The sequence below is a fragment of the Cryobacterium sp. W22_MBD10_FK3 genome, assembly GCF_052113745.1.
Taxonomy (GTDB): domain Bacteria; phylum Actinomycetota; class Actinomycetes; order Actinomycetales; family Microbacteriaceae; genus Cryobacterium.
The window spans coordinates 278772-366693 of record NZ_JBGQOH010000002.1 but is presented as its reverse complement, the minus strand read 5'-3'; the positions used below and the strand labels follow the sequence as shown (position 1 = coordinate 366693).

82 protein-coding genes (1 of these 82 running past the window's edge) are annotated in these 87922 nt (G+C 68.6%); 22 read left to right on the top strand and 60 right to left on the bottom strand.

Features of this window, described 5'->3' with window-relative positions:
- Nucleotides 1-212: 212 nt before the first annotated feature.
- The 21 genes from dnaE to ACEN2M_RS04560 all read right to left on the bottom strand — a co-directional run bounded on the left by dnaE (nucleotide 213) and on the right by ACEN2M_RS04560 (nucleotide 24440).
- A complete protein-coding gene (gene dnaE / locus ACEN2M_RS04660; RefSeq protein ID WP_441646974.1) occupies nucleotides 213-3680 on the bottom strand; it encodes a DNA polymerase III subunit alpha in 3468 nt (1155 codons plus the stop codon).
- Between the two features lie 138 nt (nucleotides 3681-3818).
- Nucleotides 3819-4739 (bottom strand): RluA family pseudouridine synthase, encoded by a 921-nt coding sequence (locus tag ACEN2M_RS04655; RefSeq protein WP_441646963.1) that lies wholly within the window; start codon nucleotides 4737-4739, stop codon nucleotides 3819-3821.
- Nucleotides 4740-4747: 8 nt separating this feature from the next.
- Nucleotides 4748-5323: a signal peptidase II gene (gene lspA / locus ACEN2M_RS04650; protein WP_441646962.1), complete on the bottom strand. Its 576-nt coding sequence runs from the start codon at nucleotides 5321-5323 to the stop codon at nucleotides 4748-4750.
- The gene (locus ACEN2M_RS04645) at nucleotides 5313-5996 is read right to left on the bottom strand and encodes a DivIVA domain-containing protein (protein WP_441646961.1); all 684 of its coding nucleotides are present in this window, start codon (nucleotides 5994-5996) and stop codon (nucleotides 5313-5315) included. The genes lspA and ACEN2M_RS04645 overlap by 11 nt, the downstream gene beginning before the upstream one ends.
- Nucleotides 5997-6132: 136 nt before the next feature.
- Nucleotides 6133-6429, bottom strand: a complete 297-nt coding sequence (locus ACEN2M_RS04640) for a YggT family protein (RefSeq protein WP_441646960.1) — start codon at nucleotides 6427-6429, stop codon at nucleotides 6133-6135.
- A 6-nt stretch (nucleotides 6430-6435) separates the two neighbouring features.
- Nucleotides 6436-6942: a cell division protein SepF gene (locus ACEN2M_RS04635; protein WP_441646959.1), complete on the bottom strand. Its 507-nt coding sequence runs from the start codon at nucleotides 6940-6942 to the stop codon at nucleotides 6436-6438.
- Nucleotides 6943-6961: 19 nt separating this feature from the next.
- Complete coding sequence (locus ACEN2M_RS04630; protein WP_441646958.1) at nucleotides 6962-7675, bottom strand: YggS family pyridoxal phosphate-dependent enzyme; 714 nt, start codon at nucleotides 7673-7675, stop codon at nucleotides 6962-6964.
- Nucleotides 7675-8856, bottom strand: a complete 1182-nt coding sequence (ftsZ, locus tag ACEN2M_RS04625) for a cell division protein FtsZ (RefSeq protein ID WP_441646957.1) — start codon at nucleotides 8854-8856, stop codon at nucleotides 7675-7677. Before ftsZ ends, ACEN2M_RS04630 begins: the two co-directional genes overlap by 1 nt.
- 138 nt (nucleotides 8857-8994) lie before the next feature.
- Nucleotides 8995-10182 carry an FtsQ-type POTRA domain-containing protein gene (locus ACEN2M_RS04620; protein ID WP_441646956.1) on the bottom strand — a complete coding sequence of 396 codons (1188 nt, stop codon included), beginning with the start codon at nucleotides 10180-10182 and terminating at the stop codon, nucleotides 8995-8997.
- A gap of 22 nt (nucleotides 10183-10204) precedes the next feature.
- The gene (gene murC, locus ACEN2M_RS04615) at nucleotides 10205-11617 is read right to left on the bottom strand and encodes a UDP-N-acetylmuramate--L-alanine ligase (RefSeq protein ID WP_441646955.1); all 1413 of its coding nucleotides are present in this window, start codon (nucleotides 11615-11617) and stop codon (nucleotides 10205-10207) included.
- Nucleotides 11618-11674: 57 nt separating this feature from the next.
- A complete protein-coding gene (locus ACEN2M_RS04610) occupies nucleotides 11675-12766 on the bottom strand; it encodes a UDP-N-acetylglucosamine--N-acetylmuramyl-(pentapeptide) pyrophosphoryl-undecaprenol N-acetylglucosamine transferase (protein ID WP_441646954.1) in 1092 nt (363 codons plus the stop codon).
- Nucleotides 12763-14070, bottom strand: a complete 1308-nt coding sequence (ftsW, locus tag ACEN2M_RS04605) for a putative lipid II flippase FtsW (RefSeq protein WP_441646953.1) — start codon at nucleotides 14068-14070, stop codon at nucleotides 12763-12765. Before ftsW ends, ACEN2M_RS04610 begins: the two co-directional genes overlap by 4 nt.
- On the bottom strand, nucleotides 14039-15634 hold the full coding sequence (gene murD, locus ACEN2M_RS04600) for a UDP-N-acetylmuramoyl-L-alanine--D-glutamate ligase (RefSeq protein WP_441646973.1): 1596 nt from the start codon (nucleotides 15632-15634) through the stop codon (nucleotides 14039-14041). Before murD ends, ftsW begins: the two co-directional genes overlap by 32 nt.
- A complete protein-coding gene (gene mraY, locus ACEN2M_RS04595) occupies nucleotides 15634-16728 on the bottom strand; it encodes a phospho-N-acetylmuramoyl-pentapeptide-transferase (RefSeq protein ID WP_441646952.1) in 1095 nt (364 codons plus the stop codon). Before mraY ends, murD begins: the two co-directional genes overlap by 1 nt.
- On the bottom strand, nucleotides 16725-18149 hold the full coding sequence (locus ACEN2M_RS04590; protein ID WP_441646951.1) for a UDP-N-acetylmuramoyl-tripeptide--D-alanyl-D-alanine ligase: 1425 nt from the start codon (nucleotides 18147-18149) through the stop codon (nucleotides 16725-16727). Before ACEN2M_RS04590 ends, mraY begins: the two co-directional genes overlap by 4 nt.
- Entirely contained in the window at nucleotides 18150-19715 is a 1566-nt protein-coding gene (locus tag ACEN2M_RS04585) for a Mur ligase family protein (RefSeq protein WP_441646950.1), read from the bottom strand.
- 13 nt (nucleotides 19716-19728) lie between these two features.
- Nucleotides 19729-21507 (bottom strand): peptidoglycan D,D-transpeptidase FtsI family protein, encoded by a 1779-nt coding sequence (locus ACEN2M_RS04580; protein ID WP_441646949.1) that lies wholly within the window; start codon nucleotides 21505-21507, stop codon nucleotides 19729-19731.
- A gap of 33 nt (nucleotides 21508-21540) precedes the next feature.
- Nucleotides 21541-22131 (bottom strand): hypothetical protein, encoded by a 591-nt coding sequence (locus ACEN2M_RS04575; protein ID WP_441646948.1) that lies wholly within the window; start codon nucleotides 22129-22131, stop codon nucleotides 21541-21543.
- On the bottom strand, nucleotides 22128-23120 hold the full coding sequence (gene rsmH / locus ACEN2M_RS04570; protein WP_441646972.1) for a 16S rRNA (cytosine(1402)-N(4))-methyltransferase RsmH: 993 nt from the start codon (nucleotides 23118-23120) through the stop codon (nucleotides 22128-22130). The genes ACEN2M_RS04575 and rsmH overlap by 4 nt, the downstream gene beginning before the upstream one ends.
- Before the next feature lie 163 nt (nucleotides 23121-23283).
- Complete coding sequence (mraZ, locus tag ACEN2M_RS04565; RefSeq protein ID WP_441646947.1) at nucleotides 23284-23715, bottom strand: division/cell wall cluster transcriptional repressor MraZ; 432 nt, start codon at nucleotides 23713-23715, stop codon at nucleotides 23284-23286.
- Nucleotides 23716-24059: 344 nt separating this feature from the next.
- Nucleotides 24060-24440, bottom strand: coding sequence for a DUF3040 domain-containing protein (locus ACEN2M_RS04560; protein WP_441646946.1), 381 nt, complete (start codon nucleotides 24438-24440; stop codon nucleotides 24060-24062).
- A 73-nt stretch (nucleotides 24441-24513) separates the two neighbouring features.
- Here ACEN2M_RS04560 and ACEN2M_RS04555 point away from each other — a divergent pair, with 73 nt between their 5' ends.
- Nucleotides 24514-25635: a polyprenyl synthetase family protein gene (locus ACEN2M_RS04555; RefSeq protein ID WP_441646945.1), complete on the top strand. Its 1122-nt coding sequence runs from the start codon at nucleotides 24514-24516 to the stop codon at nucleotides 25633-25635.
- A 39-nt stretch (nucleotides 25636-25674) separates the two neighbouring features.
- Here the strand turns inward: ACEN2M_RS04555 and ACEN2M_RS04550 are convergent, their stop codons facing one another.
- A complete protein-coding gene (locus ACEN2M_RS04550; RefSeq protein WP_441646944.1) occupies nucleotides 25675-26067 on the bottom strand; it encodes an Rv2175c family DNA-binding protein in 393 nt (130 codons plus the stop codon).
- 329 nt (nucleotides 26068-26396) lie between these two features.
- On the opposite strand from ACEN2M_RS04550, the gene ACEN2M_RS04545 reads away from it, so the two are divergent.
- Nucleotides 26397-27617 (top strand): LysM peptidoglycan-binding domain-containing protein, encoded by a 1221-nt coding sequence (locus tag ACEN2M_RS04545; RefSeq protein WP_441646943.1) that lies wholly within the window; start codon nucleotides 26397-26399, stop codon nucleotides 27615-27617.
- Nucleotides 27618-27709: 92 nt separating this feature from the next.
- Nucleotides 27710-29650, top strand: a complete 1941-nt coding sequence (gene pknB, locus ACEN2M_RS04540; protein ID WP_441646942.1) for a Stk1 family PASTA domain-containing Ser/Thr kinase — start codon at nucleotides 27710-27712, stop codon at nucleotides 29648-29650.
- A 221-nt stretch (nucleotides 29651-29871) separates the two neighbouring features.
- Here the strand turns inward: pknB and ACEN2M_RS04535 are convergent, their stop codons facing one another.
- The 3 genes from ACEN2M_RS04535 to ACEN2M_RS04525 form a co-directional block, all read right to left on the bottom strand.
- A complete protein-coding gene (locus ACEN2M_RS04535) occupies nucleotides 29872-31242 on the bottom strand; it encodes a class II 3-deoxy-7-phosphoheptulonate synthase (protein WP_441646941.1) in 1371 nt (456 codons plus the stop codon).
- A 99-nt stretch (nucleotides 31243-31341) separates the two neighbouring features.
- Nucleotides 31342-32031, bottom strand: coding sequence for a lysophospholipid acyltransferase family protein (locus ACEN2M_RS04530; RefSeq protein ID WP_441646940.1), 690 nt, complete (start codon nucleotides 32029-32031; stop codon nucleotides 31342-31344).
- Nucleotides 32032-32100: 69 nt separating this feature from the next.
- Nucleotides 32101-33048 carry an ROK family glucokinase gene (locus ACEN2M_RS04525; protein WP_441646939.1) on the bottom strand — a complete coding sequence of 316 codons (948 nt, stop codon included), beginning with the start codon at nucleotides 33046-33048 and terminating at the stop codon, nucleotides 32101-32103.
- Between the two features lie 200 nt (nucleotides 33049-33248).
- Between ACEN2M_RS04525 and ACEN2M_RS04520 the strand changes: the two genes are divergently transcribed.
- Nucleotides 33249-35087 carry an AMP-dependent synthetase/ligase gene (locus tag ACEN2M_RS04520; protein ID WP_441646938.1) on the top strand — a complete coding sequence of 613 codons (1839 nt, stop codon included), beginning with the start codon at nucleotides 33249-33251 and terminating at the stop codon, nucleotides 35085-35087.
- An 88-nt stretch (nucleotides 35088-35175) separates the two neighbouring features.
- Here ACEN2M_RS04520 and def read toward each other — a convergent pair whose 3' ends face one another.
- From def to ACEN2M_RS04505, 3 genes are read right to left on the bottom strand one after another with little or no spacing between them, the layout of a single operon-like run.
- Nucleotides 35176-35667: a peptide deformylase gene (def, locus tag ACEN2M_RS04515; RefSeq protein WP_441646937.1), complete on the bottom strand. Its 492-nt coding sequence runs from the start codon at nucleotides 35665-35667 to the stop codon at nucleotides 35176-35178.
- Nucleotides 35668-35718: 51 nt separating this feature from the next.
- Nucleotides 35719-37119 carry a MinD/ParA family ATP-binding protein gene (locus ACEN2M_RS04510; RefSeq protein WP_441646936.1) on the bottom strand — a complete coding sequence of 467 codons (1401 nt, stop codon included), beginning with the start codon at nucleotides 37117-37119 and terminating at the stop codon, nucleotides 35719-35721.
- Between the two features lie 56 nt (nucleotides 37120-37175).
- On the bottom strand, nucleotides 37176-40580 hold the full coding sequence (locus tag ACEN2M_RS04505; protein WP_441646935.1) for a pyruvate carboxylase: 3405 nt from the start codon (nucleotides 40578-40580) through the stop codon (nucleotides 37176-37178).
- A 77-nt stretch (nucleotides 40581-40657) separates the two neighbouring features.
- Here ACEN2M_RS04505 and ACEN2M_RS04500 point away from each other — a divergent pair, with 77 nt between their 5' ends.
- Nucleotides 40658-41470: a ParA family protein gene (locus ACEN2M_RS04500; RefSeq protein WP_441646934.1), complete on the top strand. Its 813-nt coding sequence runs from the start codon at nucleotides 40658-40660 to the stop codon at nucleotides 41468-41470.
- A gap of 93 nt (nucleotides 41471-41563) precedes the next feature.
- On the opposite strand, the gene ACEN2M_RS04495 is transcribed toward ACEN2M_RS04500, so the two are convergent.
- From ACEN2M_RS04495 to ku, 5 genes are all read right to left on the bottom strand, one after another.
- On the bottom strand, nucleotides 41564-42115 hold the full coding sequence (locus ACEN2M_RS04495) for a MerR family transcriptional regulator (protein ID WP_441646933.1): 552 nt from the start codon (nucleotides 42113-42115) through the stop codon (nucleotides 41564-41566).
- Nucleotides 42116-42263: 148 nt separating this feature from the next.
- A complete protein-coding gene (gene ftsR / locus ACEN2M_RS04490) occupies nucleotides 42264-42962 on the bottom strand; it encodes a transcriptional regulator FtsR (protein WP_441646932.1) in 699 nt (232 codons plus the stop codon).
- Nucleotides 42962-43375: an FHA domain-containing protein gene (locus ACEN2M_RS04485; protein ID WP_441646971.1), complete on the bottom strand. Its 414-nt coding sequence runs from the start codon at nucleotides 43373-43375 to the stop codon at nucleotides 42962-42964. Before ACEN2M_RS04485 ends, ftsR begins: the two co-directional genes overlap by 1 nt.
- Before the next feature lie 121 nt (nucleotides 43376-43496).
- Nucleotides 43497-44081 carry a CDP-alcohol phosphatidyltransferase family protein gene (locus ACEN2M_RS04480; protein WP_441646931.1) on the bottom strand — a complete coding sequence of 195 codons (585 nt, stop codon included), beginning with the start codon at nucleotides 44079-44081 and terminating at the stop codon, nucleotides 43497-43499.
- 32 nt (nucleotides 44082-44113) lie between these two features.
- A complete protein-coding gene (ku, locus tag ACEN2M_RS04475; protein WP_441646930.1) occupies nucleotides 44114-45112 on the bottom strand; it encodes a non-homologous end joining protein Ku in 999 nt (332 codons plus the stop codon).
- A gap of 124 nt (nucleotides 45113-45236) precedes the next feature.
- Here ku and ACEN2M_RS04470 point away from each other — a divergent pair, with 124 nt between their 5' ends.
- A complete protein-coding gene (locus ACEN2M_RS04470; RefSeq protein WP_441646929.1) occupies nucleotides 45237-47813 on the top strand; it encodes an ATP-dependent DNA ligase in 2577 nt (858 codons plus the stop codon).
- Nucleotides 47814-47818: 5 nt separating this feature from the next.
- A complete protein-coding gene (locus tag ACEN2M_RS04465; protein ID WP_441646928.1) occupies nucleotides 47819-48697 on the top strand; it encodes a DUF1295 domain-containing protein in 879 nt (292 codons plus the stop codon).
- On the opposite strand, the gene ACEN2M_RS04460 is transcribed toward ACEN2M_RS04465, so the two are convergent.
- Nucleotides 48678-49130, bottom strand: a complete 453-nt coding sequence (locus ACEN2M_RS04460; RefSeq protein WP_441646927.1) for an NUDIX domain-containing protein — start codon at nucleotides 49128-49130, stop codon at nucleotides 48678-48680. The two genes, ACEN2M_RS04465 and ACEN2M_RS04460, sit on opposite strands and share 20 nt — an antisense overlap.
- Nucleotides 49131-49241: 111 nt before the next feature.
- On the opposite strand from ACEN2M_RS04460, the gene deoC reads away from it, so the two are divergent.
- A complete protein-coding gene (deoC, locus tag ACEN2M_RS04455; protein WP_441646926.1) occupies nucleotides 49242-49955 on the top strand; it encodes a deoxyribose-phosphate aldolase in 714 nt (237 codons plus the stop codon).
- 129 nt (nucleotides 49956-50084) lie between these two features.
- On the opposite strand, the gene ACEN2M_RS04450 is transcribed toward deoC, so the two are convergent.
- Together ACEN2M_RS04450 and ACEN2M_RS04445 are read right to left on the bottom strand one after the other, a co-directional pair.
- Nucleotides 50085-50642 (bottom strand): adenine phosphoribosyltransferase, encoded by a 558-nt coding sequence (locus tag ACEN2M_RS04450; RefSeq protein WP_441646925.1) that lies wholly within the window; start codon nucleotides 50640-50642, stop codon nucleotides 50085-50087.
- 37 nt (nucleotides 50643-50679) lie between these two features.
- A complete protein-coding gene (locus tag ACEN2M_RS04445; protein ID WP_441646924.1) occupies nucleotides 50680-51273 on the bottom strand; it encodes a MarR family winged helix-turn-helix transcriptional regulator in 594 nt (197 codons plus the stop codon).
- 100 nt (nucleotides 51274-51373) lie between these two features.
- Between ACEN2M_RS04445 and idi the strand changes: the two genes are divergently transcribed.
- Genes idi through ACEN2M_RS04405 form a run of 8 tightly spaced genes read left to right on the top strand, consistent with a single transcriptional unit; the run spans nucleotide 51374 to nucleotide 57546 of the window.
- Nucleotides 51374-51937 (top strand): isopentenyl-diphosphate Delta-isomerase, encoded by a 564-nt coding sequence (idi, locus tag ACEN2M_RS04440; RefSeq protein WP_441646923.1) that lies wholly within the window; start codon nucleotides 51374-51376, stop codon nucleotides 51935-51937.
- Complete coding sequence (locus ACEN2M_RS04435) at nucleotides 51930-52976, top strand: polyprenyl synthetase family protein (protein WP_441646922.1); 1047 nt, start codon at nucleotides 51930-51932, stop codon at nucleotides 52974-52976. Before idi ends, ACEN2M_RS04435 begins: the two co-directional genes overlap by 8 nt.
- Nucleotides 52973-53881 carry a phytoene/squalene synthase family protein gene (locus ACEN2M_RS04430; RefSeq protein ID WP_441646921.1) on the top strand — a complete coding sequence of 303 codons (909 nt, stop codon included), beginning with the start codon at nucleotides 52973-52975 and terminating at the stop codon, nucleotides 53879-53881. The genes ACEN2M_RS04435 and ACEN2M_RS04430 overlap by 4 nt, the downstream gene beginning before the upstream one ends.
- Nucleotides 53878-55527 (top strand): phytoene desaturase family protein, encoded by a 1650-nt coding sequence (gene crtI / locus ACEN2M_RS04425; RefSeq protein ID WP_441646920.1) that lies wholly within the window; start codon nucleotides 53878-53880, stop codon nucleotides 55525-55527. Before ACEN2M_RS04430 ends, crtI begins: the two co-directional genes overlap by 4 nt.
- A gap of 11 nt (nucleotides 55528-55538) precedes the next feature.
- Complete coding sequence (locus tag ACEN2M_RS04420; protein WP_441646970.1) at nucleotides 55539-55862, top strand: lycopene cyclase domain-containing protein; 324 nt, start codon at nucleotides 55539-55541, stop codon at nucleotides 55860-55862.
- Complete coding sequence (locus ACEN2M_RS04415) at nucleotides 55859-56221, top strand: lycopene cyclase domain-containing protein (protein WP_441646919.1); 363 nt, start codon at nucleotides 55859-55861, stop codon at nucleotides 56219-56221. The genes ACEN2M_RS04420 and ACEN2M_RS04415 overlap by 4 nt, the downstream gene beginning before the upstream one ends.
- Nucleotides 56218-57135, top strand: coding sequence for a prenyltransferase (locus tag ACEN2M_RS04410; RefSeq protein ID WP_441646918.1), 918 nt, complete (start codon nucleotides 56218-56220; stop codon nucleotides 57133-57135). The genes ACEN2M_RS04415 and ACEN2M_RS04410 overlap by 4 nt, the downstream gene beginning before the upstream one ends.
- A gap of 30 nt (nucleotides 57136-57165) precedes the next feature.
- On the top strand, nucleotides 57166-57546 hold the full coding sequence (locus ACEN2M_RS04405) for an RNA-binding S4 domain-containing protein (RefSeq protein WP_441646917.1): 381 nt from the start codon (nucleotides 57166-57168) through the stop codon (nucleotides 57544-57546).
- Here the strand turns inward: ACEN2M_RS04405 and ACEN2M_RS04400 are convergent, their stop codons facing one another.
- Nucleotides 57547-59010 carry a lipase maturation factor family protein gene (locus ACEN2M_RS04400; RefSeq protein WP_441646916.1) on the bottom strand — a complete coding sequence of 488 codons (1464 nt, stop codon included), beginning with the start codon at nucleotides 59008-59010 and terminating at the stop codon, nucleotides 57547-57549. It lies immediately after the preceding gene.
- 273 nt (nucleotides 59011-59283) lie between these two features.
- On the opposite strand from ACEN2M_RS04400, the gene ACEN2M_RS04395 reads away from it, so the two are divergent.
- The 5 genes from ACEN2M_RS04395 (at nucleotide 59284) to ACEN2M_RS04375 (ending at nucleotide 64686) form a co-directional block, all read left to right on the top strand.
- Nucleotides 59284-60321, top strand: coding sequence for a LacI family DNA-binding transcriptional regulator (locus ACEN2M_RS04395; RefSeq protein ID WP_441646915.1), 1038 nt, complete (start codon nucleotides 59284-59286; stop codon nucleotides 60319-60321).
- Nucleotides 60322-60384: 63 nt separating this feature from the next.
- Nucleotides 60385-61701, top strand: coding sequence for an extracellular solute-binding protein (locus ACEN2M_RS04390; protein WP_441646914.1), 1317 nt, complete (start codon nucleotides 60385-60387; stop codon nucleotides 61699-61701).
- A gap of 5 nt (nucleotides 61702-61706) precedes the next feature.
- Nucleotides 61707-62678 (top strand): carbohydrate ABC transporter permease, encoded by a 972-nt coding sequence (locus tag ACEN2M_RS04385; protein ID WP_441646913.1) that lies wholly within the window; start codon nucleotides 61707-61709, stop codon nucleotides 62676-62678.
- A gap of 104 nt (nucleotides 62679-62782) precedes the next feature.
- Nucleotides 62783-63616 (top strand): carbohydrate ABC transporter permease, encoded by an 834-nt coding sequence (locus tag ACEN2M_RS04380; protein ID WP_441646969.1) that lies wholly within the window; start codon nucleotides 62783-62785, stop codon nucleotides 63614-63616.
- Nucleotides 63617-63618: 2 nt separating this feature from the next.
- Nucleotides 63619-64686, top strand: coding sequence for a glycoside hydrolase family 130 protein (locus ACEN2M_RS04375; RefSeq protein ID WP_441646912.1), 1068 nt, complete (start codon nucleotides 63619-63621; stop codon nucleotides 64684-64686).
- 121 nt (nucleotides 64687-64807) lie between these two features.
- Here the strand turns inward: ACEN2M_RS04375 and csrA are convergent, their stop codons facing one another.
- From csrA to ACEN2M_RS04310, 13 genes are all read right to left on the bottom strand, one after another.
- Entirely contained in the window at nucleotides 64808-65089 is a 282-nt protein-coding gene (csrA, locus tag ACEN2M_RS04370) for a carbon storage regulator CsrA (protein WP_441646911.1), read from the bottom strand.
- Between the two features lie 4 nt (nucleotides 65090-65093).
- The gene (locus tag ACEN2M_RS04365; RefSeq protein WP_441646910.1) at nucleotides 65094-66341 is read right to left on the bottom strand and encodes a hypothetical protein; all 1248 of its coding nucleotides are present in this window, start codon (nucleotides 66339-66341) and stop codon (nucleotides 65094-65096) included.
- Entirely contained in the window at nucleotides 66331-68382 is a 2052-nt protein-coding gene (locus tag ACEN2M_RS04360) for a flagellar biosynthesis protein FlhA (RefSeq protein ID WP_441646909.1), read from the bottom strand. The genes ACEN2M_RS04365 and ACEN2M_RS04360 overlap by 11 nt, the downstream gene beginning before the upstream one ends.
- A complete protein-coding gene (locus tag ACEN2M_RS04355) occupies nucleotides 68383-69555 on the bottom strand; it encodes an EscU/YscU/HrcU family type III secretion system export apparatus switch protein (protein WP_441646908.1) in 1173 nt (390 codons plus the stop codon).
- Nucleotides 69555-70328: a flagellar biosynthetic protein FliR gene (locus ACEN2M_RS04350; RefSeq protein WP_441646907.1), complete on the bottom strand. Its 774-nt coding sequence runs from the start codon at nucleotides 70326-70328 to the stop codon at nucleotides 69555-69557. The genes ACEN2M_RS04355 and ACEN2M_RS04350 overlap by 1 nt, the downstream gene beginning before the upstream one ends.
- Nucleotides 70329-70604, bottom strand: a complete 276-nt coding sequence (fliQ, locus tag ACEN2M_RS04345; RefSeq protein ID WP_441646906.1) for a flagellar biosynthesis protein FliQ — start codon at nucleotides 70602-70604, stop codon at nucleotides 70329-70331.
- Nucleotides 70604-71410: a flagellar type III secretion system pore protein FliP gene (fliP, locus tag ACEN2M_RS04340; RefSeq protein ID WP_441646968.1), complete on the bottom strand. Its 807-nt coding sequence runs from the start codon at nucleotides 71408-71410 to the stop codon at nucleotides 70604-70606. Before fliP ends, fliQ begins: the two co-directional genes overlap by 1 nt.
- A gap of 77 nt (nucleotides 71411-71487) precedes the next feature.
- A complete protein-coding gene (gene fliO, locus ACEN2M_RS04335) occupies nucleotides 71488-71991 on the bottom strand; it encodes a flagellar biosynthetic protein FliO (RefSeq protein ID WP_441646905.1) in 504 nt (167 codons plus the stop codon).
- A complete protein-coding gene (gene fliN / locus ACEN2M_RS04330; RefSeq protein WP_441646904.1) occupies nucleotides 71992-72750 on the bottom strand; it encodes a flagellar motor switch protein FliN in 759 nt (252 codons plus the stop codon).
- Nucleotides 72747-73655, bottom strand: a complete 909-nt coding sequence (locus tag ACEN2M_RS04325; RefSeq protein ID WP_441646903.1) for a flagellar motor switch protein FliM — start codon at nucleotides 73653-73655, stop codon at nucleotides 72747-72749. Before ACEN2M_RS04325 ends, fliN begins: the two co-directional genes overlap by 4 nt.
- A gap of 97 nt (nucleotides 73656-73752) precedes the next feature.
- Complete coding sequence (locus tag ACEN2M_RS04320; protein WP_441646902.1) at nucleotides 73753-74700, bottom strand: flagellar motor protein MotB; 948 nt, start codon at nucleotides 74698-74700, stop codon at nucleotides 73753-73755.
- Complete coding sequence (locus ACEN2M_RS04315; protein WP_441646901.1) at nucleotides 74697-75509, bottom strand: motility protein A; 813 nt, start codon at nucleotides 75507-75509, stop codon at nucleotides 74697-74699. The genes ACEN2M_RS04320 and ACEN2M_RS04315 overlap by 4 nt, the downstream gene beginning before the upstream one ends.
- Nucleotides 75510-75791: a flagellar FlbD family protein gene (locus ACEN2M_RS04310; protein WP_441646900.1), complete on the bottom strand. Its 282-nt coding sequence runs from the start codon at nucleotides 75789-75791 to the stop codon at nucleotides 75510-75512. It abuts the gene before it with no gap.
- A 171-nt stretch (nucleotides 75792-75962) separates the two neighbouring features.
- On the opposite strand from ACEN2M_RS04310, the gene ACEN2M_RS04305 reads away from it, so the two are divergent.
- Complete coding sequence (locus ACEN2M_RS04305; RefSeq protein ID WP_441646899.1) at nucleotides 75963-77552, top strand: DUF222 domain-containing protein; 1590 nt, start codon at nucleotides 75963-75965, stop codon at nucleotides 77550-77552.
- Between the two features lie 522 nt (nucleotides 77553-78074).
- Here ACEN2M_RS04305 and ACEN2M_RS04300 read toward each other — a convergent pair.
- The 10 genes from ACEN2M_RS04300 to fliE all read right to left on the bottom strand — a co-directional run.
- Entirely contained in the window at nucleotides 78075-79262 is a 1188-nt protein-coding gene (locus tag ACEN2M_RS04300; RefSeq protein WP_441646898.1) for a flagellar hook protein FlgE, read from the bottom strand.
- A gap of 98 nt (nucleotides 79263-79360) precedes the next feature.
- Nucleotides 79361-79813 (bottom strand): flagellar hook assembly protein FlgD, encoded by a 453-nt coding sequence (locus tag ACEN2M_RS04295; protein WP_441646897.1) that lies wholly within the window; start codon nucleotides 79811-79813, stop codon nucleotides 79361-79363.
- Nucleotides 79814-79954: 141 nt separating this feature from the next.
- On the bottom strand, nucleotides 79955-81844 hold the full coding sequence (locus ACEN2M_RS04290) for a flagellar hook-length control protein FliK (RefSeq protein WP_441646896.1): 1890 nt from the start codon (nucleotides 81842-81844) through the stop codon (nucleotides 79955-79957).
- On the bottom strand, nucleotides 81841-82566 hold the full coding sequence (locus ACEN2M_RS04285; protein ID WP_441646895.1) for a C40 family peptidase: 726 nt from the start codon (nucleotides 82564-82566) through the stop codon (nucleotides 81841-81843). The genes ACEN2M_RS04290 and ACEN2M_RS04285 overlap by 4 nt, the downstream gene beginning before the upstream one ends.
- A complete protein-coding gene (locus tag ACEN2M_RS04280; protein WP_441646894.1) occupies nucleotides 82563-83054 on the bottom strand; it encodes a flagellar FliJ family protein in 492 nt (163 codons plus the stop codon). The genes ACEN2M_RS04285 and ACEN2M_RS04280 overlap by 4 nt, the downstream gene beginning before the upstream one ends.
- A complete protein-coding gene (locus ACEN2M_RS04275; protein ID WP_441646893.1) occupies nucleotides 83051-84436 on the bottom strand; it encodes a FliI/YscN family ATPase in 1386 nt (461 codons plus the stop codon). Before ACEN2M_RS04275 ends, ACEN2M_RS04280 begins: the two co-directional genes overlap by 4 nt.
- Complete coding sequence (locus tag ACEN2M_RS04270; protein WP_441646892.1) at nucleotides 84433-85125, bottom strand: FliH/SctL family protein; 693 nt, start codon at nucleotides 85123-85125, stop codon at nucleotides 84433-84435. The genes ACEN2M_RS04275 and ACEN2M_RS04270 overlap by 4 nt, the downstream gene beginning before the upstream one ends.
- Entirely contained in the window at nucleotides 85118-86137 is a 1020-nt protein-coding gene (fliG, locus tag ACEN2M_RS04265; RefSeq protein WP_441646891.1) for a flagellar motor switch protein FliG, read from the bottom strand. Before fliG ends, ACEN2M_RS04270 begins: the two co-directional genes overlap by 8 nt.
- On the bottom strand, nucleotides 86134-87756 hold the full coding sequence (gene fliF, locus ACEN2M_RS04260; RefSeq protein WP_441646890.1) for a flagellar basal-body MS-ring/collar protein FliF: 1623 nt from the start codon (nucleotides 87754-87756) through the stop codon (nucleotides 86134-86136). The genes fliG and fliF overlap by 4 nt, the downstream gene beginning before the upstream one ends.
- A protein-coding gene (fliE, locus tag ACEN2M_RS04255) for a flagellar hook-basal body complex protein FliE (protein ID WP_441646889.1) crosses the window boundary here: on the bottom strand, nucleotides 87756-87922 show its 3' portion. The gene runs 145 nt beyond the window's last position; only the last 167 of its 312 coding nucleotides appear in the window; its start codon lies off the right edge, out of view; it ends in the stop codon at nucleotides 87756-87758. The genes fliF and fliE overlap by 1 nt, the downstream gene beginning before the upstream one ends.

The window sequence follows — 87922 nt, the reverse complement described above, 5'->3', positions numbered from 1 at the left end:
CCCCGGCCGCGGCCACCGACGGTGGGGCCGACCACCCGGAAGCGGCCCGCCGATGACAGCTACCTGCTGCCCAGGCACCGGCCGAAGCGGCACCCGACGCCACCGGTGCCCGACAACCCGCCGTTCTAACGGGTGAGGCAGGTCAGGTGAGGCAGGTCGGGTGAGGCAGGTCGGGTGAGGCAGGTCGGGTGAGGCAGGTCAGGTGAGGCAGGTCAGGTGAGGCAGTAGGGACCGAGCAGGCTTTTCAATTCGCCGAAGAGGTCTGCTGTGACGGTTACCCGGCTCGGCAGTTCGAACACGCGGGCGGTGTCGCCCTTGATGAGCTTCAGGCGCACCTCGGACGTTCCGCCGTGCCGTTTGAGCACCTCACCGAGCTGGGTCACGGTGTCGGTGGTGGCCCGGGCCTCGAACAGCGTGATGGAGAGCGTGCCGTGGTCGGAGGCCTGCCCAAGCTCCGGAGCGAAGATGCTGTACGCGTGCAGGTTCATGCCGTCATCACGCATGCTCACCCGCCCGCGCACCACCACGACGGAGTCGCTGACCAGGTCGAGGGAGAACTCCTGGTACGCCTTGCCCATGAACATGACGTCGATCTCACCGCCGAAGTCCTCGACCGAGATGATGCCGTACTGGTTGCCGGACTTCTTGGCGATGCGGTGCTGCACGTTCGTGATCAGACCGGCGACCGTGACGGTGTCGGCATCCTGGGTGTGCTCCGAGCTGATCAGATCGGTGATGGTGGTGCTGGCGTGCTTGGCCAGCGGAATCTCCAGGCCGGCCAGTGGATGGTCGGAGACGTAGAGGCCGAGCATGTCGCGCTCCAGCGCGAGCTTCTCCTTCTTGCTCCACTCCGGCCGTTCGGGAACCTGTTCGGTTTCCTGCGGGTCGTCGAAGAGGCTGTCGAAGTCGAACCCGACCATGCCGTGCGACTCGTCGCGTTTGATCTTGACTGCGGAGTCGACCGCGCCCTCATGGATCTCGAACATGGCACGCCTGGTAGAACCGAGGGAGTCGAAGGCACCGGACTTGATCAGGGACTCGACGGTGCGCTTGTTCGTGACCTGCAGCGGCACCTTGCGCAGGAAGTCGTGGAAGGACTCGAAATTGCCCTTCTCGGTGCGCGCCGCCCTGATGGCTTCAACAACGTTGAAGCCGACGTTGCGCACGGCGCCCAGGCCGAACCTGATGTCGGTGCCGACGGCGGCGAAGAAACCGATGGACTCGTTGACGTCGGGCGGAAGCACCTGGATACCCATGCGGCGGCACTCGTTCAGGTATAGGGCGAGCTTGTCGCGGGCGTCGCCGACACTGGTGAGCAGCGCGGCCATGTATTCGGCCGGGTAGTGCGCTTTGAGGTACGCGGTCCAGTAGCTCAGCACGCCGTAGGCGGCCGAGTGGGCCTTGTTGAAGGCGTAGTCGGAGAACGGTAGAAGGATGTTCCACACGGTGGTAACAGCTTCCATCGAGTAACCGTTGGCCATCATTCCGCCGGAGAAGCCCTCGAACTGCTTGTCGAGCTCTGACTTCTTCTTCTTGCCCATGGCGCGACGCAACAGGTCGGCCTGGCCGAGCGAGAAGCCGGCCAGCTTCTGCGCAATCGACATCACCTGCTCCTGGTAGACGATGAGACCGTAGGTTCCGCCGATGATGTCCTTGAGGGGCTCTTCGAGCTCCTTGTGGATCGGGATGATCTCCTGCTGACCGGTCTTGCGCAGCGCGTAGTTGGTGTGTGAGTTCGCGCCCATGGGGCCCGGACGGTACAGGGCGATGACGGCCGAGATGTCTTCGAAGTTGTCGGGCTTCATGCTGCGCAGGAGCGCCCGCATCGGCCCGCCGTCGAGCTGGAACACCCCGAGGGTGTCGCCGCGGGCGAGGAGTTCGTAGGCGAGCGGGTCGTCCAGGCCAAGGTCTTCCAGCACCGGTCGGTGCCCACGGTTGGCTTCGATGTTGTCGAGGGTGTCGTCGATGATGGTGAGGTTGCGCAACCCCAGGAAGTCCATCTTGATCAGCCCGAGCGACTCGCAGGCGGGGTAGTCGAACTGGGTGACGATCTGGCCGTCGGCCTCGCGACGCATGATCGGGATGATGTCGATCAACGGGTCGGAGGACATGATCACACCGGCCGCGTGCACGCCCCATTGCCGTTTGAGGTTCTCGATGCCCAGCGCAGTGTCGAAGACCGTGCGCGCCTCGGCATCCGTCTCGATGACGGCGCGGAAGTCGCCGGCCTCGCGGTAGCGCGGGTGGTCTTTGTCGAACATGCCGGTGAGCGGCATGTCCTTGCCCATGATCGGTTGCGGCATGGCCTTGGTGAGCTTGTCGCCCATGCCGAACGGGAAGCCGAGGACCCGGCTGGAGTCTTTGAGGGCCTGCTTGGCCTTGATGGTGCCGTAGGTGACGATCTGGGCGACGCGCTCCGCGCCGTATTTCTCGGTGACGTAGTGGATGACCTCGCCGCGGCGACGATCGTCGAAGTCGACGTCGAAGTCGGGCATGGATACCCGGTCGGGGTTGAGGAACCGCTCGAAGATCAGACCGTGCACGAGGGGGTCGAGGTCGGTGATGCCCATGGCGTACGCCACCATCGAACCGGCGCCTGAGCCACGGCCGGGGCCGACCCTGATGCCGTTGTCCTTGGACCAGTTGATGAAGTCGGCAACGACCAGGAAGTAGCCGGGGAAGCCCATCTGGGTGATGACACCGACCTCGTAGTCGGCCTGCTTGCGCACGGCCGCCGAGATGCCGTTCGGGTACCGGCGGATGAGGCCGAGCTCGGTCTCCTTGATGAACCAGCTTTCCTCGTTCTCCCCCTCCGGGGTCGGGAAGCGGGGCATGTAGTTGGCCGAGGTGTTGAACTTGACCTCGCACCGCTCGGCGATGAGCAGGGTGTTGTCGCAGGCCTCCGGGTTGTCCCGGAACAGGTGCCGCATCTCGGCGGCGGTCTTGAGGTAGAACTCGTTGGAGTCGAACTTGAACCGGTTCGGGTCATCCAGGGTCGACGCCGACTGCACGCAGAGTAGGGCGGCGTGCGCGGTGGCGTCGTGGGCGTGGGTGTAGTGCAGGTCGTTGGTGGCCACCAGCGGCAGGTCGAGTTCCTTGGCGAGTTTGAGCAGGTCGGTCATGGTGCGGCGCTCGATGTCGATGCCGTGGTCCATGATCTCGCAGAAGAAGTTGTCCTTGCCGAAGATGTCGCGCAACTCCCCCGCGGCCTGCCTGGCCTCGTCGTACTGGCCGAGCCGCAGGCGGGTCTGCACCTCGCCACCGACGCATCCGGTCGTGCCGATCAGGCCCTTGGAGTAGGTGCTGAGCAGTTCGCGGTCCATGCGGGGCTTGAAGTAATAGCCCTCGAGCGAGGCGAGTGACGACAACCGGAAGAGGTTGTGCATGCCCTCGGTGTTCTCCGAGAGCAGCGTCATGTGCGTGTAGGCGCCGCTGCCGCCGACGTCGTCGCGGTTCTGGGCGTTGGTGCCCCACTTGACCCGGGTCTTGTCCCTGCGGTCGGTGCCTGGCGTGATGTACGCCTCGGTGCCGATGATGGGCTTGATGCCGGCGTCGGTGGCGGTCTTCCAGAAGTCGAACGCGCCGAAGACGTTGCCGTGGTCGGTCACCGCGATCGCGGGCATTTTCTGCTCGGCGGCGGCGGCGATCAGCGGTTTGACCCGCGCGGCACCGTCGAGCATGGAGTACTCGCTGTGCACGTGGAGGTGGACGAACGAATCATTCTGGGTCGACACGACTGCTCCAGCTGCTCTGGGGTTTATCTGATGAAGATGTGGTGGTGCTGGTCTTCCAGCTTAAGCGTCGGCCGACGGCCCGGCTTAATCGCCGCGCAGGATACGTAGTGCGTTGGCCAGGTCATCGGGGTATTCGGCGTCGAAGGTGACCCACTCGCGGCTCGACGGGTGCTCGAAGGAGAGCTGCTTGGCCACCAGCCACTGCCGGGTGAGACCCAGCCTGGCGGAGATTTTCGCGTCGGCGCCGTACATCGCGTCGCCCACGCAGGCATGCCGCTGGGCGGCCATGTGCACCCGGATCTGGTGGGTACGACCGGTCTCCAGGTGTACCTCGAGCAGCGATGCCGAGGGGAATGCTTCAAGGGTCTCGTAGTGCGTGACCGAGTCCTTGCCACCGGCGACCACGGCGAACTTCCAGTCGGACCGCGGGTGCCGGCCGATGGGCGCGTCAATGGTGCCGCTGGACGGGTCTGGGTGGCCCTGCACGACGGCGTGATAGATCTTGTCGACCTCGCGGTCGTGGAAGGCTCGCTTGAGGTGCGTGTACGCGGCCTCAGACTTGGCGACCACCATGAGGCCGCTGGTTCCGACGTCGAGGCGATGCACGATGCCGGCGCGCTCCGACGCCCCGGACGTGGCGATCCGGTAACCGGCACCGGCGAGGGCGCCGAGCACGGTCGGTCCGGTCCAGCCCACACTGGGGTGGGCGGCGACACCGGATGGCTTGTTGATCACGACGATGTCATCGTCGTCGTGCACGATGGTGAGGTCCGGCACGTCGATCGGCACGATGACGAGGTCTTGCTTGGGCTGCCAGCTCACATCGAGCCAGCCGCCGGCGCGCAACTTGTCGGACTTGCCGACGACAACGCCGTCGAGGGTGACCCCATCGGCTTCGGCGATCTCGGCCGCAAAGCTGCGGGAGAAGCCGAACAGCTTGGCGATGCCCGCGTCAACGCGCACACCATCCAGGCCGTCGGGAAGGGGCAGGGCTCGGTTTTCCATGGTGCCGTTCAGTTGGGGGTGACGAGAGATGCGGGAGCATCGACGGGCGCAGCCGCTGCCGGCTCGGATGCCGGGGTGCGGCGGCCGTCGAGGCCGATGCCACGCAGTGAGAGCAGCAGGAACAGAACCATGCTCACCACAATGCAGCAGTCTGCGACGTTGTAGATGGCCGGCATCATCCACGGGGTGTAGATGAAGTCGACGACGTGACCGAGGCCGAAGCTGGGCTCTCGGAACAGTCGGTCGGTCAGGTTGCCGAGCACACCGCCGAGCAGGAGACCGAAGACGATCGCCCAGAGGCGCGAGCGGATGCGTGGGGCGAACCACACCACGAACACGACGACACCGGCCGCAATGAGTGAGAACACCCAGGTGAGGCCGGTGGCGAAGGAAAATGCCGCGCCGGGGTTCCGGATGAAGTGCAGTTGAAGCACATCACCCAGAACCCGGGCGGTTTCGCCCTCGATCATCGAATTGACGACGAGGGCCTTGCTGATCTGGTCGACCGCGAACCCACCGACGGCCACGAGGGCCAGGACGGTGAGCGCGCGATAGCTGACCTTCGCGGGGGTGTTACGCCCCAAAGCCCTGGAAGCTCGCCTTCGGCGAGTTGCCCGAGTCCTTGCCCGCACCCGCGCCGACGGGCGACGTGGAGTCGAGGTCGCGAAGCTGGCCCTCGATGTAGCTCTTCAGCTTCTGACGGTATTCGCGCTCGAAGGTGCGCAGTTCCTCGATCTTGTTCTCGAGGACCGAACGCTCCTTGTCGAGGACGTTGATCTGGGCGCGCTGCTTGGCTTCGGACTCCGCAATCACGCGAGCTGCCGTGGCGTGGCCTTCGGCGATCAGGGCGTCGCGCTTCTCAGCGCCTTCCTTGACGTGCTCCTCGTGCAGGCGGCGGGCCAGCTGCAGCAGGTTGGTCGTACCGGCGGTCTCGTCGACCTCGGCTGCGGGGGCAGCGGCAACGGGTGCCGGAACCGCGGCGGCGACGGGCTCAGCGACCGGCTCCGGGGTGTTGACGGGCTCGGCGACCTGGGCCGGTGCGGCGCTGACGGGAGCGGCACTGACCGGTGCGGAGGTGGCAGGTGCGCCCTCTCCGCCGGAGAGACGGGCCTTGAGGTCCTCGTTCTCCTGGGTCAGGCGACGCAGCTCGACAACGACCTCGTCGAGGAAGTCGTCAACCTCGTCCTGGTCATATCCCTCGCGGAACTTGGTCGACTGGAACCGCTTGTTGACTACATCTTCCGGAGTTAGCGCCATGGCTTTCCACCTCAAAACTTAATTGCGAACAGTTGTGCGAACACGTGCTTACGACCAACTGGCACTCGGTGTTGTACCGGGCCGGTTGGCCGTCATCGATCAAGAATACATGCCGAGACCCTGGTGAGGCTGCGTGTCAGAACCGAATCGCCGTAATCCACATTCCGATGATGCAGCAGAGCATCGTCAGGCTCCACCCGAAGTCGAAGGCGATGGGGCCGACACGCAGCGGCGGAAAGATCCGCCGGAAGAAATTGATGGGCGGGTCCGTGACCGTGTAGACGAGTTCGATGAGGACCAGCACGAAGCCGTGCGGTCGCCAGGACCTGTTGATTCCGCGCACCAGGTCGACGATGAATCGACCCCACATGACGAAGAAGTACAGCAGCAGGAGATAGTAGGCGATCCCCAGGACCAGGTTGATTACGGACACGTCAGGCTATGACTGGGCGAAGAAGGAGGAATCGGTGTCCCCCTCCTCTGCGGCGTTGTCGCCGGAGATCACGACGTGCGACGGCGACAGGAGGAAGACCTTGGCCGTGACGCGCTCAATCTTGCCGTAAAGACCCTGTGACAGGCCGCTGGCGAAGTCGATGAGGCGGCGAGCGTCGGCGTCGCTCATCTGGGAGAGGTTGATGATGACCGGAATGCCCTCACGGAAGGACTCGGCGATCACCTGGGCGTCGCGGTACTGGCGCGGGTGGACGGTGAGGATCTCGTTCATTTCGGACACGACAACATTCTTGGGGGTGGAGGTCTTGTGCAACGGCGTGACCGGCGCGCGGCCGGACGAGTGGGATCCGTTGGCCGGAGTGGCGTGGGTCGGCGCGGCGTGCGCGGACTGGGTGGGGAGAGTGGAGACGGGAGCCGCGGCGGGCGCCTCATATTCCAGCTCTTCGTCTGCCAGACCCAGGTAGACCATGGTTTTCTTGAGCGGGTTGGACATCTCGACCTCCGTGTTGGTATTACGACGTTTTCAGATTAACCGCTGCCGGGCGATTCCCGGTGATTGCGGTGCCAATTCGCAGGTGTGTCGCGCCTTCGGCGATGGCGGCCGCGTAGTCCTGGGACATTCCCATGGACAGGTATCGCGCATCGGGAGCAATGCCGCGCATCTGGGCCCCGAGCTCGCTGACCAGGGCGAAAGAGCGGCGTGGATCGGCGCCGAGGGGCGCAACGGCCATCAGGCCCAGAAGCCTGAGGCCCGGGGCAGCGAGGACCCGTTCAACGAGCGGGGCGAGGTCGGGTATCGACACACCGCCCCTGGCCGGGTCTTCGGTGAGATTGAGCTGCACGAAGCAGTCCACCGTCGTGCCCTCATCGCCCGGCTCGGTCACCGGGGCGGCGAGGGCGGTCACGAGGGATTCCCTGTCCACCGAGTGGATCACCGACGAGTAGGCCCGCACCTGACGGGCCTTCTTGCCCTGGACCTGACCCACGAAGTGCCACCGGATGCCCGACCCTGCCAGCTCAGCGGCCTTCACCTGCGCCTCCTGGTGCCGGCTCTCCCCGAAATCGCGCACACCGAGCTCGAGCAGCTCCTGCACCAGCGACACCGGCTGGAACTTGGTCACCACCACAGTGGTGATGTCGTCCACCGAACGGCCGGCGATTCGTGCGGCATCGGCTATGCCGCCCTGCACGTTCGCCAGCCGCTGGGAGAGGTCTGGATCCGTCATTACTTCAGGAAATCGGGGATGTCCAGGTCGTCTGAGTCGTCCTCGAACGCCGGGTCGGCGACCGGGGTGCTCGCGGCGGAATCGGTCGACCAGACCGAGCCGGCGGGCTCGGCAACCGGGGCGCTCTCGGCGCCGGCAGCGGCAATGGCGCTGGCCGCACCACCCGAGGCTCCAGCGGCCACACCGGCGGCAACGAGGTCGGAGCGACGAACCTCGGCGACCTTGGCGCCGGGCTCACCGCCGTCGAAGCCCGCGGCGATGACGGTGACGCGCACCTCGTCGCCCAGGGTGTCGTCGATGACGGCACCGAAGATGATGTTGGCTTCGGGGTGCACGGCTTCCTGCACCAGGCGGGCCGCGTCGTTGATCTCGAAGATACCGAGGTTGGATCCACCCTGGATGGACAGCAGCACGCCGTGGGCGCCGTCGATCGATGCCTCGAGCAGCGGCGACGCCACGGCGAGTTCGGCGGCCTTGATGGCCCGGTCGGCGCCGCGGGAGGACCCGATGCCCATCAGTGCGGAACCGGCGCCCTGCATGACCGACTTGACGTCGGCGAAGTCAAGGTTGATCAGGCCGGGGGTGGTGATCAGGTCGGTGATGCCCTGCACACCGGCCAGGAGCACCTGGTCTGCGGTCGCGAACGCTTCGAGCATGCTGATGCCGCGGTCGCTGATCTCCAGCAGACGGTCGTTCGGCACGACGATGAGGGTGTCGACCTCGTTCTTGAGCGAGGCAACGCCGGTTTCGGCCTGCGCCTGGCGGCGCTTGCCCTCGAAGCCGAACGGCTTGGTGACGACACCGATGGTCAGGGCGCCGATCGACTTGGCGATCCGGGCCACGACGGGAGCGCCACCGGTACCGGTACCGCCGCCCTCGCCGGCGGTGACGAAGACCATGTCGGCCCCGGCCAGCGCCTCTTCGATTTCCTCGGCGTGGTCCTCGGCGGCACGACGGCCGACCTCGGGGTCCGCTCCGGCGCCGAGACCTCGGGTGAGGTCGCGGCCGACGTCGAGCTTGACGTCTGCATCGCTCATCAGGAGTGCCTGGGCATCCGTATTGATGGCGATGAATTCGACCCCTCGGAGGCCGAGCTCGATCATGCGGTTGACGGCGTTCACGCCGCCGCCGCCAATTCCAACAACCTTGATGACTGCTAGGTAGTTCTGATTAGTTGACACGTCCGGCCTCCGGTGGAACCCTAAACCTCTACTCGAGGCTTAAAGTTATGCTGAGTATGCAATTCCTAAATTCGAAGTTAGGTGCCACCGGGAGCGCCTTGGGGAGGCGCGCCCGCGTGTCGCGAATCCCGGTCGGTTTCAGCGAACCACAGCGCTGTCCGGCGAGGACACGTCGTATTCGGTGACACTTCCGACGGGGTGGCTCACGATCAGCGCGGCCAATACGAGGGCCTTGTATTCGCTTCGCTCCGCATTGCCCCAAACCACGCGCGCTCCCCCGGCCAGGGTGAGCGCGACATCGTCCTTGGTTGCGGCCGTCACGGTGTCCAGCTGCGCGCGGATGCCCTCGGGCAGTGCGCCGACCACGGCGACACCGGCCTGGAAGCCGGTGCCGCTGGCACCGCCGGCGGTGTCGATCAGGGGGTAGCCCTCGGGCCGGTCGGGGCCGCCCTGAATGACCACCCCGGCCGCGTCGACGAGGTCGAACCCGGCGGCAGAGACTATCGCCCCGACGGGTTCGCGTTCGACGATGCGCACCACGAGAGTGTCCGGTGGCCGGCTTTCGGTGACATAGCTGCGGATCAGGCTGAACTCGCTGAGTTGGGCCTTCACTTCGGCAAGGTCCAGCAGCGGCAGCGGGGTGCCCAGTTGCCCGTCCAAAGCCTGGGCGACGTCGGCAGCCGGGATGCGACTGGTGCCGGTGATCTCGATCGTGCGGAGCGCCATCAGCGGGGAGAAAACGCCGACGAGCACGAAGGCCACGAGGGCGATCACGGTGCCGGCCGCTGCCAGCCACAGGTTACGCCGATGCCGGGACCGTGAGGTGAAGCGTCGAACCTCATTGCGCTCGTACTGTTTGCGGGCACGACGTGCGGCCCGGAGCCGGCCTCGTGCCGCACGCGCGGTCAGCGGGGTGTCGGCTGCGGCGGTCGTGGGAGTGTGCTCGGCAGCCGGCGCGTCGGGCTCAGAAGTCGTCGCCCCGGAACCAGACCCGGTCGGGGTGTCGGCGACGGGCTTGGCGCCGCGCCCGGGCAGGGTCAGGCGCGCGGCGAGGCCTCCGGGGGTGCCTGTCGGTCCCGCTGTCGCTGTCGCTGTCGAGGTCGGTTCCGCTGTCGATGTCGATGTCGACGCTGCCTTCCGCGCTGATTTGGGCAGCTCGATCGGCTCGGTCGGCGCGTCGGCCTCTGCACGGCCGCCGGAGCCGCTCCGGCCGCTCTGGTCGTCAGCGCCACGCCCGGACCCGCCCACGGGCTGTGCGGGCCGTTCCGGGGCGCGTGGTGGGGTCGGCCGGCCGGGCCGGGCCGCTGGTCCTGCTGGACGCTTCATGCGCGAGCGCCAGGGAGAAACCTCATCCGCGCGCACCCGCAGACGGCTCTTCGGTGAGAGAGTCGAGCAGCTGGGGCACGATGCGGTAGACGTCGCCGCAGCCCAGGGTCACAACGAAGTCACCGTCCCTGGCGATGCTGCCGAGGTAGTCGGCGGCGTCCTGCCATTCGGGGATGTAGGCCACGTGAGACGGGTCCTGGAAGCGTTCGGAGACCAGCGCACCGGTCACTCCCGGCTCGGGGTCTTCACGGGCGCCGTAGACCGCGAGCACGATGGTCTCGTCGGCATACTTCTCCAGGGTGTCCGCGAATTCCTGGGCGAACAGCCGGGTGCGGCTGTACAGGTGCGGCTGGTGCACCGCGATGATCCGGCCGCCGCCGACCACGGTGCGTGCCGCGGAGAGTGCCGCGGCAACCTCGGTGGGGTGATGGGCGTAGTCGTCGTAGACGCTGACGCCACGCACCGTGCCGTGCAGCTCGAAGCGCCGTTCGGTGCCGCCGAAGGCCGAGATCGCCTCGAGGGAAGCGGCCGGGTCGAAGCCGAGGCCGACGAGCACGGCGAAGGCGCCGGCAGCGTTGATCGCGTTGTGGCGGCCGGGGATGCGCAGGGTGGCCGAGTAGTCCACACCCTCCCAGGTCACCGAGAAGCTCACCGGGCCGGAGGTCCCGATCGAGTGCACCCGCGCCGTGGCGCCCTCGGCCTCGCCGAAGGTGATGATGCGCTTGTCGGTGAGGCGGGCGGTGACGTGGACGGCGCCGGGGTCGTCCGAGGAGACCACGACGAACTCGTCGGCGTTCTGGGCGAACTCGACGAACGCCGCTTCGAAGGCCTCGAGCGACCCGTAGTGGTCGAGGTGGTCGGGGTCCACGTTGGTGATCAGCGCGATCCCGGTGTCGTAGAGCAGGAAGGAGCCGTCGGATTCGTCGGCCTCGACCACGAAGAGGTCGTCGGCTCCGCTGCCGGCGCTGACGCCGAGCGATTCGATGACCCCACCGTTGACAAAGTTGGGGTCCTGGCCGAGACCGAGCAGGCCCGTGACGATCATGCCGGTGGAGGTGGTCTTGCCGTGCGCGCCCGCCACGGACACCAGACGGTGCGACCGGATCAACCAGGCCAGGGCCTGGGACCTATGCAGCACCGGCAGACCGCGTTCGGTGGCCAGGACGTACTCTGGATTGTCCTGCCAGAGGGCGCCGGTCACCACGAGCGAGTCGGCGTCGCCGACGTTGGCCGCGTCGTGACCGATGCTGATCGTCGCGCCCAGCTCACGCAGGGCGTGCACGTTGTCGGAGTCACGAGAGTCGGAGCCGGTCACGGTGTGGCCTGCGGCGAGGAAGAGTCGGGCGATGCCGCTCATCCCCGAGCCGCCGATGCCCACGAAGTGCACAGTGCCGAGGTCTTCGGGAACTATCAGGGTCAGGTCGGGCTTGATCACGTGGACGTCTCTCTGGCTGGCGGTGCTCGGGTGATGCGGGTGGGTCTGGGTTCAACGTTACGCGGAGTGCGCTTTCGTCGCACCCGAGGCTTCGTCGATGAGCTCGAGGGTGCGTGCGGTTCCGTCCAGCACACCCACCGACTGGGCGGCGATGCTCATGTCGTGGATGCGTTGCGGCTGGGCCAGAACCGGCAGCAGCGCCGACCGGATCCAGTCGGGCAGGAATTCGGCGTCGTCGACGAGGATGCCGCCGCCTGCAGCCACGACGTCGGCGGCGTTGAAGCGTTGTTCACCGTTTCCGACCGGGTACGGCACGAACACGGCGGGGATCCCGAGGGCGCTCAGCTCGCTGACCGTGGCTGCTCCGGCGCGGGAGACCGCGAAATCGGCGACGGAGAGAGCGAGGTCCATCCGGTCGCAGTATGCGACCATCCGGTAGCCGGGCAGCGTGGGATCGTCGACCTCCGCGGCGTTGCCGGTGATGTGCAGCACCTGCCAGCCCGCGCCGGTCAGGGCAGCGGCGGAGTCGACGACTGTGCGGTTGATGCGCCGGGCACCGAGCGATCCGCCAGTGACGAGCAGGGTCGGCAGGTCGGCGTCGAGGCCGAAGAACTCCAGGCCGCTCGCACGCGAGCCGGCCCTGTCGAGGGTCTCGATCTCCCGGCGCAGCGGCATGCCGACGACGCGGGCGTGCCGGAGCCTGGTGCCGGCGAAGGCCACCCCGACCGAGCGCGTGAGCGCGGCGCCCACGCGGTTGGCCAGCCCCGGCTTGGCATTGGCCTCGTGGATGGCGATCGGAACACCGGCGCGGCGCGCGGCCAGGTAGGCCGGAGTGGCGACATAGCCGCCGAAGCCGACGACGACGTCGACCTTCCGGTGGCGCAGGATCTGGGCGACGTCGTTGATGGCGCGATTGAATTTCGGCAGGAATCCCAGCGCCGCCCGGTTGGGGCGCCGTGGGAACGGCAGCCGCGGCACGATCAGCAGTTCGTAGCCACGTTCTGGAACCAGACGGGCCTCAAGACCCTCGGCTGTGCCCAGCACGAGCACGCTCGCCTGCGGGTCCCGCAGGCGCAGGGCGTCGGCGACGGCCAGCAGTGGATTGACGTGACCGGCGGTTCCCCCGCCGGCCAGCAGGTAGGTGGTCATCTCGTGGTTCCTCGGTTCGGTGCGACGCCGACCGGGGCCGGGCGTGTGAGTGTGGCGGCGGTCTCGCCTGCGACGGCCTCCTCGGCCAGGGCATGGTCACTTCGGGCGAAGGAGAGCACAACACCGATGGCGCCGAGGGTGGTGAGCAGCGCGGTGCCTCCGGCCGAGATGAGCGGCAGCGGAACGCCGAGCACCGGGAGCACCCCGAGGACGACACCGATGTTGACGAGGGCTTGACCGATGATCCAGACCATGACGGCTGCGGTGGTGACCTTGATCTGCATGTTGGTGGTGCCGCGCATGATGCGGATGAATGCGAAGGCGAGCAGCACGAACATCAGGAGCACCACGATGGCGCCGATCAAGCCGAGTTCTTCGCCGATGATGGCGAAGATGTAGTCGTTGTCCGCGGCCGGCAGCCACGACCACTTGGCCTTGGAGTTGCCCAGCCCCACGCCGAACACTCCCCCGTTGGCCAGGGCCCAGGTGCCGTGCAGGGGTTGCCAGCAGGCTGCCGAGATGGTGCCGTTCAGTTCGTCGCAGCCGTCGACAGCGAAGCTCAGGATGCGGGTCATCCGGTTCTCACTGCTGATCGCCAGCAGGACTCCGGCCACCGCACCGATCACCAGCGGGACGGCCAGCATGCGCAGCCGCACACCGGCGAAGAAGAGCGCGCCGAACAGGATGCCGGCCATGATGATCACGGTACCGAGGTCACCGCCGATCATCACGAGCAGAACCGACCCGCCGCCGACGCCGAAGACGGGGATGTACACGTGCCGCCAGTCGTCGAGCTTGTCTTTCTTCTGCGCGAGGATCACGCCCAGCCAGATCACCAGTGCGACCTTGATGGCTTCGGACGGTTGAAACTGCACTCCGAAGATGGAGAGCCAGTTGGTGTTTCCGGCGACGGTCACGCCGAGTCCGGTGAACACCACCAGGCACTGGAAGAAGCAGGCAATCCCCAGGGCGGGCCAGGCGATGCGCTTCCAGAATTTCACCGGCAGTCGACTGATCACGAGCATCAAGGGAATGCCGACCACGGCGAAGATGCCTTGCCTGAACAGGCCACCGTAGAATCCGGCGTCTTCCAGATAGGAGTCCACCGACGAGGAGGACAGCACCATGACCAGGCCGAAAATGACCAGGAACACCGTGGTGCCGAGCAGGAGCAGGTAGTTCGTTGATTCGGCCCTGAACACCTTGCCGAGGTTGATCCTCGTCAGGATGCTGCCACCGGAGCCGTGCTGTTCAGCCTGGGACTGGGTGGAGTCAGGCACCCGGGTACGAGGACGAGTCTTCATGCGACCCACCTCCCAAATAATCGTGTACGGCCTGGGCGAACTTCGCCCCGCGTTCCGCATAGCTCGCGAACTGGTCCATGGATGCAGCCGCAGGTGCCAGCAGGACCACGTCGCCCGCCGAGGCGAGGGATGCGGCCAGACCGACCGCTGACGGCATGACCTCACCAGTGTCATCCGAGTCGATCTCGAACACGCGCAGGGCGGGGGCGTGTCGCCGGAATGCCGCGAGGACTTGCTCCCGTTCGACACCGATCACGATAGCGCCGCGCAGCCTGTCGGCGTGCCTGGCGACGAGGTCGCCGATGTCGACGCCCTTCAAGAGCCCGCCGACGAGCCAGACGACGGAGTCGAACGCCGCCAGCGAGGCGTCAGCGGCGTGCGGATTGGTGGCCTTCGAATCGTCGATCCAGCTGATGCCGTCGCTGACGGCCACGACCTCGATGCGGTGCGCGTCGAGCCGGAAGCCGGACAGGGCCGTCTTGATGGCCGCCGGCGGCACGTCGAACGACCTGGCCAGCGCCGCGGCGGCCAGGATGTTGGCGACCACGTGCGGGGCGGCCAGACCGACGGCGGCGAGGTCGGCGACCGTGGTGAGCTCGATTGCGCTGTCGAAGCGGTCGTCCAAGAACGCCCGGTCGCAGAGGATCCCGTCGACGATGCCCAGGTCGCTGGGTCCGGGCACGCCCAGGCCGAAACCGATCGCCCTGGCACCCTCGCTGACGTCAGCGTCCTCGACCATGCGCATCGTGGCGAGGTCGGCCTTGTTGTAGACGCAGGCCACGGTGGTGTTCGAATAGACCTTGGCCTTGGCGTCGCTGTATGCGGCTGCGGAGCCGTGCCAGTCGATGTGGTCATCGGCGATGTTGAGGCAGACGCTCGAGAACGGCACCAGGGCGCCGGGGCCGGCCAGCGGCAGGTGGTGCAGCTGGTAGCTGGACAGCTCGACGACGAGCACGTCCCAGCCCTGCGGGTCGCGGATGGCGTCGAGCACGGGAACGCCGATGTTGCCGCACGGGGCGACCCGGTGTCCGCCGGCGGCGAGCATCGTCGCGGCGAGCTGCACCGTGGTGGTCTTGCCGTTGGTGCCGGTCACCAGGATCCACGGTGCGGCCGGTCCGACCTTGTCGCGCAACCGCCAGGCCAGTTCGATGTCGCCCCAGACCGGAATGGCCTGTGCCTCGGCCCAGACCAACAGCGGGTGGTCCGGGTGGAATCCAGGGGACACGATGATGAGCTCGGGGTTGTGGGCGACCAGGGCGTCCGGCGCCACGTCGAGGTCGGCGGTGACCAGGGGTACGCCGAGCACCTCGAGAAGTCGGGCCCGTTCGTCCGGGGCGCGTCCGGCCACGACCAGAACGTCGGAGCCGAGCTCCGCCAGGGTGTCCGCCGCGGCGAAGCCGGTCATCCCGAGCCCGAGCACCGCCACGCGCAGGCCGGACCAGTCGGAGTGCCAGCTCGTCAGCGTGTTGAGCCGCTCCGCGCTGGCCCCGTGGTCGGCACCGGCGTCGGTGCCTGAATCGGTGCCGGAATCGGCGGCGGGGTCCTCGTAGGAGTGCGCACCCATCAGCGGGCCAGCCACTCGAGGTAGAACGTTCCGACGCCGGCGGCAACGAGCAGTCCGCCGACGATCCAGAAGCGCACCACGACAGTGACCTCGGCCCAGCCCTTCAGCTCGAAGTGGTGGTGGATCGGGCTCATCAGGAAGATTCGCTTGCCGCGAGTCACCTTGAAGTAACCGCGCTGAACGATGACCGACCCGGCCTCGATCACGAACAGGCCGCCGATGAGCACCAGCAGGAGCTCGGTGCGGCTGAGGATGGCCAGGGCGGCCAGCGCGCCGCCGAGGCCGAGCGACCCGGTGTCGCCCAGGAAGATCTTGGCCGGTGAGGTGTTCCACCAGAGGAAGCCGATCAGGCCGCCGACGATCGCCGCGGCCACGATGGCCAGGTCGAAGGCTTCCGGCCCGGCGTAGCACTTGTACATGTCGGCGATGTCCGACCCGCCGGGGTTGCAGGACTGGTTCGACTGCCAGAACCCGATGATGATGTACGAGCCGATCGCGAAGACCAGTGAGCCGGTGGCGAGGCCGTCGAGGCCGTCGGTGACGTTGACGCCGTTGGAGGTCGCCGCGACGATCAGGCAGATCCAGATGATGAAGGCGGCGATCCCGATGAAGGTGCCGAGCTTCATGAAGTCCAGCGGCAGGTCCCGGATGAACGAGATATGCGTTGAGGCCGGTGTCTGGCCGTACTTGTCGGGGAACTGCAGTGCCATCCAGCCGAACGCACCGGCGACGATGACCTGTCCGGCGATCTTCTGCCAGCCGCCGAGGCCGAGGCTGCGCTGGTTGCGGGTCTTGAGGAAGTCGTCGAGGAACCCGACCAGGCCCAGGCCCACCATCATGAACAGGACGAGCAGCGGGGACGCCGTGAGCGGGCGCTGTTGCTGCCACATCGCCAGGAAGTAGCTGATCAGCACGCCGACGATGATGATGATGCCACCCATGGTCGCCGTACCGCGCTTGGCGTGGTGGCTCTTGGGTCCGTCATCGCGGATGAACTGGCCCCAGCCGAGTTTGTGGAAGAGCCTGATGAACAGCGGTGTCAGCGTCAAGGTGAAGACGAGGGACATCGCTCCGGCCAGCAGGAGGGCAATCACGAGTACAACTTTCCCAGCCGGTCACCGAGGAATCGGAGTCCGGCTGAATTTGATGATTTGACGAGCACGGTGTCGCCAGGCTTGATGGTGTCGCGCAGCAGGTCGAAGGCCTCGTCTGAGGTCTCGACGTACGCCGATTCCCCGTCCCAGGAGCCCTCATTGATCGTGCTGATGTGCATGCGCCGGGCCGAGCGACCGACCACGACGAGTTGGGAGATATTGAGCCGCACCGCCAGGAGCCCGATCCTGTCGTGCTCCTCACCGGAGAGCTCGCCGAGTTCGCTCATCTCGCCGAGCACAGCGATGCTGCGCCCGTCGGGCTTCCGGATCTGGGCGAGGGTCTTCAACGCCGCTGTCATTGAATCGGGGCTGGCGTTGTACGCGTCATTGATCACGGTGACGTCGTCCCGGCCGCCGAGCACCTCCATGCGCCAGCGTTCGGCGACGCTGACGGACTCGAGGGCGGCGACGATATCGTCGATGGGAACGCCGAGGACGTCGGCGGCTGCGGCGGCGGCCAGGGCGTTCATCACGTGGTGTTCGCCGAGAACCTTGAACGACACGGGCCGGCTGGTGCCGTCCGGCAGGTGCAGGGTGAAGGTGGTTCCGGCACGGCTGCCGTGAATGGAGGAGGCTCGCACAGTGGCGCCGTCGCTCTCACCGAACCACACCACGCGGGCGGCGGTGACATCGGCCATGCCGGCCACCCTGTCGTCGTCAGCGTTCAGGATGGCGATGTCGTCGGGCCGGAGGTCGGTGACCATCTCGGACTTGGTGCGCACGGTGGCTTCGATACCGCCGAAACCGCCGGCATGGGCCAGGCCCACCTTGAGTACGATGCCGATGTCGGGCCGGGCCATCCGCACCAGGCGCCTGATCTCGCCCTCGGCGCTGGCACCCATCTCTGCGACGAGAAACTCTGTGTCCGGCGTCACTTCGAGCATGGTCAGCGGGGCACCGACCTCGTTGTTGAACGAGGCGCGCGCGGCGACCGTGGGGCCGACTCGTTCGAGGATGGCGCGCAGCAGGTTCTTGGTGGTGGTCTTGCCGTTGGATCCGGTGATGCCGATGACCTTCAGTCGGCCCGCGGCACGGATCCGCGCGATCACCGCGGTGGCGAGGTCGCCGAGGGCGACAACGGCGTCGGGCACCAGCACCTGGGCCACGGGCAGGTCGAGCACCCGCTCGACGATGATCACGGCGGCTCCGCTCGTGACGGCCGCCGGAGCAAAGAGGTGACCGTCGGTCTCCTCCCCCGGCTTCGCGACGAAGATGTCACCGGCGGCGACCTCGCGGGAGTCCGTGTGCACGGCCCCGCCGACGAGGGAGTCCGCGGTCAGGGCGTCGGGGTCAGACGGGTCGACGAGATGGAGGGTGCCGTTCATGGCCGCGGCGATCTCGGTCAGGGTGAGGGCGATCATCTACAGCCACCCGGCTTCCTGCAGTGCGACGCGGGCGTCATCTCTGGCTGAGTACGGGAGCTTCACTCCGGCAACCTCCTGGTAATTCTCGTGGCCTGGGCCGGCATAGAGCACGACGTCACCCTCCCCGGCCAACGACAGCGCCAGGCGGAAGGCCGTGGCCGGGTCGGGTTCCTCGTGGAGTTCCCCGCCGGGGACGGCCGCGCGGGCCGCGGCCAGCAGGGTGGCCCGGATGGCGGCCGGGTCTTCGAAACGGGGGTGGAAATCTGTGATCACGACGGCGTCCGCGCCTCGCGCTGCGATGGCGCCCATGTCGGCGCGCTTGGTCTTGTCCCGGTCGCCGTCTGCACCGAAGACCATCACGATGCGTCCGGCGGTCGAGGCGCGGATGGCCGCGAGGGTGTTGAGGAAGGCGTCCGGGCTGTGGCCGTAGTCGATGTAGACCAGGGGGCCGCGATCGCCGGAGATGAGCTCCGCCCGGCCGGGGATGTACGCGTCGATGCCGCCGTCCCGGGTGAGAGCGTGGTCGATGGCGGCGAGGTCGAACCCGCTCTCCACCAGCAGCACGATCGCAAGCGCCGCATTGGCGGCCATGAACCAGCCGAGCAGCGGCACCCTGGTCTGCAGGCGTCGGCCGTCCGGGCCTTCCAGGGTGAACTCGGTGAAACGGGCACCCGTCTCGACGACGGTCATGTGCCAGTCTGCGGAGGAGTCCGCGTGCGTCTCGTCGCCCTGAGGGTGGTTGGCGAGGGTGGTGACCGGGATGCGGCACTCCGCGACCAGGCGGCGACCCCACTCCGAGTCGACGGTGACGACTCCGCGGCGGGCCCGGTCGGGCTGGAAGAGTTCCAGCTTGGACTGGAAGTACTCCTCCATGCTCGGGTAGTCGTCCAGGTGGTCGTGGGACAGGTTGGTGAACCCGGCGAGGTCGAAGACCAGCCCGTCCACCCTGTGCTGGGTGACGGCCTGAGCTGAGACCTCGATACCGACGGCCCGCACCTCGGCTTCGCGCATCCGGGCCAGGAGGGCGTGCAGTTCGCTGGCCTCCGGGGTGGTGAGGGAGCTGGTCACGGCGACGGAGCCGATTCGGCGTTCGGCCGTTGAGGTGAGTCCGGCCACGACGCCGAGCTGGTTGAGGATGGCAAACAGCAGGTACACGACGCTGGTCTTGCCGTTGGTCCCGGTGACGGCGAAAAGAGTCGCCGGGTTCTCACCGGTGCGGTGGATCCAGGCGGCGACCGTGCCGAGCGCTGCACGGACATCCGGGGTGACCAGAATCGGCAGGCCGCAGTCCGCGGCCAGCAGAGCACCGGCTTCGTCGGTCAGAACCGCGACGGCGCCGGCCTCGCGGGCCGCGGCGGCGTAGGACGCCCCGTGGCTCATCTGCCCAGGCACCCCCACGAAGAGGTCGCCGGGCTGCACGGCGCGCGAACTCAGGCTCACACCCGTCAGTTCACGGTTGGCGGCGTCGCCGCGCAGGTCAAGCTCGAATTCATCGACCAGTCCAGACAACGATCGCGGGACCGGATGCTGAGGACGGAGAGCCGAGGGTGCCAAATCGGTCACGGGGCTCACTTTCTTACCAGGAACCGGAGAGATCAGGCGCGGCGGCGCCCGAGGGAACTGCCCGGTACTTTTTCAGCACCTGACTCATGACCTCTTGAAAGATCGGAGCGGACGCTGCTGACGAATTCATGTTAACAGGATCGGCCAGACTCACCGAAACGACGTACTGCGGATCGTCGGCTGGAGCGAAGCCCGACACCGACACGAGGTAGCCCTTCGAGTAGCCGCCGTTGCCGTCCGGCATCTGCGCGGTGCCGGTCTTGGCGGCCACCCGGTAGCCCGGAATGTTCCAGGCGTCGGCGAGCCAGCCCTGCTGGTAGACCATCTCGAGCATTTCAGCGGTTCCCTTGGCCGCGTCGGCCGAGACCACCTGGGTGCCCTCGGCGGAGGGAGCCTCGGTGAGGGTGCCGTCCGCGGCGCGGCAGCCTGAGACCAGCTGCACGGGCATCCTGACCCCGCCGTTGGCGATGGTCTGGTAGATACTCGAAACCTGAAGCGCTGTCGTGGTCAGTCCCTGTCCGAACATGGTGGCGTATTGGGTCTGGTTGTCCCAGTCCGCGGCCGGGTACAGGATGCCGGGGTCTTCGCCGGGGAAACCGCTCTCGGTCTCGGTGCCGACACCGAACTTGGTCATGTAGTCGTAACGCTGCTCGTCGCTGAGCAGTTCGCCGAATTTCGACATTCCGGTGTTCGACGAATCGATCAGTACGCCGGTGAGGGTCAGCCGCAGGTCACCGTGCGCCGAACTGTCGTTGATGTTGGCGCCGTTCTCGGGCAGGTAACGGTAGGGGGCCACGACCTGCGAGTCCGGGGTCGCCAGTCCGGCGTCCAGCACGGATGCGGCGGTCAGGGCCTTGAACGTCGAACCGGGTTCGTAGGAGGCCGTGAAGGCGCGTGAACCCCGGTCCTCGGGGTTGGTGGTGGCGCTGACGTCGTTCGGGTCGATGGTGGGATAGTCGGCGACGGCGACGAGCTTGCCGGTCTTGACCTCCTGCACGACAACGTTGCCCCAGGCGGCTCCGGTTTTCTGGGCCTGCTCTGCGAGCACCTGCTGAACAAAGAACTGCAGGTCGGAATCGATTGTGGTCAAGACGTCCTTACCGTCGACGGCCGGCTCGGTCGTGACGGTGCTTTCGGGCAGGCGAACGCCATCGGCACCGCGCTCATAGGTCTCCGTGCCGTTGTTGCTGGCCAGGCAGGAATCCTGGCCTGCTTCGAGTCCGGCCTGCGCCTCGCCCTGTGCCGAGACGAACCCGACGAGGTTGCCGGCGACGGCACCGTTGGGGTACACCCGGCCGGGGTTCTGGTAGAGGTAGAGCCACGGGATGTCGAGGGCGTCGAGGGCCCGGAACGCGTCGACGTCGATCTTCCTGGCCACGACGGCGTAGTCGGACTCGGGGTTGTCGGCGAGCGAGTCGGCGATCAGCGCCACCGTCTGCTCGGCCGGCTGACCGAGCACGGCGCCGATCTCGGCGGCGGCGTCGGCGACGGTGACAGTGGTGTCAACGCCTGCCACCGTGCGGGTGAACGTCGTGGCGTTCTTGGGTGAGAGCGCCACGTCGTAGCGCATCACCGTACCGGCGAGGACGACGCCGTTGGCATCGAGGATCTCGCCGCGCGAGCCGTACACGGTTCTGTCGACGGAGCGGTTGCCGAGCGAATCCGCACTCAGGCTCTCCGCGCGAACGACCTGGATGTCGACGAGGCGCACGACGAACAGGCCGATGATCGCCACGAGCACGACAACGGTCGCCGCGACCCTGCGCTTGCTGGACATGTTTGTACTGGCCACGTGGGGACCTCCTGTACCGGACTGTACCGGCGTTTATCGGGTGGTCGGCGAAGGCAGGCCGTCGGTCACCGCAACTGCGGCGGGTGCGGCCGCGCCGGCAGCGCTGCCGGCTGCTACTCCGGCGCCTGCTCCCCCGGCGGGCAGCTGGGTGACCAGCGGCACGCCGGTGAGCAGCGAGTTGGGAACCAGGCTGGCCGCGCCGGCCTGGCCGCCGCTGGCCGAACTCGGGGCACCGAGCACGGCGCCGTCGGAGAGCCGCAGGTAGGCCGGAGTGGAGTTGTTGATCATGCCCAGTGCCTCCGCGTTGGCCGCGAGGCTCTGCGGCGAGGACACCCGGATGAGGTCTTCGCTCACGCTGTCGGCAGTGCGGCCGAGCTCGACCTGGCTGGCGCGCAGCGCCGAGATCTCGTAGGCGCCCTGGGAGATCCCCACGCTCAGCAGCAGCTGCGCGACGACGATGGCACCGACGCAGCCGACGGCCGAGAGCGCGTACACGATGCGGGGACGCTTGTGAGTGCTCGGGCTCACGATCTCGATGTGGCGGCGTTCGTCGCCGTCCGGGCGTGCGTTCCACTCGGGGCGCAGTGTTTCGGCGTTCAGCACCCGGGCCAGGTTGTCGCTCATTCGGCTCTCCTCAGTCGTTCAGCGGCACGAAGGCGAACCGACGTTGCACGGGGGTTGATGGCTTTTTCGTCATCCGACGCGAGCTCTGCGCCCCGGATGAGCAAGGTGAATATCGGCTTGTGCTCCGGCAGCTCCACCGGGAGGCCGGCGGGGGCGCTCGACGTCGACGCGGCAGCGAACATCCGCTTCACGATCCGGTCTTCGAGGGACTGATACGCCATCGAGACGATGCGGCCCCCCACGGCGACGGCTTCCATCGCGGCAGGGATCGCACGTTCGAGAACCGCCAATTCCTGGTTGACCTCGATGCGCAGCGCCTGGAAGACCCGTTTGGCGGGGTGCCCCATACGCTGCACCGCGACCGGGGTGACCTTGGTGATGACCTCGACCAGCTGGGCGGACCGCACGAAGGGTGTGGTCACCCGTGCGTCCACAATCGCCTTGGCGTAGCGGCCGGCGAGCTTCTCTTCGCCGTACTCCTGGAAAATGCGGCGGAGGTCGCCCTCGCTGTAGTCGGCGAGGATGCGCTCGGCGGTGAGCGGTGAGGTGCTGTCCATGCGCATATCCAGCGGCGCGTCTTTGGAGTAGGAGAAGCCGCGCTCGACCTGGTCCAACTGCATGCTGGAAACGCCGAGGTCGAAGAGAATGCCCTGCACCTCGCTGATGCCGAGGCCGGCGAGGGCGTCGAGGATGCCGTCGTACACGGTGTGCACAAGGTGGATGCGGTCGCGGAACGGCTTGAGGCGTTCCTCGGCGACGGCCAGGGCGTCGAGGTCGCGGTCCAGGCCCACCAGGGTGAGGCCGGGGAACCGGCTCAGCATGGCCTCGGCGTGCCCACCCATGCCGAGTGTGGCGTCGACGAGCACGGCCCCTGGCTTGTCCAGGACCGGGCCGAGCAGCTCGATGCTGCGTTCGAGCAGGACCGGGATGTGGATGTCGTTCAGCTGCGGCCGTTCGGCCGGGCTGCCTGCGGTGTTCTCGGGGGTCATCTCGTCGTTCGTGTCGTTGGTGTTGTCGTTGTTCGTGTCGTTGTCGGTGTCGTTGTTCATAGCTGCTGCCGGGGCCGGATCCTGAGGCCTGATCCCCATCCGTTTCGCCTGGCACCGGGGAAGTGTGTCAGGAGGGCAACGGCTGGGAGTCAGGCGCCAGGAGCTAGAAGAGTCCCGGAATCACCTCCTCCGTGATGTTGGCGAACTCGACTTCCTTTTCAAGGAGGTAGGCCTCCCAGACCTCGGTGTCCCAGATCTCCACGCGGTTGCCCACGCCGATCACCGAGAGGTCTCGGCCGAGACCGGCGTAGGCCCGCAGGTTCGCCGGAATGGTCACCCGGTTCTGCTTGTCGGGAGTCTCGGCGCTGGCGCCGGAGAGGAAGACGCGGAAGAAGTCGCGTCCCTCCTTGCTGGTGATGGGGGCCTGCCGGATCTTCTCGTGCACCTCGTCGAAATCCCTGGCTGTGAACACGTAGAGGCATCGTTCCTGACCACGGGTCATGACGATGCCGGTCGAGAGCTCCTCACGGAACTTGGCCGGCAGGATGACGCGTCCTTTTTCGTCGAGCTTGGGGGCATAGGTCCCGAGGAACATTCATCACCCCTCTCTTCCGGCCAAGGTCAGGTGTTGCTCCACTTTACTCCACTATCAACCACCGTGTCTGGAAAACGGCCGATATTGCTGCGAATCCGCCCAATTATTCCCCGGAAACACCCTGAATCACAGGGTGGAGGAAAATCCCACGTTTTGACCCGGTTTCGGGTGGTTTTGGGCACAAAAAAGGACCGACCTGGTGGCCGGTCCTGCGGGGAGGGTCGAAGTGGGTGAAAAGGGAGGCGTTTGCTCTTCGCCGGCTATCCGCTGGCTAAGGAGTGGTTAACCGCGAAACGCCCACCATCCTGCGTGACAGGGGCGGGCGTTCCGTGAAGCGGTGGTGGTTACTGCTGACCGTCCTGTCGACGGTCCCAACGATCGTTGAGCTTGTCCATGAAACCCTGCTGATTACGCGCCGCCGCCGGCCGACGGGACTGGGTGGACGACGGCTTCGTCGCCCTGGCAGTGCGGCCCGGCGTGATGGCCAGCAGCACGCCTCCGAACATGATGATGAATCCGATGATGCCGAGCCAGAGCTGCTGCACAGCAACACCGGCGACAAGAGTGGCTATCCCGACGACGCCGGCGAGCACGCCCAGCACGATGGATCGGTAATTGGGGCGCAACCGGGTGCCCCCAACGCTCGCCACGAATTCGGCATCGTTGTGATAGAGACTGCGCTCCATCTCTTCGAGGAGTCGCTGCTCTTGTTCTGAAAGCGGCATCTCATTCCTCCAATTGGGGATCGAGCGGATTAGACCCTAATTCTAGTCCCGCCGAGATGGCTAGGCTAGGCAGGTGGCACAAAGCACCCGACTGGTCGATCTGGTTCATTCTCGCATCGACGAATTCATCAACACGCGTGAATCAATTGTGACGACCATCAGCCCGGACGTGACCGTGCTGGTGGACTTCTCACGGCAGTTTCTCAGCGGCGGAAAGCGATTCAGGGCGCAGTTCGCCTACCTCGGCTGGCAGAGCGTTCCGGCCGTCGCTGCAAGCTCAGCGGGGCGGTCTTCAGACGCAGCCCCCGGTGACCTCGCCGGCATCGTGGCGGTCGCCTCGTCGCTGGAGGTCTTCCACGCCGCGGCCCTGGTTCACGATGACATCATCGACAACTCCGACACCCGACGCGGCGCGCCATCCGCTCACCGTCGCTTCGAGCGACTGCACGGCATCGAAGGGTGGGCAGGCACCCCGGCCGACTTCGGCCGGGCCTCGGCGATCCTGCTCGGCGACCTTCTGTTGGGTTGGAGCGACGAGCTGCTCGACGAGGGACTCGACGACGCCGCCGACAGGGCCAGCGCGCGCCGCGCCCGCCGGGAGTTCAACCTCATGCGCACCGAGGTCACGGCCGGGCAGTACCTCGACATCCTCGAGGAACGGGCCTGGGTCACCCAGCCGGAGGCCGAACTGCTCGACCGCGCAGTTCGCGTGATCGTCTTCAAGTCAGCCAAGTACAGCGTTCAAGCGCCCCTGGTGATCGGTGCGGCCCTCGCTGGGGCCGACGATGACCAGCTCGACACGCTACGCGCCTTCGGCCTGCCGCTCGGCATCGCCTACCAGCTGCGGGACGACCTGCTCGGAGTGTTCGGGGACGCGGCCGTGACGGGAAAGCCCAGCGGGGACGACCTGCGCGAGGGCAAGCGGACCGTGCTGATCGCCCTGACCAGGGAGCGCCTGGACGAGGCCACCCGGAAGACCGTGGACAGCCTGCTCGGGCGCGAGGATCTGACGCCTGAGCAGATCTCGTCGCTGCAACAGATCATCCGGGACAGCGGCGCCGTGGACAGGGTGGAGACGCTCATTCAGCAGAACGTCGGCCAGGCCCTTGCGGTGCTGGACGGCTCGGACGTGGCGGCCGGGGTGTCGACCGAACTGACCGACTTCGCCCACACGGTCACCCGCCGGGTCTTCTAGCCCCGGCCGGCCGCGTGGCCGGCCAGGGTTTCGCCGAGGTTAGGCCAGGGCCTGGGCGACGCGGCGAACCTCGGCCTTGCGGCCGGCCAGCAGCGCGTCGATCGGTGCCACGCCGAGGCTGTCGTCGACCTCGAGCAGCCACTCCATGGCCTGGTCGTCGGTGAAGCCATCATCGGCCAGCACGATCAGCGTGCCGCGGAGCTCGCTGACGGGTGCGCCGTCGCGGATGAAGGAGGCAGGCACGCTGACCCGACCGTCGCGGCGGACGGCGAGGAGGTGCTTGTCCTCGATGAGCTGGCGAACCCGGCTGTGGCTGATGCCGAGGATCTCGACGAGATCGGGAATGGCGAGCCAGGTGCCTGCCGGTGCGGAAGCGCCGGCCGTGTCGTTGGAGGGGACGGAATGCGGTTGAACTGAAGACGAATCGGTCACCCCCCAAGCTTCCCACGATTCAGGATCGCCGACAAACCCCCGTTGCCGCCGACTTGCCGCGCCGAGCAGCAGTTTTCTCCCATTTGTGAAGGCATCTTGCCGCGTGTCCGCGTGGTTAATTGACTCGGCATTCCAACTGTGTCAGCGTTGAGGACACGTCAGCTATCCCGGATAGCTGCCGACGAGCAGTCAACGAGCGGAGCGTCATGTCGGTTAGAGCCAGCAAGATCGAAACGGGGACGGTCCCAACGGACTCCCCCGTCGAGACGACAGGCTCGCCCAGCACGGGTTCGTCGGCGTCAGCACGGCACCGCCCGGCACCCACCGGCATGCGCAGGTCCATCGGCGCCTTCGCGAGCATCCCCCTGGTGGTCGTGAGCACCCTCGCGATCGTGCTCAACCTCGCTTCTCCCGCCCAGGCGGCCACCGCCATCAAGAAGCCGTTGAAGAGTCGCACCACCCTGCCGCAGACCGTCGTCAAGCCGGTGCAGGCCGTGCAGCCGGCGGCGACGCCGGCCCCGAGCCAGTACACCGTCGCAGACGGCGACACCATCAGCGCCATCGCCGGCAAGTTCGGCCTCTCCACCGCCTCCGTTCTGGCCCTCAACGGCCTCGGCTGGTCCGCCGTGATCTTCCCGGGCCAGGTACTCACCCTGTCGACGACCCCCCTCGCCGTCGCCGCGGCTCCCGCCTCCGTAGCGACCGAACTCACCCGGTACACCATCCAGTCCGGCGACACCCTGAGCGGTGTCGCCGCCGCCCACGGCGTCGCCACCGACGCCCTGTTCAGCGTCAACGGCCTCGGCCGCAACAGCATCATCTTCCCCGGCCAGGTCATCGTGCTTCCCGCCGCCGGATCGGCCGCGGCGCCCGCGGCAACGGTGTCCGCAGCGAGCGTCACGCCCACCACCGGCGGCGGCCACACGGTCGTGGCCGGCGACACCGTCGACAAGGTCGCCGGTGCAGCCGGCGTCACTGTGCAGGCGGTTCTCGAAGCCAACGGTCTGGGCTACTCGAGCGTCATCTACCCCGGTCAGGTGCTGGCCATCCCCGGCGCCGCACCGGTGCTCGACGCGGTTCCCGCCGTGGTGATCACTCCCGTGGCCGCGCCGACGCCTGCTCCGGCCCGCGGCACGGTGACGCGTCTCACCGCCGACATGGCCGCCAACGCCAGGCTCATCATCGCTGTCGGCCGCGAGGCCGGCGCGAGCGACGCCGCCCTGGTCGTTGCCCTCGCGGCAGCAGCCCAGGAATCGGGCATGCGCAACATCGACTACGGCGACCGCGACTCCCTCGGCCTCTTCCAGCAGCGTCCCAGCTCAGGTTGGGGCGATGCCGCCCAGGTCATGGATGCCGATCGGGCCACCCGCGCATTCTTCGGCGGATCGGTCAACCCCAACCCCGGTGTCACCCGCGGGCTTCTGGACATTCCGGGTTGGGAAGCCATGTCGGTGACCCAGGCCGCGCAGGCCGTGCAGATTTCTGCCTACCCCGACCTGTACGCCAACTGGGAGGCATCCGCCCGCAGCTGGCTGGCCGAATTGGGGTAAATGCCCGTATTGCCCGGGTCAGTAACCGAATCGTGTCCCGCCGCGCTGTGGGCCGTCCAGAGGAACGCCCGAGTTTTCCGTAGACTCGACGGGTGACCGAAGCCCCCATTGACCCCATGATCGGCCGTCTCATCGACGGTCGCTATCAGGTGCGCTCCCGGATCGCCCGCGGCGGTATGGCCACCGTGTACCTCGCCACCGACCTACGTCTGGAACGTCGGGTGGCGATCAAGATCATGCACGGCCACCTGGCCGACGACAACGCATTCCGCAGCCGCTTCATTCAGGAGGCGCGCTCCGCCGCCCGCCTCGCCCACCCCAACGTGGTGAACGTCTTCGACCAGGGCCAGGACGCCGACATCGCCTACCTGGTGATGGAGCACCTGCCCGGCATCACACTGCGCGACCTGCTCAAGGACTACGGCCGCCTGACGCCAGAGCAGACCATGGACATCCTCGAGGCCGTGCTGTCGGGTCTCGCCGCCGCGCACAAGGCCGGAATCGTGCATCGCGACGTGAAGCCGGAGAACGTGCTGCTGGCCGACGACGGCCGCATCAAGATCGGAGACTTCGGTCTCGCCAGGGCAGTGAACAACAACACCGCCACCGGGCAAGCCCTACTGGGCACCGTGGCATACCTCTCCCCCGAGCTGGTCACCCGCGGCATCGCAGACGCCCGCAGCGACATCTACGCCCTGGGCATCATGACCTACGAGATGCTCACAGGTGAGCAGCCCTACGTCGGTGAGGCTCCCATGCAGGTGGCCTACCAGCACGCCAATGACACAGTTCCCATGCCCAGCCTCGTTGCGCCAGGCGTGCCCGCCGAACTCGACGAGCTCGTGCTCTGGGCGACCGCGCGCGATCCCGAGGAACGCCCACGCGACGCCAGGGTGATGCTCGATCAGCTGCTGGACGTGGAAAAGCTGGTGCGGCCCCGCGAAGACGCCGGCATGCAGGCGACCATGGTGCTCCCGCGCGGTGTCGCGGCCACATCGGCCGACGCCGAAACCCAGATTCTGAACCGTGCGCCACTGGCGACGTCCACCCTGGTCGCAGCCCCGGACGAGTCAGAGCCCGACAATGCCACTCAGCTGGCGGGAACGACGAAGAAGCGTCGCCGGCGCGGCTACTGGTGGTTTGCCCTGATCGTCTTGCTTGCCGCTCTGGCCGGCGGCGCGGGCTGGTACTTCGGTGCGGGCCCAGGCTCGGAGATCGCGGTGCCGTCTCTGGTGTCGTCGACCCCTGAGGACGCGACCGCTCAACTGGACGCCCTCGGGTTGGTCACCGAGCAGGGAACCGAGTACAGCACCCAGATCGCGGCCGGTTTGGTCGCCAGCACCGACCCCGGGGACGGTGCGCGGGTGCCCAAGGGCAGCACCGTGACCATCAACGTGTCGCAGGGGCCGGCACCGATCACGCTTCCGGTGCTCGCCGGGCTGACCACGGATGCCGCGTCCGGCGCGATCGCCGAGGCCAAGGCGGTGCCTGGAAGCGTCGACGAGATCTTCAACGGCGACGTCGACGCGGGCCTGGTGATCTCAGCGACCCGCGAGAGCGACGGCGGAGACGTCTCGCAGGGCGGCGACTACTTCGAGGGTCTCACCGTCAACCTCGTGGTCTCGCTCGGGGGCATCCCCGACGTCACCGGCGAGTCGGTCGACGATGCCACGGGCATCCTCGAAGACAAGGGCCTGGTGGTGCAGAGCGGCGAGGAAACCTACAACGACACCATCGCGGAGGGCGACGTCATCTCCGTCGCCGCCGCCGAAGACGGCCCCATCCGCGCCGGCTCGACCCTCGTGCTCACGGTGTCCCGAGGTCCGGCTCCGGTCGAGATCCCCGACGTCGCCGGGTTGCCCTGGAACGAGGGCAAGGCGAAGTTGACCGACCTCGGTTTCAAGCTCAACTACAACCTGGCCGCCGACGCGATCGCGGCCATCATCAGCGTGAAGTCCACCGACCCGGTGGCGGGCACCCTCGCCCCCAAGGGCAGTTCGATCAGCCTCACGCCGACCAACCCGTTCGGGTAGTCGCCGAACGGGCGACGCCGGCGCGTCACGGCGTCCACGCCGGCCTGCTCAGCACCGCGCCGGCAGACAGCACCGCGCCGGCAGACAGCACCGCGTCGACAGACTCGACCTTCGGGCCAGACGCGAACTGCCCCGTCCCGGACGAGGTGACCCGGTAGACCGGGGCAGCTCGTCCGTGACGGGGCAGCCGTGTGGTGCGTGTTGTGCGGGTCGCGCCGGTGTCAGCGGGCGGCGAGCTCCTCGGCCACCAGGAACGCGAGTTCCAGGGACTGCATGTGGTTCAGGCGCGGGTCGCAGAGCGACTCGTAACGGGTGGCCAGTGCGGCCTCGTCGATGTGCTCCGAGCCGCCCAGGCACTCGGTGACATCGTCGCCGGTGAGCTCCACGTGGATGCCACCCGGGTGGGTGCCGACCGACCGATGTGCCTCGAAGAAGCCCTTGACCTCGTCGACGACGTCGTCGAAGCGACGCGTCTTGTAGCCGGTGGGGGTGGTGACGCCGTTGCCGTGCATCGGGTCGGTCACCCAGAGCGGCGTGGCGTCGCTGGCCGTGATGGCCTCGAGCAGCGGCGGCAGGGCGTCGCGGATCTTGCCGGCGCCCATCCTCGTGATGAAGGTGAGGCGGCCGGGCTCGCGGTTCGGGTCGAGCTTGTCGATCAGGCGCAGCATGTCGTCGATCGAGGTGCTCGGGCCGAGCTTGACGCCGATGGGGTTCCGCACCCGCGACAGGAAGTCCACGTGCGCGCCGTCGATCTCCCTCGTGCGTTCGCCGATCCAGACGAAGTGCGCAGAGGTGTTGTACGGCGTGCCGGTGCGGGAGTCGATCCGCGTCATGGGCCGCTCGTAGTCCATCAGCAGGCCTTCATGGCTGGTGTAGAACTCGGTGCGGCGCATGGCCTCGAAGTCGGCGCCGCAGGCGATCATGAACTTGATCGCGCGGTCGATGTCCTTGGCCAGGCCCTCGTAACGCTGGTTCGCCGGGTTCTTCGCGAAGCCCTGGTTCCAGCTGTGCACCTGACGCAGGTCGGCGAAGCCGCCCTGCGTGAAGGCGCGGATGAGATTGAGGGTGGACGCGCTCGTGTGGTACGCCTTCACGAGCCGGTCTGGATCGGCCTCGCGAGACTCCGGGGTGAAGTCGTAGCCGTTGACGATGTCGCCGCGGTAGGCCGGCAGGGTCACGTCGCCGCGGGTCTCGAAGTCGCTGGAGCGCGGCTTGGCGAACTGGCCCGCCATGCGGCCCATCTTCACCACGGGCATGGAGGCGCCGTAGGTCAGCACGACGGCCATCTGCAGCACGGTCTTGACCCGGTTGCGGATCTGCTCCGCGGTGGCGCCGCCGAAGGTCTCGGCGCAGTCACCGCCCTGCAGCAGGAACGCTTCGCCGCGAGCGGCCTGAGCGAGCCGGTCACGCAGGATGTCGACCTCGCCGGCGAACACCAGCGGCGGCTGCGTGGCCAGCTCGGCGGATGCTGCCGCGACGGCGTCGGCATCGGGCCAGGCCGGCTGCTGCTTGATGGGAAGCGTGCGCCAATAGTCCAGCCCGTTGATTACAGATTTGTCTGCCACTACAACCGGTTCGGTGGGGTCTACCACGGGACTGAGCCTGTTTTTCTCTTCTGCGGCCCGCATCTGCGGGCCTGGGGTGAACGTCTCCGGGTAGGCATCTGCACGACCCGAGAGCGGAATTCGAGCCTAGCGTGAAAGGCTGGCGCGCTTCTCTTTGACACTGGTGGCGTACACATCGACATACTCCTGCGTGCTGAGGCGGCGCAGTTCGTACATCAATTCGTCCGTCACGGAGCGCAACACGAACCTGTCGCCCTCCATTCCCTCGAACCGGCTGAAGTCCAGTGGCTCACCGATCACGATGCCGATGCGGCGCACCTTGGGGACGCGGGTGCCTGTGGGCATGGCCTTCTCGGTGTCGATCATGGCGACGGGAACAACGGGGACCCCTGCCTCAAGCACCATGCGGGCCACGCCGGTGCGGCCGCGGTACATTCGGGCGTCTGGGCTGCGGGTGCCCTCCGGATAGATACCGAGCGCTCCCCCGCCGTTCAGCACGGCGAGGCCGGTGTTCAAGGAGTCCTCAGAGGCCTTGCCGCCGGAGCGGTCGATGGGCAGCTGGCCGGTGGCCTTGAAGAACTGCCGGGTCGCCCAGCCCTTGAGCCCGGTGCCGGTGAAGTACTCGCTCTTGGCGAGGAAAACCACCCGGCGCGGCACCACCAGGGGCAGGAACACCGAGTCGATGAAGGACAGGTGGTTGCTCGCGAGAACCACGCCGCCCTCTTTGGGGATGTTGTCGAGCCCGATCACCCAGGGCCGGAACAGGCCGAGCAGGAGGGGGCCGGCCACAATATTCTTCATGAACCAGTAGAACATCGGTGTCCTTACGTGAGCGGATGCCGGCCGGCGGGGCGCTGGGCCACTGCGTGCGGCAGCACCGACAGCCTACTCACCGGTGACGTGCCGGCGGGCGAGGTCGGCAGCGCCGACCACCCCGGCGTCGTTGACGAGTTCGGCGATCGCGAACACGGCCTCCGGGTGGTAGCCACGCGCGGGCAGGTTCGCCAGGTAGGCGGTGCGGATCGGCTCCAGGAGCTGCTCCCCCGCCGCGGCGACACCGCCGCCGAAGACGAACACCTGCGGGTCGAGCACAGCGGCGAGGCTGGAACAGGCCTGACCGAGCGACGTGCCCAGTTGGCGGAGGGCGGCCAGGGCGCCGGGGTCGCCGTCCTGGATGAACCGGCCCACGTCCTTGCCGGTGAGCTTGCCACGCTTGGAGCGCGCCGCGGCCAGACCCAGGCCGATGCCGCCGGCATCCGCGAACTCATTGGCGATGCGCAGCAGGGCCCTGCCGGAGCCGTACTGCTCGATGCAGCCGTGGGCGCCGCAGCCGCAGGGCAGCCCGTCGGGCACGACGCGGAGGTGGCCGAGTTCGGCTCCCACGCCGAAGCCGCCGCGGAAGAGCCTGTCGTTGGACACGATGGCCCCACCGACGCCGGTGCCGATGGTGAGGGTGACCATGTCGCTGTACAACCGGCCGGCACCGAAGCAGAACTCCGCCCAGCCGGCCGCGTTGGCGTCGTTCTCGATGATGATGGGCAGGGACACCCTCGATTCGAGCTTTTCGCGCAGCGGCTCGTTGCGCCAGTTGATGTTAGGTGCGTAGTAGACGGTGGACTGGGCTGCGTCGATGAACCCGGCGGCGGCCACGCCGGCGGCGACGACGTCCTCGCCCGCAGAGAGGCCCTCGATCATCTCGACGACGGCGTTCTCGATCTCGCCGGGGTCGCCCGCGTTCGTGGGTCGACGATCCGACCTGATGATGGTTCCGAATTCGTCGACGAGGGCGCCGGCGATCTTGGTCCCGCCGATGTCAATCCCAATGGCGTGCACGAGCGCACCTTTCGTAGTAGGGCAACAGTGTTCTTCAGGTCGGCTCAAAAACAGCACGGGGCACGCAGCGACCTGATCGACCACGCAAGGCACCCCCTAGAGTGTAGTAAATGAGCACGCCGCCGGGAGAATCGCAGGTTCAGGTCGATTCAGCGGCTAGAGTGGTCGCACTTACCCCGTCCGGTGCCAAAGGAGTTACCGTGAAACAGTTCGATGAGCCCGCCGTCGTCCCCGCAGACCCGAACGCGAACGTCACCGACCTGCTGGTCGACCGTCTCGCCCTGACCCCAGAGCTGGTGTTGTTCTCCCGGCCGGACAACGGGGGTTGGTTGCCGGTCACGACCGCGGAGTTCCACGCCGAGGTCGTCGCCCTCGCCAAGGGGTTCGTCGCCGCCGGCGTGCAGCCCGGCGACAAGATCGGCCTGACCTGCAAGACCCGCTATGAGTGGACGCTGATCGACTTCGCCGTCTGGTTCGCCGGTGCAATTCTGGTGCCGGTGTATGAGACGAGTTCCCCCAGCCAGGTGCAGTGGATCCTCAGCGACTCCGGCGCGACGACGTTGATCGTGGAGACGGCGGATCACTTCGCCCGCTTCGACGAAGTGCACCCCGACCTGCCCGACGTGGCGACGGTCTGGCAGATTGACCTGGGCGACCTGGACAAGCTCGCGGCCAGGGGCGTCGACGTTCCGGATGCCGAGATCGAGCGCCGCCGCCGCCTCGCCGTGGCCGCCGACATCGCCACCCTGATCTACACGTCCGGCTCCACCGGCCGGCCCAAGGGCTGTGTGCTCAGCCACGCCAACTTCGTCGAGACCAGCCGCAACGCCGGGATCGCCCTCAAGCCCGTGCTCACCGACGAGAACGGCGCATCCACCCTGCTGTTCATCACGACGGCCCACGTGTTCGCCCGCTTCATCGCGGTGCTCTGCGTGCACGGCGGCGTTCGGGTGGGCCACCAGCCGGACACCAGGCAACTGCTCCCGTCGCTGGGCAGCTTCAAGCCGACCTTCCTGCTGGCCGTTCCCCGGGTCTTCGAGAAGGTCTACAACTCCGCCGAACAGAAGGCAGAAGCCGGCGGTAAGGGCAAGATCTTCCTCGCCGCCTCTGACGTCGCTGTGGCACACTCCAAGCTGGTCGAGGCCGGCGAGCGGATCCCGTTGGGCATGAAGATCAAGTTCGCCCTCTTCGACAGGCTCGTGTACAGCAAGCTGCGCACAGCCATGGGCGGCAACGTCAAGTTCGCCGTCTCGGGTTCCGCCCCGCTCGGCGCCCACCTGGGCCACTTCTTCCACAGCCTCGGCATCGTCATCCTCGAGGGTTACGGCCTCACCGAGACCACGGCGCCTGCGACGGTGAACCTGGCCACCAAGTCCAAGATCGGCAGCGTCGGCCCCGCTCTTCCCGGTGTCTCGGTGCGGGTCATGGACGACGGCGAGATCGAGGTGAAGGGCGTGAACGTCTTCACCGAGTACTGGAAGAACCCCGAGGCCACCGCCGCCGTCTTCGACGACGGCTGGCTGAAGACCGGTGACATCGGCGCCCTCGACGACGACGGGTTCCTTTCGATCACGGGTCGCAAGAAGGAGATCATCGTGACCGCCGGCGGCAAGAACGTCGCCCCCGCGGCCCTCGAAGACCCCATCAGGTCCAACCCGCTGGTCGGCCAGGTTGTGGTGGTCGGCGACCAGAAGCCGTTCATCGCCGCACTGGTGACGCTTGACCCGGAGATGCTGCCCGTCTGGCTGAACAACAACCACGAGGACGCCGGCATGTCGCTGATGGACGCGTCGGTGCACCCGAAGGTTCTCGCCGAGGTGCAGCGCGCCATCGACCACGCGAATGAGTCGGTGTCCCGGGCGGAGTCCATCCGTAAGTTCGTGGTGCTGCCGATCGAACTCACCGAGGCCGGCGGTTATCTCACCCCGAAGATGAGCATCAAGCGCGACGTGATCATGCGCGACTTCGCGGCCGAGATCCAGAACCTCTACGGCGCCAACCCGATGACGGCGGCCGTGCCGGTGCGCGAACAGGGCTGACACTCGGCCCGGTGCGGGCGGGGTGCTCCGGTTGCACCGGGGCACCCGGCCCGCACAGCTGTGGCCGGCGGACCTCACCCGGTGCCGGCTAGAACCAGTCTGACTCGCGAACTTCCTTCATGGCCGCGCGGCGGTTCTCCTTGTCGAGCCTGTCCAGGTAGAGCAGTCCGTCGAGGTGGTCGGTCTCGTGCTGCAGGGCCTGCGCCAGCAGCCCCTCGCCGGCCAGCTGCACCGGGTTTCCGTCGAGGTCGATGCCGGTGACCCTGGCGAACGGGTACCGCCTGGTGGGGTACCACAGGCCAGGGACCGAGAGGCAGCCCTCGTCGACAAGCTCGGGCTCGCCGGACAGTTCGACGATGACCGGATTGAGGATGTAGCCGATGTCCCCGTCGATGTTGTAGCTGAAGGCGCGCAGGTTCACGCCGATCTGGGACGCGGCCACACCGGCGCGGCCCGGAAGCTTCACGCTGTCGACCAGGTCCTCGACGAGGCTGCGCACCCGGGCATCGATGGTTCCGACCGGCTCCGAGCGGGTCTTGAGGACTGGGTCGCCCAACAGGCGGATCTGGCGTTCGGGCACGGGGCGACTCTCTTCGGGATGGAACGGATGAACGGGACGGTGGTGCGGAGGCTAGCGGGCCCGGCGTTCGGCCGGCAGGCCTTCGACGACGAGCGCGGCGAGGGTGCGCGCGGCCAGCCGGGTGATCGGCTTGAGGTCCTTGAAGGACACCACACTGCCGGCGGCCAGCTGGGGGTCGTACGGGATGCGCACGATCTCCCGCACTCGCGAGCGGAAGTGCGACTCGATCTCCTCGAGCTTGACCAGGTTGGTGCCCTGGGTCGCGGTGTTGAGAGCGACGATGGCGTTGCGCACCAGGTCGCCGTAACCATTGGCTTCCAGCCAGGTGAGGGTTTCGGACGCCAAGCGGGCCTCGTCGACGCTGCCGCCGGACACGATCACGATGGAATCCGCACGCTGCAGCGTCGCCCGCATGACCGAGTGCACGATGCCGGTGCCGCAGTCGGTCAGGACAATCGAGTAGAACCTGGCGGCGAGGTCGGCGACGACGTTGTAGTCGTTCTCGTCGAACGCCTCGGACAGCAGCGGGTCGGTGTCGCTGGCCAGGATGTCGAGCCTGGTCTCATCTCTGGACACCAGGGCCGAGAAGTCGGTGAAGCCGCCGATCGACGCGGCCTTGGTCACGACATCGCGCACCGTGGACCTGGTCTGCTTGGACACCCGTTCGGAGAGGGTACCCCGGTCGGGGTTGGCGTCGACGGCGATGATGCGGTCTTCCCTGGCGTCGGCCATGGCCATGCCCATCAGGGCTGTGACCGTGGTCTTGCCGACGCCGCCCTTGCGGGTGAGGATCGGCACGAACCTGGCGCCGCCCTCGAACTCCTTGCGGATGCGTTCGTCCATCGCCTGGTGCGCGCGCACGGCGGCCGAATCGCCCAGGTTCACGAGGTGGAAGGTGGCGTTGTACACGAATCGGTTCCAGCTGCCGTTGGGCGCACGCCGCGTCTTGCGGTTGACCTCGAGCAGCCGGTCGGACGTGAGCATCGACGCGGATTCCGGGCCGGGGGCATCCGCTCGGGTGCGGTCGCGCCGGCTGGTCGTGGCGGCGCTTGTCGGTCCGGTGCTCAGGGACAGCGCCGCTGCCGCCGCACCGCTGACTCCGGCGGGCACCGCGACGGCACGCGCCGGCTGCGGGGTGACGATCTCGATGGTGTGCGTGCCTGGATGGGCCGGACCGGACCCGACCGGTCGGGTGAGTCCGCCGTGCCCGCCAGCGGTCGCCAGGGCCGCCGACCGGGGCAGGCCGGCAGCGCCGAGCGGGACGCCGAGGCTGTCGGGCAACGCGGCGGCGAGGTTGTCGACGGTGTGCGGCGGAAGCTCGCTGTGGTACTCGTCGCCCGGTCGGGCCCTGGCTGCCGCAGGAGTCTCTGCCCCGGTCCCAGCGGGGACCGGGGGCAACTGGCCGTCGCCCTCGTCATGGGGCTGGGCATCGTCTGTCCGTCGATCTGTCACAGCAGACTCCTCGTCATTCAGCGGGCCACGAATGGGGCCCCAAATCAGGCCTCAGCCTAGCGCGGCCGCACAACCACGAGCAGGTCACCGGCGTCGACCTGCTGGGTGACGGGAATCGCCACCCTGTCGACGACGCCCGCGATGGGCGACGTGATCGCCGCTTCCATCTTCATGGCCTCGATCGAAGCGACGCTCTGGCCGGCCACGACGGTGTCGCCCTCGGCCACCTGCAGGGTGACCACACCGGAGAACGGCGCCGCCACCTGGCCGGGCTGGTTGGCATCGGCCTTCTCGGCCGCCTTGGTGACCACCGCGATGCTGCGGTCGCGCACGAAGACCGGACGCAGCTGCCCGTTGAGGATGGTCATGACGGTGCGCATGCCCTTCTCATCGGCTTCACCGATGGCCTCGAGCCCGACATAGAGCCGCACACCCTTGTCGATTTCGACCGAGTGCTCTGTGCCCTGGCGCAGACCGTAGAGGTAGTCGACGGTGTCGATCACCGACAGGTCGCCGAAGAGTTCGCGGATCTGCTGGAAGTGCCGGGTGGGGGCGGGGAAGAGCAGCTGGTTGAGCATGTCGCGGCGGGTGGGGCTGTCGGCACCCAGCGCGGCGCGCTCCTCGTCGGTCAGCTCGGTCGTGCTCACCCGGATGTTGCGGCCCTCGAGCACCTTGCTGCGGAAGGGCTCCGGCCAGCCGCCGGGCAGGTCGCCCAGCTCGCCGGCCATGAAGCCCACCACGGAGTCAGGCACGTCGTACTTGGCCGGGTTGGCCTCGAAGTCGGCCGGGTCGGCGTTCACGGCCGCGAGGTACAGGGCCAGGTCGCCGACGACCTTGGAGGACGGCGTCACCTTGGGCACGCGGCCCAGGATGCTGTTCGCCGCCGCGTACATGTCTTCGATGAGCTCGAAATCGTCGGCCAGGCCCAGCGCGACGGCCTGCGTGCGCAGGTTGGAGAGCTGGCCGCCAGGGATCTCGTGCTTGTAGACCCGGCCGGTCGGGGCGCGGAGGCCCGATTCGAAGGGGTGGTAGACCCGGCGCACGTCTTCCCAGTACGGTTCGAGGTCGCAGACGGCCTGCAGCGAGATGCCCGTGTCGCGCTCGGTGTGCGCCAGCGCGGCGACGAGGGAGGATGCGGACGGCTGGCTGGTGGTGCCGCCCATCGGTGCGCTGGCCACGTCGACGGCGTCGGCGCCGGCGCGGGAGGCCGCGAGCAGCGTGGCCAACTGGCCGCCGGGGGTGTCGTGCGTGTGCACGTGCACCGGCAGGTCGAAACGCTCGCGGAAGGCGGCCACGAGCTTCTCCGCCGCGGCGGGCCTGAGCAGCCCGGCCATGTCCTTGATGGCCAGGATGTGCGCACCAGAGGCCACGATCTGGTCGGCCAGACGCAGGTAGTAGTCCAGGGTGTAGAGGTTCTCCGCCGGGTCGAGCAGGTCGCCGGTGTAGCAGACCGCGACCTCGGCGACGCTGGTGCCGGTGTTCAGCACCGCGTCGATGGCCGGGCGCATCTGGTTGACGTCGTTGAGGGCGTCGAAGATGCGGAAGATGTCGACACCGGAGTCGCTGGCCTCCCGGACGAAGGCATCCGTCACCTCGGTGGGGTACGGGGTGTAGCCCACGGTGTTGCGGCCGCGCAGCAGCATCTGGATGTTGATGTTCGGCAGCGCCTCCCGCAGGGCGCCGAGGCGCTCCCACGGGTCTTCGCCGAGGAAGCGCAGGGCCACGTCATAGGTGGCACCGCCCCAGGCCTCGACCGAGAGCAGCTCGGGGGTGAGCCTGGCGACGTACGGGGCGACCGCGGCGAGGTCCTTGGTGCGCACCCGGGTCGCCAGGAGCGACTGATGGGCATCCCGGAACGTCGTGTCGGTGACGGCGAGGGCGGTCTGCGCGCGCAGGGCGCTGGCAAAGCCGACCGGGCCGAGCAACTGCAGCTTCTGCCTGGAGCCCTCGGGGGCCGGCACCGAGAGGTCGATCTTGGGCAGCTTCTCGGCGGGGTTGAGCAGGGTCAGCGGCACCCCGTTGGGCTGGTTGACGGTGACGTCGGCCAGCCAGTTGAGGATCTTCGTGCCGCGGTCCTTGGACGCGCGCCCCCGCAGCAACTGCGGGCGCTCGTCGATGAACGAGGTACTCAGGTCGCCGTTGGCGAAGTCGGGGTCTTCGAGCACGGCCTGCAGGAAGGCGATGTTGGTGGACACGCCACGAATGCGGAACTCCGCCAGAGCGCGCTTGGAGCGGGTGACCGCGGAGGCGTAGTCCCGGCCGCGGCAGGTGAGCTTGGCGAGCATCGAGTCGAAGTGCGGGCTGATCTGCGCGCCGGGGTTGATGGTGCCGCCATCGAGGCGGATGCCGGCGCCGCCGGGTGAGCGGTAGGTGGTGATCTTGCCGGTGTCGGGCCGGAATCCCGCGGTGGGGTCCTCGGTGGTGATGCGGCACTGCAGGGCGAAACCGCGCAGTTTGATCGAGTCCTGGCTGAGGCCGAGGTCGGCGAGGGTCTCCCCCGCGGCGATGCGGATCTGGGCCTGCACGAGGTCGACGTCGGTGACCTCCTCGGTGACGGTGTGCTCCACCTGGATGCGTGGGTTCATCTCGATGAACACGTGCTGGCCGGCGCGCTCGCCCACGGTGTCGAGCAGGAACTCGACGGTGCCGGCGTTGACGTAGCCGATCGACCTGGCGAAGGCCACGGCGTCGGCGTGCAGGCGCACGCGGATCTCTTCGGGCAGGTTGGGGGCCGGCGCGATCTCGATGACCTTCTGGTGACGGCGCTGCACCGAGCAGTCCCGCTCGAACAGGTGCACGGTCTCCCCGGTGGCGTCAGCGAGGATCTGAACCTCGATGTGGCGCGGACGCAGGACGGCCTGCTCGAGGAACATGGTGGGATCGCCGAAGGCACTGTTGGCCTCGCGCATGGCCTCTTCGAGGGACCCGCGCAGGTCGGCCATGGTGGCAACCCGGCGCATGCCACGCCCGCCGCCACCGGCGACGGCCTTGGCGAAGATCGGGAAGCCGATCTCCTCAGCGGCCGCGATGAGTTCCTCGACGTCACGCGACGGTGCGCTGGACTTGAGGACGGGCACGCCGGCAGCGATGGCGTGCTCCTTGGCGGTGACCTTGTTGCCGGCCATTTCGAGCACGTGCGAGCCGGGGCCGATGAAGGTGATGCCGGCGGCCTTGGCCGCTTCGGCGAGGTCGGGGTTCTCCGAAAGAAAGCCGTAGCCGGGGTAAATGGCGTCTGCGCCACTCTCCTGGGCCACCCGGATGATCTCGGACACGTCGAGGTAGGCGCGCACCGGGTGACCGGGCTCGCCGATCTCGTAGGCCTCGTCGGCCTTCAGCCGGTGCAGGGAGTTGCGGTCTTCGAACGGGAAGACGGCGACGGTTTTCGCTCCCAGTTCATAGGCGGCGCGAAATGCGCGGATTGCTATCTCTCCACGGTTGGCGACGAGGATTTTGGTGAACATAGAGACCTTTCGATCCGGGAGCGGCACACAGCTGACGGTTAGGTTCTCTAAGACTAGTGAAGGTAACGTATCTACTTGTGCACGTACTTAGCGTTAGCTCCCTCAAGGGAGGGGTAGGCAAGACCACGGTAACCCTTGGTCTGGCTTCTGCCGCCTTCGCCCGCGGTGTTCGGACCCTCGTGGTCGACCTCGATCCGCAATCCGATGTCTCAACCGGGCTCGACATCCAGCTCGCCGGCCACCTCAACGTCGCCGACGTGCTGGCTTCGCCGAAGGAGAAAGTCGTGCGCGCCGCCATTGCGCCCAGCGGCTGGACCCGCGGCCGCCCCGGCACGATCGACGTGATGATCGGCAGCCCGTCGGCCATCAACTTCGACGGCCCGCACCCCAGCATCCGGGATATCTGGAAGCTCGAGGAGGCCCTCTCCACAGTGGAGAAGGACTACGACCTGGTCCTGATCGACTGCGCTCCCTCGCTGAATGCGCTCACCCGCACCGCGTGGGCCGCCAGCGACAGGGTGGCCGTGGTCACCGAACCCGGCCTGTTCTCCGTTGCCGCCGCCGACCGCGCCCTGCGCGCGATCGAGGAGATCCGCCGTGGGCTCAGCCCCCGGCTGCAGCCGCTGGGCATCATCGTCAACCGGGCGCGCACGGCGTCGCTCGAGCACCAGTTCCGGATCAAGGAACTGCGCGACATGTTCGGCCCGCTGGTGCTCAGCCCCCAGCTGCCCGAGCGCACCAGCCTGCAGCAGGCCCAAGGCGCGGCGAAGCCGTTGCACACCTGGCCCGGCGACAGCGCCCAGGAGATGGCGCACTACTTCGACCAGCTGCTGGACCGGGTGCTCCGCACCGCGCGGATCGGCGAATACGCCGAGACCGCGGCCCGCTAAGCACTCGAACTGCGAGAAAAGCCCCGAAACGCTCGCGTTTTCGGGGCTTTTCTCACAGTTCGGGAGGGATCGTTGATCGAGCTTGTCGAGATCCTAGGAGACCTTGCGGGAGACCCGGCGGGCGGCGAGCTCGTCGGACGGATCCATGGTCTGGGTGTCGAGCTCCACGAGGGTGGTCTCCACCTCGCGCAGGACCTTGCCGACGGCGATGCCGAAGACGCCCTGGCCACGGCTGACCAGGTCGATGACCTCGTCGTTGGAGGTGCACAGGTAGACGCTGGCTCCATCGCTCATCAGCGTGGTCTGGGCCAGGTCGTTGACCCCGGATTCGCGCAGCTGGTTGACCGCGGTGCGGATCTGCTGCAGGGAGATTCCGGTGTCGAGCAGGCGCTTGACGAGCTTGAGCACCAGGATGTCGCGGAAACCGTAGAGCCGCTGCGAGCCGGACCCGGCCGCACCGCGAACCGTGGGCTCCACCAGTTCGGTGCGTGCCCAGTAGTCCAGCTGACGGTAGCTGATGCCGGCCGCGCGGGCCGCAACGGCGCCGCGGTAACCGGAGTTCTCATCGAGTTCGGGCATGCCATCGGTGAAGAGGAGTCCCTGACCGTAGCGAGACGAATCGTCTCGGGGATTGAGCTCACTCATACGGTCGCCTCTCGCGGATGGATGCGAACCTTCAGGCCGCACTTCAACGTTACCGAGGCCGACGGCCTCAACCCATGACATCCGTCTGAACGTGTCGGCGTGTCGAGAGAACGCTGGTTCTTCGGCTGTTGAACTGCCAGTCTACGACTTATTTGGTCAGGCGGCCCAGGGCGGATCGAATGAGGCTGCCCCGGATAATCTCGAGCTGCCCGGCGATCTCCACGGCCATTTCGGCCGCCTTGGCGCGGCTGGAGGCGTCCTTTCGGCGGGCCAGCGGCACGAGGGCGCTCTCGATCAGACCGAGCTCACGTTCGGCCGCACCGCGGAAGCCGCGAAGGTGACGTGGTTCGATGCCGCTTCGCTGCAGGTCGACCAGGGCGCGGAGCACGTTGAGGGCGTCGTCACCGTAGTGTTCGGCGGGTACGATGATCGACGCCGTGACGGCGTCGTGCAGCAGGGCCGCGGAGGCGCCGGACTCGCGCAACAGGTCTTCGCGGGTGAATCGCCGCGCGATGACGAGCATGCTCGGTCCGGGGGCGCCGCCGCCGGGGAGCACGGGCGACCCGCCGGCGTCGAGGTCGTCGAGGTAGGCGCGGATGACCTTCAGCGGCAGGTAGTGGTCGCGCTGCATCGAGAGGATCAGTCGCAGCCGGTCCAGGTCGCCGCCGTCGAACTTGCGGTAACCGGATTCCGTGCGCGCCGGGGAGACGAGGCCCTGTTCCTCAAGGAAGCGCAGTTTGGATGGGGTCAGGTCCGGGAATTCCGGTGTCAACCGGGCCAGGACCTGGCCGATGCTCAAGAGTGACGTCGCGCCCGGCTGTCTGGCCTGGGCGGAGGACGCCGGCACTAGTCGCTCGCCAGGTGAACGAGGTCGAGCCGCGAGGCGTAGAACGTGAGGCGGAACTTGCCGACCTGGACTTCGGAACCGTCGGTGAGAACGGCCAGGTCGATGCGTTCGCCATCGAAGTACGTGCCGTTGAGCGATCCCAGGTCTTTCACCTGGAAAGTGCGGCCGTTGCGCAGGAACTCGGCATGGCGACGGGACACCGTGACGTCATCGAGGAAGATGTCGGCGTTCGGGTGCCGTCCCACCGTGGTGAGATCGGCGTCCAGGAGGAAACGCGCACCGGAGTTGGGTCCGCGCCGCACCACCAGGAGAGCCGATCCTGAGGGCAGGGCCGCAATGGCCTCCTGCTCCTCGACTGTCACGTTGGCGTCGAGCGCGGCCAGAGACGCCGCGAACTCCTGGCTGAACGTCATCGTCGTATCGACGTTGCCTGTGCCATTGTCAGGCGCCACCCTACGCGCGGGTTCTTTCTTCTCGTCGGAATCGACCACCGTGCACCTCCTACGGGTAAATCGTATCGGATGGAACGGGCCTTCAAGCGCGCGGCAGCCGAATCACCCGCACCGTTTCGATCGCGTAGATGACCCCAGCCCACCAGTACAGGTACGCACCCCACAGACCGAAGGCCCATCCGACCGGCTGCGACCACCACGCCAGCTCGGGAAAGGCCTGGCCGAGCATGATCATCGGCAGGGCGTAGAAGAGGCAGAAAGTGGCAACTTTGCCCAACTGGTGCACCGGAAGCGGGCCGAAACCATGGTTGGCCAGCACAATGCCCAGCCCCAGCAGGAACACGTCACGGCCGACGACGACCGCGACGATCCACCACGGCACGAGGTCACGCCAAGCGAGCCCGATCAGCGCCGCGAAGATGTAGAGCCGGTCCGCGGCGGGGTCGAGCAGCTGGCCCAACCTGGTGATCTGGTTGAACCGTCGCGCGATCCAGCCGTCGAGGAAGTCGGTGAGGCTGGACACCGCGAGAACCAACAGCGCCCAGGCATCCGCGCCGGCGACGAGCAGCGAGAGGAAGACCGGCACAAGTGCCAACCTGAGGAAACTGAGCAGATTGGGCACCGTCAGCACCCTGGAGCTGAGGTCGGTTGGAACGGGCCCGGTCACGAGACGAGTCTAGCCAGACCCGGCTGATCGGCTCAGGCGCCGCGGCGCACCTCGGCCGACTCCTCGGGCTCGGCCTCCGCCGTCTTCTTCTTCTTTTTCTTGGCCGGCGCCGCAGCCTTCGTGGCCGCGCCGGCGGCCGTGCCGGTACCCGCCTTGGTGCCTGCGGTCTTCGAACGCCCGGCGCCGGCCTTCGCGGCGCCCTTCGCCCCACCCGTGTCGGCGGCCCCGTCCCCCGCGGACTTGCCGGACCGGCTGCGGTCGACGCTCCGGCGCAACGCCTCCATCAGGTCGAGCACCTCTCCCCCGCCTTCCTCCTTCGCCGACGCGCCGAAGGTGGCTTCGGTATCGATGGCGTCGCCCTTCTCGAGCTTCTCTTCGATGAGCCGGCGTAGCTGTGCCTGATACTCATCGGTGTAGTCGCCCGGGCTGAAGTCGTCGGCGAAGGAATCGACGAGGGCTGCAGAGAGGTCCATCTCCCGGTCGGAGATCGTGACCGACTTCTCCAGCGCCGGGAACTCAGCGACCCGCACCTCGTCGTCCCAGAGCAGCGTCTGCAGCATGAGCACGTTGTCGCGCACCCGGAGTGCGGCGAGCCGGGTCTTCTGCCGCAGCGCGAAATGCACGATGGCGGTGCGGTCGGTCTGCTCCAGGGTGCGGCGGAGCAGAACGTAGGCCTTGGGCGACGTGCTGTCGGGCTCGAGGAAGTAGCTGCGGTCGAACATGATCGGGTCGAGTTGGTCGCTCGGCACGAACTCGACCACATCGATTTCGCGGCTGCGTTCCTCCGGCAGCGCCTTGAGGTCGGCATCCGTGATCACGACGGTCTTGTCTCCGTCGGTGAAGGCCTTGTCGATGTGGGCGTAGTCCACGACCTTTCCACAGACCTCGCACCTGCGCTGGTAGCGGATGCGGCCGCCGTCCTCGTCGTGCACCTGGTGCAGTTCCACGTCGTGGTCTTCGGTGGCGCTGTAGACCTTGACGGGCACGTTGACCAGCCCGAAGGTGATGGCGCCCTTCCAGATGGATCTCATCGCTTCGCCTCCCACAGTTCTTGTGAAACCAGTACACACCAGAGGTGTGTGGTGAATCTAGCGCCTTCGCCCCGAGCGCGTGCAGACGCTGGACCATCGGCCCGCAGCGGAGCAAGCTGGGGACATGGCAGCCGGCAGAGGGGCAGACGCGCGGTCCGCTGGGGGCGAATCCGCGCACCGGGAGGTCGTCACCGTGGGCGGACGCCGGGTGACCCTCACCCACCTCGACAAGGTGATGTACCCGGAAACCGGCACCACCAAGGCCGACATCCTGGGCTACTACGCGGCGGTGGCGGATGCCCTCATCCGGCACGCCAGGGACCGGCCGGCCACCCGGAAGCGTTGGGTGCACGGGGTCGGCACCGCAGACGAGCCCGGTCAGGTGTTCTTCCAGAAGAACCTGGGCGACGGCACGCCGGAATGGGTGGAGCGCAGGGAGCTGCCGCACAAGGAGCGCACCACGGTGTATCCGCTGGTGAACGACCTGGCCACGCTCACCTGGCTGGCGCAGATCGGCACCCTCGAGGTGCATGTGCCGCAGTGGCGGTTCGACTCCGCCGGCAACCCGTCACACCCCGACAGGCTGGTGCTCGACCTCGACCCCGGCGACGGTGTCGGCCTGGCCGAGTGCGCAGAGGTGGCCAGGTGGGCCAGGGCGCTGCTGCTGGACATGGGCCTGGACGCCTCGCCGGTCACCAGCGGGAGCAAGGGAATCCACCTGTATGCGGCCCTGGACGGCAGCCACAGCTCTGAGCAGGTGGGGCAGGTGGCGCACGAGTTGGCGCGGGCATTGGAAGCCGATCACCCCGGCGAGGTGCTCAGCGCCATGACCCGGTCGCTGCGGCACGGGAAGGTCTTTGTGGACTGGAGCCAGAACAACGCGAACAAGACCACGATTGCGCCGTATAGCCTGCGCGGTCAGATGCGACCCTTCGTCGCGGCCCCGCGCACGTGGCGCGAACTCGAGGCACCCGGGTTGGAACAGCTCGACTACCGACAGGTGCTGAAGCGCTTGGAGCGCCGGCCCGACCCGCTCGCGGCGGTGGCGGACGCGATCGAGGCAGGCGGGCGCCGGCACGGGCTGCCCGGCGCCACCGCGGGCCAGGCCGAGGACCGGCTGCACACCTATCGCAGCAAACGGGATGCCCGGCGCACCCCTGAGCCCGTACCATCGGCTGCCCCGGCCGCGGCCGCGGGTGCCGGCGGAGCGGCGTTCGTGATCCAGGAGCACCACGCCAGGGCCCTGCACTTCGACCTGCGCCTGGAGCACGACGGCGTGCTGGCGTCCTGGGCGTTGCCCAAGGGAGTGCCGGCGGATCCCACCCACAATCACCTGGCGGTGCACACCGAGGACCACCCGATGGAGTACCTCGAGTTCGAGGGTGACATTCCGGCGGGCGAATACGGCGCCGGCTCCATGACGATCTGGGATACCGGCACCTACACGGCCGAGAAATGGCGCGACGATGAGGTGATCGTCACCCTGCACGGCCAGCCGGACGGCGGCCTGGCCGGTGCCGACAGGGAGTACGCGCTCATCCGCACCGGTGGGGCCGATTCCCGCAATTGGCTGATCCACCTGATGAAACCGAAATCGGGCGCGGCCGCCCAGCCGCCGCCGCGGACCGGTGCGCCCGCGGAGGTCGCGGCCGCCGCGACGGTGCGCGCCGCCGGCACGACCTACTCCCCCATGCTGGCCAGATCGGGCAGCCTGCGGGAGTTGTCGCCGGACTCCGACTGGGCCTACGAAATGAAATGGGACGGCATCCGCATGCTGGCCTACCTCGACGGTGGATCGGATGGCCGGGTCACCTTCCTCACCCGCAACGGCAACGACGTGACGGCGTCGTTCCCCGAGCTGACCGACGACCTGCGCCGGGCGCTCGGTGACCGGAGTGCCGTGCTCGACGGCGAGGTCGTGGCGTTGGACCGGCTGGGCCGGCCCGACTTCTCCAGGCTGCAGACCCGGCTCGGGCTCACCGACGCGTTGGATGTGCGCCGGGCCCAGCGCGGCGCCCCCGTGCACTACTTCGTGTTCGACCTGCTCGAGCACGACGGCGCCGCCCAGGTGGCCCTGCCCTATTCCGCCCGTCGCGCGGCGCTGGAGAGTCTGGTCTCAGCGACCGGCACCGTTCAGGTGCCGCCGGCGTTCGACGGCGCCGCGGACGACGCACTCGCCACCAGCGCCACGCTCGGCCTGGAAGGGCTGATCGCGAAGGAGAACACCAGCGACTACCTGAGCGGGCGCCGCACGGACCGGTGGGTGAAGATCAAGCACGTCAAGGCGCAGGAGGTGGTGATCGGTGGCTGGCGCCCCGGCAACGGGCACCGCGGCAGCACCCTCGGCTCTCTGCTGGTCGGCATTCCGGCCGCCGCCGCACCCGGCGAGGCCGGCGCACCACCGCTGCACTACGCGGGCCGGATCGGCACGGGGTTCTCCGACCGGGACCTCACGGCGCTGCGCCGGAAGCTCAACGAGCTGCCCAGCACCGACAGTCCGTTCGACGACGTGCCGGCGGCCGACGCGGCCGACGCGGTCTGGGTGCAGCCCGTGCTCGTCGGCGAGGCTGAGTTCGCCGAGTGGACGCCGTCCGGGCGGCTTCGGCACCCCACCTGGCGGGGACTGCGGCCAGACAAGACACCCGCCGACGTGGTCCGGGAAGACCGGAGCCGGCTGGGCGACGCAGCCGCGGGGCCGTGACGGCGATGCCTGCCACCGTTGCATCCGAAGCCCTGCTGGTGTGCCTGGCCGTGTTCGCGGCCGCCACCGTCAGCACCTGGTTGCTCTCCGTTCTGACCCGGGAGTACTCCTGGGTCGACCGGGCCTGGTCGATTCTGCCGCCCGTCTACCTGTGGGTGTTCGCCGTGGCCGGCGGGATGGTCCACACCCGGCTGGTCGTGCTGGCGGCGCTGGGCACCCTGTGGGGTCTGCGGCTCACCCTCAACTTCGCCCGCAAGGGCGGCTACCGGCCCGGCGGTGAGGATTATCGGTGGGCCGCGCTTCGCCGACGGATGAGCCGGCGCCGGTTCGCGCTGTTCAACCTGGGTTTCATCTCGATCTACCAGAACCTGCTGTTGCTCGTGATCACCCTGCCGGCCTGGATCGCCCTGCAGCACACCGGCACGCCGTTCGGCGCCGGTGACCTGGCGCTCGCAGCGCTGTTCCTCGCGTGCCTGGCCGGTGAGACCGTCGCCGACCAGCAGCAGTGGGCTTTCCAGCAGAACCGCCTCCTGCTGCGGGCCAGGGGCGCGGCAGACCCCGGATTCCTCAGAGGCGGGTTGTTCAGGTTCTCCAGGCACCCCAACTATTTCTTCGAGATCGCGCAGTGGTGGCTGGTCGCGGGGTTCGGCGCTCTCGCGGCGGGCAGCATCCTGCAGCCCGGCACTCTGGGCGCGGTGCTGCTGACCCTGCTCTTCGTGGGCTCGATCGCCTTCACCGAAAGCATCTCGTTGGAACGGCACCCGGACTATGCGGCCTACCGGCACGAGGTCTCCGCGCTGGTGCCGTTGCCGCCGCGTCGACCGGCGGCCGAGACGGCACGGGTGCCTGGCGGAGACGACCCGATCAGACCAGGCGGTCCCTGAGCGCCGGCCAGCTGGCCGCAAACCCCGGATGCAGCGGCAGGAGCTCCACGTCGGCCGGCGGCACCCAGCGCAGAGCAATGCTCTCGGTGTCACTGATCACCGGCTCAAACGGCTCCAACGCCCGCACCACCACGGTGGTGTACGACCAGAAGCCGAGGTCGACGACCGAACAGAAGTCCACCTGCAGCAGGTGGGCCGGCACGCCGGCCTCCTCGCCGGCCTCCCGGATCGCGGCGTCGAGCGCGCTCTCGTTTTCGTGCCTGGCACCGCCGGGCACTCCCCAGGTGTCACCCTGATGGCTCCAGAGGGCACGGTGTTGCAGAAGCACCCCGAGCTCCCGATGATGCACGAGCAGGCCGGCGGCGCCGTAGCGGCCCCAGAACCTGGCGCCATCCGGCCCGTAGACCCACGCATCACCGCTGCTCGTCATCATCACCGCCGCTCATCGCTTAAGCATGCCGCACCAGCCCGGGAAGAATGTGCCCACGCCGAGTAAGATCGAGCCCGGCGGGCACCCACCGCCCCTCCCAAAGGACTTACGAGCATGACGTCATCCACCCCCGCCCCCGCACTGAACACTGCCGGCCTGGCCCGCTACATCGACCACACCCTGCTCAAGCCCGAGGCCACCCAGGCCGACGTCGCCGCCCTCATCGCCGAGGCCGTCGAGCTGGGCGTCTACTCGGTCTGCGTGTCGCCGTCGATGCTGCCGCTGACCATTCCCGTGGATGCCGACCTCAAGGTCGCCGTCGTCTGCGGGTTCCCGAGCGGCAAGCACGCCAGCTCGATCAAGGCAGCGGAGGCCGCACTGTCGGTGGCTCAGGGCACCGACGAGGTGGACATGGTCATCGACGTCGGCGCGGCCAAGGCCGGCCGGTTCGACCTCGTCGAGGCCGACATCAGCGCCGTGCGCGCCGAGATCCCCGCACCGCTGGTGCTCAAGGTGATCATCGAGTCCGCCGCCCTCACCGACGACGAGATCGTGGGCGTGTGCCGTGCCGCGGTGAACGCCGGCGCCGACTTCGTCAAGACCTCCACCGGGTTCCACCCGGCCGGCGGCGCTACTGTGCACGCCGTGCGCCTGATGCGCGAAACCGTGGGCGACGCGCTCGGCGTCAAGGCCTCCGGCGGAGTGCGCAGCCACGCTGACGCCCTGGCCATGATCGAAGCCGGCGCGAGCCGGCTCGGCGTCTCGGGCAGCAAGGCCGTGCTCTCCGGCGCGCCCGTCGAGCCGTCCGCGAACCCGGCCGCCTACTGAGCCGCCCACAGAGCCGCCTACAGGGCCACTGTCAAGCCACTGGTTAGCGACGACCGCCCGCAGCATCCGCCCGTCGACCCGCCTCACTCGAGGTGGGCCGGCGGGTTTTTCTGTTCCTGCGTTCGAAGGCTAGACCGACACGATGGTGTGCACCGGCACGTCGGCGCCGATGCGGCCCCGCCCGTCGAGCTCGGCAAGTTCGAGCACCACTCCAACACCGATCGTGCTGTAGCCGGCCCGCTCGATGAGACGGGCGGTCGCCGCGACGGTGCCGCCGGTGGCGAGCACGTCGTCGACGATCAGCACCCGGGAGCCGGCGGGCAGCTGCCCGACCTCCAGCTCGAGGCGCGCTGAGCCGTACTCCAGGTCGTATTCCTCGGTGAGAACCGTGCCGGGCAACTTGCCGCCCTTGCGCACAGCCAGCACCGCGCACTCCGCGGCGTATCCGATCCCGGCCGCGAGCAGGAAACCACGCGCCTCGATGCCGGCTACGGCATCGAACTGGCCCCGGTAGCGCTCGCTCAGGTCGTCGATGATCGCCCGGAACGCCACGGCATCGGCGAAGACAGGGTTGAGGTCCCGGAACAGGATCCCGGGGAGCGGGAAGTCAGGGTACGAGGCGAGGAGGGTGTGCACGTGCTGGGCGGCGGGAACAATCACGTGCTCAAGGGTACCGCGCGGCGTCATTGCCCTCCGGCCGGCGGACCCGGGCGGCGGGCCGGGTCTAGTCGGTCGGGCTGGCGGGCACGACCTGCTCGACCGGTTCGGCCGAGTCCGCCGGCTCATCCATCGCGCCGCTGAGTTCGTCGAGGAAACCGACCACGGCGAGTTGCTCCGACGCGGTGAGTTTCTCCGCCGCAGCCAGCATCCGCTGGTGCGCCGCCCCCATGACGCGGCGGATCTCGTCGTGGGCCCGCCGGGTGGCGTGCAGCACCTGGGCCCGCCGGTCGCTCGGGTGCGGCTCACGGCGCAGCCGGCCCGCGGCCTCCAGCCTGGAGAGCAGCTTGGCGGTGGCGGCCGAGGAGATGCCCAGCAACACGCTGAGGTCTTTCGGGCCGATCGACTCCGAGCGTTCCTCGGCCGCGATCAGATGCCGCAGGGCGACCAGGTCGGAGTCGTTCATGTCCATGTCGGACCGCGCCCTGATGCGCATGGCCACATCGGCAGCGCGGAACCGGCGGACCGCGCGCAGAACGTCGACGGCGGTCACGGCCGCGGCGATCACCGACGACTGCATCCCGGCGGGGCCGTCGGGATACCAGTAGCCCTCGGGGCGGGGTCGACTCTGTTCGGCGGCGGGTTCGACGTCGGCGGGCATAGGGACCATGCTAGCCTCGAATATCGCTAACTCGGCTAGGTACTTTTTCAGGTATCTTGGCTGCACGAGAGGGAGTCCCGTGATGCACACAGCAGAACCCATGATCGAAGTCGACACGGTCGGACATCAGTACACCGCTCCGACCGAAGATCTGGTCGTTCTGCTTGACGAGGACGGCCGGGAGATCGGCACCGCGCCCAAGAGCAGCGTGCACGGAGCAGATACCTCCTTGCACCTGGCCTTTTCCTGCTACGTGTTCAACGAGCGCGGCGAGGTGCTCCTCACCCGCCGCGCCCTCGGCAAGAAGACCTGGCCCGGTGTCTGGACGAACTCCTTCTGCGGTCACCCGGCGCCGGCCGAGACGCTCACCGACGCCGTGCACCGCCGGGCGACCTTCGAACTCGGCCTCGACATCCACGGCGTCGACCTGGCCCTGCCACTGTTTCGCTACCGCGCCACCGACAGCAGCGGCATCGTGGAGAACGAGGTCTGCCCGGTGTACCTGGCCAGGGCGACCGCCGACCCCGTTCCCAACCCCGACGAGGTCATGGAATTCACCTGGACCGACCCCGAGAGCCTCCGGCATTCGGTGCTGGCCAGCCCGTTCGCGTTCAGCCCCTGGATGGTGTTGCAGATGAGTGAACTGGAGACATTCCGTGCATGAAATCGCGACATTGGGCGTCGAAACCGAACTGCACAGGTTCTTCGCGGCAGCGCGGCTGCGCGCCAGCGACTACGGCGATCACTACGTGGCGCTCTGGGACTCCCTGGACCAGGCCAGCAGGGGCGGCAAGCGCGTGCGCCCGGCCCTGGTACTGGCGGCCTACGACGGCTTCGGCGGCACCGACCACACCCTGTCCACCCCGGTGGCGGTGAGCTTCGAGCTCCTGCACACTGCCTTCCTGATCCACGACGACGTGATCGACCGCGACCTGTCCCGCCGCGGGATGGCCAACATCGCCGGCCGGTTCACCGAACGGGCCATCGCGCACGGTGCGGCGACCGGGCAGGCCGAAGCCTGGGCAGCGACCGCCGCCATCCTGGCCGGCGACCTCGCGCTGAGCGAGGCCCACCGCGCCCTGGCGCTGCTGCCGGTGCCCGCCGAACTCCGCGGCCGACTGCTCGACCTGCTCGACCGGGCCGTGTTCGTCTCGGCGGCCGGCGAGCTGGCGGATGTGACCAACACCGTGAGCCGGGAACCGCTCACCATCGACCAGGTCATCCGGACGCTCGAACACAAAACGGCCATCTATTCCTTCGAGGCCCCGCTGCAGGCCGGTGCCGTTCTCGCCGGCGCACCCGAGGAGGCCATCGACGCCCTCGGCCGGTTCGGCCGCCTGATCGGTGTCGCCTTCCAACTGACCGACGACCTGCTCGGCGTGTTCGGTGACCCCGCCAGCACCGGCAAGAGCGTGCTCGCGGACCTCCGCGAGGGCAAACAGACCGCGCTCATCGCGCACGCCGGCGCCACCGACCGGTGGCCCCTGATCGCTCCGTTCCTGGGCAAAGCCGACCTCACCGAGGCCGAGGCCGAACTGGTGCGTGCGCACCTGCGCGACTGCGGCGCCCCGGAAACCGCGGATGCCCTGGCCCGTGAGTACGCGAGCCGGGCCGTGGAGGCCCTGCAGGGTGCGCTGATGCCCGATGAGCTGCGCGCCACCCTCACCCAACTCGCCCTCAGCGCCGTGACGCGGCAGAAATGAGCCGGGACACGGCCGCACCGATCGTCGGCGGCTCCAGCACCGGTCTCGACACCTACAACGCGGCCGCCCTGGCCAGCGCCACCACGGTGATCGGGCAGTACTCCACCTCGTTCGGCCTGGCCGCCAGGCTCCTCGCCGCCGGGGTGCGCGACGAGGTGCGCAGCATCTACGCCCTCGTGCGCATCGCCGACGAAATCGTGGACGGCGCCGCCAGCGGGGCCGGTATCGACCTGGCCGGGCAGCGCGAGCTGCTCGACGACCTCGAGCACGAAACCGAACGCGCGATGGCGCGCGGTTTCAGCACCAACCTCGTGGTGCATGCCTTCGCCGTCACCGCGCGCCGGGTCGGCATCGACCCGTCGCTCACCCGGCCGTTCTTCGCCTCGATGCGCCGGGACCTCGACCCGGCCCCGTTCACGCAGGCCGGCGTGGCCGAGTACATCTACGGATCGGCGGAGGTGGTCGGGCTGATGTGCCTGCGCAGCTTCCTGCACGGATCGCCGCGGTCGCCCGAGGACCTGGCCGTGCTCGAACACGGCGCCCGCAGCCTCGGTGCAGCGTTCCAGAAGGTCAATTTTCTGCGCGACCTCGCCGCCGACCGGGACGCGCTCGGCCGCAACTACTTTCCAGGCGTGGACCTCGCCAGACTGACCGAGCCGGCCAAACACCTGCTGCTCGACGACATGGACGCAGACCTCGAGGCCGCCGAACGGGTGCTGCCACTGCTGCCGCCCGGCAGCCGACGCGCCGTCACCGCTGCCCACCGGTTGTTCGCCCGGTTGGCTGCGAAACTGCGGGAGACCCCCGCCCAGGCTTTGATGAGCACCCGCGTGCGGGTGCCGGATCCGGAGAAACTGATGATCGCCCTCTCGTCCTCGCTCGGCCCGCAAGCGTGGCGTCGGTGAGCGGCCCGAACGCACCCACCCGCACAGGTCCGACCCGTACCGGTGCGCCCCGCACTGATCCGATCCGTACCGTCGTCATCGGCGGCGGCATCGCCGGGCTGGCCAGTGCGGCGCTGCTCGCCAAGGAAGGTCACCAGGTGACCCTCCTGGAGGCCCACGACACCCTCGGCGGCCGGGCGGGCTTCTGGGAGAGCGAGGGGTTCCGGTTCGAAACCGGGCCGTCCTGGTACCTCATGCCCGAGGTCTTCGAGCACTTCTACCGGCTGATGGGCACCAGCGCCGCCGAACAGCTCGAGCTCACCCGCCTCGACCCCGGCTACCGGGTGTTCTTCGAATCATCGCCAGAGCCCGTGGACGTGCGCGCCGAACGCGCCGACAACATCCGTCTGTTCGAGAGCCTCGAGCCCGGCGCCGGCGCCCAACTCGAGAAGTACCTGGCCAGTGCCAAGGAAACCTACGACATGGCCGTGGACAGGTTTCTCTACACGAGCTTCGCCTCGTTCAAGCCCCTGCTCGTACGCGACGTGCTCTCCAGGATGGGCCGGCTCGGCCGGCTGCTGCTGCAGCCGCTGGACAGGTTCGTGGCCGGCTATTTCCGCGACCCGCGGATCCGCCAGATCCTGGGTTATCCAGCGGTCTTCCTCGGCTCCTCGCCCGACCGCACCCCGTCGATGTACCACCTGATGAGCCACCTCGACCTGGCCGATGGGGTGCTCTACCCGCAGGGCGGCTTCACCCGCCTGATCGAGAGCATCGTCGATATCGCCCGCGCCGAGGGCGTCATCATCCAGACCGGCGCCACCGTGCAGGCGATCCGGAGCGGCGCCACTCCGTCTGGCCGGGGCGCCAAGGCCGCCGTCGAGGGCGTCACCTACACGACCGCGGCCGGGGCGACCGTGACGCTGGATGCGGACATCGTCGTCTCCGCCGCCGACCTGCACCACACCGAGACCGAGCTGGTCGAGCCCGCCAAGCAGACCTACCCCGAGCGCTGGTGGCAGAAGCGCACCTCCGGCCCCGGCGCTGTGCTCGTGCTGCTCGGGGTGAGCGGTGAGCTGCCCAAGCTCGCCCACCACACCCTGTTCTTCACGAAGGACTGGGCCGACAACTTCGACCGGATCTTCGGCACGAAGACCTCTGTGCCCAATCCGGCCTCGTTCTACGCCTGCCTGCCCAGCAGCACCGATCCCGGCGTGGCCCCGGACGGCGCCAGCAACATGTTCCTGCTCATTCCCGTTCCCGCCGACACCGGCATCGGCCACGGCGGCATCGACGGGGCCGGTTCGGCCGGTGTCGAGGGCATCGCGGACGCCGCGATCGGCCAGCTCGCCGAGTGGGCCGGCATCCCCGACCTCGCCGAACGCATCCTGGTGCGCCGCACCATCGGGCCCGCCGACTTCGCCGACGACCTCAACTCCTGGAAGGGCGGCGCCCTCGGGCCCGCGCACACCCTCAAGCAGAGCGCGTTCTTCCGCGGCACCAATGTGTCCAAGCACATCGAGGGCCTGTACTACGCCGGCGGCACCACGATCCCCGGGATCGGCCTGCCGATGTGCCTGATCAGTGCCGAGATCCTGCTCAAACGGATTCGGGGCGACGTGAGCACCGGGCCGCTGCCGGAGCCGCTGCCCGCCGTTCTGCGGTGACCGGGGCGATGCTGAGCTTCGCCTACCTGGCCGCCCTGCTGGTCTCGCTGACCGGGATGGTGGTGCTCGACCGCCGATTCGGCCTGTTCTTCTGGCGCGCGCCCCGCGCCGCCGCCGTCGTGCTCGCGGCGGGGGTGCTCTTCTTCCTGGCCTGGGACCTGGTGGGCATCAACCGGGGCATCTTCTACCGTGGTGAAACCTCGTTCATGACCGGCCTGCAGGTGGCGCCGGAACTTCCGGTGGAGGAGGTCTTCTTCCTGACCTTTCTCTGCTACCTCTTCATGAACGCCCTGCAGGGCGCCCGGATGCTGCTGGAGAGGCGGCGCACCGCGTGAGCTATCTCGGGCTGAACGCCCTCTTTCTCGGCCTGGCCGTGCTGGTCGCCGGGTTGGCGCTCTGGCGACGGCCGTCGTTCCGCCGACTGCTGCCGGCAGCGGGACTCGCCCTGGCGGCCGTTCTCGTGCTCACCGCGGTGTTCGATAACATCATGATCGGGGTGGGCCTCGTCGCGTATGACCCGGCCCTGATTTCCGGTCTGTTCGTGGGAATCGCCCCGCTGGAGGACTTCGCCTACCCCGTGGCAGCGGCCCTGCTGCTGCCGGCGCTGTGGGTGCTGCTCGGCGCTGAGCGCGGGCGGCCCGCCCGCCACGAAGCACCCGCCACACTCCCGCACGCAGAAGGACAGGACGAATGACCGAGCCGGCACACCCCCACCGCACCACCCCGGCCGCGGGCCTCGGCCACACGGTCCGGCAGGTGCTGCTCTCGTCCCGCCCGCTCAGCTGGATCAACACGGCCTTCCCGTTCGCCGCCGCTTACGTGGTCACCACCGGCCGGGTCGACCTGTTGCTCGTGGTGGGCACCCTGTTCTTCCTGATCCCGTACAACCTGCTGATGTACGGCATCAACGACGTGTTCGACTACGAGTCCGACCTGCGCAACCCGCGGAAGGGCGGCGTCGAGGGCGCGATGCTCGACAAGGGCCTGCACCGCATCGTGCTCATCTCCGGCGTCGCCACGGCCCTGCCCGTGCTGCTGCTGATGCTCGTGCTGGCCGGGCCCGACCCGTGGTCGTGGCTGGTGCTGGCGATCAGCCTCTTCGCCGTGGTCGCCTACTCCGCGCCGCGGCTGCGCTTCAAGGAACGTCCGGTGCTGGACTCGGTGACGTCGAGCATCCACTTCGTGAGCCCGGCCGTCTACGGACTCGCCGTGGCCGGCGCCCTGGTGACGCCCGACCTGGTGGCTCTGCTGGCCGCGTTCTTCTTCTGGGGCATCGCCAGCCACGCCTTCGGGGCGGTGCAGGATGTGGAGCCGGACCGGCAGGGCGGCATCAGCTCGATCGCCACGGCGTTCGGTGCCGCACAGACCGTGCGCCTGGCCATCGGATTCTGGCTGCTGGCCGGTCTGCTGATGCTCGTCACCGACTGGCCGGGGCCGCTCGCCGCGCTGCTGGTGATCCCGTACATCCTGGCCGCCTGGCCGTACCGGTCCATCAGCGACGCGGAATCCGAGCGCGCCAACCACGGCTGGAAACGGTTTCTCAGGCTGAACTTCTTCACCGGGTTCCTGGTGACCATGCTGCTGATCCTCTGGGTCGTGCTGCGTTAGGCACCTGCCGCCGCCGCGTAGAGTCGAGGTATGGAGCTGCTGAGCGCACGGGTGGACAGCTGGGCCTGGGCGGTGCGGATGTACAAGACCCGCTCGCAGGCCACGGCCGCCTGCCGGGCCGGGCACGTGCGGGTGAACGGGGAACGGGCCAAGTCCGCCCAGACCATCAAGCCGGGCGACGAGGTGCGGATCCGGGCCAACGGTTTCGACAGGGTGCTCGTGGTGTCGCGGATCATCGTGAAGCGGGTGGGCCCGAGCGTGGCCGCCGAGTGCTTCGTGGACAATACCCCGCCTCCGCCGCCCCGCGAGGAGGTGGCCCTGGTGCCCATGCGAGACCGTGGGGCCGGCCGGCCCACCAAACGCGAGCGCCGGGAGATCGAGGAACTGCGCGGGCGCTCGACGACCGACTAGTCACTCCCCCTCTGGCGAGAGCTCGACCGGTGGAACGAGCGTGCCCACTTCGGTGCGCACCCACCACACGTGCTCGCTCCGGCGTTCGGCGCGAGTGCTGAACCTGTAGAGGAAGACCCGGGCGCGCACGTAACGCGGCGGGTGCGCGGGGAACGGATTGCCGGCCAGCATCCGCAGGGTGGCGCGGTCACCCTGGAGCAATCGGGCCAGGAACGCCTCGAACCACCGGGTGTCTCGTGACCCGAGCGCCAGGAACCACATCAGCCAGTCCAGCCGCAGGTGATACGGCGCGAACTGGCCGGGCAACCTGGACACTGTGCCGGGCTTGCCGCGGAACTCGTATTCCCGCCACGCCGTGCTGTCGCCGGGGTCGACGGAGTCGCAGCCCTCCACGATCACCTCGAAGCGTTCCTTCGTGACGGTGCCGAACGCTCCGTAGGCATTGACCAGGTGGAACGCGTTGAAACTCGCGTTCATGAGCTGGCGACGGCGCAGCAGGTTGCGGGCCGGCCAGTAGCTGAGCACGAGCAGACCGAGGGTCACCGCGAGCACCACGGCCACGAACCAGGGCGGCTGCTCCCCCGCCGTGGCCGCCGGTGCAGCCTGCGGCGCCCGCAAGGCCGGCGCAAACAGCCCGCCGACCCAGCGGAAGGCGGCGTCATCGATCGCGGCGGCGGCCAGCATGATGGTGATCCAGTTCAACCAGGCGAAATTGCCCGTGACCACCAGCCACAGCTGACTGAAAACCATGACGCCGGCCGCGACCGAGGCCACGGGCTGCGGAGCGAAAATGAGGAACGGGGCGATGAGTTGTACGGCGTGATTGGCGAGCACCTCGCCGCGATGGAACCACCGGGGCAGGTGGTGCACGAACCAGCTCACCGGATTGGGCATCGGCTGGGTTTCGTGGTGGTAGAACAGGGCCGTGAGGTCGCGCCATTCCCGGCCGCCCCGCAGCTTGATCATGCCGGCACCGAATTCCAGCCTGAACACCAGCCAGCGCAGGAAGAACAGCACCGGCAGCGGGGTGGCGACGGCGTCGGAGCCGAGGAACGCCACGATGAACCCCGCCTCCACCAGCAGGCTCTCCCAGCCGAACGAGTAGAACGTCTGCCCGACATTCACGATCGACAGGTACGCCGCGAACAGCGTGAGGAACGCCAGCATCGGCAGCCAGGCCTGACCGAGTTGTGGGAGCCCGAGCACGATCGATGCTGACAGCACCATCCCGCCGATCGCCACCCGGCGCAGCATCTTGTCGGAGTAGCGCCACTGAAAGAGGCTCGGCGCCCGCCGGAACGGCACGATGGCCACGAACCTGGGCACCGGGAGCAGGCCGCGCTCGCCCAGCAGTGCCGGGAACTGGTTGTACGCCGAGAGGAAGGCGATCAGAAAGATGGCGGCGATACCCCGCTGCAGGATCTCTCGGGCGATGTCGTAGTCGCCCGTCGCGAACCAGTCCATGGTGCAGATCACCCTAGGCCCGCGGCACCGGCTCCTCAAGCCTGGTCGCTGGCCGCCCGGGCGGCTCTGCGGCCCGCTGGCGCGGCTTTCAGTTCCGCAATTGGTTCCGCTCCGGACGTGTGCGCCCGGTGTGCCGGGACCAGATGTCCGCCTGGGGAACAGATGGCGGTCACGGATGCCTTGACGGCGGCGACTAAACCGGTATAGGTTTTGGCTAAACCGGTTAAGGCGTCGCAGCGGCGCCGGTCGGTTCGCCATCAATGAGGAGGCTTCATGCATCCGGCCCAGGATTCCGCCAAGGTGACCATCGCCGATGTGGCCAGGGAGGCCGGGGTCAGCAAGGGCCTCGTTTCGTTCGCGCTCAACGACCGACCCGGCGTCTCCGCGGAGACGCGCTCGCGCATCCTGCAGGTGGCCGGCGCCCTGGGTTGGACGCCGTCGCTGCGGGCCAGATCGTTGTCGTCGAAGCGCTCGTTCGCGCTCGGCCTGGTCATGGCCCGTGATCCAGAGGTGCTCGGCTCCGACCCGTTCTTCACCTCGTTCCTCGCCGGCGTCGAGACCATCCTCGCCCCGCAGGGCCTCGCTCTGGTGCTCAGTGTCGTGCCCGACGAGACCACCGAGCTACAGACCTACCGCACCCTGGTCGGCGACGGGCGGGTGGATGGCGTCTTCCTCACCGATCTCCGTCACGACGACGCGCGGATCCCCTGCCTGACCGAACTCGGCCTTCCGGCGGTCACCCTCGGCCGCCCCGACCAGGCCAGCCCGTTCCCCGCCGTGTGCATCGACGACACCCACGGCGTCACCGAAACCGTGCGCCACCTCGCCACTCTCGGGCACCGGCAGATCGCCCACGTGGCCGGGAGCGCCTCGATGCTGCACGGCAGCCGGCGGCGCACCGCCTTCACCACCGCGATGCGCGACGCCGGGTTGGGCGACGGACAGGTCGTCGACACCGACTTCTCGATCGCGGCCGGCGCGGACGCCACCCGCCGCCTGTTGAGTCAGGCCGTGCCGCCCACGGCCATCGTCTTCGCCAACGATCCCATGGCCATCGCCGGCATCGGCGTAGCCCGTGAGCTCGGCGTCAGCGTGCCGGAGGATCTGTCGATCACTGGGTTCGATGACATCGAATTCGCCAGATACGTCTACCCCGCCCTCACTACAGTGGGCGCGACCCCCTTGGTCTGGGGCCGCGCTGCCGCAACCACCCTGCTCGCGCTCATCCGCACCGGGAGGTCAGACGATGTCGAGCTTCCCGCCGCCCGCCTGATCATCCGGGGCTCGGCTTCAGCGCCGGCGCCCTCCTGAGACGCACCACCTGCACGACCATTCCGCAGCAGAGCCGCTGCGAACACAGAAATGGAGAACGACATGCAACGCAGCATCCGTCCCACCAACACCCCCCGACGGACCAGGCGACTTCTCGCCGCCGCCGCCTCCGCCGCCATGGTCGTCGCCCTCGGGGCGTGCTCCAGCGGCGGTGGCGATTCCGACTCGGCCGAAGGTCGCGGCGACATCACCATCTGGTACTCGAACAACGAGAACGAGGTGAAATGGGGCAAGGCGATGGTCGACGCTTGGAACGCCGACAACCCCGACGAGCAGATCAAGGCCCAGGAGATCCCGGCCGGCAAGAGCAGCGAAGAGGTCATCGGCGCCGCCATCACGGCCGGAAATGCTCCCTGCCTGGTCTTCAACACCGCCCCGGTTGCGGTTCCGCAGTTCCAGAAGCAGGGCGGCCTGGTCGACCTCAGCAGCTTCGAAGACGGCGACGCCTACATCCAGGAGCGCACCGGCGACCTGAGCGAGCAGTACCAGAGCGAGGACGGCAAGTTCTATCAGATGCCCTGGAAGTCCAACCCGGTGATGTTGTTCTACAACAAGGACCTCTTCGCCGCGGCCGGTCTCGACCCCGAGAACCCCGAGCTGGCCACCTACGACGAGTTCCTGGCCACTGCCCGCACCCTGGTCTCGGCCGGTGTGTCGCAGTACGCGATCAACCCGGCGGCGACGAGCGAGTTCTTCCAGAGCTGGTTCGACTTCTACCCGACCTATGCGGCCGAGACCGATGGCAGCCTGTTCATCGAAGACGGCGAAGCCACCTTCAACTCCGACGAGGGGGTGGCCGCCGGCGAATTCTGGAAGACCATCTACGCCGAGAATCTCGCCGGCAAGGAGAAGTACACCGGTGACTCGTTTGCCGACGGACTGGCGGCCATGGCCAGTGCGGGACCCTGGGCGGTCAACGTCTACAAGGACGTCGTGAACTGGGGGGCCGTTCCCTTCCCCAGCAGCGCCGGCACCGACCCCGCAAGCGCGTACACCTTCAGCGACGCCAAGAACGTCGGCATGTTCACCGCCTGCGAGAACCAGGCCACCGCCTGGGACGTGCTGAAATTCGCGACCAGCGAGGAGCAGGACGGCCAGCTGCTCGAGCTGACCGGCCAGATGCCGTTGCGCCAGGACCTCCCCGAGGTCTACCCCGACTACTTCGCGGCCAACCCGGCCTACGAGCAGTTCGGTGACCAGGCATCCCGCACGGTCGAGGTGCCGCAGGTGCCCAACTCCGTCGCCGCCTGGCAGGCCTTCCGGGATGCCTGGACGAAGACAGTCATCAGCGGTGAGGGCGATGTCGCCGACGCGTTCGACGCCGCGGCCGACAAGGTCAATGAACTGATCGCGGAGTAAGTCTGATGTCCGCGACAGTCTCCTCAGGGAGTGTCACCCCGAGCTCCGCCGCCAGGCCCGCAAAGCCTGGCGGCGGGGGCCCCCGCCGGGGCCGTCGGCGTCGGGTGCTGGGCAGGAACCCACTCGGGCTCGTGCTCAGCGCCCCCTACCTGATCTTCGTGCTCCTGGTCTTCGCCTATCCGCTGGTTTTCGCCTTCTACATGTCGTTCCACGACTATTTCTTTGCCGCACCCGGCGCCGTGGTGGACCGACCGTTCGTTGGACTCGAGAACTTTCAGGAGGTGCTGACCGACCCGGCCATCATCCGCTCGTTCGGCAATGTGGGTATCTTCTTGCTCATCAACGTGCCCCTCACCGTGGTGCTGTCGCTGGTGCTCGCCACGGCGCTGAACAAGATCGTGCGTGCCCGCACCTTCTTGCGGGTGTCCTTCTATGTGCCGTACGTGACGGCCAGCGTCGCCGTCGTCGTCGTCTGGCTCTTCCTCTTCAGCAGCAACGGCCTGATCAGCCAGATCCTCGGCCCACTAGCGCCGGACCCGGCCTGGCTGATCAACCCGCTGCTGGCGATGCCCACGATCGCCATCTTCGTCACCTGGAAGCAGATGGGTTTTTTCATCCTGCTCTACCTGGCCGCGCTGCAGAACGTTTCGGACGAACTGTACGAGGCCGCGGCGACGGATGGTGCGGGCAAGATTCGCATGTTCTTCTCGATCACCGTGCCGGGCGTGCGGCCGGCAACGGTGCTGGTGCTGCTGCTGGCGACGGTCACCGGCGCGAACCTGTTCACGGAGCCGTACCTGCTCACCGGCGGTGGCGGACCCAACGGGGCCTCGTCGTCGCCCGTGCTGATCATGTACCAACGCGGCATCGAACAGGGCGAGCCGGGTATCGCCGCCGCGATCGGGGTCATCCTCGTGATCGGCGTGCTCATCCTGGCGTTCATCCAACGCAAGCTGGCCGGAGGGGACGAATCATGAGCAACGCAGGGAACCCGGCGGTCACGGAGGGCCTGGCCCACTCAGACCCCGCGAAGGCACCTCGGGTGCGTACTGGACGCAGCCGGGCCGGCCAGGTCAACGGAATGAGCCGGGGGCAGAACATCCTGCGGTACGTGGTGCTGTCCATCGGCGCCCTCCTGTTTCTGTTCCCGTTCTACTACATGGTGATCGGCTCCCTGCAGACGGCGCCCGACCCAACCATCGCCGGGGCGTTCCCCAATCCGGCGAACATCACCGGTCAGAACTACGTGGACATCAACAGCCGCATCAACCTGTTCCAGGGACTGGTCAACTCCGGGATCTTCGCCGGCGGCGTCATCCTGTGCACCGTCGTGTTCGGTGTGCTGGTGGGCTACGCCCTGGCCCAACTGGAGTGGCGGGGACGCGGTGTGACCTTCGGGCTGATGCTGCTCGTGCAGGTGATTCCCTTCCAGCTGCTGATGATCCCGCTCTACGTGATGATCGCCAGGGATTACGGCCTGGCCGACAGTTATGCGGGAATGATCCTTCCGTTCGCGATCAACTCGACGGCGGTGCTCGTGTTCCGGCAGTACTTCCTGCAGGTGCCCAAGGCCCTTTTCGACGCCGCCCGGATCGACGGCGCCGGCGAGCTGAAGATCCTGTGGAGCATCGCGTTGCCGCTCGTGCGGCCCGCCCTGCTGACCGTGGTGCTGCTCACCTTCATCGGACCGTGGAACGAATTCCTCTGGCCGTTCCTGATCACCAAGGAAGCCTCGCTGCAACCACTCGCGGTCTCGTTGGCGAACTACCTCACCAACGTTGCGGGAACCGCCTCGAACCCGATCGGCGCCGTCCTCGCCGGCGCCTGCGTGCTGGCCGCCCCCATGGTCCTGCTCTTCATCATCTTCCAACGGCACTTCGTCTCGAGCGACATCGGCTCCGGCGTGAAAGGTTAGTCATGAGCTCCACCACAGAATTCCCCTACACCCTCACCAGGATGGGCGTCGTCATGACGCCGGAGGACGGCAACGATCTGGAGACCGAAGGGGTGCTGAACCCCGGGTCGGGCCACACCCCGGACGGCACCCTGTACCTGCTCCCCCGGCTCGTGGCCTCCGGCAACGTCTCCCGGGTGGGACTGGCCAGGGTGATCATCGAAAACGGGGTGCCCACCGGAGTCGAACGCGAGGGCGTTGTGCTCGCCCCCGACCGGGGTTGGGAGCACGGCGCCGACAACGCCGGCGTCGAGGACCCGCGGGTCACGTTCATCCCCCGGCTCGGCCTGCACGTGATGACCTATGTGGCCTACGGACCGCTCGGACCGCGCACCGCCGTGGCCGTGTCGGAGGACCTGCGCGAGTGGCGGCGTCTCGGACCGGCGCTGTTCGCCTACGCCGAGGCCCTGGACATGGACCTGAACCTGTTCCACAACAAGGACACTGTGTTCTTTCCTGAGCCGGTCACCGCGCCGGACGGCGTGGAGAGTTTCGCGGTGCTGCACCGGCCGATGTGGGACCTGGACGAGACCAAGCCCGGCGAGGGCATCCGGGTGCCGGCCGGGATCACCGACCAGCGGCAGAGCATCTGGATCAGCTACGTGCCCGTCGCCGACGCGGTGGCGGATGTCGCCGCGCTCACGTTCTGGCGAGGCCACCGGTTTCTGGCCGGCCCGGAGTTCGCCTTCGAGGAGCTGAAGATCGGCGGCGGGCCCGCGCCGCTGCGGGTGCCGGAGGGGTGGCTGCTGCTGCACCACGGCGTCACGGGCATCCTCGCGAAGGCGTTCGACCAGCAACAGAAGGTGAACTATGCCGCCGGCGGCATGATCCTGGATGCCGACGACCCCACGATAGTGCTCGCCCGCACGAGCGAACCGCTGCTGAAGGCCGAGACCGCAGACGAGACCAGCGGCATCGTGCCCAATGTGGTCTTCCCCACCGCGATCGAGGAGATCGAGGGGCAGCTCTACGTGTTCTACGGCATGGCCGACTCGAAGATCGGCGTGGCCAGGCTCGACCGCCGGGCGTAACTCGGCGCCGGGGGAAGCGCAACTGTTGCCGATCCGGACAATTGCACCCGGTGCGCCGGGTGCAATTGTCCGCTCGGGGACCAGTTGGGGCGGGCCGAGGCGATCGACCGGCTGGGTGGGCCTAGGGCTGGGCGGGCAGCTGCTGTGCCGGCGGGGCGGCGGGGAGCAGGCCGAGGCTCGACTTGAGCTGGTCGGCGGCGACCTGGTCGTCGCGGTTCGCGGCGACGTTGGCCTCGAGGTTGGCCTCGGTGACGGCCTTCAGAATCTCGGCTCGCTGGATGGAGATGCCCCGGGGCGCGTCCACACCGAGGCGGATGCTGTCGCCGCGAACGTCGAGCACGGTGAGGACGATGTCGTCACCGATGAGGATCTTTTCCCCCAGTTTGCGCGTGAGAACCAGCATCCGCTCAGCCTATCGCGAACGGCAGCGACGGCCCGGCGGAGGCCGCCGGCACCGGGGCGAGCCAGCCGATCGGCAGCCCCAGCTCCCGCACGGTGCCCGGGGTTCCGGTGGATTCGATGCCGAGCACGGCGAGGGCATCGATCGTGGCGATGGCACCGACGTCACGCACCCACCTGGCGGTGTCGGCGGGTTTGCGGCCCGCGTGCACGACGGCCCAGACCTGGTCGGCACCCACCACGGTGAGCGCAGCCGACGCGGCGGCGTCGGGGCGATCGGACAGCCCGCAGACGATGAGCACGGCGCGGCCCTGTTCCACTCCCCTCGCCCGCACGGCGAGGGCGCTGCGACGGTCGGCGACGGTGTCGACGCTGTCGGTGATTCGCGCGTCCGCCCCCATCGAGAGCAGCCGGGCGGCGTGCTGAACGTCGGCGTGGGCCCCGACCAGGAGCACCAGGTCGCCGGGACCGGCCAGCAGCACCGGGGCTCCCGGTGTGATGCTGAGCGCTGCCGCCGACGACGCGACCGCGGCCTCGGGGTCGGTCACGGCGACGGCGTCCCAGACGGAGGTCCTCGGCCCGGCCAGAGTGCCTGGAGAGGCAGCCTCGGCGGCTGCACCGCCTGGCGCCGCGGTGGACGCCGATTCCCCGGAGCCGGCCGGGTCGTGCCAGCCGCGGGCCGGTGAGGTCGCGAAGGTCAGCTCATCCATGAGCCGGGCGAAGTCGGGAGTGCCCGTCGAGACGGCCTCGGCCGCAGCGTGAGCGGCGGCAGGCCGGGCGGCAGCGGCCGGCTGACCGGCCTCGGGGTGAACGATCCCCGGTTGCGTGGCGGCCGACTGCGCGGCCGCCCTCCGGCCGGTCCCCGGCCGCACGACTGCCGCAGGATCGAGCGCGGCGTCCGGTAAACCGCCGAAGGGTGCGGGCTCCGGGGCCGGCCGGAATCCGCCGGCGAGACCACCGGGGTACAGGGTCGCTTCGGCCGCGTCGGCGTCATCGAGCAACGCGGCGATGCCGAGTCTGATGCTGAGCTCGTTCCGGGCGCGGCCGGCCCGCCGCCGCCCCGACGGAACCTGCACGAGCACCTCCGGCGGCTCGTCCGCAGCCACCTCCACGGTGACCTCGATGTGTCGCTTGGCGAAGAAGCCGCGGATGCCGCCGACGGTCACCTGTTCCGCGGCGATGATCCGGGCGGAGGCACCGTGCTCCGCGCGCACACGGTCCTGCAACTCCGGCAGCGAGGCTCCCTCAAGCCGCAATCGTCTCGTTTCCACGGACCACCCCCACGGTTTCGATGGCGACCCTGGCGGAGGTGACCTCTTCGTACGACAGCACCGGCAGCCCGCCGGCCTGCGCCGACACCAGGCGGTGGATGGCCGGCCGGAGCGCAGGGGCGCAGACGAGCACCGCCGTGAGCCCGCTCGCCTCCACGGTGGCGATCGCGGTGCGCAGCGACCCGAGGATGGCGTCGATGCGCGGCGGGTCGAGCAGGATCTGGCTGCCCTGGTCGCTGGGCCGCATGCCCTCGAGCATGGACTGCTCCAGCCCGGGTTCGATCATGATCACCCGGAGCACCCCGCCATCCAGGTACAGCGCCGTGAGCGCAGGGCCGAGCGCCTGCCTGGCCGCTTCGACCAGGCCCTCCGGATCGACGGACACCTTCGCCCGCACCGACAGCGCCTCGTAGATGCGGGGCAGGTCGTTGATCGGGATCTGCTCGGCGAGCAGCCCCTGCAGCACCCGCTGCACCTCGGCGAGCGAGAGCAGGCCGGGCACGAGGTCGTCGACGGCGGACGGGCTCACCTGCCGCACGCCATCCGTCAGCACCCGCACATCTTCGCGGGTGAGGAGCCTGGCGGCGTTGCCGGTGATGATCGACGACAGGTGGGTCACCAGTACAGACACCCTGTCGATCACCGTGGCGCCGGCCATTTCGGCGCGGGGTCGCATCTCGCCGGGCACCCACTTGCCGGCCAGCCCGAAGACCGGTTCGATCGTGGCCGTGCCGGGCAGCGACTCCAGGTTGTCGCCCAGCGCGAGCACCTTGCCGGCCGGGGCGATGCCGCGGCCGGCCTCGACCCCGGCGATGCGGATGGCGTAGGTGGACGGCGGCAGGTCGATGTTGTCCCTGGTGCGCACCGGCGGAACGACCATGCCCAGGTCGATGGCGATCTTGCGCCGGAGCGCCCGCACCCGGGCGAGGAGGTCGTCGGAGGCGCCGGAGACGAGGTCGACGAGGTCGGGGGCCAGCTGGATCTCCAGGGCGTGCACCCGCATCTGATCGATCAGGTCTTCCGCAGTGTCCGACCGGGGCGCGAGCCCCTCCATGGCCGCGGCCGCGACGACCTCGGCCTTGGCCTTGGCCTCGTTGCCCTTGATCCGCTGGGAGATGACGATCAGGGCGGCGCCGACGATGATGAACGGGATGATCGGCATGCCGGGGATGAGCGCCATCAGGATCGCGGCGGCACCGGCGATCATCAGGGCGGTGCGGGACTGGGTGAGCTGGGCGGATGCGGTGGCGCCGATGTCGGACTCGGCGTTGGAGCGGGTGACGATCATGCCTGTGGAGACGGCCATCAGCAGCGCGGGGATCTGAGTGACCAGGCCGTCGCCGATGGTGAGCAGCGCGTAGGTGTTCAGCGCGTCGCCGATCTCCATGCCGCGCTGCAGCATGCCGATCGCAATGCCGCCGATCAGGTTGATGATGATGATGATCAGGCCGGCGATGGCATCACCCTTGACGAACTTGGAGGCGCCGTCCATGGCCCCGTAGAAGTCGGCCTCTGCGGAGACCTCGGCCCGGCGGTCCTTGGCCTGCACATCGGTGATCAGGCCGGCGTTGAGGTCGGCGTCGATGGCCATCTGCTTGCCTGGCATGGCGTCGAGGGTGAACCTGGCGCCCACCTCGGCGACGCGTTCGGCACCCTTGGTGACCACCACGAATTGGATGACCACCAGGATCAGGAAGATCACGGCGCCGATGATGATCGAGCCGCCCACGGCCACGTGGCCGAAGGAGGCGATCACCTGGCCGGCGTAGCCGTCGCCGAGCACCAGCCGGGTGGACGCCACGTTGAGGCCGAGCCTGAACAGGGTGGCGACGAGCAGCAGCGACGGGAACACCGAGAAGTCCAGCGGCTTCTTCACGAACATCGTGGTGAGCAGGGTTACCAGGGCCAGCAGGATGTTCACGATGATGAGAACGTCGAGCAGGCCGGCGGGGATCGGCACCACCAGCAGCAGGATGATGCCGACCACACCGATCGGAACGGCGAGTTTTGCGAGCGTGCTGTTCACTTAGGTGGCCTCCGGATGGCGGATTCGTGTGGTCATGGGCGGTGCCGGTCTTGTCGGCGCGGTCCTGGGCGGTGCGGGCCTGGGCGGTGCGGTCCTGGGCGGAGCGGTCATGGTGTGCACGCCCGCGCTGGACCCACGGGACTTCAGGGCGAGCACGAAGGCCAGCACCCGGGCCACGGCGTTGTACAGCTCCACCGGGATCTCCTGGCCCAGCTCGCAGGCGCTGTGCAGCGCCCGGGTGAGCGGGATGTCCTTGACGATGGGCACCTGGTCGGTCTCGGCCTGCTCGCGGATGCGGGCGGCGATCACGCCGGCACCCGTGGCGACGACCCTGGGCGCGGACTTGCCCGGTTCGTACTTGAGGGCGACGGCGAAGTGGGTGGGGTTGACCAGGACCACGTCGGCGGTGGCGACGGCGGCGATCATGCGGTTACGGCTCATCGCCAGCTGCCGGGCCCGGCGCTGGGAGCGGATCATGGGGTCACCCTCCGAGCTCTTGTGCTCGTCGGTGACCTCCTTCTTGGTCATCCGGGTGCGCTTGCGATTACGACGCATCACCACCATCACATCGGCGGCGGCCAGCACGAGGCCGGCGATCACCGCGGACTGCACCAGCGCGGCGGTGCCGTCTCCGGCGGCGCCGATCAGCACCGTGACCGGCAGGCCGCCGGCGGTCATCAGCACGGGGGTCAGGCCCTGGATCACCGAGGTGAGCACCACACCCACCACGATGGTCTTGGCCAGCGCCTTCACACCCTGCCACATGGCCTGGGCGCCGAAGGTGCGGGCGAGCCCGGTGACCGGATTGAACTGGTCGTACTTGCCGGCCACCTTCTTGATGTGGATGCCGCCCTGCGCGATCGATCCGGCCAGGACGGCCACGCAGACCACGATCAGCATCGGGGTGAGGATGCCGCCCATGGTGCCCAGTCCCTCGGCGAGCAGCTGCAGGGCCCGCTCGGGGTCGGGGTTCTCTGCCACGGTACGGATGTCGAACAGTTGCGCCCGACCAGCGGCAGCGCCGGCCTCGATGGTCATCGGCATCATCACAGCGGCCGCCCCGATGCCGACCCAGGCGGTGAGGTCCTGGGAGCGCGACAGCTGGCCCTTGGACCGCACCTCGCGCATCCGTTTGTCTGTGGCTTGTTCGGTGCGTTCGCCCGCATCGCTCATCAGCGCACCCCGCCATTGCCGACGCCCCACATGGTCGACACCGCGTCACCGGTGAGCGACGCCACGATGCCGGGCAGGGCCATGAAGCCGGCGGCGCCGAGGGTGAGGGTGATCAGGATCTTGAGCGGGAAGCCGAGCGCGAAGGCATTGAGGGCCGGGGCCACCCGGGTGAGGAGGCCGAGGCCCGCGTCGGCCAGGAACAGCACCACGATAAGCGGGCCGGCGATCTGCACCGAGGCGAGCAGCATCTGCCCGACCGCCGCGGTGACCGCCTGCATCGGCACGGCGAGGTCGATGCCGCCGCCCACGGGCAGCGCGGCGAAGGAGCGGGAGAGCCCGCCGAGGATCAGCTGGTAGCCGCCGGAGGCGAACAGGAGCGCCAGCGCGGTCATCTGGTAGAGCCTGGTGAACTGGGCTCCGTTGACCATCGACTGCGGGTCGAAGCCCTGGGCCAGCTGGAAACCACCGAACAGGTCGATGAGGTTACCGGCCGACTGGATGGCGGAGAAAATGACGAGCACCAGGAAGCCCAGCACCCCGCCGACGACGATCTCGAGCAGCAGCGAGACGATGAACCCGCCGGTGTCCGGGGAGGTGTAGCCGGGCACCACCCGCGGGGCCACGGCCAGGGCCAGGCCGAGCGCGAGCATGCCCTTGATCCGCAGCGGGAACGCGTTGAACGAGAACGGCGGCGCGATGACGAGGAACGCGACCATGCGCACCCCGGCCAGCATCACCGCTTCGAGCCAGGCGAAGTCGAGCGTGATGTTCACCTAGCCGCCACCGATCAGGCCGGGGATCTTGTCGAACAGGTTGGTGGTGAACGACACGATCTCCGAGATCATCCAGTGCCCGCAGATGAGCATGGCGATGCAGACGGCGATGGCCTTGGGCACGAACGAGAGCGTCACCTCCTGGATCTGGGTGATCGACTGCACGAGCGAGATCGCGAAACCGACCACCAGGGCGGTGATCAGGATGGGCGCTGAGAGCTTGGCGGACACGACGATGGCCTGCAGGCCGATGTCCAGAACGGCGTTGGAATCCATCAGCCACCCCGGTAACTGTTGACCAGGGTGGTGATGATCAGGCCCCAGCCGTCGACGAGGATGAACAGCAGGATCTTGAACGGCAGCGAGATCATCACCGGCGGCAACATCATCATGCCCATCGACATCAGCGCCGCGGACACGACGAGGTCGATGACCAGGAACGGGATGAAGATGACGAACCCGATGATGAACGCCGCGCGGAGCTCGGAGATCATGAACGCCGGAATCAGGGTGAGCAGCGACACCGCGTCCTTGTTGGCCGGGTTGGGTTGGTCGGAGGCGCGCACCATCAGGGCGAGGTCTTCCTGCCTGGTGTGCGCGAGCATGAAGGTGCGCAGCGGCTCCGATCCGGTGGTCACCGCATCGTCGAAGGTCATCGAGCCGTTCAGGTAGGGCTGCAACGCCGACGTGTTGATGTCGGTGAGCACGGGCGCCATGATGAACAGCGACAGGAACAGGGCCAGGCCCGCGAGCACCTGGTTCGGCGGGATCGACGGCAGCGCGAGGGCGTTGCGGGTCATGGCGAGCACCACGAAGATCTTGGTGAATGAGGTCATCATCAGCAGCAGCGCCGGCGCGACCGACAGCAGGGTGATGCCGATCAGGGTCACGATGGCCGATGACGGCGCCCCGTTGGGACCGTTGATCTCCACAGTCAGGCCGGTGCCGCCCGTGTCGGGTGCGGTGGGCACGGCCGGGTCGGTGGGCCCGATCGGCTCGGTGGGCGCCATGGGCGCCGCGTGGCCGACCGACGAGACCAGCAGCATCAGGGCGGCGACGATGATGACGACCAGCGTCGCCATCACCGCGAGCCTGGCCAGCCTGCGGCGACGCTCGCTCACGACGGCGGCGTGGCCGACGCGAGCTGCGGTCGCGGTGCTCACCGGCCGTGCCGAAGCAGTGCGGCGGTTTGTTGCCAGGTGGACGGCGACAGGATGGAGCCGCTGAGCCGGCCGGCGCAGCTCCGGTCGCGGCGCGGACGGAGGGTGGGCGCCAACAGGGCAGGCTCCTCCGCGGGTGCCGGCGGCACCAGGGTCGGGCCCCCGGATGCGGCGTGCAGCGACCTGGCGAAGGCCACCGCCGAGCGGTCGTTGGCGGAGTCGGCGCGGACGGGTCCGTGCTTGGCGACGGTTTCCTGCTCGGTCTCGGCGTCGTGCAGCACGCTGATCGACTGCTCGGTGACGCCGAGGACGTAACGGCGACCGTCGACATCCACCACGACCACGGAGGCCTTCTGGCCGAGGCCCTGCCTGCCCACAACCGTCACCAGATTGGCCGTGCGGGAGCCGGCGCCGCGGCTGAGGCGTCGTTGCAGCACCCAGAGCAGCCCGAGCACGACGGCCAGGGACAGGATCACACGCAGGGCGACGACAACGGTGTCCACCTAGGTGAGGCTCTCGGCGACGTCGAGGATCTGGGTGATCCGTACGGCGTAGTCCTGGTCGACGACGACGATCTCGCCGTGGGCGATCAGGCGACCGTTGAGGAGGATGTCGGCGGGCGATCCCACCGAGCGGTCCAGTTCGACCACGGCGCCGGGTTCGAGGGCGAGCACGTCGCGCACCGTCATGCGGGTGCGGCCGATCTCGACCGTGAGGGCCATTTCGACGTTGTTGATGCGGCCGAGGTTGCCCACGACGGTGCGGTCGCCGGTGGCGGCGGCCGTGCCGTTCTGGCGCAGGCGGATGGCGAACCAGCCGAGGGTCGCACCTCCGCCGACCAGGTCGAAGACCACGGTCTCCGGGTCGAGGAACAGCGTCGTGGCGTCGTCGATCCGGGCGTCGCCCAGAACGCCCAGGCCCAGGACGCCCGCTGCGCGCTCCAGGGCCGGACGGATGATGTCGTCCCTGGAGACGAGTGCGCTCTCGGCGCCGGCGCCGGCAGCCGCGTCGAGGGCGCCGGGGTCGGCGAGCACCACGGCGAGGTCGGCGGAGGTGGCCCCGACGAACGCGGCGACGACGGCTGCGGCCACCGCTCCCCCGGCCCGGCCGACGACCACGGCGCCTGCCCCGGCCGACGCTGTGAGAAGCGTCGGGGTGGGCAGCACCGTGATCAGGGCCTCGACGGCCGCACGCGCGACACCGTCGGCGAGCCCGGAGCCGGCATACGGTGACTGGGCGGAGGCGGAGCTTCGAAGCGTCATGGAGTCTTTTCCTCGGTGTCGATGATGATGCAAGCCAGGCGGGAACCCGTGGAGCCGACGGCCGCGCGGGCCAGGGTGCGACCATCCACCACCAGGTCGAGCGGCCGGTGGGTGGGATGCGGGATCGAGAGGACGTCGCCGACGGCGAGGTCCAGGATGGCGTTCGGCAGCACCCGCGCGTCTGCGAGCCGCAGCGACACGTCGACGGGCACCCAGCCGAGCTGCGCGCGCAGCAGGTCGACCGGCGGAACGGGCGACACCGGTGGACCCGGCTCGCCGAGCTGGGGCAGCAGGGCCTCGGCCGGCAGGGCGAGGGTGGCCGAGGTGGTCTTGTCGCCGACCCTGATGACGAAGGACGCCACGATCATCAGGTCGGAGGTGGCGGCCGCCTGCGCGAACTGCGAGTTGTACTGGATGCCGCCGACCGCGATGGGCAGCGTGAGCAGCGAGCCGAGGGAGTAGCGCAGGTCTTCGAGGGCGTCGTCCATCAGCCGGCGCACCAGGGCCTGTTCGATCTGGGTGAACGGGCGCTCCGGCGGGGTGGGCATGCCGGTGCCGCCCAGCATGTGGGCGACCCAGTACAGGGCAGCGGCCGAGGAGAACTGCAGCACGGCCTGGGCCTCAAGACCCTCGACCGTGCAGAGCACCATGGTGGTCGTGGCGGGCAGGGAGGAGGCGTACTCGTCGTAGCCGCTCATCACCACCTGCTCGCAGGTGACCTGGGAGATCACCCGCACCTGGGCGGTCAGCTGGGTGCCCCACTGCCTGGCGAAAGTCTCGAAGGCCAATTCCAGCACCCTGGCGTGGTCACGGGCCAGCGTCGTGGGGCGGCTGAAGTCGTAGACCTCCGCCGGGCGCGCCGGTTTTCCGGGCACGCCGGTGCTGATGTGTTCCTGGACCGTCACGACTGGCACTATCGGCAGGCTCGAAGCGGATGTTAGCGGCGTCGGCAAAGTCATCGCCGCCGATTGCTGCACGCGGGGCGCGGGTGTTCCGGCAAACTCAGTGCCCGGTGGTCGCCGCCTTGTCGCCGCCGGACTTCGCCGGCACGCTGCCTGCCGGAACCTTGTCGGACGGAACCTTGTCGGCCGGGGTCTTGTCGGCCGGGGTCTTGTCGGTCGGCGCGGGGGCATCCGGCACCGCCGACCCATCGAGCACCGACGGGATCAGGGCCCGCACGCTGTCGGGTTGGTTGGAGAGCATCACCACGTCGACCCGCCGGTTGCGTGCCATGGCGGCCAGGTCGTCACCCATGTCCACCGGCCGGGCGGAGCCGTAGCCGATCGCGCCGATGCGTTCCTGGGCCACCCCGGTGCGTTCCACCAGGTGCCGCAGTACCTGGGTGGCCCTGGCGCTGGAGAGTTCCCAGTCGGTCGGGTAGTTGATGGTCACGCCGTGCCTGTCTGCGTGACCCTCCACCGAGATCTCGCGCCCGCTGCCGGCCAGCACCGGTCCGATGGTGTCGAGCACTGAGACCGCCTGGCTGCTCAGGGTGGCGACATTGGGTTCGAAGAAGGTCTCCGACCCCACCAGGCCCACCGAGAGGCCGCGTTCGTCGATGGTGTATTCCACGAGGGTGTCGAGGCCGACCGCGGCCAGGGCGGCCTGCATGGCCTCCTGCGCCGCGGTGAGGTCGTCGACCTCGGCCAGGGCGAGTTCGAGGTCGGTCAGCCCGATCTCCTGGTTCACGGCGGGGGTGTCGACGAGGTCCGCCGGCACCACGATGCCCTCCGCGGTGTCGACCTTCCCGACGTCCACGGCGCCGAAGCCCGTGGCCAGGGAGTTCTTCAGCTGCACGAACTTGGCCTGGTCGACTGTCGACATGGCGAACAGCACGATGAACATGCACATCAGCACCGTGACCATGTCCATGTAGGAGGCCATCCAGCGCTCGTCGACGTGCTCCTCGTGTTCCTCTTCGAGGCCGCGACGCCGGCCCCGTGCGCTCACGCCGCCTTCTTGAGCGGCTTCGAGGAGGACTTGCCGGCCTTGGCGCCCTTGGCCGACTTGCCGGATGCTGCGGGCACCATCGCCTGCAGCCGCTCGCCGAGAAGGCGCGGCTGGCTGCCGGCTTGCACGGCCAGCGCGCCCTCCATGAGCAGGGTCATCCGCTCTGCCTCGATGTCGGAGAGTCGCTTGAGGCGGCTGCCGATCGGCAGCCAGAGGAAGTTCGCCGACAGGAGCCCCCACAGGGTGGCGACGAAGGCAGCCGCGATCATGGGGCCCAGGGTGGAGGGGGTGTCGAGGTTCTCCAAAACGTGGGTGAGCGAGATCACGGTGCCGATGATGCCGACGGTGGGCGCATAGCCGCCCAGGCTGGTGAAGAATTTGGCCGCGTTGCGGCTCGCCTTGGTGCGGGTCGCGATCTCGTCTTCGAGCAGGATGCGCAGTTCGTCACCGTCGGTGCCGTCGGCGATGTTCTGCAGTGCTCCGCGCAGGAACGGGTCGGTGATCTTGTCGGCCTCCTGCTCGAGGGCGAGGAGCCCCGAACTGCGGGCCTTCTCGGCCAGGCCCACGACCTGGTCGATCAGCTTCTGCGGCGGGGTGGTCTTGCCCAGGAACGCTCCGGGGAGCGCCTTGATGGCCTGAATGGTGTCTCGCAGGGTGCCGCCGGCGATGCCAACGGCAATGGTGGCGCCGAAGACCAGCACGATCGGGGCGGGCAGCAGGATCGCGGTGATGTGCGAGCCCTCGATGGTGATCATGGCGAAGAGCGCGCCGAATGCCAGCACGATGCCGATCAGGGTTGCGGGATCCATCTAGATTCTCCGGGGGCGCAGGGGGACAACGGCGTCCGGGCGGGTGTCGGGGCCAGCCTCTGGGGCACCCCCGGCGGGGCTTTTTCCGGCACTGTAGGCCAGGTTGATCACGTGGGCCCGGTAGGCGGCGATCTTCTCGATGACCTCGGCCAGGCTCTCGGTGACGATGAACTTGGCGCCATCCACCATCACCAGGGTGGTGTCCGGGTTCACGTGAATGCGTTCAATGAGGTCAGGATTAATCGCGAACTGACTATCGTTCAGCCTGGTTACAACGATCATGGACCCGTCCCTGGTTCCCGGACGACTCCAGCAGCCGTCAGCAACCACTGTCGGCCGCCTCCCCTGCTTCGTTAGTCACTGCGGTGTCGAAGCAAATCTGAGCGGTGAGGGAGTTATCCACAAGTTGACATTCACTCACACAAAGCTTCGAAATCGGGCTACATTCGTGGCATGACCAACCAATCCACCATCGCAGACACGTTCGCCGCTTCGCGCGGCGATGTGCTGATGGCTGCGGCCGGCGATGTGGCCCGGTTGGGCTCGTGCAGCACCGACTACGACGCTTTGTCGGATGCGGCGGTGCTGGCCGGGCAGAAGACTCTCGCCCGGGCCCAACGCGAGCTCGACACCCGCAAGGCGTGGATGGCGAAGACCCTGGCCCAGCGGTCCCGGTGGGAGCTGGGCCAGGCCGGCCTCGCGGCGCAGCAGGGCTTCCTCAACCCCGAGGCCCTGATCCAGGAGCTGACCGGCACCAGCAAGGTCGAGTCCCGCAAACTCGTGGGCGTGGGCCGGATGCTCGCCGAGACCGAAGACGCCGAGGCCCAGGCCGCCGCCGCGGAGGCCGAGGCGGCGCGGCGGTTGCTCGACGAGGCGATGAACCCGGCGCTGGATCCGGACTCCCCCGACGCCCTGGACCCGGTCGCTCCGCTGCTCGTGCCGGCACCGCTGCCCTGGCACGCACCGATCTCGCATGCCGTGACCGCCGGCACCCTCTCCATCGACGCCGCGCACGCCCTGCGCACCGGCCTCGGCGACGTCGACACCGTCGTCACCGGCCCGGTCCTCGCCCACGCCCTCGCCGAGCTGCTCACCGATGCCGCGTCGATGAACGTTGACCAGCTGCTCAAACGGGCCCGGCAGGCCCGCGACACCCTCGACGCGGCCGGTATCCGGGTGCGCGAACAGAAGGCCTGGGACGACCGCTACCTGCGTATCTGGACCCTGGGCACCGGCCAGGTCCGCGTCGACGGACTCTTCCCCGCCGAGCAGGGCGAGTTCATCAAGTCCACCTTCGACAGCCTCACCAGCCCCCGCCGCGGCGGCGTGCGCTTCGTCGACACCGACCGCGCCGCCTGGGCCAAACGAGTCACCGACGACCCCCGCACCACCACCCAGATCACCTGCGACGGCTTCATCGACCTGCTCAAAGCCGGCACAACCATCAACCCCAACGACATGCTCGGCGGCCGCCGCCCCGCGGTGCAGATCCTCACCACCGCCACCCCGGCCACCCGGCCCGCCACGCCCACCGAACACGCCGGAGCCGCCGGACCCGCCGGATCAGCCGCAGACGACATTCTGATCTGCCCGAGCGGCCAGACCGGCCACGGCTATATCGAGGGCAACACCGCCCCGGTCTCCCCCGAAACCATCGAACGCCTCATCTGCAACGCCGGAACCGTCGAGATCAGGGTCGACGAGTTCGACCGGCCCCTCAACGTCGGCCGCGAACAACGCCTCTTCACCCGGGCCCAACGCCGAGCCCTCGCCGCCCGCGACGGCGGCTGCCGATGGCCCGGCTGCGACCGACCACCCGCCTTCACCGAAGCCCACCACATCGAACACTGGCAACGAGACCACGGCCGAACCGACATCAACCAGGGCATCCTGCTCTGCCACGCCCACCACCTACTGCTACACAACCAGCACTGGCAGATCTTCGAAACCAACGGCCGGTACTGGCTCAGGCCACCCGCCACCATCGACCCCGGCCAGTCCCTGATCGACATGCTCAGCCACCACCGGCCGCGGCCCACCTGAGCCCGCCCCCACCGCCGATCGAGCCCGCCAAGATCCCCCGCGATCGCCGGTCTCGACCAGCTCGATCAACGAGGTGCGGAATCTCGCAGGCACCTCACCGGGTCTCGACGAGCTCGACCAACGGGGTGGGAACCGATCGCAGGCGCCTTACGAAGTCTCGACAAGCTTGGCCGACGCAGGGTCGCCAGCATCCGCTGATCGTGCCTGTCGAGATCCTGCGAGACGGTGCGCGTTCGCGACGCACCTCACCGGGTCTCGACAAGCTCGACCAACGTGGTGGGGGCCTTTCGCAGGCGCCTTACGAGGTCTCGACGAGCTTGGCCGACGCAGGGGCGCCACCATCCGCTGATCGAGCTTGTCGAGATCCCGCGAGACGGTGCACGTTCGCGACGCATCTCAGCAGGTCTCGACAAGCTCGACCAACAGTGGGGGAACCTTTCGCCGGCACCTTGCCGAATATCGACTCGGTCGACCGACGGGATCGGTCCCTTTCGCAGGCCCTTGATCCTCGGTAGTTTCCAGCTAGCGCTTGAGGTTGGTGAGCTCCTGCAGCACCTCGTCCGAGGTGGTGATGATGCGGGCGTTCGCCTGGAAGCCGCGCTGGGCGACGATGAGGTTGGTGAACTCCTGGGAGAGGTCAACGTTCGACATCTCCAGCGCACCGCCGGTGAGTGAGCCGAGTCCGGCCGAGCCGGGAGCGCCGAGCTCGGCGGTGCCGGAGTTGAAGGTAGCCCGGTAGCCGTTCGAGCCGGTCTTCTCCAGCCCGCCCGGGTTGGTGAAGGTGGCCAGGGCGATGCGGCCGAGAGCCTTCTGCTCGCCGTTGCTGAACAGTCCCACCAGGGTGCCGTCCTTAGCGAAGGAGTAGGACTCGAGCGAGCCGGGGGCGCTGCCGTCGGGCGAAGCCTTGACCGTGCTGATCCCGGCCATGGCCTCCAACTTGGCGAGGTCTACGGTCACGCCACCAGCGGCGGGGTCGCCGAGCACGAGCGGTCCTCCGGATGTGAGCACCTTTCCGGTGAAGACCAACTCTGCTGATGCCGTGCGGTCACCGTCGACCCCCGAGACGTTCCAGCCGGCGCCTGTCTCGGCCTTCGTGAAGGTCAAGGAGACCGTGCGGGCCGCCCCAGAGGCGTCGTAGACCTTGACGTCCCTCAGCAGTTGGGTGCCCTTAACTGCGTCGGATGGCAGCGTCCCGGTCATCGCGATCCCACTCGTCGCTTTGCCCGGGGTCACGGCGTTCACGGGCAGGGACAGATCCCCCACGGCGCCACCCTCGTTGACCACACCGTCCACTGCACCCCAGCCCTGCACGATCGCTCCCGACGGGGTGACGAGGCGGCCGGCGGCGTCGAAGTCGAAGGCGCCGGCCCGGCTGTAGACAGTTTCGCCGCCCTGCTGGGTAACGAAGAATCCGTCACCCGAGATGAGCATGTCGGATGCCTTACCGGTGGCCTGCGACGAGCCCTGGGCGAAGTTGGTGGCGATGCCAGCGACCTGCACGCCCAGGCCGACCTGCGCCGGGTTGGTACCTCCGGTCGTTGCACCGGGACCACCGGCGCCCTGCGTGAGCTGGGAGAGGGTGTCCTGGAACTGGGTGGCCGACGCCTTGAACGCGGTGGTGTTGACGTTGGCGATGTTGTTGCCGGTGACGTCGAGCATGGTCTGGTGGGCGCGAAGGCCTGAGATACCGGAGTAGAGGGAACGAAGCATGAGAGCTGCCTTTCAAGAGGTGCTGCTGAGGAGAACTGGGTAATGACGATCGGTCGTGCGGCGAGTGGCGGGTTCGCGGGGTGCGGACGCCGACCGGATCACCCGGTGGGGGCGGTCACCCCCGAGATTGCGTCGAGCGCGACCGTCGCCGTGCCTACGGTGACCTGAGGAACGGGCCCGGCGTAGGAGACGGCCGTCGCGATGCCGGTGATGCTCGTGCCGGCGGCATCCGTGTAGGTGACGCTCTGGCCGACGAGCGCGGCCGCGGCGGTGCGCATCTGCAGCGAGAAGTTCTCGTCGGCTGTCGTGGACAGGGCGGTGAGTTTCTCCATCATGGCCAACTGGGTGGTCTGGGCGATCATCTGGTTGGTGTCCATGGGCGAGCTCGGGTCCTGGTTGCGCAACTGGGCCACCAGGAGCGACATGAAGGCCTCAGAGTCGAGCGTCTGCTTGGGCGTGCGCACGGGGGTCGTCGCGTACATGCTGGCGGCGGCCGTCTCGGTGGCGTTCGCTGCGGCAGTTGATACGGAGCCAACGGCGTCGATGGTCATGGGATCTCGTTTCTGGTGGGCTGGGCGGGGTGCGGCGTCTGGGAGCAATGTGGCCGGGAGCGACGGGGCCGGGAGTGACGTGGCCTGTTCGGGTGTGATCGGGAGTGCCCGATGCCGGGACCCGACGTTGCCGGCACCGGATCAGGCGAGGACATCGACTCGTCCCCCGGCCGGCCGGGCCGGATCCACGGTGTCGCCGGCGGCGGTACCGTCTTGGCCTGCCGGCGACGCTCGAAGCCAGTGCTCCGCCGGTGCGGGTGCCCGCGGCCGACCATGCGCGCCGTTTGTGTCGCCGCCGAACCCCGCAGCGTCCTGGCCGACCTGGTCGGGCGCCGGGCGGTCCTGCCGCCCGGACCCGGCGTCGCCGGGCAAATTGCGGCTGGACAGGTCGAGGCTGGCCGGTAGGCCACCGCCGGCCAGATCGCGGCGCAGTTCGGGCAGGATCAGGCGCAGCGCCTCGCGGGCGGAATCGGTGGGAGCGAAGAGTTCAAGGCGCACGCCGGAGGAATTGATCTGGGCGCGCACGACCACGGGTCCGAGGTCGTCCGGCGAGACACTGATCGACATCGTGTGCTCGCCCGGCCCCGCAGCCGCGAGGCTGAACAGCGGGCGGGCCACCTGGCCGCTCAGGGGCACCGGCGTGGCCGTGGACCCCGGGGCGGTGGGCGCGGAGGCCACGCCGGTCGGTGCCGGGGCGGTCGCCGGTGTCGGCAGCGTTCCCGGTGCGCCGGCCAGTGCGGCGCCGGCTGTGCCGCCGGCTGTGCCGCTGGTGACCGGACCGGTTGTGGCTGCGAGATCTCCAGTCGGGATGCTCATGGCTGCGCCGTCCGCGCCTGCTATGTCAGAGGCTGCGACATCCCCGGCTGCAGCGGCTGTGGCTGCGGATGTGACGGGGATGTCGGTGGCGGCGCTGGCCATCTCGGTGAGGCTTCGGGCCGTGGCGCTCGTGGCCGCGAGGATCGTGGCCGTCGCCCCTGTAGCTGCAACGGTGCCGGCGTTCGCGGCCGACGTGCCCGGCGTTCCGACTCCCCCGTCCAGTCCGGTGGTTCCGACTCCCCCGGCTGACGCACCCGTGGTTCCGACTCCCCCGTCCAGTCCGGTGGTTCCGACTCCCCCGGCTGACGTACCCGTGGTTCCGATTCCTCCGGCTGCGGGGTGCGCCGCGGCGTCGGCTTGCACCGCGCCTTTCAGGGCAGTGGGGTGGTTTGCGGTGAGTGCGCCTGAAAGCGGCGGCTGGCCCGCGATCGGCGGGGTCGCCCCAGGGGCACCGGGCATGGTCGCGGTCGGGGTTGGTGGCAGAACCGGCAGACCTGTCGCGGATGCGGCTGACGATTGACCCGTTGCGGCGGGCCGGCCGGGCGTTTCCGCCGGAGCGGTGATTCCCGACGCGGCGCCAGCGGCGCCCAAGGTGTCCGTGCCGGTCGGTGTTGCAGTGCCGACCGGGACCCCCGAGTTGGTGTTGACTGCGCTGCCCGGCGCGTCGCCCGGCCGTGTCGGGGCGGAGCGCCACACGCCGGCGGCCGGCGCGTTGTCAACCAGCACACTGCCGGTCGGTGCGCCGGTATTCGGAACACCGCCCGCGAAACCGGGGCCGATCACACCGTCTCCGGTGCGCACGTCATCTGACCCGGCCCGGGATGGGTCGGAGCGATCCGGGTCTTCACCGCGGGCGGGAAGCGCGACGGCGGCGGGAGCGCGGGCCTCGCGGATATCGCGGGCAGCGGCGCGTGCGTCCGCCTGCCGCGCGGACTCTGCGGCCCGGTCGGCGGTGGCTCGCGCGCGGTCCGCGATGGTCGTGGACTCTGCGGCCCGGTCGGCGGCGGCTCGCGTGCGGTCCGCGATGGTCGTGGACGCAGCTGGCGCTCCTGCGGCCGGCGGGCGGGCCGGGGCATCCGAGGTGGTCAGAGCGCCGTGCAGCAAGCCGGCGAAGGTCGCGGCGCCGGTCTGCTGCGCACCGCGAGCTCCGCGCCCCGCGGAGGGCCCGGCATCAGCAGGCGTGCGCGACGGCAGGGCGACGGATGCGGGGCTCACGAGCTACGCCCCGTCGTGCTCAGCGCCGACGCCGACGAGCCGCCGTTGAACAGAGACGCGAAGGCTGCCGAGACGAGGTTGCTGGAGCTCCCGGCAGCACCGCTCCCGGCAGTGCCGCTCAGGGCAGTACCGCTCAAGGCCGTGCCGCTCAAGGCCGCCGACGCCGCCTGGTCGGGAATGACCCGGCGGATGGTGGTGATCTCGGAATCGTCCATGTAGGCCTCGACCTTGCACACCGTGCGCCCCGCATAGGGCGCGTGGATCACCTGGTTGTTGCCCGCGTAGATGAGGATGTGCTCGCCGCCACCGGTGACAATGAGGTCGCCGGGCTTCGCCTCGGCCAGCGATGCGACCTCGGTGCCGATGGTCATCTGTCCGGACACCAGGCGGGGAACCTCTATACCCATGTCGGCATACACCCGCTGCACCAGACCGGAGCAGTCCATGCCGGTGCCGTCCTCGCCGCCGAACACATAGGGCACACCCAGGTACTTCTCCGCGGCGGCGACGATGTCGGTGCCCGTGGCACCGGTGCTGTTGGGGATCGCTCCGGTCGTGGACGCACCTGTGGCCGCGGCCAACGCGTCGGCGAAGCTGGTCGCCGATGCCGCGCCGGTCGTTGCCGTCGTCGTGGCCGAGACCCGGCCGGCGGCCAGGTCGCTCAGCTGAACCAGCCTGGCCTGGATCTCGCCGACCCTGCTGAGCGCATCCGTCATCGTCATCGTTCGTCTCCCTGAGGTGCTGAGCCTGTACCGGTGGGTGCCGTGCTGCCTTGGCCCGCGCGCTGCTCGCCGAGCCGGCGGTGCCACCCCGTCGACGCGATCTCGTCAATGACGGCCTGTTCGGCGTGCAGGTCTTCCGCGGCAATCGCGGTGCCGTGGCGGTCCTCGAGTTTTTCCAGGCTCACCGCTGCGGCCTTTCGGGCGTCGAACTCGCGTTGCGCGTCGACCTGGCCCTGCTGGGCCACGACGTCAAGGGCGGCCAACTCGGCCAGCATGCTGCGCGACGACGCCCGGGCGGCCGCGATGGCGTAGAGGGTGTCGGCACCGGTCGGGCTGATCGGCAGGTGTTCGAGCGCGGCCCTGGTCTCGTCGATGCGGGTCGCGGCCGCTCGCAGCCGTGCGTTGGCCACGGAGAGCTCCGCCGCGGCCTGGTCCTGCTGCAGGTGCCGCAGGCGCAGGAGGCCTGCGAGCGAGAATTGCCGGTTCATCGGTCACCGCCGAGCAGTCGGGTGAGCGCGGTGAGGCGGTCCCAGGCCTGCGCGGCCGGGGTGTGTTCATCCATCCGCTGTTGCAGGAAGGCGGTGATGGCGCCGTCGTGGTCGACGGCCGCGTCCACCAACGGGTTGGTTCCCCGACGGTAGGCGCCGACGTCGATCAGGTCTTGTGCGGAGCGTCGGGCGGCGAGCACGGCCCGCAAGCGGCCGGCCGCCGCGGCCTGCTCTGGCGTGGTGACGCGGGTGGCCACCCTGGAGATCGAGCCGAGGGCGTCGACGGAGGGAAAGTGGCCGAGGACGGCGAGCTTGCGGTCGAGCACCACGTGACCGTCGAGGATGGAGCGGGCGGCATCGGCGATGGGTTCGTTGTGATCGTCACCGTCGACGAGCACAGTGTAGATGCCGGTGATCGAGCCGACCTGGTCGGTGCCGGCCCGTTCGAGCAGCCGGGCGAGCAGGGAGAAGGTGGACGGCGGGTAGCCGCGGGTGGCAGGCGGTTCACCGGCCGAGAGACCGATCTCGCGCTGGGCCATGGCCACCCGGGTGAGCGAGTCCATCATGAGCATGACGTCGGCACCGCGGTCGCGGAACGACTCGGCGATGCGGGTGGCGACGAACGCGGCGCGCAGTCGCATCATGGCCGGTTCGTCCGAGGTGGACACGACCACGATCGACCGGGCCAGGCCCTCCTCGCCGAGGTCGTCTTCGAGGAACTCGCGCACCTCACGTCCGCGCTCCCCCACCAGCGCGATCACCGACACCTCGGCATCCGTGCCGCGGGCGATCATCGACAGCAGCGACGACTTGCCCACGCCGGAGCCGGCGAACAGGCCCATCCGCTGCCCCTTGCCCACTGTGGTGAGGGTGTCGAGCACCCGCACGCCCAGTTGGAGCGGGGACTGGATGCGCGAGCGCGCCATGGCAGACGGGCTCTCGTTGTCGAGGGAGACGCGCTGCGCGACCACCAGCGGACCCTTGCCGTCGATCGGGCGACCCAGGCCGTCGATCACCCGGCCCAGCAGGCCGCGCCCGGTGGGCACCAGGTATCCGGCGCTGCTCGCGCGCACAGGGTCACCTACGCGGATGCCGGTGAGTTTGGCGAGCGGCATGCACCGCATGCCGTCCGGAGTGGTGGCGACGACCTCGGCGTCCACCCCGGTCGAGGGCCCGGTCGGAGCGCCGGTCGAGGCGCCGGTCGAGGCGCCGGTCGGAGCGCCGGTGCCCCCGATCAGCACCAGGTCGCCGATGGCGCCGTTCAGGCCCCGCACGTCGACGCTCAGGCCGACGATCGACGACACCACGCCCACCCGCTCGGGGCGTGCCACCGCGAGGGCACGCGCCAGGCGGTCGGTGGTGTCCGGTCGGGTCAGGCTCATGCCGGTCCTGTCCCGAGGGCCGCGCGGGCGCGGGCCAGGGCGCTGCCGATCCGGGCGTCGAGGTAGCCGTCGGGAAACTCGCTGACGGCATCCCCACGCGCCAGGCCGGCATCCGCCACGAAGGTGACCCCGCCGTGCACCGCGGCCCGCTCGTCGAGCACGGCCAGGTCGAGGGGGTGCAGCCGCACGGTGTGGCTGACGGGGCGGGCACCGGCGGCGGCGTGGTCGGCCCGGGCGAGAGCGAACCGCACCGCATTCGCCTCGTCGGCGAGTGCGTGCCCGATGATCGTCTCGGCCAGGTCGATGGCGGCGTCGAGAAGGGTGTCCTCGACATCGCTGAGCACCGGAAGGGTGCGCTGGTCCAGGGCCCTGGCGGCGGCGTGCAGCACGGCCAGGCCGTGGTCCCGGCCGAGCGCGGTGGCGCGCATCAGCTCGGCGTGTTCGGCCTCGAGCTGAGCCAGGCGGGCCCGCACGGCCTCGTCGGCTGCCCGTAGCCCTTCGGTGTAGCCGGCGGCGTGGCCCCTGGCCCGCCACTGCTGCTCCAGCCTGGCGCGGTCCTCGTCGCGGTCGCGGCGGGGGCCGGTGAGCTGGTCGCCGAGGGTGGGGAACACCAGGGCTGCGAAGTCGTTTTCTGCCGCGTTCTCGGGCTGGATCGGGGAGAAGGCCGCACCGGCTGCCGCGTTAGACAACGAAGTCGTCCTCGTCGGCGCGCTGCACGGTGATGGCCCCCTGCGCGGCCAGGTCGCGGATCGACCGCACGATGGTGGCGCGGGCCTCCTCCACCTGCGAGACCCGCACCGGACCGAGGCCGGTGACCTCGTCGTTCAGGATGTCGCGGTTCCGCTCGGACAGGTTGCGCTGGATGATGTCGACGACCAGCTCGGTGGAGCCTTTCATGGCCACGGCGAGTACGGCGGCGTCGATGCCGCGCAGCACCAGCTGCACATCCCGGTTCTCGAGTTTGACGATGTCGGCGAAGGTGAGCATGCGCGAGCGCACCTCTTCAGCGAGCACCGGGTCGCGTTCGTCGAGCGCCTCGAGCAGGGCCCGTTCGGTGTTGATGTCGGCCCGGTTGATGATCTCCACCAGCGGCTGCACACCGCCGACGACCTCGGCAGAGTCGCGGGAGGCGGCGACGGCGCCGATGCGCTTCTTGAGGATGTCGGTGACCACCCGCACGGCCTCCGGCGTGGCCGGTCCGGTGGAGGCGATGCACTGCGCGACGTCGGTGCGCACCGGGGCGTCCAGGCCGGAGAGGATCGCGGAGGCGTGCTCAGGGCGCAGGTGCGCGAGCACCAGCGCGATGGTCTGCGGCAATTCGCCGTCGAGCAGGGCGAGCACCTGCATCGCGTCGACGGTGTCGAGGAACTCGAACGCCTTGCCGGCCATGGAGGTCGCCACCCGGCTCATCACCCCGGCCGCCCGCTCGGCGCCGAAGGACTTCTCCAGCAGCCCGATCGCCATGGCGTGGCCGCCGCGGGGGTTGCGGCCACCGACAGTGGTGAGCTCGTGGAACTCGGCGACGGCGCTGTCCATGACCGACGCGTCAATCCGGCGCAGCTGCACGATCTCGGCGATGATCTCGGCCGCTTCGGTCTCGGAGAACTGCTTCATCACCTCGGAGGCGCGTTGCTGGTCCATGGTCATCAGAACCACGGCCACCTTCTGCGTGCCGGTCAGCGGGGTTTTCGAGTCGATCATGCCGGCTGCCTGTCATCCATCAGGCCACGCAGCATCTCGGCGGCCATCTGCGGGTCGCGCAGGGCGAGGGCGTCGATGTCGGCGACCCGCTGGTCACCGCCGGTCAGACCGCCGCCCACGGGGCCTGCGCTCACCGGAAGCACCTGGGTCGGCACCGAATCGATGTGCAACGGCACCATCTGCGGCGGGAGCGCGAACGGAACCGTGGGCGCATCCAGCTCGGACCGCGCCTGCACGAGGTCGCTCAGCTCGATGGCCTGGCGGCTCTGCCGGCGTGAGCGTCTGGCGTAGAGGATGAGTCCGAGCACGAAGGCGATGACGGTGCCGCCCACGATCAGGCCCATCTGCAGGATGCCGGCGTTGCGGGCGGCTTCCTCGGCTGCGGCGGCCTCGGCGAGGGCCGCGGCGGCGGCATCGGCGCCGGCGGCGTTGAAGCTGACGACCTCCACGGTGACGGCGTCGCCCCTGGCCACGTCGATGCCCGCCGCTGAGGACACCAGGTTCGTGACGTCGGCCACGTTGAGGTCCTCGGCGACGGCCGAGTTCACGGCCACCGAGACGGTCTGCCGGTTGATCTCCCCCGCGGGCACCGTGCGTGTCTCGGTGACCTTGTTGATGGCGTTGTTGCGGGTGGTGTCTTCGGAGGTGAAGGTGCCGTCTGCGGTGGTTCCGGCGGGAACGGCGATGTTGTCCGGTCCGAGCACGCCGGCCGCGGCCTCCCCGCCGCCGGTGTACGACTCGGTCGCCACGGCCTCGTTGAGGGCCGGGGCGTCCTCGGGAAGCGTGAACGACTCCTCCACAACCTGGGCGCTCTGGTAGCTCATGTCGGCGGCGACCACCACGGTGGCGTTGCCAGGCCCAACGACCTTGTCGAGCATGGACTGCACCGAGCCGCGCACGCGCTCCTCGTAGTCGCTGGCCTGCTGGCCGGCCGAGCCGGTGGCTCCAACTCCCACGGCGGAGAGCACCACCCCGGCGGCGTCGATGACGGCGACATCAGTGGGCTTCATGCCGTCGATCGACGCGCTGGTGAGGTGCACGATCGACTGCACCTGATCGGCGTTGAGGGTGACACCGTTCTGGGTACCCACAAAGACGGAGGCGGTGGGGTCGTTGGTCTCCTCGGTGAACACCGTGGCCTCGGGGATCGCCAGCCGCACCGACGCGGTCTGCACCCCCTTCATGGCTTCGATGGTGGCGGCGAGTTCGCCCTCGAGCGCCCGCTTGTAGGTGACCGACTGCTGGAATTCGGAGGCCGTGACCCCCATGGTGTCCAGCAGCGAGTAACCGCCGGTGCTGGAGGTGGGCAGGCCGGCTGCGGCCGACTTGAGCCGCTGGTCGTAGACGTCGGCCTCCGGCACCAGGATGGTGGCTCCCCCGTCGCTGAGCTCGTAGGCGACCCCGTCGGTGCGCAGCTGCTCCACGATGGTGTTGGCGTCGGCGCCGCTCAGGCCCGAGTACAGCGGCGTGTAGGCCGGCTGGGTGGCCCACATCGTGAGAGCTGCGATGCCGAGCGCCAGCACGGCCACGCCGATGATGGCCATGGTGCGCTGGGCGATGGTGAACTCGCGGATCGTGTTGCCGAACCGCCGGAAGACCGAGCTGATCTGGGCGGGCATCAGGCCTGCATCCTCATGATGTCGTTGAACGCTTCGACGCCCTTGTTACGCACGGCGGCGACCAGTTCGAGGGTGACCGCCGCACGCGACGACGCGATGGTGGCGGTGTGGATGTCGTCGAGGTCGCCGGTCACGGCCTGGATGGCGAGGCTGTTGGAGGTGGACT

Bases quoted from the DNA above. Each gene is read 5' to 3' on its own strand.
- dnaE (WP_441646974.1), bottom strand. From the start codon at position 3,680: ATGCTCGACGGTGCCGCGCGGGTCAAACCGCTGATCGCCGCCGCCGCC.
- ACEN2M_RS04655 (WP_441646963.1), bottom strand. From the start codon at position 4,739: ATGGAAAACCGAGCCCTGCCCCTTCCCGACGGCCTGGATGGTGTGCGC.
- ACEN2M_RS04645 (WP_441646961.1), bottom strand. From the start codon at position 5,996: ATGGCGCTAACTCCGGAAGATGTAGTCAACAAGCGGTTCCAGTCGACC.
- ACEN2M_RS04635 (WP_441646959.1), bottom strand. From the start codon at position 6,942: ATGTCCAACCCGCTCAAGAAAACCATGGTCTACCTGGGTCTGGCAGAC.
- ACEN2M_RS04630 (WP_441646958.1), bottom strand. From the start codon at position 7,675: ATGACGGATCCAGACCTCTCCCAGCGGCTGGCGAACGTGCAGGGCGGC.
- ACEN2M_RS04620 (WP_441646956.1), bottom strand. From the start codon at position 10,182: ATGAAGCGTCCAGCAGGACCAGCGGCCCGGCCCGGCCGGCCGACCCCA.
- ACEN2M_RS04610 (WP_441646954.1), bottom strand. From the start codon at position 12,766: ATGACCACCTACCTGCTGGCCGGCGGGGGAACCGCCGGTCACGTCAAT.
- ftsW (WP_441646953.1), bottom strand. From the start codon at position 14,070: ATGAAGACTCGTCCTCGTACCCGGGTGCCTGACTCCACCCAGTCCCAG.
- murD (WP_441646973.1), bottom strand. From the start codon at position 15,634: ATGGGTGCGCACTCCTACGAGGACCCCGCCGCCGATTCCGGCACCGAT.
- ACEN2M_RS04590 (WP_441646951.1), bottom strand. From the start codon at position 18,149: ATGATCGCCCTCACCCTGACCGAGATCGCCGCGGCCATGAACGGCACC.
- ACEN2M_RS04575 (WP_441646948.1), bottom strand. From the start codon at position 22,131: ATGAGCGACAACCTGGCCCGGGTGCTGAACGCCGAAACACTGCGCCCC.
- rsmH (WP_441646972.1), bottom strand. From the start codon at position 23,120: ATGACCCCCGAGAACACCGCAGGCAGCCCGGCCGAACGGCCGCAGCTG.
- mraZ (WP_441646947.1), bottom strand. From the start codon at position 23,715: ATGTTCCTCGGGACCTATGCCCCCAAGCTCGACGAAAAAGGACGCGTC.
- ACEN2M_RS04560 (WP_441646946.1), bottom strand. From the start codon at position 24,440: ATGCCGCTTTCAGAACAAGAGCAGCGACTCCTCGAAGAGATGGAGCGC.
- ACEN2M_RS04545 (WP_441646943.1), top strand. From the start codon at position 26,397: ATGCGCAGGTCCATCGGCGCCTTCGCGAGCATCCCCCTGGTGGTCGTG.
- ACEN2M_RS04530 (WP_441646940.1), bottom strand. From the start codon at position 32,031: ATGTTCTACTGGTTCATGAAGAATATTGTGGCCGGCCCCCTCCTGCTC.
- ACEN2M_RS04505 (WP_441646935.1), bottom strand. From the start codon at position 40,580: ATGTTCACCAAAATCCTCGTCGCCAACCGTGGAGAGATAGCAATCCGC.
- ACEN2M_RS04495 (WP_441646933.1), bottom strand. From the start codon at position 42,115: ATGAGTGAGCTCAATCCCCGAGACGATTCGTCTCGCTACGGTCAGGGA.
- ACEN2M_RS04485 (WP_441646971.1), bottom strand. From the start codon at position 43,375: ATGACGTTCAGCCAGGAGTTCGCGGCGTCTCTGGCCGCGCTCGACGCC.
- ku (WP_441646930.1), bottom strand. From the start codon at position 45,112: ATGAGATCCATCTGGAAGGGCGCCATCACCTTCGGGCTGGTCAACGTG.
- ACEN2M_RS04470 (WP_441646929.1), top strand. From the start codon at position 45,237: ATGGCAGCCGGCAGAGGGGCAGACGCGCGGTCCGCTGGGGGCGAATCC.
- ACEN2M_RS04465 (WP_441646928.1), top strand. From the start codon at position 47,819: ATGCCTGCCACCGTTGCATCCGAAGCCCTGCTGGTGTGCCTGGCCGTG.
- ACEN2M_RS04460 (WP_441646927.1), bottom strand. From the start codon at position 49,130: ATGATGACGAGCAGCGGTGATGCGTGGGTCTACGGGCCGGATGGCGCC.
- deoC (WP_441646926.1), top strand. From the start codon at position 49,242: ATGACGTCATCCACCCCCGCCCCCGCACTGAACACTGCCGGCCTGGCC.
- ACEN2M_RS04450 (WP_441646925.1), bottom strand. From the start codon at position 50,642: ATGACGCCGCGCGGTACCCTTGAGCACGTGATTGTTCCCGCCGCCCAG.
- ACEN2M_RS04445 (WP_441646924.1), bottom strand. From the start codon at position 51,273: ATGCCCGCCGACGTCGAACCCGCCGCCGAACAGAGTCGACCCCGCCCC.
- idi (WP_441646923.1), top strand. From the start codon at position 51,374: ATGATCGAAGTCGACACGGTCGGACATCAGTACACCGCTCCGACCGAA.
- ACEN2M_RS04430 (WP_441646921.1), top strand. From the start codon at position 52,973: ATGAGCCGGGACACGGCCGCACCGATCGTCGGCGGCTCCAGCACCGGT.
- ACEN2M_RS04410 (WP_441646918.1), top strand. From the start codon at position 56,218: ATGACCGAGCCGGCACACCCCCACCGCACCACCCCGGCCGCGGGCCTC.
- ACEN2M_RS04405 (WP_441646917.1), top strand. From the start codon at position 57,166: ATGGAGCTGCTGAGCGCACGGGTGGACAGCTGGGCCTGGGCGGTGCGG.
- ACEN2M_RS04400 (WP_441646916.1), bottom strand. From the start codon at position 59,010: ATGGACTGGTTCGCGACGGGCGACTACGACATCGCCCGAGAGATCCTG.
- ACEN2M_RS04395 (WP_441646915.1), top strand. From the start codon at position 59,284: ATGCATCCGGCCCAGGATTCCGCCAAGGTGACCATCGCCGATGTGGCC.
- ACEN2M_RS04390 (WP_441646914.1), top strand. From the start codon at position 60,385: ATGCAACGCAGCATCCGTCCCACCAACACCCCCCGACGGACCAGGCGA.
- ACEN2M_RS04385 (WP_441646913.1), top strand. From the start codon at position 61,707: ATGTCCGCGACAGTCTCCTCAGGGAGTGTCACCCCGAGCTCCGCCGCC.
- ACEN2M_RS04380 (WP_441646969.1), top strand. From the start codon at position 62,783: ATGAGCCGGGGGCAGAACATCCTGCGGTACGTGGTGCTGTCCATCGGC.
- ACEN2M_RS04375 (WP_441646912.1), top strand. From the start codon at position 63,619: ATGAGCTCCACCACAGAATTCCCCTACACCCTCACCAGGATGGGCGTC.
- csrA (WP_441646911.1), bottom strand. From the start codon at position 65,089: ATGCTGGTTCTCACGCGCAAACTGGGGGAAAAGATCCTCATCGGTGAC.
- ACEN2M_RS04355 (WP_441646908.1), bottom strand. From the start codon at position 69,555: ATGAGCGATGCGGGCGAACGCACCGAACAAGCCACAGACAAACGGATG.
- fliQ (WP_441646906.1), bottom strand. From the start codon at position 70,604: ATGGATTCCAACGCCGTTCTGGACATCGGCCTGCAGGCCATCGTCGTG.
- fliP (WP_441646968.1), bottom strand. From the start codon at position 71,410: ATGGCGACGCTGGTCGTCATCATCGTCGCCGCCCTGATGCTGCTGGTC.
- fliN (WP_441646904.1), bottom strand. From the start codon at position 72,750: ATGACGCTTCGAAGCTCCGCCTCCGCCCAGTCACCGTATGCCGGCTCC.
- ACEN2M_RS04315 (WP_441646901.1), bottom strand. From the start codon at position 75,509: ATGGATCCCGCAACCCTGATCGGCATCGTGCTGGCATTCGGCGCGCTC.
- ACEN2M_RS04310 (WP_441646900.1), bottom strand. From the start codon at position 75,791: ATGATCGTTGTAACCAGGCTGAACGATAGTCAGTTCGCGATTAATCCT.
- ACEN2M_RS04305 (WP_441646899.1), top strand. From the start codon at position 75,963: ATGACCAACCAATCCACCATCGCAGACACGTTCGCCGCTTCGCGCGGC.
- ACEN2M_RS04300 (WP_441646898.1), bottom strand. From the start codon at position 79,262: ATGCTTCGTTCCCTCTACTCCGGTATCTCAGGCCTTCGCGCCCACCAG.
- ACEN2M_RS04295 (WP_441646897.1), bottom strand. From the start codon at position 79,813: ATGACCATCGACGCCGTTGGCTCCGTATCAACTGCCGCAGCGAACGCC.
- ACEN2M_RS04285 (WP_441646895.1), bottom strand. From the start codon at position 82,566: ATGACGATGACGGATGCGCTCAGCAGGGTCGGCGAGATCCAGGCCAGG.
- ACEN2M_RS04280 (WP_441646894.1), bottom strand. From the start codon at position 83,054: ATGAACCGGCAATTCTCGCTCGCAGGCCTCCTGCGCCTGCGGCACCTG.
- ACEN2M_RS04275 (WP_441646893.1), bottom strand. From the start codon at position 84,436: ATGAGCCTGACCCGACCGGACACCACCGACCGCCTGGCGCGTGCCCTC.
- fliG (WP_441646891.1), bottom strand. From the start codon at position 86,137: ATGATCGACTCGAAAACCCCGCTGACCGGCACGCAGAAGGTGGCCGTG.
- fliF (WP_441646890.1), bottom strand. From the start codon at position 87,756: ATGCCCGCCCAGATCAGCTCGGTCTTCCGGCGGTTCGGCAACACGATC.